At 58.9% G+C, this 114,698-nt stretch carries 104 protein-coding genes and 1 riboswitch (2 of these 105 cut by a window edge); of the genes, 65 read left to right on the plus strand and 39 right to left on the minus strand.

The genetic code is table 11. From position 1 onward, the window contains the following. On the minus strand, positions 1-675 hold the start of the coding sequence (pitA, locus tag IB144_RS01315) for an inorganic phosphate transporter PitA (RefSeq protein ID WP_002921200.1). It extends 822 nt beyond the left edge of the window; the window shows 675 of its 1,497 coding nt (coding positions 1-675); it begins with the start codon at positions 673-675; its stop codon lies off the left edge, out of view. Positions 676-904: 229 nt separating this feature from the next. Between pitA and IB144_RS01320 the strand changes: the two genes are divergently transcribed. Further along, the gene (locus IB144_RS01320) at positions 905-2,098 is read left to right on the plus strand and encodes an NAD(P)/FAD-dependent oxidoreductase (RefSeq protein ID WP_149358896.1); all 1,194 of its coding nucleotides are present in this window, start codon (positions 905-907) and stop codon (positions 2,096-2,098) included. A gap of 39 nt (positions 2,099-2,137) precedes the next feature. Here the strand turns inward: IB144_RS01320 and IB144_RS01325 are convergent, their stop codons facing one another. From IB144_RS01325 to IB144_RS01360, 8 genes are all read right to left on the minus strand, one after another. Next, on the minus strand, positions 2,138-3,151 hold the full coding sequence (locus IB144_RS01325) for a magnesium transporter (RefSeq protein WP_004181490.1): 1,014 nt from the start codon (positions 3,149-3,151) through the stop codon (positions 2,138-2,140). Between the two features lie 57 nt (positions 3,152-3,208). After that, a riboswitch (M-box (ykoK) riboswitch) is annotated at positions 3,209-3,390 on the minus strand. A 98-nt stretch (positions 3,391-3,488) separates the two neighbouring features. Then, the gene (gene nikR / locus IB144_RS01330) at positions 3,489-3,887 is read right to left on the minus strand and encodes a nickel-responsive transcriptional regulator NikR (protein ID WP_002921188.1); all 399 of its coding nucleotides are present in this window, start codon (positions 3,885-3,887) and stop codon (positions 3,489-3,491) included. Then, a complete protein-coding gene (gene nikE, locus IB144_RS01335; RefSeq protein WP_004186022.1) occupies positions 3,875-4,666 on the minus strand; it encodes a nickel import ATP-binding protein NikE in 792 nt (263 codons plus the stop codon). Before nikE ends, nikR begins: the two co-directional genes overlap by 13 nt. Then, complete coding sequence (locus tag IB144_RS01340; RefSeq protein WP_046653216.1) at positions 4,663-5,427, minus strand: nickel import ATP-binding protein NikD; 765 nt, start codon at positions 5,425-5,427, stop codon at positions 4,663-4,665. Before IB144_RS01340 ends, nikE begins: the two co-directional genes overlap by 4 nt. After that, positions 5,427-6,260 (minus strand): nickel ABC transporter permease subunit NikC, encoded by an 834-nt coding sequence (nikC, locus tag IB144_RS01345; protein ID WP_019705031.1) that lies wholly within the window; start codon positions 6,258-6,260, stop codon positions 5,427-5,429. The genes IB144_RS01340 and nikC overlap by 1 nt, the downstream gene beginning before the upstream one ends. After that, positions 6,257-7,201, minus strand: a complete 945-nt coding sequence (gene nikB / locus IB144_RS01350) for a nickel ABC transporter permease subunit NikB (protein ID WP_002921105.1) — start codon at positions 7,199-7,201, stop codon at positions 6,257-6,259. The genes nikC and nikB overlap by 4 nt, the downstream gene beginning before the upstream one ends. Further along, complete coding sequence (gene nikA, locus IB144_RS01355) at positions 7,201-8,769, minus strand: nickel ABC transporter substrate-binding protein (RefSeq protein ID WP_004181484.1); 1,569 nt, start codon at positions 8,767-8,769, stop codon at positions 7,201-7,203. The genes nikB and nikA overlap by 1 nt, the downstream gene beginning before the upstream one ends. A gap of 138 nt (positions 8,770-8,907) precedes the next feature. After that, positions 8,908-9,768, minus strand: coding sequence for a LysR family transcriptional regulator (locus IB144_RS01360; RefSeq protein WP_004151421.1), 861 nt, complete (start codon positions 9,766-9,768; stop codon positions 8,908-8,910). 97 nt (positions 9,769-9,865) lie between these two features. Between IB144_RS01360 and IB144_RS01365 the strand changes: the two genes are divergently transcribed. The 8 genes from IB144_RS01365 to arnF all read left to right on the plus strand — a co-directional run bounded on the left by IB144_RS01365 (position 9,866) and on the right by arnF (position 18,145). Further along, the gene (locus IB144_RS01365; protein WP_004181483.1) at positions 9,866-10,372 is read left to right on the plus strand and encodes a phenolic acid decarboxylase; all 507 of its coding nucleotides are present in this window, start codon (positions 9,866-9,868) and stop codon (positions 10,370-10,372) included. Positions 10,373-10,769: 397 nt separating this feature from the next. Further along, the gene (gene arnB / locus IB144_RS01370) at positions 10,770-11,909 is read left to right on the plus strand and encodes a UDP-4-amino-4-deoxy-L-arabinose aminotransferase (protein ID WP_032437360.1); all 1,140 of its coding nucleotides are present in this window, start codon (positions 10,770-10,772) and stop codon (positions 11,907-11,909) included. Position 11,910: 1 nt separating this feature from the next. Continuing rightward, positions 11,911-12,894 (plus strand): undecaprenyl-phosphate 4-deoxy-4-formamido-L-arabinose transferase, encoded by a 984-nt coding sequence (gene arnC, locus IB144_RS01375; protein WP_002921035.1) that lies wholly within the window; start codon positions 11,911-11,913, stop codon positions 12,892-12,894. Next, positions 12,891-14,876: a bifunctional UDP-4-amino-4-deoxy-L-arabinose formyltransferase/UDP-glucuronic acid oxidase ArnA gene (gene arnA, locus IB144_RS01380; protein WP_002921032.1), complete on the plus strand. Its 1,986-nt coding sequence runs from the start codon at positions 12,891-12,893 to the stop codon at positions 14,874-14,876. Before arnC ends, arnA begins: the two co-directional genes overlap by 4 nt. Next, the gene (gene arnD, locus IB144_RS01385) at positions 14,873-15,775 is read left to right on the plus strand and encodes a 4-deoxy-4-formamido-L-arabinose-phosphoundecaprenol deformylase (RefSeq protein WP_009308746.1); all 903 of its coding nucleotides are present in this window, start codon (positions 14,873-14,875) and stop codon (positions 15,773-15,775) included. The genes arnA and arnD overlap by 4 nt, the downstream gene beginning before the upstream one ends. Next, positions 15,775-17,430: a lipid IV(A) 4-amino-4-deoxy-L-arabinosyltransferase gene (gene arnT, locus IB144_RS01390; protein ID WP_004211560.1), complete on the plus strand. Its 1,656-nt coding sequence runs from the start codon at positions 15,775-15,777 to the stop codon at positions 17,428-17,430. Before arnD ends, arnT begins: the two co-directional genes overlap by 1 nt. Further along, a complete protein-coding gene (gene arnE / locus IB144_RS01395) occupies positions 17,427-17,765 on the plus strand; it encodes a 4-amino-4-deoxy-L-arabinose-phosphoundecaprenol flippase subunit ArnE (protein ID WP_002920864.1) in 339 nt (112 codons plus the stop codon). The genes arnT and arnE overlap by 4 nt, the downstream gene beginning before the upstream one ends. Continuing rightward, entirely contained in the window at positions 17,765-18,145 is a 381-nt protein-coding gene (arnF, locus tag IB144_RS01400; RefSeq protein ID WP_002920863.1) for a 4-amino-4-deoxy-L-arabinose-phosphoundecaprenol flippase subunit ArnF, read from the plus strand. Before arnE ends, arnF begins: the two co-directional genes overlap by 1 nt. Here the strand turns inward: arnF and IB144_RS01405 are convergent. Beyond that, entirely contained in the window at positions 18,142-19,191 is a 1,050-nt protein-coding gene (locus IB144_RS01405; protein ID WP_032437355.1) for an AI-2E family transporter, read from the minus strand. The genes arnF and IB144_RS01405 overlap by 4 nt on opposite strands. 133 nt (positions 19,192-19,324) lie before the next feature. Here IB144_RS01405 and IB144_RS01410 point away from each other — a divergent pair, with 133 nt between their 5' ends. Beyond that, positions 19,325-20,545: an MFS transporter gene (locus tag IB144_RS01410; protein ID WP_004173981.1), complete on the plus strand. Its 1,221-nt coding sequence runs from the start codon at positions 19,325-19,327 to the stop codon at positions 20,543-20,545. Here the strand turns inward: IB144_RS01410 and IB144_RS01415 are convergent, their stop codons facing one another. Together IB144_RS01415 and IB144_RS01420 are read right to left on the minus strand one after the other, a co-directional pair. Further along, the gene (locus IB144_RS01415; protein WP_002920861.1) at positions 20,546-21,103 is read right to left on the minus strand and encodes a DcrB family lipoprotein; all 558 of its coding nucleotides are present in this window, start codon (positions 21,101-21,103) and stop codon (positions 20,546-20,548) included. 73 nt (positions 21,104-21,176) lie between these two features. Beyond that, on the minus strand, positions 21,177-21,842 hold the full coding sequence (locus tag IB144_RS01420) for a 7-cyano-7-deazaguanine/7-aminomethyl-7-deazaguanine transporter (protein ID WP_002920860.1): 666 nt from the start codon (positions 21,840-21,842) through the stop codon (positions 21,177-21,179). 206 nt (positions 21,843-22,048) lie between these two features. On the opposite strand from IB144_RS01420, the gene tusA reads away from it, so the two are divergent. Beyond that, complete coding sequence (gene tusA / locus IB144_RS01425) at positions 22,049-22,294, plus strand: sulfurtransferase TusA (protein WP_002920858.1); 246 nt, start codon at positions 22,049-22,051, stop codon at positions 22,292-22,294. 103 nt (positions 22,295-22,397) lie between these two features. Here tusA and zntA read toward each other — a convergent pair whose 3' ends face one another. Then, positions 22,398-24,608, minus strand: coding sequence for a Zn(II)/Cd(II)/Pb(II) translocating P-type ATPase ZntA (zntA, locus tag IB144_RS01430; RefSeq protein WP_065888707.1), 2,211 nt, complete (start codon positions 24,606-24,608; stop codon positions 22,398-22,400). 78 nt (positions 24,609-24,686) lie between these two features. Further along, positions 24,687-25,313: a lysoplasmalogenase gene (locus IB144_RS01435; protein ID WP_004173987.1), complete on the minus strand. Its 627-nt coding sequence runs from the start codon at positions 25,311-25,313 to the stop codon at positions 24,687-24,689. Between the two features lie 150 nt (positions 25,314-25,463). On the opposite strand from IB144_RS01435, the gene IB144_RS01440 reads away from it, so the two are divergent. After that, the gene (locus IB144_RS01440; RefSeq protein ID WP_004173989.1) at positions 25,464-25,814 is read left to right on the plus strand and encodes a DUF2500 domain-containing protein; all 351 of its coding nucleotides are present in this window, start codon (positions 25,464-25,466) and stop codon (positions 25,812-25,814) included. Positions 25,815-25,827: 13 nt separating this feature from the next. On the opposite strand, the gene IB144_RS01445 is transcribed toward IB144_RS01440, so the two are convergent. Beyond that, positions 25,828-26,103: a DUF1145 family protein gene (locus tag IB144_RS01445; protein ID WP_002920822.1), complete on the minus strand. Its 276-nt coding sequence runs from the start codon at positions 26,101-26,103 to the stop codon at positions 25,828-25,830. Further along, complete coding sequence (rsmD, locus tag IB144_RS01450; protein ID WP_002920820.1) at positions 26,093-26,689, minus strand: 16S rRNA (guanine(966)-N(2))-methyltransferase; 597 nt, start codon at positions 26,687-26,689, stop codon at positions 26,093-26,095. The genes IB144_RS01445 and rsmD overlap by 11 nt, the downstream gene beginning before the upstream one ends. Before the next feature lie 182 nt (positions 26,690-26,871). Between rsmD and ftsY the strand changes: the two genes are divergently transcribed. The 4 genes from ftsY to rpoH all read left to right on the plus strand — a co-directional run bounded on the left by ftsY (position 26,872) and on the right by rpoH (position 31,238). Beyond that, entirely contained in the window at positions 26,872-28,395 is a 1,524-nt protein-coding gene (gene ftsY / locus IB144_RS01455; protein ID WP_048334496.1) for a signal recognition particle-docking protein FtsY, read from the plus strand. 2 nt (positions 28,396-28,397) lie between these two features. Further along, on the plus strand, positions 28,398-29,066 hold the full coding sequence (gene ftsE, locus IB144_RS01460) for a cell division ATP-binding protein FtsE (protein WP_002920817.1): 669 nt from the start codon (positions 28,398-28,400) through the stop codon (positions 29,064-29,066). Next, positions 29,059-30,114 (plus strand): permease-like cell division protein FtsX, encoded by a 1,056-nt coding sequence (gene ftsX / locus IB144_RS01465; RefSeq protein ID WP_049116351.1) that lies wholly within the window; start codon positions 29,059-29,061, stop codon positions 30,112-30,114. The genes ftsE and ftsX overlap by 8 nt, the downstream gene beginning before the upstream one ends. Positions 30,115-30,383: 269 nt before the next feature. Further along, positions 30,384-31,238 carry an RNA polymerase sigma factor RpoH gene (gene rpoH, locus IB144_RS01470; RefSeq protein ID WP_002920815.1) on the plus strand — a complete coding sequence of 285 codons (855 nt, stop codon included), beginning with the start codon at positions 30,384-30,386 and terminating at the stop codon, positions 31,236-31,238. Between the two features lie 52 nt (positions 31,239-31,290). Here rpoH and IB144_RS01475 read toward each other — a convergent pair whose 3' ends face one another. After that, on the minus strand, positions 31,291-32,814 hold the full coding sequence (locus IB144_RS01475; protein WP_004181476.1) for a PLP-dependent aminotransferase family protein: 1,524 nt from the start codon (positions 32,812-32,814) through the stop codon (positions 31,291-31,293). Between the two features lie 118 nt (positions 32,815-32,932). Here IB144_RS01475 and IB144_RS01480 point away from each other — a divergent pair, with 118 nt between their 5' ends. The 3 genes from IB144_RS01480 (at position 32,933) to livJ (ending at position 36,951) form a co-directional block, all read left to right on the plus strand. Further along, a complete protein-coding gene (locus tag IB144_RS01480) occupies positions 32,933-34,198 on the plus strand; it encodes a 4-aminobutyrate--2-oxoglutarate transaminase (protein ID WP_004188289.1) in 1,266 nt (421 codons plus the stop codon). Positions 34,199-34,345: 147 nt separating this feature from the next. After that, positions 34,346-35,590, plus strand: coding sequence for an amino acid permease (locus IB144_RS01485; protein WP_032104698.1), 1,245 nt, complete (start codon positions 34,346-34,348; stop codon positions 35,588-35,590). Between the two features lie 257 nt (positions 35,591-35,847). After that, on the plus strand, positions 35,848-36,951 hold the full coding sequence (livJ, locus tag IB144_RS01490; protein WP_002920812.1) for a branched chain amino acid ABC transporter substrate-binding protein LivJ: 1,104 nt from the start codon (positions 35,848-35,850) through the stop codon (positions 36,949-36,951). Positions 36,952-37,220: 269 nt separating this feature from the next. On the opposite strand, the gene panM is transcribed toward livJ, so the two are convergent. After that, positions 37,221-37,604, minus strand: a complete 384-nt coding sequence (panM, locus tag IB144_RS01495) for an aspartate 1-decarboxylase autocleavage activator PanM (protein WP_002920810.1) — start codon at positions 37,602-37,604, stop codon at positions 37,221-37,223. A 423-nt stretch (positions 37,605-38,027) separates the two neighbouring features. Between panM and livK the strand changes: the two genes are divergently transcribed. The 12 genes from livK (at position 38,028) to ugpQ (ending at position 48,862) form a co-directional block, all read left to right on the plus strand. Continuing rightward, positions 38,028-39,137, plus strand: coding sequence for a high-affinity branched-chain amino acid ABC transporter substrate-binding protein LivK (livK, locus tag IB144_RS01500; RefSeq protein ID WP_004150079.1), 1,110 nt, complete (start codon positions 38,028-38,030; stop codon positions 39,135-39,137). A 61-nt stretch (positions 39,138-39,198) separates the two neighbouring features. Continuing rightward, positions 39,199-40,125: a high-affinity branched-chain amino acid ABC transporter permease LivH gene (gene livH, locus IB144_RS01505; protein WP_002920807.1), complete on the plus strand. Its 927-nt coding sequence runs from the start codon at positions 39,199-39,201 to the stop codon at positions 40,123-40,125. Beyond that, on the plus strand, positions 40,122-41,399 hold the full coding sequence (livM, locus tag IB144_RS01510) for a branched chain amino acid ABC transporter permease LivM (protein WP_004174005.1): 1,278 nt from the start codon (positions 40,122-40,124) through the stop codon (positions 41,397-41,399). Before livH ends, livM begins: the two co-directional genes overlap by 4 nt. Continuing rightward, positions 41,396-42,163 (plus strand): high-affinity branched-chain amino acid ABC transporter ATP-binding protein LivG, encoded by a 768-nt coding sequence (gene livG / locus IB144_RS01515; RefSeq protein WP_002920803.1) that lies wholly within the window; start codon positions 41,396-41,398, stop codon positions 42,161-42,163. Before livM ends, livG begins: the two co-directional genes overlap by 4 nt. 1 nt (position 42,164) lies before the next feature. Beyond that, positions 42,165-42,878 (plus strand): high-affinity branched-chain amino acid ABC transporter ATP-binding protein LivF, encoded by a 714-nt coding sequence (gene livF, locus IB144_RS01520; RefSeq protein ID WP_004145133.1) that lies wholly within the window; start codon positions 42,165-42,167, stop codon positions 42,876-42,878. Between the two features lie 163 nt (positions 42,879-43,041). Next, entirely contained in the window at positions 43,042-43,263 is a 222-nt protein-coding gene (locus IB144_RS01525) for a type II toxin-antitoxin system Phd/YefM family antitoxin (RefSeq protein ID WP_004174006.1), read from the plus strand. Next, positions 43,260-43,628, plus strand: coding sequence for a type II toxin-antitoxin system death-on-curing family toxin (locus IB144_RS01530; RefSeq protein WP_002920800.1), 369 nt, complete (start codon positions 43,260-43,262; stop codon positions 43,626-43,628). Before IB144_RS01525 ends, IB144_RS01530 begins: the two co-directional genes overlap by 4 nt. 272 nt (positions 43,629-43,900) lie before the next feature. After that, a complete protein-coding gene (gene ugpB / locus IB144_RS01535) occupies positions 43,901-45,217 on the plus strand; it encodes a sn-glycerol-3-phosphate ABC transporter substrate-binding protein UgpB (protein WP_004174008.1) in 1,317 nt (438 codons plus the stop codon). A gap of 106 nt (positions 45,218-45,323) precedes the next feature. Continuing rightward, positions 45,324-46,211 (plus strand): sn-glycerol-3-phosphate ABC transporter permease UgpA, encoded by an 888-nt coding sequence (ugpA, locus tag IB144_RS01540; RefSeq protein WP_002920792.1) that lies wholly within the window; start codon positions 45,324-45,326, stop codon positions 46,209-46,211. Next, a complete protein-coding gene (gene ugpE, locus IB144_RS01545; protein WP_004174009.1) occupies positions 46,208-47,053 on the plus strand; it encodes a sn-glycerol-3-phosphate ABC transporter permease UgpE in 846 nt (281 codons plus the stop codon). Before ugpA ends, ugpE begins: the two co-directional genes overlap by 4 nt. 1 nt (position 47,054) lies before the next feature. Further along, positions 47,055-48,125, plus strand: coding sequence for a sn-glycerol-3-phosphate import ATP-binding protein UgpC (locus IB144_RS01550; RefSeq protein ID WP_004150074.1), 1,071 nt, complete (start codon positions 47,055-47,057; stop codon positions 48,123-48,125). Beyond that, complete coding sequence (gene ugpQ / locus IB144_RS01555; RefSeq protein ID WP_019704661.1) at positions 48,122-48,862, plus strand: glycerophosphodiester phosphodiesterase; 741 nt, start codon at positions 48,122-48,124, stop codon at positions 48,860-48,862. Before IB144_RS01550 ends, ugpQ begins: the two co-directional genes overlap by 4 nt. Before the next feature lie 23 nt (positions 48,863-48,885). Here the strand turns inward: ugpQ and IB144_RS01560 are convergent, their stop codons facing one another. Continuing rightward, positions 48,886-49,206 carry a DUF2756 family protein gene (locus tag IB144_RS01560; protein ID WP_004150073.1) on the minus strand — a complete coding sequence of 107 codons (321 nt, stop codon included), beginning with the start codon at positions 49,204-49,206 and terminating at the stop codon, positions 48,886-48,888. Positions 49,207-49,329: 123 nt separating this feature from the next. Here IB144_RS01560 and ggt point away from each other — a divergent pair, with 123 nt between their 5' ends. Next, positions 49,330-51,075 (plus strand): gamma-glutamyltransferase, encoded by a 1,746-nt coding sequence (ggt, locus tag IB144_RS01565; protein WP_004889427.1) that lies wholly within the window; start codon positions 49,330-49,332, stop codon positions 51,073-51,075. An 88-nt stretch (positions 51,076-51,163) separates the two neighbouring features. Here ggt and yhhY read toward each other — a convergent pair whose 3' ends face one another. Together yhhY and IB144_RS01575 are read right to left on the minus strand one after the other, a co-directional pair. Further along, complete coding sequence (yhhY, locus tag IB144_RS01570; protein ID WP_004181470.1) at positions 51,164-51,652, minus strand: N-acetyltransferase; 489 nt, start codon at positions 51,650-51,652, stop codon at positions 51,164-51,166. A gap of 227 nt (positions 51,653-51,879) precedes the next feature. Further along, positions 51,880-52,533: a polymer-forming cytoskeletal protein gene (locus IB144_RS01575; RefSeq protein WP_004188304.1), complete on the minus strand. Its 654-nt coding sequence runs from the start codon at positions 52,531-52,533 to the stop codon at positions 51,880-51,882. Positions 52,534-52,797: 264 nt separating this feature from the next. On the opposite strand from IB144_RS01575, the gene IB144_RS01580 reads away from it, so the two are divergent. The 5 genes from IB144_RS01580 (at position 52,798) to gntU (ending at position 57,813) form a co-directional block, all read left to right on the plus strand. Next, positions 52,798-53,835, plus strand: a complete 1,038-nt coding sequence (locus tag IB144_RS01580; protein WP_004200666.1) for an oxidoreductase — start codon at positions 52,798-52,800, stop codon at positions 53,833-53,835. Between the two features lie 121 nt (positions 53,836-53,956). Beyond that, entirely contained in the window at positions 53,957-54,652 is a 696-nt protein-coding gene (locus IB144_RS01585; protein WP_002920779.1) for a pirin family protein, read from the plus strand. Between the two features lie 114 nt (positions 54,653-54,766). Beyond that, positions 54,767-55,762 carry a gluconate operon transcriptional repressor GntR gene (gene gntR, locus IB144_RS01590; protein WP_002920777.1) on the plus strand — a complete coding sequence of 332 codons (996 nt, stop codon included), beginning with the start codon at positions 54,767-54,769 and terminating at the stop codon, positions 55,760-55,762. A gap of 180 nt (positions 55,763-55,942) precedes the next feature. Further along, a complete protein-coding gene (gene gntK / locus IB144_RS01595) occupies positions 55,943-56,473 on the plus strand; it encodes a gluconokinase (protein ID WP_002920775.1) in 531 nt (176 codons plus the stop codon). Beyond that, positions 56,473-57,813, plus strand: coding sequence for a gluconate transporter (gene gntU / locus IB144_RS01600; protein WP_065888628.1), 1,341 nt, complete (start codon positions 56,473-56,475; stop codon positions 57,811-57,813). The genes gntK and gntU overlap by 1 nt, the downstream gene beginning before the upstream one ends. On the opposite strand, the gene IB144_RS01605 is transcribed toward gntU, so the two are convergent. Then, positions 57,810-58,172: a hypothetical protein gene (locus IB144_RS01605; protein WP_020325126.1), complete on the minus strand. Its 363-nt coding sequence runs from the start codon at positions 58,170-58,172 to the stop codon at positions 57,810-57,812. The two genes, gntU and IB144_RS01605, sit on opposite strands and share 4 nt — an antisense overlap. 103 nt (positions 58,173-58,275) lie before the next feature. Between IB144_RS01605 and asd the strand changes: the two genes are divergently transcribed. The 6 genes from asd to glgP all read left to right on the plus strand — a co-directional run bounded on the left by asd (position 58,276) and on the right by glgP (position 69,054). Continuing rightward, the gene (asd, locus tag IB144_RS01610) at positions 58,276-59,382 is read left to right on the plus strand and encodes an aspartate-semialdehyde dehydrogenase (protein ID WP_002920570.1); all 1,107 of its coding nucleotides are present in this window, start codon (positions 58,276-58,278) and stop codon (positions 59,380-59,382) included. Positions 59,383-59,620: 238 nt separating this feature from the next. Further along, a complete protein-coding gene (glgB, locus tag IB144_RS01615; protein ID WP_004150069.1) occupies positions 59,621-61,807 on the plus strand; it encodes a 1,4-alpha-glucan branching enzyme in 2,187 nt (728 codons plus the stop codon). After that, the gene (gene glgX, locus IB144_RS01620; RefSeq protein ID WP_004174015.1) at positions 61,804-63,780 is read left to right on the plus strand and encodes a glycogen debranching protein GlgX; all 1,977 of its coding nucleotides are present in this window, start codon (positions 61,804-61,806) and stop codon (positions 63,778-63,780) included. The genes glgB and glgX overlap by 4 nt, the downstream gene beginning before the upstream one ends. An 80-nt stretch (positions 63,781-63,860) precedes the next feature. Continuing rightward, entirely contained in the window at positions 63,861-65,156 is a 1,296-nt protein-coding gene (gene glgC / locus IB144_RS01625; RefSeq protein WP_002920566.1) for a glucose-1-phosphate adenylyltransferase, read from the plus strand. Next, positions 65,156-66,589 carry a glycogen synthase GlgA gene (gene glgA / locus IB144_RS01630; protein WP_002920564.1) on the plus strand — a complete coding sequence of 478 codons (1,434 nt, stop codon included), beginning with the start codon at positions 65,156-65,158 and terminating at the stop codon, positions 66,587-66,589. Before glgC ends, glgA begins: the two co-directional genes overlap by 1 nt. Positions 66,590-66,606: 17 nt before the next feature. Beyond that, on the plus strand, positions 66,607-69,054 hold the full coding sequence (gene glgP / locus IB144_RS01635) for a glycogen phosphorylase (RefSeq protein WP_002920561.1): 2,448 nt from the start codon (positions 66,607-66,609) through the stop codon (positions 69,052-69,054). 88 nt (positions 69,055-69,142) lie between these two features. On the opposite strand, the gene glpD is transcribed toward glgP, so the two are convergent. Next, positions 69,143-70,651, minus strand: a complete 1,509-nt coding sequence (glpD, locus tag IB144_RS01640) for a glycerol-3-phosphate dehydrogenase (RefSeq protein ID WP_032418308.1) — start codon at positions 70,649-70,651, stop codon at positions 69,143-69,145. Positions 70,652-70,855: 204 nt separating this feature from the next. On the opposite strand from glpD, the gene glpE reads away from it, so the two are divergent. Genes glpE through IB144_RS01655 form a run of 3 tightly spaced genes read left to right on the plus strand, consistent with a single transcriptional unit; the run spans position 70,856 to position 72,874 of the window. Continuing rightward, entirely contained in the window at positions 70,856-71,185 is a 330-nt protein-coding gene (gene glpE, locus IB144_RS01645; RefSeq protein ID WP_002920552.1) for a thiosulfate sulfurtransferase GlpE, read from the plus strand. Between the two features lie 50 nt (positions 71,186-71,235). After that, entirely contained in the window at positions 71,236-72,066 is an 831-nt protein-coding gene (gene glpG / locus IB144_RS01650; protein ID WP_004151408.1) for a rhomboid family intramembrane serine protease GlpG, read from the plus strand. Positions 72,067-72,115: 49 nt separating this feature from the next. After that, positions 72,116-72,874: a DeoR/GlpR family transcriptional regulator gene (locus IB144_RS01655; protein ID WP_002920548.1), complete on the plus strand. Its 759-nt coding sequence runs from the start codon at positions 72,116-72,118 to the stop codon at positions 72,872-72,874. Between the two features lie 15 nt (positions 72,875-72,889). On the opposite strand, the gene malT is transcribed toward IB144_RS01655, so the two are convergent. Continuing rightward, positions 72,890-75,595 carry an HTH-type transcriptional regulator MalT gene (gene malT / locus IB144_RS01660; RefSeq protein ID WP_002920545.1) on the minus strand — a complete coding sequence of 902 codons (2,706 nt, stop codon included), beginning with the start codon at positions 75,593-75,595 and terminating at the stop codon, positions 72,890-72,892. Positions 75,596-76,219: 624 nt separating this feature from the next. On the opposite strand from malT, the gene malP reads away from it, so the two are divergent. Further along, entirely contained in the window at positions 76,220-78,610 is a 2,391-nt protein-coding gene (malP, locus tag IB144_RS01665; RefSeq protein WP_004151407.1) for a maltodextrin phosphorylase, read from the plus strand. Positions 78,611-78,620: 10 nt separating this feature from the next. After that, a complete protein-coding gene (gene malQ / locus IB144_RS01670; protein ID WP_002920543.1) occupies positions 78,621-80,714 on the plus strand; it encodes a 4-alpha-glucanotransferase in 2,094 nt (697 codons plus the stop codon). Positions 80,715-80,816: 102 nt separating this feature from the next. Here malQ and gntT read toward each other — a convergent pair whose 3' ends face one another. From gntT to gntX, 3 genes are all read right to left on the minus strand, one after another. Next, entirely contained in the window at positions 80,817-82,133 is a 1,317-nt protein-coding gene (gntT, locus tag IB144_RS01675) for a gluconate transporter (RefSeq protein ID WP_002920542.1), read from the minus strand. A gap of 336 nt (positions 82,134-82,469) precedes the next feature. After that, on the minus strand, positions 82,470-83,045 hold the full coding sequence (gene nfuA, locus IB144_RS01680; protein ID WP_002920540.1) for a Fe-S biogenesis protein NfuA: 576 nt from the start codon (positions 83,043-83,045) through the stop codon (positions 82,470-82,472). Between the two features lie 58 nt (positions 83,046-83,103). Next, entirely contained in the window at positions 83,104-83,778 is a 675-nt protein-coding gene (gntX, locus tag IB144_RS01685; RefSeq protein WP_032418309.1) for a DNA utilization protein GntX, read from the minus strand. A gap of 38 nt (positions 83,779-83,816) precedes the next feature. On the opposite strand from gntX, the gene bioH reads away from it, so the two are divergent. Together bioH and IB144_RS01695 are read left to right on the plus strand one after the other, a co-directional pair. Then, entirely contained in the window at positions 83,817-84,590 is a 774-nt protein-coding gene (gene bioH / locus IB144_RS01690; RefSeq protein WP_004174021.1) for a pimeloyl-ACP methyl ester esterase BioH, read from the plus strand. A 120-nt stretch (positions 84,591-84,710) separates the two neighbouring features. Continuing rightward, positions 84,711-84,980 (plus strand): YdgH/BhsA/McbA-like domain containing protein, encoded by a 270-nt coding sequence (locus tag IB144_RS01695; protein WP_002920510.1) that lies wholly within the window; start codon positions 84,711-84,713, stop codon positions 84,978-84,980. Between the two features lie 88 nt (positions 84,981-85,068). On the opposite strand, the gene feoC is transcribed toward IB144_RS01695, so the two are convergent. From feoC to greB, 5 genes are all read right to left on the minus strand, one after another. Further along, positions 85,069-85,308 carry a [Fe-S]-dependent transcriptional repressor FeoC gene (gene feoC / locus IB144_RS01700; RefSeq protein WP_002920509.1) on the minus strand — a complete coding sequence of 80 codons (240 nt, stop codon included), beginning with the start codon at positions 85,306-85,308 and terminating at the stop codon, positions 85,069-85,071. Positions 85,309-85,317: 9 nt separating this feature from the next. After that, positions 85,318-87,636, minus strand: coding sequence for a Fe(2+) transporter permease subunit FeoB (gene feoB / locus IB144_RS01705; protein ID WP_032418310.1), 2,319 nt, complete (start codon positions 87,634-87,636; stop codon positions 85,318-85,320). Positions 87,637-87,664: 28 nt separating this feature from the next. Continuing rightward, positions 87,665-87,892, minus strand: coding sequence for a ferrous iron transporter A (feoA, locus tag IB144_RS01710; protein WP_002920506.1), 228 nt, complete (start codon positions 87,890-87,892; stop codon positions 87,665-87,667). Between the two features lie 412 nt (positions 87,893-88,304). Further along, a complete protein-coding gene (locus tag IB144_RS01715; protein ID WP_004150056.1) occupies positions 88,305-90,635 on the minus strand; it encodes a Tex family protein in 2,331 nt (776 codons plus the stop codon). A gap of 100 nt (positions 90,636-90,735) precedes the next feature. Next, positions 90,736-91,209 (minus strand): transcription elongation factor GreB, encoded by a 474-nt coding sequence (gene greB / locus IB144_RS01720; protein ID WP_002920503.1) that lies wholly within the window; start codon positions 91,207-91,209, stop codon positions 90,736-90,738. A gap of 227 nt (positions 91,210-91,436) precedes the next feature. On the opposite strand from greB, the gene ompR reads away from it, so the two are divergent. Together ompR and envZ are read left to right on the plus strand one after the other, a co-directional pair. Continuing rightward, on the plus strand, positions 91,437-92,156 hold the full coding sequence (ompR, locus tag IB144_RS01725) for a two-component system response regulator OmpR (protein WP_001157751.1): 720 nt from the start codon (positions 91,437-91,439) through the stop codon (positions 92,154-92,156). After that, positions 92,153-93,508 (plus strand): two-component system sensor histidine kinase EnvZ, encoded by a 1,356-nt coding sequence (envZ, locus tag IB144_RS01730; RefSeq protein ID WP_002920333.1) that lies wholly within the window; start codon positions 92,153-92,155, stop codon positions 93,506-93,508. Before ompR ends, envZ begins: the two co-directional genes overlap by 4 nt. Before the next feature lie 77 nt (positions 93,509-93,585). On the opposite strand, the gene pckA is transcribed toward envZ, so the two are convergent. From pckA to IB144_RS01755, 5 genes are all read right to left on the minus strand, one after another. Then, positions 93,586-95,208 carry a phosphoenolpyruvate carboxykinase (ATP) gene (gene pckA / locus IB144_RS01735; protein WP_002920331.1) on the minus strand — a complete coding sequence of 541 codons (1,623 nt, stop codon included), beginning with the start codon at positions 95,206-95,208 and terminating at the stop codon, positions 93,586-93,588. Positions 95,209-95,568: 360 nt separating this feature from the next. Beyond that, on the minus strand, positions 95,569-96,453 hold the full coding sequence (gene hslO, locus IB144_RS01740; RefSeq protein WP_004188324.1) for an Hsp33 family molecular chaperone HslO: 885 nt from the start codon (positions 96,451-96,453) through the stop codon (positions 95,569-95,571). Between the two features lie 18 nt (positions 96,454-96,471). Beyond that, complete coding sequence (gene hslR / locus IB144_RS01745; protein ID WP_065888629.1) at positions 96,472-96,873, minus strand: ribosome-associated heat shock protein Hsp15; 402 nt, start codon at positions 96,871-96,873, stop codon at positions 96,472-96,474. Next, entirely contained in the window at positions 96,870-97,553 is a 684-nt protein-coding gene (gene yrfG / locus IB144_RS01750; protein ID WP_002920324.1) for a GMP/IMP nucleotidase, read from the minus strand. Before yrfG ends, hslR begins: the two co-directional genes overlap by 4 nt. 60 nt (positions 97,554-97,613) lie before the next feature. Next, positions 97,614-99,743, minus strand: a complete 2,130-nt coding sequence (locus IB144_RS01755) for an intracellular growth attenuator family protein (protein ID WP_004174025.1) — start codon at positions 99,741-99,743, stop codon at positions 97,614-97,616. A 320-nt stretch (positions 99,744-100,063) separates the two neighbouring features. Between IB144_RS01755 and nudE the strand changes: the two genes are divergently transcribed. Then, a complete protein-coding gene (gene nudE, locus IB144_RS01760) occupies positions 100,064-100,624 on the plus strand; it encodes an ADP compounds hydrolase NudE (RefSeq protein WP_002920321.1) in 561 nt (186 codons plus the stop codon). A gap of 53 nt (positions 100,625-100,677) precedes the next feature. On the opposite strand, the gene mrcA is transcribed toward nudE, so the two are convergent. Next, on the minus strand, positions 100,678-103,236 hold the full coding sequence (mrcA, locus tag IB144_RS01765; RefSeq protein ID WP_004174026.1) for a peptidoglycan glycosyltransferase/peptidoglycan DD-transpeptidase MrcA: 2,559 nt from the start codon (positions 103,234-103,236) through the stop codon (positions 100,678-100,680). A gap of 118 nt (positions 103,237-103,354) precedes the next feature. Between mrcA and IB144_RS01770 the strand changes: the two genes are divergently transcribed. From IB144_RS01770 to trpS, 12 genes are all read left to right on the plus strand, one after another. Then, complete coding sequence (locus IB144_RS01770; protein ID WP_004872583.1) at positions 103,355-104,155, plus strand: hypothetical protein; 801 nt, start codon at positions 103,355-103,357, stop codon at positions 104,153-104,155. Beyond that, on the plus strand, positions 104,139-104,672 hold the full coding sequence (locus IB144_RS01775; protein ID WP_040214961.1) for a PilN domain-containing protein: 534 nt from the start codon (positions 104,139-104,141) through the stop codon (positions 104,670-104,672). Before IB144_RS01770 ends, IB144_RS01775 begins: the two co-directional genes overlap by 17 nt. Further along, positions 104,662-105,090 (plus strand): hypothetical protein, encoded by a 429-nt coding sequence (locus tag IB144_RS01780; RefSeq protein ID WP_023342278.1) that lies wholly within the window; start codon positions 104,662-104,664, stop codon positions 105,088-105,090. Before IB144_RS01775 ends, IB144_RS01780 begins: the two co-directional genes overlap by 11 nt. Beyond that, on the plus strand, positions 105,080-105,463 hold the full coding sequence (locus IB144_RS01785; protein ID WP_064154109.1) for a HofP DNA utilization family protein: 384 nt from the start codon (positions 105,080-105,082) through the stop codon (positions 105,461-105,463). Before IB144_RS01780 ends, IB144_RS01785 begins: the two co-directional genes overlap by 11 nt. Continuing rightward, on the plus strand, positions 105,396-106,640 hold the full coding sequence (gene hofQ / locus IB144_RS01790; RefSeq protein ID WP_040210722.1) for a DNA uptake porin HofQ: 1,245 nt from the start codon (positions 105,396-105,398) through the stop codon (positions 106,638-106,640). The genes IB144_RS01785 and hofQ overlap by 68 nt, the downstream gene beginning before the upstream one ends. A gap of 270 nt (positions 106,641-106,910) precedes the next feature. Beyond that, entirely contained in the window at positions 106,911-107,432 is a 522-nt protein-coding gene (gene aroK / locus IB144_RS01795) for a shikimate kinase AroK (RefSeq protein WP_002920267.1), read from the plus strand. 55 nt (positions 107,433-107,487) lie between these two features. After that, positions 107,488-108,582, plus strand: a complete 1,095-nt coding sequence (aroB, locus tag IB144_RS01800) for a 3-dehydroquinate synthase (protein ID WP_002920264.1) — start codon at positions 107,488-107,490, stop codon at positions 108,580-108,582. A gap of 84 nt (positions 108,583-108,666) precedes the next feature. Then, positions 108,667-109,947, plus strand: coding sequence for a cell division protein DamX (gene damX, locus IB144_RS01805; RefSeq protein ID WP_032418314.1), 1,281 nt, complete (start codon positions 108,667-108,669; stop codon positions 109,945-109,947). Between the two features lie 78 nt (positions 109,948-110,025). Further along, positions 110,026-110,853, plus strand: a complete 828-nt coding sequence (dam, locus tag IB144_RS01810) for an adenine-specific DNA-methyltransferase (RefSeq protein WP_002920260.1) — start codon at positions 110,026-110,028, stop codon at positions 110,851-110,853. Between the two features lie 17 nt (positions 110,854-110,870). Then, positions 110,871-111,548: a ribulose-phosphate 3-epimerase gene (gene rpe / locus IB144_RS01815; RefSeq protein ID WP_002920259.1), complete on the plus strand. Its 678-nt coding sequence runs from the start codon at positions 110,871-110,873 to the stop codon at positions 111,546-111,548. Then, complete coding sequence (gene gph, locus IB144_RS01820) at positions 111,541-112,302, plus strand: phosphoglycolate phosphatase (RefSeq protein WP_004188345.1); 762 nt, start codon at positions 111,541-111,543, stop codon at positions 112,300-112,302. The genes rpe and gph overlap by 8 nt, the downstream gene beginning before the upstream one ends. Continuing rightward, positions 112,295-113,299: a tryptophan--tRNA ligase gene (gene trpS / locus IB144_RS01825; RefSeq protein WP_002920253.1), complete on the plus strand. Its 1,005-nt coding sequence runs from the start codon at positions 112,295-112,297 to the stop codon at positions 113,297-113,299. The genes gph and trpS overlap by 8 nt, the downstream gene beginning before the upstream one ends. Positions 113,300-113,371: 72 nt before the next feature. On the opposite strand, the gene cysG is transcribed toward trpS, so the two are convergent. Continuing rightward, on the minus strand, positions 113,372-114,698 hold the 3' portion of the coding sequence (cysG, locus tag IB144_RS01830; RefSeq protein WP_002920252.1) for a siroheme synthase CysG. It continues 47 nt past the right edge of the window; only the last 1,327 of its 1,374 coding nucleotides appear in the window; its start codon lies beyond the right edge, outside the window; it ends in the stop codon at positions 113,372-113,374.

Consider the following 114,698-nt stretch of genomic DNA (forward strand, 5'->3'; position numbering starts at 1 on the left):
GTGAGAGAACGACACGCCAATAGCAGACAGGATCAGCGCGATACGGGTCCAGAACGGCGGCTTTTTCTTACCGTCTTTCTTTTCACGCTCTGCGGGCGTCAGGTGGATACGCGCGCGTTTTTTGGTTCCGCTCCAGTAGCGACGCAGCAGGAAAATCAGGCCGCCCGCGATCACCAGACCGACGATCGGCGAGATGATAAGCGAAGCAAAAATACCGATGACTTTCGGGATATTCAGCGCATCAACCACGGAAGTACCGGTCATCAGCGCATTGGTTAAACCAATGCCGATGATGGCGCCAATCAGGGTATGAGAACTGGAAGCTGGAAGACCGAAGTACCAGGTGCCGAGGTTCCAGATGATCGCCGCCAGCAGCATAGAGAACACCATGGCGAGGCCATGTGCGGAACCCATGTTAAGCAGCAGATCGGTCGGCAGCATATGCACGATGGCATAGGCTACGCTGAGACCGCCCAGCAGAACGCCGAAGAAGTTGAAGAGCGCCGCCATCGCCACAGCGAGCTGTGAGCGCATTGCGCGAGTGTAGATAACCGTAGCCACCGCGTTTGCGGTATCATGGAAACCGTTAATCGCTTCGTAAAACAGTACAAAAGCTAAAGCAAGCAATAATAATAGTCCGGTATGTAAATCCAGACCGGCAAATAAATGTAGCATAGGACGTTACGCCATTTTGAGGACATGAACGCGGCGCATTATCAGTGACTTTAGCGGCGCGGGCAAAGTGAAATATAGACTTTTTTTGATTTTCTTCCTGTTTAGGTTTTACCCTGTTGGGAGTAATCCTATATCTTTCAATGATGTATCTAATGCGGGATTTTTCCCGCTGGTGTGACCAGAGTGAAATATTTACAAAACCCGACAATTGGGGAACGAGGAACGCGGTGTGGAAAGGTTTGATGCCATTGTCGTTGGCGCCGGAGCGGCGGGAATGTTTTGCGCAGCGCAGGCGGGCCAGCTTGGCTGCCGCGTCCTGCTGCTGGATAACGGCAAAAAGCCGGGGCGAAAAATTCTGATGTCCGGCGGCGGCCGCTGCAACTTTACCAACATGTATGTTGAACCGGCGGCCTATTTGAGCCAAAACCCGCATTTTTGCAAATCTGCCCTGGCGCGCTACACCCAGTGGGACTTTATCGAGCTGGTCGGTAAATACGGCATCGCCTGGCATGAGAAGACCCTCGGCCAGCTGTTTTGCGATGATTCGGCGGAGCAGATCGTCAATCTGCTGCTCGCGGAATGTGAAAAGGGCGGCGTGCAGATCCGTCTGCGCAGCGAAATCCTCAGCGTGGAGCGCGATGAACAAGGCTACCGGCTACAGGTGAACGGCGAAACGCTGGTGACCAAAAAGCTGGTGATCGCCTCCGGCGGTCTGTCGATGCCGGGGCTCGGCGCCTCGCCGTTTGGCTATAAAGTCGCCGAGCAGTTCGGCCTGAAGGTGCTGCCGACCCGCGCGGGGCTGGTGCCGTTTACCCTCCACAAGCCATTGCTTGAGCAGCTGCAGGTCCTCTCCGGCGTGTCGGTGCCGTCGACCATTACCGCCGAGAACGGCACTCTGTTTCGCGAAAATCTGCTGTTCACCCACCGCGGCCTTTCCGGACCGGCGGTGCTGCAAATTTCCAGCTACTGGCAGCCCGGCGAGTTCGTCACCGTTAATCTGCTACCGGACTGCGATCTTGATGACTTCCTTAACGAGCAGCGCAGCGCGCATCCCAACCAGAGCCTGAAGAACACCCTGGCGATGCAGCTGCCGAAGCGGCTGGTGGAGTGTCTGCAGCAGCTGGGGCAGATACCTGATGTGACGCTCAAGCAACTGAACGTTCGCGATCAGCAGACGCTGGTGGAGACGTTAACCGCCTGGCGCGTGCAGCCGAACGGCAACGAAGGCTACCGGACGGCGGAGGTGACCCTCGGCGGCGTGGACACCAACGAACTCTCGTCGCGTACTATGGAGGCGCGTAAGGCGCCGGGTCTCTACTTTATCGGCGAAGTGATGGACGTTACCGGCTGGCTCGGGGGGTATAACTTCCAGTGGGCGTGGTCAAGCGCCTGGGCCTGCGCGCAGGCGCTGGTGGAAGGGTAATCTACGCGTCCGGGCGCCCTGGTGCCCGGACGTATATGATCAGTTCAACCCAAGAAAATACTGGGCGATTTTGAAATAGATAATTAGCCCGGTGCCATCAATCAGCGTGGCGATAAAGGGCGCGGAAACTACCGCCGGGTCAATGCCGATCCGCTTAAGCACCATCGGAATGACCGAGGAGACAATCGCGCTCCACAGGGTAATGCAGACCAGCGTCAGGCTGACGATGAGCGTGATTTCCATGCCAATCCCCATCATCCAGGCGCGCAGGCAGCCCGCCAGGCCCAGGGTCAGGGCAATCAGAAACGAGGTCGATACCTCTTTGCGGATCACCCGCCCCATATCGCGCAGTCGCACTTCCCCCAGCGCCATCGAGCGCACCAGCGTCGAGGTGATCTGCGTTCCGCTGTTGCCGCCGGTGCCGATGAGCAGCGGAATAAAGAAGGCCAGCGCGATGGCCGATTCCAGGGCTTCTTCGAAATGCTGCAGTACGCTGCTGGTGTAGGCTTCGGCCACGAACAGCAGCAGCAGCCACACCGAGCGTTTTTTCCACAGCGTCCAGGGGCTGATCTCGAGGTACGGTTTTTCCAGCGGCAGCGTTGCCCCCTGCAGCTGAGCATCTTCGGTGACGTCATCCTCCAGCAGATGGGCGATCTCCTTCTCCATCAGGCAGCCGACCAGCTCGCCTTTATCGACGACGGGGACCAGGTCGAGGCCGCGCTCGCTGAGCTCGGCAATCACCTGCTGGCGCTCATCGTCAGGTTTGACGCGAAACAGGCAGCTGTCCATCAGGTGGCGGATAGACTGGTTGATATCCGTTTCCTGGAGTAGCTTTTTGACCGACAGGCTGCCACGCAGCTTCTTGCCGGCGACGACAAACACCTGCCCGGGAATATCATCGCTGGCCAGTTGGGAGATAAAATGTTCGCGCGCCTCATGAACGCTGAGATGTTCCTGCAGCGTAATAAAATCGGTACGCATGTACTGGGCGATCGCATCGCCGTCGAAGCCAGAGGTCGCCTGATGGGCGGCGCAGAGTTGAATGGAAGACATGTTTAAAAATCCCTATAAAAAATCACTCATAGGGGCGAACAAGACAGGGTTAGCGCAGGCAGATCCCTACGTCCTGGTTTTAGCACTGCATAACGTATCTGAACGGTCATGACCGCCAGAAGTTACCTTGGCAACACCTTGATTCGATGGAAGCCTGTATTTCCCTGAGTGGTCTCTCTCGATACCAACAGGGCGGTAACTTGTATTTATGCAGGAGCCTCGCCATAACGAGATCGTTAAATGAGGCGCCATTATTGGCGAAGAGGGATAATTCACAAAGCGTATAGTTTATGTGGTTTATCAACTGTTGATAAACCACCCAAGAATTTTCAAATAATTAATCATCCGCTAAACACTGCAAATGCCCATGCCGCACGCCGCGCTGGGCAATCACGTCGTCGGCAAAATGCTGTACCTCGGCCATGTCACCTTTCAGCACCGCAATCTCCAGGCAGTCGTCATGACTGATATGCACATGCAGCGTGGCGACGGAGAGATCGTGATGATGATGCTGGGTGGCCACCAGCCGGCTCGCCAGTTCGCGTTTCTCATGTTCATACACGTACGACAGGACGGCATACCCGCGCCGTGATTCCGGCGACGGAGGATCCTGGTTGAGGGCGTCGCGCAGAATATCGCGTACCGCCTCCGAACGGTTGTGGTAGCCGCGGCGGGCGCTGAGCGCATCGAGGGCGGCCAGCAGGTCATCATCAAGGGTCAGGGTTACGCGCTGCATGGCATGGCCTCGTTAAGCAGAGTGGCAGGAAAAGGGGGGAGCACCGCCTGCTGGAGCGCCTGTCCGGCAGGAGAGCGCAGGCGTAGCGGTAGACTAACCGTTGCGGTTTCGACGATGCGCCCGTGCTCCATCACCAGCACTCGCTGGCAAAAGCGCTCCACCAGCCGCAGGTCATGGGTGATGAACAGGCAGGCGGTGTCAAACTGCGCCTGCAGACGCTTCAGCAGGGCGATAATCTCCGCCTGCAGCAGCAGATCGAGATTTGAAACCGCTTCATCAAGGATCAACAGCTGCGGCCGTACCGCCAGGGCGCGTGCCAGGCAGACGCGCTGCAGCTGTCCGCCGCTGAGCTGCGCCGGGCGCTTATCGAGCAGCGACGACGCGAGGTCGACGGCAAGCAGCATCTCTTCCACCCGCCGCGCACGCGCCTCACGCGACAAGCACAACAGATGGCGCAGCGGCTCGCTGACGATCTCGCGCACCGTTTTGCGCGGATTCACCGCGCTGAAGGCATCCTGAAATACCAGCTGAATATCACGGCGGAAGGCGCCGATGGCCTCGCCCTTCAGGGCGGCCAGCGGCGTGCCGCGCCAGGCAATATCGCCGTGCTGCGGCGTTTCCAGACCCACCAGCATCCGCGCCAGGGTGCTTTTCCCACAGCCGCTGCGTCCGAGCAGGGCCACCGTTTCGCCGGGGGCGATGGCGAGATGGATCGCATGCAGGACCCTGCCGTGGTGAGGATAATCGTGACTCACCCCGGTAGCGCTGAGTAAATTCATGGTGTTTTCTCCAGACCGTATAACGCCAGATGCGCGGCCAGCAGGCGCTGGCTGAGCGGGTGCCGCGGGGCGCTAAATAGCGTATTCACATCGCAGTGTTCAACGAGGCGACCGTTCTCCATCACCGTTACGTGATGCGCCAGCCGCGCCACGACGCCCATGTCATGCGTCACCAGCAGCAGTCCCAGACCGCGCCTGGCGACAATATCCGCCAGCAGGTCGAGGATGCGCGCCTGGGCGATGGCATCGAGATCGGTCGTCGGCTCGTCGGCGATGATAAAGGGCGCGCGGCTGAGCAGGGCGAGAGCGACCATCATCCGTTGCAGCATGCCCCCGCTCATTTCAAAAGGGTAGCGCTTCAGTAGCGCCCGCGGATTGTCCAGACCGACCTCCTCCATCGCTGCCAGCAGCACGGCGTCATTCGTTTCACGACCCGCTGCCCGGCAGGTTTCCCGGGCATGCGCGGCCATGGTCTGCAGCGGGTTAAAGGCGCTGCGCGGGTTCTGCATGATGGTGGCGATGGTCGCCCCGCGCAGCTGTTCGCCGTGCACCGGAATGCCGTCGAGAAGCACCCGGCCGGCGGTTTGCCTGACGCCGGGCGGCAGCAGGCCCAGCGCGGCGGCGCAGGTCAGCGATTTTCCGCAACCACTGCTGCCGAGCAGCGCCAGCACCTGGCCGCGGCGCAGGGTGAAGGAGACGCCGCTGACCAGCGGTCGGTCAGCGGCAAGCGAGATCTGTTCCAGTTGGATCTTCTGCGGCATCAGTGGCTATGCTCCGCGATCAGGTGGGGATCGAGACGATCGCGCAGCGCGTCGCCCAGCAGGTTAAAAGCCATCACGCTGATGAACAGCGCCAGCCCCGGCCAGACCATTTGCAGCGGCTGGGTCCAGATATACTGCCGGGCGTCGTTGATCATCACCCCCCATTCCGCCGTCGGTGCGCTGACACCGAGACCGAGGAACGACATGCCGGCTACGTGAAGCATCATATGGCCGATATCCAGCGAGGCGAGCACCAGCAGCGAGGGGATCACCGCGCCGGCCAGATGGTCGCTGAACAGCCGCCACTGGCTGGCGCCGCTCAGACGGGCGGCGAGGATAAATTCGCGCTGGCGCAGGGAAACCACCAGGTTACGCACCATTCTGGCGTACCAGGCCCAGTGCGACAGCGCAATGGCGAGGATCACATTGGTCAGCCCGGTACCCAGCACTCCCACCATAAAGAACGACAGGATCGAGGTCGGAAAGGTCATAAACAGTTCGGCGATGCGCATCAGGCCGCGGTCGGCACGGCCGCCCAGCAGTCCGGCGCTGCCGCCGACCGCCAGGCCGATCAGCAGCACCAGCAGCAGACAAGCCATCACCGCCCCCAGCGAAACGCGGGTGGCGGCCAGCAGGCGTGAGAAAATATCCCGGCCGAGATGATCGGTGCCGAGCCAGTGCGCTGCGCCCGGCGGCAGCAGCCGCTGCTGAAGGTCAATCGCCGCTGGATCCCAGGGCAGCCACCAGCCGCTGCCGATGGCGATGACCGCCAGCAGCGCGATAACCAGCATGGCCAGTTTTACCGGCCAGCGAAAGCTTTGTAGCCCTCTCATGCGCTCACCTCCTCGTGGCGGCGCAGGCGCGGGTCGAGCGCCGCGTTAAGCACATCCACCGCCAGATTAGCCAGCACGAACACCGTAACCATCATCAGGGTAAAGCACTGGATCACCGGGTAATCGCGATTGAAAATGGCGGAAACTGCGTAGCGGCCGACCCCGGGCCAGGCAAAGATATTTTCGATAATCATGGTGCCGCCGATCAGCTCGCCAATGTGCATACCCATGGCGGTCACCACCGGCAGGGTGGCGTTGCGCAGGATATGTCGGCGCTCCACCTGGCGCGCGCTCAATCCGCGCAGCCGCGCCCATATCACGTGACGCTGGCTGGCGGCGTCCAGCATGCTGGCGCGCAGCAGGCGGGCGTTGATCGCCAGCGACATAAAGGCGATGGAGACGGCGGGCAATATCAGGTGCTGCCAGTCGCCATACCCCATCGCCGGGAGCCACTGCAGATGCACGGAAAAGAGCATCACCAGCAGAAAGGCCAGCCAGAAGTTGGGCATTGAGACGCCGAGGAAGGCAATCAGCCGTACGATATAGTCCGGCAGGCGATCGCGATGGCGCGCCGCCCAGATGCCCAACGGCAGGGAGGTGACGAGGATCAGCGCCAGCGCCGCGCCGGTGAGCAGCAGGGTGGCCGGCAGGAAGTGCAGCAGGTCGTCCAGCACCGGGCGCTGGGTGGCATAGGAGAGACCGAAATCCAGGTGCAGCGCCCGCCATAGCCAGTGCAGATACTGCATTGCCAGCGGCTGGTTGAGCCCCAGCAGCTCGCGGGTCGAGGCAACCATCTCTTCAGTGGGCGGCAGGTTCGACAGGCGTAAATAATCCAGCGCCGGGTCGCCGGCGCCGAGCCGCAGCAGCAGAAAGATGATGGCTGAGGCGGCGAGCAGCAGCGGGATCAGCAGCAGCAGGCGGCGTAAAATATAGCGTAGCATTATGGCGTTACCGGGGTAATCTGGTCGAAAGGGATCTCGCTGGTCACCGGGGCGAACGGGATCTCCCCGACCTCCTGGCGCGCGACCGACATCAGCGAGACATAGCTGATGGGCAGATACACCGCGTCCTGATGCAGACGGGTCAGCACATCATGGTACAGTTTTCTCCGCTGCGCCTCGTCCCCGGTGGTCAGCACTTCACTAATCTCTTTATCAATCAGTGCCTTGTCTGGCAGGCCGCGCTGGGCCTGGTAATCCGCATGCGACGGGACGCGCATCGAGCTTAAAAAGGCATGCGGATCGTAGGGCGCGCCCCAGGTGCGATTGAAGATCATGCCGAAGCGGCCTTCGCGCTGGCGCGCGTAAATGCTGCTTTCCTCCTCGCCCACCAGGGTGACCTGCACGCCGACCTGCCGCAGATTGGCCTGAATAATTTCGGCCATCGATTTAGCCAGCGCGTCGGTGCCAATAAACGCCAGCTCAATCGCCAACGGTTGCCCGGCTTTTTGTCGCCAGGGCTGGCCCTCCAGCTGCTGCCAGCCGGCCTGTTCCAGCAGGGCGCGGGCTTTTGTCGGGTCGTAACGGCGCGGCGTCAGATCCTGCGGGGCGTAAGGGACGGAGGGGGCAAACAGGGTGTCGGCAACCTGCTGGGTGCCATACAACACGCTATCGACAAGGGTCTGTTTATCGACGGCGTAGTTGAGCGCCTCACGAACCGCCTGCTCGCGGGTCGGGCCCTGGCTGGCGTTTAGCGCCAGCATTACCGTCTCCGCCGGGGCGGACAGGCGCGCCACGTAGCCGGGGTGATGGCGAAAGCGTTCGAAGGTGTCCAGCGGCAGCAGCCCTTCATCGCCGTAGAGCATATCGATTTCCCCGGTTTCGAACGCCACCGCCCGGCTGGTGGCGTCAGGGATCACCTTGATGGTTATTTGCTGTAGCGCGGGTTTGCGACCCCAGTAGCGCTCATTGCGCACCAGCACATCGCGCTGATTGAGCTGCGAGCTTGCCAGCCGCCACGGGCCGGTGCCGATCGGGGCTTTAATGCCCCTGGCGGTGCCGCCATCGATAAACTGCGAGGGGGCGATGAAGCGGAACGGGCGGGGCAGGGCCAGCTCTTGCAGTAAGGGGGCGTAGGCGCTTTTCAGGGTGATCTGCAGCTCGGTGGCGCTGAGGGCCCGCACGTCGGTTATTTGGTTGGCGAGCTCAAGCCAGGCGTGGCGTTGGCGGTTGGCCAGCACCGCCTGAAAATTGGCCGCCGCGGCCTGGGCGTTAAACGGTTCGCCGTTGGAGAAGGCCACATCGTCGCGCAGGGTGAACCACCAGGTTTTGCCGTCGGCGGAGTGACGCCAGCGGGTTGCCAGCCAGGGCTGTACGCTGCCGTCAGCCTGATACTTCACCAGCGGTTCATAGACCATGCTTTGGGCAAACATCTGGTTGGGCGTATAGAGATGGGGATTCAGCGGGCCGACGTTAACCGGCCAGGCGGTGGTGAGCTGGTACGGCGCGGCCTGAGCCAGCAGAGGGACGCAGGCGACCAGCGCCAGCAGGGTGAGGCGGATAATAGACAAGACGGCAATCTCAACGACAGGAAAGTATGACGATTTTAGTGATTCATCATACTTTGGGAGTAACCTGGATCAATATTGCGCCGGAAAGTATAAGAAAATCGTATCATTACGCCCAGGCGACCAGCGCCGCCTTACCCCTCAGGGCGTCCGGAACAACGCCAGCAGCGTGGCCACCTGTTCGTCGATCGGCGCCAGGTCCCGCTTGACGATCAGATGCAGCGGCGTCGCGCGGCGCGCGCCATGGCTGAGGGGCAACCGCTTCAGCACGCCCTGGTCGAGATGGGGGCGAATGCGCTCCTCCGGCAGCCAGCCGAAGCCGACCTGATACATCACCGCATCAATGGCGGCATCAATGGTGGAGAAGGTCCAGGCGTCTCGCGGCGCCTGGCTATCGCCGCCCTGATCGGCAATGCGCACCAGCGGCCACGGCGCCAGCGCGCTATCCTCCAGCGGTCCGTCCAGCGCGGCGAGAGGGTGGTCGCGGTGGGCGACGGCGATGAAATCAATATTCATCAGCCACTCCCCGCGGCCGGTAATATCCTGGCGGCGGGTCAGCACCATCACATCGGCTTCCGTCCGCGCCGCGCTCTCGTCATCCAGGTTTTCCAGCACTTCGGTGAGCCTGACCTGGGTCTGCGGATAGCGCTGCTGAAACTGGCGTAAAATCGCGAACAGCCGCTGGCGCGGGAAAATACTGTCGACCACCAGATCCAGGCGGGTCCGCGCCCCGTTGCGCAGAGTGGCGGCGTGCGTCTCGACGTAGGCGAAGGCCTGCAGCAGCGGCTTGACCTGATTCAGCAGTAGTTCGCCAGCCGGCGTCAGCACCGCCCGCCGGCCGGACGGCGCCAGCAGCGCCACGCCTAAGCGCTCCTGCAGCAGCGCGAGGTTATAGCTTACCGATGACTGACTGCGATTGGTCTCCTCCGCCGCTCTGGCAAAGCTCCCCAATTCCACTACCTTTTCGAGTAACGCCCACTGCTCCAGGGTTGTCTTGTGCATAATCAATCTAAAATTTGAATGTATTTAATCCAAACTTAGCGTTATTCATTCATTTTTTAAAGACGTATGCTGTCCTCAACAAAACAGAGGAGAATAAATGATGAGCACTTTCGACAAACATGACCTCAGCGGCTTTATCGGTAAACATCTGGTCTATACCTACGACAACGGCTGGAACTACGAGATTTACGTCAAAAATGGCCACACCCTCGACTACCGTATTCACAGCGGCATCGTCGGCAATCGCTGGGTGAAAGATCAGGAAGCGTACATTGTGCGGGTGGGGGAAAGTATCTACAAAATCTCCTGGACCGAACCGACCGGCACCGACGTCAGCCTGATCGTCAACCTGGGCGACAAACTGTTCCACGGCACTATTTTCTTCCCGCGCTGGATCATGAATAACCCGGAAAAAACCATCTGCTTCCAGAACGACCATATTCCGCTGATGAATTCGTATCGCGATGCCGGCCCGGCCTACCCGACGGAAGTGATTGACGAGTTCGCCACTATCACCTTCATTCGCGACTGTGGCGCGGATAATGACGAGGTCATTAATTGCCCGGCGAGCGAATTGCCTGCGGATTTTCCTGCAAATTTGTAATTCAGCAGAAATAACTTTGTGATTTGCGCTAACTTTTTGTCATTAAGCGTGACAATGACAGAATAATAAATTGTGAACCGGTTTAGTTCTCGTTTAATTTCAACTATTGCGTTCCTGTTCTCTTTTTCGTGACAGGAACGCATCTCCGTCAAATTTCCGCCATAAAAAAACTCCTATCATACTGTTTATTAAGAATTTATTTCTCATTCCGAAGAAATATTAATTTCTTAATATTATCCTAAGCAAGGTCGACTACATTAATAGTGGTCGAGATACCCTGAAATGGAATGCCGTGCTGAACTCACTTCATTTTAATTTCGTTTAAGTCCGCAGGCGCAGGATATTTTATTCTAACGACCCAGATTCGTGCGTGGGTCATCTACAGAACAGGATGATGATGAGCGATTTTTTGCCTTTTTCGCGCCCGTCGATGGGCGACGCAGAGCTGGCTGCGCTGCGTGAAGTTTTAGCGTCGGGCTGGATCACCACCGGGCCGAAGAATCAGGCACTTGAAGCGGCATTCTGCCAGCTGACCGGCAACCGTCATGCGATTGCCGTCAGTTCAGCGACCGGCGGGATGCATGTGACCCTGATGGCGCTGGGTATTGGCCCCGGCGATGAAGTCATTACGCCGTCCCAGACCTGGGTCTCCACTCTCAATATGATCTGCCTGCTGGGCGCCACGCCGGTGATGATCGATGTCGATAACGACAATCTGATGATTACCCCTGACGCGGTGGAAGCGGCGATCACTTCGCGTACCAAAGCGATAATTCCCGTGCACTACGCGGGCGCGCCAGCCGACATCGACGCCATTCGCGCGGTGGGCGAGCGCCATGGCATTTCGGTGATCGAAGACGCCGCCCATGCGGCCGGTACTCATTATAAAGGCCGCCACGTGGGCTGGCAGGGGACCGCCATTTTCTCGTTCCACGCGATCAAAAACATGACCTGCGCCGAAGGCGGGCTGATTGTCACCGACGACGACGAGCTGGCTTCCCGCATCCGTAGCCTGAAATTCCATGGTCTGGGCGTGGACGCTTATGATCGCCAGACCCACGGCCGCGCGCCGCAGGCGGAGGTGATCACCCCGGGCTTCAAGTACAACCTTGCCGATATCAACGCCGCTCTGGCGCTGGTCCAGCTGGAAAAACTGAGCCACGCCAATCAGCGCCGGACCGAGATTGCCCAGCGCTACCTGCGCGAGCTGGCGGACACGCCGTTTAAACCGCTGAGCGTCCCGACCTGGGAGCACCAGCACGCCTGGCATCTGTTTATCATCCGCGTCGATGAGGCCGCGTGCGGCATCAGCCGCGACGCGCTGATGGAAAAGCTGAAGGCGATGGGCATCGGCACCGGCCTGCACTTCCGTGCGGCCCATACGCAAAAATATTACCGCGAGCGCTTCCCTGAGGTTTCCCTGCCGAATACCGAATGGAACAGCGCCCGCATCTGCTCTCTCCCGTTGTTCCCGGATATGACCGATGACGATGTCACTCGCGTTATCTCCGCACTGCGCCAGTTGTCAGGACGTTGATATGCTTACTTACCCTCCCGTGAAGAAGGTCTCGGTGGTTATCCCGGTTTATAACGAACAGGATAGCCTGCCGGAACTGCTTCGTCGTACGGATGCCGCCTGCGCCACCCTGGGGCGGCAATATGAAATTCTGTTGATCGACGATGGCAGCAGCGACGATTCCGCGCGCATGCTCACCGAAGCCGCCGAGGCGGAAGGCAGCCACGTCGTCGCCGTGCTGTTAAACCGTAACTACGGCCAGCACTCGGCGATCATGGCCGGCTTCAGCCATGTAACCGGCGATCTGATTATTACCCTCGACGCCGACCTGCAAAACCCGCCGGAGGAGATCCCGCGGCTGGTGGCGAAGGCTGATGAAGGTTACGACGTGGTGGGCACCGTCCGCCAGAACCGTCAGGACAGCATCTTCCGTAAAACCGCGTCGAAGATGATCAACCGCCTGATCCAGCGCACCACCGGCAAAGCGATGGGCGACTACGGCTGCATGCTGCGCGCTTACCGCCGCCATATCATCGACGCCATGCTCAACTGCCATGAGCGCAGCACCTTTATCCCGATCCTGGCGAATACCTTCGCCCGGCGCGCGGTGGAGATCCCGGTGATGCACGCCGAGCGCGAATTCGGCGACTCCAAATACAGCTTTATGCGCCTGATCAACCTGATGTACGACCTGGTGACCTGTCTGACCACCACGCCGCTGCGTCTGCTCAGCATTTTCGGCAGCGTGATTGCCCTGCTGGGCTTCGCCTTCGGCCTGCTGCTGGTGGTGCTGCGCCTGGCCTTCGGCCCACAGTGGGCGGCGGAAGGGGTGTTTATGCTCTTCGCCGTGCTGTTCATGTTCATCGGCGCCCAGTTTGTCGGTATGGGCCTGCTCGGGGAGTATATCGGCCGCATCTATAACGACGTGCGCGCCCGCCCCCGCTACTTTATTCAACGTGTTGTTCGCCAGCCGGAAACGGCATCTAAAGAGGAAGATCGTTCATGAAAGCCGTAGTCTTCGCTTATCACGATATGGGCTGCACCGGTATCCAGTCCCTGCTGGACGCCGGGTATGATATCGCTGCTATTTTCACCCACCCGGATAACCCTGGCGAAAACCATTTCTTTGGCTCCGTGGCGCGCCTTGCCGCCGAGCAGGGTATTCCGGTGTGGGCGCCGGAAGACGTGAACCATCCGCTGTGGATTGAGCGTATCCGCGAGATGAAGCCGGACGTGCTGTTCTCCTTCTACTATCGCAACCTGCTGGGCGATGAGATCCTCAATCTGGCGCCGAAAGGGGCGTTCAACCTGCACGGTTCGCTGCTGCCAAAATATCGCGGCCGCGCGCCGCTGAACTGGGTGCTGGTCAATGGCGAAAGCGAAACCGGCGTCACCCTGCACCGGATGGTGAACCGCGCAGACGCTGGCGATATCGTCGCCCAGCAGGCCGTGGCGATTGGCGCGGATGACGCCGCCCTGACGTTGCATCGTAAGCTGTGCGCTGCCGCCACTGAGCTGCTGAGCCGGGCGCTGCCGGCGATCCTCGCCGGCACCACCGATGAGCGTCCGCAGGATCACAGCCAGGCAACCTATGTGGGGCGTCGTACCCCGGAAGATGGCCGGCTGGACTGGGAGCTGCCGGCGCAGACCCTGCACAATCTGGTGCGTGCGGTCTCGGATCCGTGGCCGGGCGCCTTCGGCTACGCCGGAGCGAACAAGTTTATCGTCTGGAAATCCCGCGTTCGCCACGATTTGCCAGCAGCTAAACCGGGCACCGTGCTCTCCATTGCGCCGCTGATCGTCGCGTGCCAGGACGGGGCGCTGGAGATTGTCACCGGCCAGACCGAACGCGGCGTGTACATGCAGGGCGCTCAGCTGGCGCAGGCGCTGGGCCTGGTGTCCGGGGCGGTGATCAGCAGCAAACCGGTGGTGGCGATTAAGCGTCGCACCCGGGTGCTGATCCTCGGCGTCAACGGCTTTATCGGTAACCACCTGACCGAGCGCCTGCTGCAGGACGACAACTATGAGATTTACGGTCTGGATATCGGCTCCGACGCCATCAGCCGTTTTCTCGACTGTCCGCGTTTCCACTTTGTGGAAGGCGATATCAGTATTCACTCTGAGTGGATCGAGTATCACATTAAGAAATGCGACGTGGTGCTGCCGCTGGTGGCCATCGCCACGCCTATCGAATACACCCGCAACCCGCTGCGCGTGTTCGAGCTGGATTTCGAAGAGAACCTGAAAATCATCCGCGACTGCGTGAAATACAATAAGCGCATTATCTTCCCGTCGACCTCGGAAGTGTACGGCATGTGCACCGACAAAAACTTCGACGAAGATAGCTCCAACCTGGTGGTGGGGCCGATCAACAAACAGCGCTGGATCTACTCGGTCTCCAAGCAGCTGCTGGATCGCGTGATCTGGGCCTATGGCGATAAGAATGGCCTCAAGTTCACCCTGTTCCGTCCGTTCAACTGGATGGGGCCGCGTCTGGATAACCTTAATGCCGCGCGTATCGGTAGCTCCCGCGCCATCACTCAGCTGATCCTCAACCTGGTGGAAGGGTCGCCGATCAAGCTTATCGAAGGCGGCAAGCAGAAGCGCTGCTTCACCGACATCAGCGACGGTATCGAAGCGCTGTTCCGCATCATCGAGAACAAAGACGGCCGCTGCGACGGGCAGATCATTAACATCGGCAACCCGGATAACGAAGCGAGTATCAAAGAGCTGGCCGAAATGCTGCTCGCCTGCTTCGAACGTCATCCGCTGCGCGATCGCTTCCCGCCGTTCGCCGGCTTCCGTGAAGTGGAAAGCAGCGATTACTACGGAAAGGGCTACCAGGACGTTGAGCATCGTAAGCCGAGCATCCGCAACGCCAAACGCTGCCTGAACTGGGAGCCGAAGGTGGAGATGGAAGAAACGGTCGAACACACGCTGGACTTCTTCCTGCGCACGGTTGAACTGGTGGACGATAAAAATCCATGAAACAGGTCGGCTTACGCATAGATGTCGATACCTTTCGCGGCACGCGGGACGGCGTTCCGCGGCTGCTGGAGCTGCTGGGCCGGCATGGGATCCAGGCAAGCTTCTTCTTCAGCGTCGGGCCGGACAATATGGGGCGCCACCTGTGGCGCCTGGTAAAACCGAAGTTTCTGTGGAAGATGCTGCGTTCCAGAGCCGCCTCGCTGTACGGCTGGGATATTCTGCTGGCCGGCACCGCCTGGCCGGGGCGCCGCATCGGCGCAGGGAACGAAGCGGTGATCCGCGCCGCCGCCGAATCTCATGAAGTCGGCCTGCACGCCTGGGACCACTACAGCTGGCAGGCGTGGAGCGGCGTCTGGCCGCAGGAACGGCTGGCGCTGGAGGTTGAGCGCGGCCTGCTGGAGCTCGAGCGCATCATCGGCCGGCCGGTGACCTGCTCGGCCGTCGCCGGCTGGCGCGCCGATCAGCGGGTGGTTAAAGCCAAAGAATCCTTCGATTTTCTCTACAACAGCGACTGTCGCGGCACGCGGCCGTTTCTGCCCCAGCTCGGCAGCGGCGTCTCTGGTACCGTGCAGATCCCGGTCACGTTGCCGACCTGGGACGAGGCGGTGGGCACGGCGGTGGATATCGCCGGCTTTAACCGCTACCTGCTGGACTGCATCCATCGCGATGCGGGCGTGCCGGTCTATACCATTCACGCTGAAGTGGAAGGCATTGCCTACGCCGATCAGTTCAATGAACTACTGACCATGGCGGCGGAAGAAGAAATTCAGTTTTGCCCACTGAGCCAGCTGCTGCCCGCTGACTTTAGCGAGCTGCCCTCAGGCAAAGTGGTTCGTGGTGAACTGGCTGGCCGGGAAGGCTGGCTCGGACGTGAACAATTACTGACTTCGGGTATTTGATGAAAAGCATTCGCTATGGCGTCTCTCTGATTGCGCTGTTTGCGCTGTATTATCTGCTGCCGCTCAATTTCCGTTTGCTTTGGCAACCCGACGAAACCCGCTACGCGGAGATCAGCCGTGAAATGCTGGCCACCGGCGACTGGGTGGTACCGCATTTTCTCGGCCTGCGCTACTTCGAAAAACCGATTGCCGGTTACTGGATCAACAGTATCGGTCAGTGGCTGTTTGGCCATAATAACTTCGGCGTACGCTTCGGGTCGGTCTTCGCCATCACCATGACCGCCCTGCTGGTGGCCTGGCTGGCGTGGCGGATCTTTCGTGATAAGCGGGTAGCTATCCTGTCGCCGATTATCTTCCTCACCGCGATGCTGGTGTATGCGATTGGCACCTATGCGGTGCTGGACCCTATGATCACCCTGTGGCTGGCGCTGGCGATGTGCAGCTTCTGGGGCGCGGCGCAGGCGCACAGCCGCAGCGGCAAAATACTGGGCTACGTGCTGCTGGGCGTCGCCTGCGGGATGGGGGTGATGACCAAGGGCTTCCTGGCGCTGGCGGTGCCGGTGGTGGGCGTTCTGCCGTGGGTGATCGCCCGTAAACGCTGGCGTGAAGTGCTGACCTACGGCTGGCTGGCGGTAATCGTCTGTACGCTGGTGGTGCTGCCCTGGGGGCTGGCTATCGCTCAGCGCGAGCCGGACTTCTGGCGCTACTTCTTCTGGGTCGAGCATATTCAGCGTTTTGCTGAAAAAGACGCCCAGCACAAAGCGCCGTTCTGGTACTACATCCCGTTCCTGATCGCCGGCAGTCTGCCGTGGCTGGCCCTGCTGCCGGGGGCGCTAAAGCGCGGCTGGCTTGAGCGCGATGAGGCCCGCGGCGCGCTGTATCTGCTGGGTTGGGTGGCGATGCCGTTCCTGTTCTTCAGTATCGCCAAAGGCAAACTGCCGACCTATATCCTGCCGTGCTTTGCGCCGCTGTCGATTCTGATGGCCCGCTACGCGCTGGAGGCCGCAAAGACCGGCGCAAAAGCGCTGCGCATCAACGGGATGATCAACCTGGGCGTTGGCCTGCTGGGGCTGATCGCCGTGCTGGTGGTCTCGCCGTGGGGCTTCATGCATAGGCCGGTGTGGACCAAGATTGAGCTGTATAAATGTCTGCTGGCGGCGATCGCTTTTGCCGTCTGGGCGCTGATGGGCTGGCTGGCGATGAAAGACTCTGGCCGCCGCTGGAGCCTCGCCGCGCTCTGTCCGCTCGGCCTGGCGCTGCTGGTGGGCTTCGCCATCCCGGACCGGGTTATCGACAGCAAACAGCCGCAGTTCCTCGTGGATATCGTCAGCGAATCCCTGCAGCCCAGCCGTTACGTCCTGACCAACAACGTTGGGATCGCCGGCGGCCTGGCCTGGGAGCTGAAGCGAAGCGATATTATTATGTTCGACAAACAGGGTGAGCTGAAGTACGGTCTCGACTGGCCGGATGCTCAGGGAAGCTTTGTCAGCCAGGCCGGTTTTGCCGACTGGCTGGCCGCGCATCGTCAGCAGGGGCCGGTCTCGCTGGTGCTGTTGATGGATAAAGGAGAGAGTATGCTCGACTTACCGTTACCGAAACCGGATAACGCCTACGAGCTGGGCCGGGTCGTTTTCCTTCAGTACCTGCCGCAATGAGCGTCTGGATCTGTCTGGTGTGCGCCAGCCTGCTGAGCTGCGCCGGACAGCTCTGCCAGAAACAGGCGACCCGCCCGTCCCGTCGCGGACGGCGGAGTCGCCATATACTCTTCTGGTTGGGGATGGCGCTGTTATGTCTGGGCTGCGGCATGCTGCTGTGGCTGAGCGTCCTGCAGTCTATTCCGGTCAGCATCGCCTATCCGATGCTGAGTCTGAATTTCGTCTGGGTTACCCTCGCGGGCTGGGGCATCTGGCATGAGCCGGTCGCCCGTCGCCACTGGCTTGGCGTCGGGTTGATCGTCGTGGGCATTGTCATTCTGGGGACCAGCGTCTGATGGGCTTTTTCTGGGCATTACTCAGCGTCGGCCTCGTCAGCGCCGCGCAGTTGCTGCTGCGCAGCGCCATGGTGGCCTTGCCGCCGCTGACCGATATTGTGGCATTTCTCCAGCATCTGCTGCATTTCCAGCCCGGGACTTTCGGCCTGTTTTTCGGCCTGCTGGGCTACCTGCTGTCGATGGTCTGCTGGTACTTTGCCCTCCATCGCCTGCCGCTGTCGAAAGCGTATGCGCTACTGAGCCTGAGCTATATCCTCGTATGGGCCGCCGCCATCTGGCTGCCCGGCTGGCATGAGCCGTTCTACTGGCAATCGCTGCTGGGCGTGGCGATCATCGTCGCCGGCGTATTGACCATCTTCTGGCCGGTGAAACGCCGCTAGCCGGGGAGCCGGTTTTTGGGACGGCCCGGGCCGAGCAGGATCGCCAGCTTGCTGCCCCCGACGGTGGTTTCCATCCAGATTTTACAGACGCTGGTTAACGGCACCGAGAGCAGCATTCCCACCGGCCCCAGCAGCCAGCCCCAGACCAACAACGACAGGAACACCACCAGGGTCGACATCCCCAGCCGGTGGCCCATCATGCGCGGCTCCACCATGTTGCCCAGCACCATATGCACCACCAGAAACAGCGCCCCTACCAACAGGCACTCATAGATGCCGCTGAACAGCAGCGCCTGCAGCATGGGGGGGATAGCGGAGATGGCGGAGCCAATGTTCGGCACATAGTTCAGCAAAAACGCCAGCACCCCCCACATCAGGGCGAACTGTACCCCCATCGCCAGCAGCCCCAGCCAGACAATCAGCCCGGTCCACAGGCTAATCAGCGTCTTCAGCGCCAGATAATGGGTGACGCCTTTCAGCGCCCGGTGCAATCCGGCGATATGCAGGCGCGGGTTATTGAGGGCAAAACGCAGTTTGTAGGGCAGGTGGCGAACCTCAAACAGCATAAAGATCACCGTCATCACCAGCAGCACGATGCTGGCCATCGCCCCGGAAAGCTGGGTCATCAGCGTCGTGGCCCAGGTCATCAGCCGTTCTGAATCCATGCGCCGCAGCATCCGCTCCGGATTGATATGCAGATTAAGGAAGGGGAGATACTCCTGGAGCTGGAGGATCTTGCGCGTCAGGGCGCGGTTGAAATCGGGCAGCATGGCGACAAAGTCATTGAGCGACGCCGCCAGCACGCCGAGCAGCGCGGTGAGCATCACCAGCATCGCCGTCACCACCAGGGTAATGGCGAACGGACGCCGCACCCCGCGGCGAATGAACCAGGTGACCAGCGGGTTGAGAACAATAGCGAAAAACAGCGCCAGCAGCAGCTGCACCAGGATATCGGCGGCGGCGTGGATCCCGGCGAGGATAATCACCAGCGCCGCCAGCTTAAGTAAAATATGAAGCCCGGCTTTATCAGCCTGCGGAGGGGACATAGGTATTCCTTTTATGAGTCGCGCCAGATAAGTGTAGCGGTTCGCCGACTGCCAATATTCCGAAAGGAGGGCTGCTTTTCCGCCGACAGCGTGGTAATAGTGAAAGCTGGTTGTCGAAATCTGGTGGAACCTGATGCCCGAACCCGTCGCCGAACCGGCGCTTAATGGACTGCGCCTCAATCTGCGGATTGTCTCTGTCGTTATCTTTAACTTTGCCAGCTACCTCACCATCGGCCTGCCGCTGGCGGTGCTGCCCGGCTATGTTCATGATGTCATGGGCTTTAGCGCTTTCTGGGCCGGGCTGGTGATTAGCCTGCAATATTTCGCCACGCTGCTCAGCCGCCCGCATGCCGGGCGCTATGCCGACCTGCTGGGGCCCAAAAAGATTGTCGTCTTCGGCCTCGGTGGCTGCTTTTTGAGCGGTTTAAGCTATCTGCTGGCCGCCTGGGGCAGCGGCTGGCCACTGATTAGCCTACTGCTGCTATGCCTCGGACGGGTGATCCTTGGTATCGGCCAGAGCTTCGCCGGCACAGGCTCGACGCTGTGGGGCGTCGGCGTGGTCGGTTCGCTGCATATCGGGCGGGTGATCTCGTGGAACGGGATTGTGACCTATGGGGCGATGGCGATGGGCGCGCCGCTCGGCGTGCTGTGCTATTCGCACATTGGCCTCAGCGGTCTGGCCGGGGTCATTATGGCGGTAGCGCTGGTGGCTATCCTCTGCGCGCTGCCCCGCGCGGCGGTGAAGGCTGCCAAAGGCAAAGCGATGTCGTTTCGCGCGGTGCTCGGCCGCGTCTGGCCCTACGGCATGGCGCTGGCGTTGGCCTCCGCCGGCTTTGGGGTGATCGCCACCTTTATCACGCTATTTTATGACGCCAAAGGTTGGGACGGCGCGGCTTTCGCGCTGACATTATTCAGCTGCGCGTTCGTTGGCGCGCGGCTGCTGTTTCCCAACGCCATTAACCGACTCGGCGGGCTGAACGTGGCGATGCTCTGCTTTAGCGTGGAGGCTATCGGCCTGCTGCTGGTCGGCTTTGCCGATACGCCGATGATGGCGAAAATCGGTACTTTCCTTACCGGGGCTGGCTTTTCGCTGGTCTTTCCGGCGCTGGGCGTGGTGGCGGTGAAAGCGGTGCCGCAGCACAATCAGGGGTCGGCGCTGGCGACCTATACCGTGTTTATGGATTTGTCGTTGGGCGTCAGCGGGCCGCTGGCCGGATTGCTGATGGCGTGGACCGGGATCTCGATGATTTATCTCGCCGCGGCGGGGCTGGTGATGGCGGCGCTGCTGTTGGGCTGGCGGCTAAAAAAACGGCCCCCGGTTAGCGAACCGGAGGCCAGCGCACCAGGCCAGTAATTACTGGATGGTGAGGGTGTTGATGATGCTTTCCGCTTCGGTCTGCGCCTGCTGCTGGTTATCCGCCGGCAGGGTGACCTGCAGGGTCAGCAGCTTGTCATCCACTTTGCCGAGGATCACGGAAGACCAGGCGGTCTGCCCCTTGGCGGAGATGATGCTGTCCAGCTGCTGCAGGGTATGGCCTTTAATCTCCAGCGGTTTATTGCTCACCACCTGCAGCTGCGGGTCGCGGCTGCGCTGCTGATCTTCCAGGCGTTTCGCCAGCACCGCCAGATCTTCATTGGTGCTGTCGCCGACGATGACGATGACCGCTTTCTGGCCGGTAGCGTCAGAGTAGACGTGCATATTGTTCGCCTGGGTACCCAGTTTGCCGCTCTGGTCGGCCATGCCCGCAGGCAGGGTGAAGCTCAGCTTGCCATCCAGCAGGCTGATTGCCTGGCCGCTGGCATTGCTCTCCGCTGCTGCGCCAACGGTTGGCGCTTTTGAATCGCTGTTATCGCAGGCGGCAAGCCCCATCACCAGCAGGCCAATACCGACATATTTAACCAAATTGCGCATTGACATCTTCCTTTCGATAAACGGCCACTAATGGCTCATCCGGCTATCTTAACACATCAGCCCGCGAGTACCTTTAACTCGGCTGTAATGCCGACAAATCAGATTTATCCGCCAGTCTTTTCAACAGCATATTTAACAGCACGCCGTACATCGGCAGGAAGAAAATGATGCTGATAAGCACTTTAAAGCTGTAGTCGACGAGGGCGATTTCCCCCCAGTGGGCGGCCATAAACGGGTCCGGGCTGCGCCAGAAAGCGATAAAGAAAAACGCCACGGTATCGCTGATGTTGCCGAACAGCGTCGAGGCGGTAGGGGCCAACCACCAGCGGCGGCTCTGCCGCAGGCGGTTAAAGACGTGAACGTCGAGGATCTGCCCCAGCGCATAGGCCATAAAGCTGGCGACGGCGATGCGCGCGACGAAGAGATTAAAGGTGCCCAGCGCGGCAAAGCCCTGCCATTCGCCCATGTAGAACAGCGCGGAGATGCCGTAAGAGATGGCCAGCGCCGGGACCATCACCGCGAAAATGATGCGTCGCGCCAGCGGGGCGCCAAAAATTCGCACCGTCAGGTCGGTGGCGAGGAAAATAAACGGAAAACTAAACGCGCCCCAGGTGGTATGGAAACCAAAGATGGAGATCGGCAGCTGAACCAGATAGTTGCTGGAGGTGATGACCAGCAAATGAAATAGCGAAAGCCAGACGAGCGCTTTTTTGCGCTGTACGGTAGTAAACGGATTCATATTGTGACCTTTTTATGCCCGTCATGCTTCAGGTGAATGAGCAATCGGCAGCGGAACGTTGGGGTGAGGGAACCCAATTAAAAACGGCTGCATGATACTGCGTTGCCGGCGTAATGCAATGGTTGTTTTTCGCGCAAACGTTAACCTGGCTTGCGTACTGGCGAGCAGGGGGTAAACTAGGGCCGTTTTATTGACGTGAGACTAAAATGAGCGAACTTTTCTCCACTCCTGACCACACCCTGGATGCCCTGGGACTCCGCTGCCCGGAGCCGGTCATGATGGTGCGTAAAACCGTGCGGACGATGCCGGTGGGCGAGACGCTGCTGATTATTGCTGACGATCCGGCCACCACCCGCGATATCCCGGGATTCTGCCGCTTTATGGAGCATGAGCTGGTGGCCCAGGAAACCGAAGCCCTGCCGTACCGCTACCTGATCCGCAAAAGCCACTGAGCCTCTCCCGGATGGCGGCGCGTAGCGCCTTATCCGGGCTACCCGACGGTCTGGAACCGTAGCCCTGCTAAGCGTAGCGCGAGCAGGGAAGCCGGTATCGATGCTACAACTTCTTACGCAATAACCGCAGCGCGTTAGCCGTTACCAGCACGGTGGCGCCGGTATCCGCCAGCACCGCCAGCCACAGACCGGTCAGGCCGAGCAGGGTGGTGACGAGGAAAATCCCCTTCAGCCCTAAGGCAATCGCGATGTTCTGGCGGATATTGGCGTGGGTGGCGCGCGCCAGGGAAATCATCTGCGCCAGGCCGGTCAGACGGTTATGGGTCAGCGCGGCGTCGGCCGTCTCCAGCGCCACGTCGGTTCCGCTGCCCATGGCGATGCCGATGGTGGCCGCTTTCATCGCCGGCGCGTCGTTGATACCGTCGCCGACCATCGCCAGCGGCGCGTCGGCATTCAGCGCTATCACCGCGTTGACCTTGTCCGCCGGTAGCAGACCGGCGCGGAATTCCAGCCCCAGTTCGCTGGCGATGGCCGCCGCGGCGCGCGGGTTATCCCCGGTAAGGATCACCCCCTGAACGCCCAACTGATGCAAAGCATCCACCGCCTGACGCGCGTCGTCGCGCAGGGTATCGCGCAGCGCCAGAATGCCGAGCAGCGTCTCGCCGCGCATCACCAGCACTACCGTTTGCCCGGCGCTTTCCAGCTGCTGGATCTGCGCCTCATGCTCTGCCGGGGCGGCTTTGCTGGCGGCGCAGATCAGGATGCGGCTGCCGTTGACTTCGGCTTCGATACCAGAGCCCGCCAGCGCCCGCTGGCCGCTGGCAAGCGGAATGCTCAGCTGACGCCGCTGCGCTTCACGGACGATAGCCTGCGCCAGCGGGTGGCTGGAGCCTTGCTCCACCACCGCCGCCAGCGCCAGCAGCGCGTTGTCGTCAACTTCGGCCGTGGCAATAACCGAAGTCACCTGCGGCTGGCCGACGGTCAGGGTGCCGGTTTTATCGAACGCCACCTGGCGCACCTGGCCCAGCTGCTCCAGCGCCGCGCCGCCTTTGATTAGCGCCCCGCGGCGGGCGGCGACCGCCAGGCCGGAGGTGATGGCCGCCGGCGTGGAGATGACCAGCGCGCACGGACAGCCGATCAGCAGCAGCGTCAGCCCTTTATAAATCCACGGTAGCCAGGCGCTGGCGAAGAACAGCGGCGGGACAATGGCGACCAACAAGGCCACCACCATAATGGCCGGGGTGTAGATCCGGCTGAAGCGGTCGATGAAGCGCTCGATTGGCGCCCGACGCTCCTCAGCCTCTTCAATCAGCTTCAGGATGCGGTCGATGGCGCTGTCGCCCGGTTCGGATATCACGGTAAGCTGCACCAGGCGGTCGACGCTGGTGGCGCCCGCCGCTACCCGTTCCCCGGCCTGACGTTCCACCGGCACCGACTCGCCGGTCAGAGCGCTTTCATCAAAGCTGGCAAACGGCGACAGCAGCTGGCCATCCGCCGGCAGACGCCCGCCGGCAGCCACTTCAATCACATCTCCGGGACGCAGGTCGCGCTGGGCGACGGTTTCCCGCACGCCGTTGCGCAGACGGATGGCGGTGTCGGGCTTCAGCGCCATCAGCGCGCTCACCCCCTGCCGTGCGCGGCTGGCGGCCCAGCCTTCGAGACGCTCGCCGATCAGGAACAGCAGCAGGACCATCGCCGCCTCCGCGGTGGCGCCGATAAACAGCGCCCCGATGGCGGCGACGCTCATCAGCGTTTCAATGGCGAACCAGCTCCCGCTCTTGATCAGGCGCAGCGCCTGGCGGGCAACCGGCCACAGGCCAACCAGGGTGGTGGCAATAAAGGCCAACTGACCGGCAGGGTGGTTGGCCTGCTCCAGCCCCCAGCTCAAGGCCATCATGATAACCAGCGTCAGTAACGGCAGATTGTCGCGCAGCAGCGACCCTCGGGTTTGCTCTGCTGCGGGAGCATCGGCATCGCGCAGCGTATACCCCGCCTGGCGGACCGCGTTCTCAACCTGAGCGCGGACATCGCCCTCGGCGTTAACCAGCAGCTTTTCTGTGGCGAACAGCACCTGGACCTGACTGACCCCGGGCACCTGACGGACCGCGGTTTCCACCTTGCGGGCGCAAGCGGCGCAGTCCATGCCATCAACTTGCCAGCTATAGCGGGCGTCGCTAAGCGCTTCGGCGGCAGGGGCGGACTCTGTGGCGCAGGCGTGATCTGTACAGCAGCTCTCCGCCGGGGCGGTTGCTGGCCGCATGGTGAAAGACGAGAATTGTGGAACTTTTTTATCCTGCGCGTCTGGAGTCGACATGGCACCCTCCGGGAAATGATAATTTTCTCATTAGCCGTAGGATACACTCTGGAGTCGACTCCAGAGTCAAGGACTAAATTACAGGTACAGCGCGCGCACGATCAGGAAGTGGCCGGCAAAGTAGAACGCGGCGGCGATGGCGTTATCGGCGCGGAAGCGGCGACGATAGTGGCTCACCAGCCACACGGCATTGCTCAGCAGCAGCAGGGCTGCGCCGGCGAAACCGGACAGCGCGGTGTTGGTGGGGCGGGCAAACCACAGCTCACCGGCCAGCCAGACCATTACCAGCGTCATTCCGATAAAGGTCAGCACCGGCATTTTCATCTCTTCCAGCCGACTCCAGATCACCGCCATTAGCAGGGCGCCGAATACCAGCAGCACCAGCGGCAGCGGCCAGAAGAACGACAGCGTCAGCTGGCTGGCGAACCAGATGGTATACAGCAGATGTGACAGGAAGAAAGCGCCCACCGCGTACATCACCCGCTGGCGCGGCAGCAGGGTCAGGGCGTCGCCGAGTAGCGAGGCGCACAGGCCAGCCAGCACCAGATAGCTGATGGCATTGAACATCGGCGCCTGCCAGGCCAGTAACAGCAACAGAATCAGGGTGACAGGTTTAAAAACCCAGCGTCGCCATGCCGGCCCACGATAGGATGCATCGACATAAAGCCATGCGGAGAAACAGACAGCAATAAATGACCAAAGCATAGTAAGTCCCTGTATCTGTTATCATAAAGAAAGTTACGGATGCGTGATGCTACTACTCAGTGTAGTGGTTTGGCGTAGCAGATGACAATGTTATTCCCGACGCAGTATGCTGATTCCTGATATTTTTTATGGGTAACCCTAATGAGTAAAATGCCCCTCTTTTTTGTTCTGGTCGTCGCGGTGATTGTGGTGGCGGCTTCGTTTCGCTATGTCCAGCAGCGCCGTGAGAAACAGGCGAATGACGCCGCGCCGTTGCTACAAAAGCGGGTTATCGTCAGCAATAAACGGGAAAAAGTGATTAACGATCGGCGCTCGCGGCAGCAGACGGTGACGCCTGCAGGCAGTGAGATGCGCTATGAAGCGAGCTTTCGCCCCGAAAACGGTGGGCTGGAGGTGGTGTTTCGCCTTGACGCGCCGCAATATCACGCGCTGAGCGTCGGCGATCGCGGAATGTTGAGTTATAAGGGCACAGCGTTCGTGGCGTTTACGCCCGATCCCTGAGCCCTTTTCAGGACTATTTTTTCAGCGTCGCCTTCAGTTTTTTCTGCCAGGCCACGAGCTCAAACACGCCGAAAATAAAAATGCGGATTTGCTCAAAGCGGCTCAGCGGCGGCGCCTCTTTCGGCTGCGTCGCCTTGAGCAGCGTCAGCTGCAGACCGTGCATCAGGATCATGAAAATCAGCGCGACGTTGACAAAGATATTCAGCGGCTTCGGGAAGGGCTGAAACAGATTCAATAACAGAAAGGCCCAGACGCACAGCATCAGCAGGCGGCCTAAATTAATCAGCATGGTGCTCTCCTTGGGCCTCACGTTGGTAAAGACGGTAGGCGACCTGTCCGGCCACTTTTTCACGATACAATTGCCAGTTAGCCGGCACCGGCGGTAAGCCGTTTTCGACTTCGCTTTCGACGTACACCAGGGCCTCATCGGCCAGCCAGCCTTGTGTCTCCAGCAGACGTAGCGTCTCCTCCAGCAGCCCCTGACGGAACGGCGGGTCGACGAACACGATCTGGTGCGGGGTCCCCGGCTGGCTCAGGAAGCTGAGGGTGTTGGTGGTGATCACCTTGCCGCGATCCGCTTTCAGGGTGGCGAGATTTTTTTGCAGCTGCTGGGCTACGCCGCGCTCCATCTCCAGCAGCGTGGTGCTGGCCGCATAGCGGGACAGCGCTTCCAGCCCCAGCGCGCCGCTGCCGGCAAAGCAATCGAGGCAGTGCGCGTCAACAATGGACGGCGCCAGCCAGTTAAAAAGGGTTTCGCGAACCCGGTCGGTGGTCGGCCGCAGGCCCGGGCTCTCCGGCACCGGTAATTTACGGCCGCGCCATTGCCCGCCGATGATGCGGATCTGACCGCTGCCCGCGTGGTTTGGTTTTTTCATCTCTCTGCTCAAGTCTCAACTTCCAGCCTGCTATTCTAGCGATCGACGGCGGTTGACGAAACCTTAATCCGGGGGCGGTGCTGCGAGTTAAGTTAAGTGATAGACTATCCAACTAATTTCATCATTTTTTCAGCTTCTGATGAAGCTGCGCCATGAATAAACAGCGAGGAGTGTGGTCGCAAATGGCAAAAGAGAAAAAACGTGGCTTCTTTTCCTGGCTGGGCTTTGGACAGAAAGAACAGGCACAGGAAACCGAGACTGAGCAAAAAGTAGAAGAACAGCAAGCGGTTGCCGAAGAGATACCGGCGGTTGAACCCCCTGCTGAGCCGAGCGCGCCGAAAGCAGACCCGGAGGCGTTTGCCGAAGACGTCGTCGAAGTGACCGAGACGGTGGTCGAAAGCGAAAAAGCGCACCTCGCGGAGCCTGCCAGCGCGCAGGAAGAAGAGTGGGTGGAAACGCCTGCTCTGACCGAAGAAACGCCTGTTGTTGAACCGGAGCCCGCGGTCAGCGAACCGCCTGAACAGCCTGCGGTGGTTGAGCCGCTGGCGGAAGAGGTTATCGCCGAACCGGTGGTGGCGGAAGCCGTAGCAGAGCAGCCTGTGGAAGGCATCGATGTCCAGCCGCAGGAGACAGAAGCGCCCGAAGAGGACGCGCCGTTAAGCGATGAAGAGCTGGAAGCGCAGGCGCTGGCGGCCGAAGCGGCAGAAGAGGCGGCGGTAGTGGTGCCGGCGCCCGAGGACGAGGCGCCGCTTGAAGCGCTGGCTCAGGAGCAGGAAAAACCGACAAAAGAAGGTTTCTTCGCCCGCCTCAAACGTAGCCTGCTGAAAACGAAGCAAAATCTCGGTTCCGGATTTATCAGCCTGTTCCGCGGTAAGAAGATCGACGATGATCTGTTTGAAGAGCTGGAAGAACAGCTGCTGATCGCCGACGTCGGGGTGGAAACCACCCGCAAGATCATTACCAACCTGACGGAAGGCGCCAGCCGTAAGCAGCTGCGCGATGCGGAAGCGCTGTACGGCCTGCTGAAAGAAGAGATGGGCGAGATTCTCGCCAAAGTAGACGAGCCGCTGAACGTTGAAGGCAAAACGCCATTTGTTATTCTGATGGTCGGCGTGAACGGTGTGGGGAAAACCACTACCATCGGCAAGCTGGCGCGTCAGTTTGAACAGCAGGGTAAGTCGGTGATGCTGGCGGCGGGGGATACCTTCCGTGCGGCGGCGGTGGAACAGCTGCAGGTCTGGGGCCAGCGTAATAATATCCCGGTGATCGCCCAGCACACCGGCGCCGACTCCGCCTCGGTGATTTTCGACGCCATTCAGGCGGCGAAGGCGCGCCATGTTGACGTACTGATTGCCGATACCGCCGGGCGTTTGCAGAATAAATCGCACCTGATGGAAGAGCTGAAGAAGATTGTCCGGGTAATGAAAAAGCTGGACGTCGACGCGCCGCACGAGGTGATGTTAACCATTGACGCCAGCACCGGGCAGAATGCTATTAGCCAGGCCAAACTGTTCCATGAGGCGGTAGGTTTGACCGGGATCACCCTGACCAAGCTGGACGGTACCGCCAAAGGCGGCGTGATCTTCTCGGTGGCCGATCAGTTCGGCATTCCGATTCGCTATATTGGCGTCGGCGAGCGTATTGAGGATCTGCGTCCGTTTAATGCGGGCGACTTTATTGAGGCACTTTTTGCCCGAGAGGATTAAGAATGATTCGCTTTGAACAAGTCAGCAAAGCCTATCTCGGTGGGAGACAAGCGCTGCAGGGGGTGACCTTCCACCTGCAGCCGGGCGAGATGGCGTTTCTGACCGGCCATTCCGGCGCAGGGAAGAGTACCCTGCTGAAGCTTATCTGTGGTATCGAACGGCCCAGCGCCGGGAAAATCTTCTTCAGCGGTCATGAAATCAGCCGTCTGAAGAGCCGTGAGGTGCCGTTCCTGCGCCGCCAGATCGGTATGATTTTCCAGGACCACCATTTGCTGATGGATCGTACCGTGTATGACAACGTGGCGATCCCGCTGATTATCGCCGGCGCCAGCGGCGATGATATTCGTCGTCGCGTCTCGGCGGCGCTGGACAAGGTTGGCCTGCTGGACAAAGCGAAGAATTTTCCCATTCAGCTCTCCGGCGGTGAGCAGCAGCGCGTGGGAATCGCTCGCGCGGTGGTCAACAAGCCGGCGGTGCTGCTGGCGGATGAACCGACCGGCAACCTCGACGAGGCGCTCTCGGAGGGGATTTTACGTCTGTTTGAAGAGTTTAACCGCGTCGGGGTGACGGTACTGATGGCCACGCACGATCTGGGGCTTATCTCCAGTCGTCCGTACCGCGTGCTGACGCTTAGCGACGGCCATCTGCATGGAGGCATTCGGGGTGAATAAGCGCGACGCAATGAACCAGATTCGCCAGTTCGGCAGCAAGTTTGATCGCCTGCGCAACGCCGCGGGCGGCGGCGGTGGCGGGCGCAATGCGCCAAAACGGCCGAAAGCGGCGCCTAACCCGGCCTCGCGTAAGAGCAACGTATTCAACGAGCAGGTGCGCTATGCCTGGCACGGCGCGCTGCAGGATCTAAAAAGCACGCCGCTGGCGACCTTCCTGACGGTCATGGTCATCGCCATTTCGTTGACCCTGCCAAGCGTCTGCTACATGGTCTACAAAAACGTCAGCAGCGCGGCGTCCCAGTATTATCCCTCGCCGCAGATCACCGTTTATCTGGAAAAAACGCTGGATGACGATGCCGCGGCGCGGGTGGTGGGCCAGCTGCAGACGGAGCAGGGCGTCGACAAGGTAAACTATTTGTCCCGTGACGAGGCGCTGGGGGAGTTCCGTAACTGGTCTGGCTTTGGCGGCGCCCTGGATATGCTGGAGGAGAACCCGCTGCCGGCGGTCGCCATCGTGGTGCCGAAGCTGGATTTCCAGAGCACCGAGGCGCTGAATACCCTGCGCGATCGGGTATCGCGGATCCAGGGCGTCGATGAAGTGCGGATGGACGACAGTTGGTTTGCCCGTCTCTCCTCGCTCACCGGGCTGGTAGGACGCGTGTCGGCGATGATCGGCGTGCTGATGGTGGCGGCGGTGTTCCTGGTGATCGGCAACAGCGTGCGCCTGAGCATCTTCGCCCGCCGCGATACCATTAACGTTCAGAAGCTTATCGGCGCCACCGACGGCTTTATCCTGCGTCCGTTCCTCTACGGCGGAGCGATGCTGGGCTTTTCCGGCGCGTTTTTATCGCTGATCCTGTCGGAGATTCTGGTAATGCGCCTCTCGTCGGCGGTGACCGAAGTGGCGAAAGTCTTCGGCACCCAGTTTGAGCTGAGCGGCTTAGGCTTCGACGAGTGTCTGTTGATGTTGATCGTCTGCTCGATGATCGGGTGGGTAGCCGCCTGGCTGGCGACAGTGCAACATTTACGTCACTTTACTCCCGATTAATAAAAGCGTGATATAATCTTTCCCTGCTGCAATGAGTTCCTGTTCGCAGGGAAAGATACCGCAAGCTTGTTCCCCTTTTCCTGCCCTCACTTTTTCATCGTGGTGTCACATTTTGTGCGTAATTTATTCACACCGTTGCATGGAACTTGTGGATAAAATCACTGTCTGATACTAATGTGAGTGATATTCTCGTTGCTCATGAATGCTGGCATGCTTGTTGCCTGATGGGGACAAGAACGCGTCAGAAGATATCAATTGAGAGGATTTGAATGACCAAAGAAATGCAAACTTTAGCTTTAGCCCCCGTTGGTAACCTGGAATCGTACATCCGGGCCGCTAACACTTGGCCGATGCTGTCGGCTGATGAAGAGCGGGAGCTTGCTGAAAAGCTGCATTACCAGGGCGATCTGGAAGCAGCGAAAAAGCTGATTCTGTCTCACCTGCGCTTTGTTGTTCACATTGCTCGTAACTACTCGGGCTATGGCCTGCCGCAGGCGGATCTGATCCAGGAAGGCAATATCGGCCTGATGAAAGCCGTGCGTCGCTTCAACCCGGAAGTGGGTGTGCGCCTGGTCTCCTTCGCCGTGCACTGGATTAAAGCCGAAATTCACGAATACGTGCTGCGCAACTGGCGTATTGTGAAGGTCGCTACCACCAAAGCACAGCGTAAGCTGTTCTTTAACCTGCGTAAAACCAAACAGCGTTTGGGTTGGTTCAACCAGGATGAAGTGGAAATGGTGGCCCGTGAGCTGGGCGTGTCGAGCAAAGACGTCCGCGAGATGGAATCCCGTATGGCGGCCCAGGACATGACCTTCGACATGTCGTCCGACGATGAGTCCGACAGCCAGCCGATGGCGCCGGTCCTGTATCTGCAGGACAAAACGTCTAACTTTGCCGACGGCATCGAAGACGATAACTGGGAAGAGCAGGCGGCGAATAAGCTGACTGATGCGATGCAGGGCCTGGACGAGCGTAGCCAGGACATCATCCGCGCCCGCTGGCTGGACGAAGATAACAAGTCCACGCTGCAGGAACTGGCCGACCGCTACGGCGTCTCCGCAGAGCGCGTGCGTCAGCTGGAAAAGAACGCCATGAAAAAACTGCGTGCCGCTATCGAAGCCTGATACGCCACGCCTGCCTGATACCTGATATCAGGCTCCCCGATAACGCCCCGCCTCAGGTTGGGGCGTTTTGTTTTTCTGCGTCCTCCCGGAGCAGGAGCATCTGCGGGCAGTGCGTCTGCAGGCAGCCGAGTAAGACGCTGAACGCCGACGCCATCTGCTCTTCGGGCTGGCTGGCGAATCCCATCAGTAATCCTTTCTTGCGCGCCGCCGTCAGGTAGTAGCGCGACAGCGGCCGCACCAGAATGTGCCGCGCATTGGCCTCTCTGGCGATCGCCACATCGTCAGCCTCTGCGGGCAAATTGAGGATCAAATGCAGCCCGGCATTATCGCTGAAGTCAGACAGGGCGTACGGCATACAGTGCCGCTGGATAAGCTCAGTTAAAAAGGCCCGGCGACGGCTGTAGAGCAGCCGCATACGGCGGATATGGGCCGAATAGTGGCCGGCGGTAATAAACTCCGCCAGCGCCATCTGGATCAGCGAATGGCCGCCGCGGTAAAGCTCAGCATGGGCGTGCTTCAGGTCGCTGACCAGCGGCCGCGGGATCACCACGTAGCCCAGGCGCAGGCCGGGATAGAGCGTCTTGCTGAAGGTGCCGATATAGACCACCGGGGCGTCGGCGACCAGACCCTGCAGGGCGGGGATCGGCTGACCGGAAAAGCGAAACTCGCTGTCATAATCATCTTCGACGATCCAGCTCCCCTGCTGACGGGCGAGTGCCAGCAGGCGCTGGCGGCGCTCAAGGCTCATCACCGCGCCCAGCGGATACTGGTGGGAAGGCGTAACGAAGATCAGCCTCGGCGCATCGTCAACCGTCTCCGGCGGGCACAGGCCGTTGGCATCGACGGTCAGGGGCTCTGCCCGAACGTCGTTCATCGCCAGCACGTGGCGGATCCCCCAGTAGGAAGGCTCCTCCACCCACGCCAGATCGCCGTTATCACACAGCATGCGGGTGACCAGATCGATCGCCTGGTGGATCCCCTCGGTGATAAGAATTTGATCTGACTGACAGTGGACGCCGCGCGACACGCGCAGATAATCCACCAGCGCCTGCTGCAGTTCCGGGGTGCCGCCGTTGCAGCTATAGCTGAGCCGCTCCGGTTTGGGCCGACGGCTGATGCGGGCCTGGATCTTACTGAACAGCGGGTGGGGAAAGGCGTTAACGTCCGGCACGCCGGGTATAAACGCTCCCCACTGGCGCGGGCTGGCGCTGACCTGGCCGAGCAGATGCTGGCCTCGGCGTGAAAGATGCGCCGTCGGTGCTGCGATACTGCTGTTTTCTTGCTGACCTTTAGCCGTCAATGAGCTCTCAGGGGCGGTTTGGGCAACGAATGTTCCGCTTCCCCGACGGGAAACCACATATCCTTCCGCCAGCAATTGTTCATAAGTTGTTAATATGGTGTTTCTTGATACGCCAAGTTCGCCCGCCAGGTCCCGCGACGGCGGCAGACGGCTTTGCGGCGCCAGCGAACCGTCGAGGATCGCGCGGCGCAGCGCGTTATATAAGCGTTTGTGCAGAAGAGGATCCCGCTCTTCCTGCAGACGGACCAGCACCAGGTCACCCACCAGCGAACGCAATTGGATCCCTCAGATATTCAAAATTGGTACTCGATTATAGGGCCAACTCCTGTGTAAATAAACGACATCGTTTCTAATTTGTTGCGATAACGTGACATACACGACAGGAGATTCGCAGGTGAAAAGCTCAGAACTGAATCAACGTCGCCAGCAGGCGACGCCGCGCGGCGTAGGCGTAATGTGTAACTACTTTGTCGAGAAGGCGGAAAACGCCACGCTGTGGGATATCGAAGGCAATGAGGTGATCGATTTCGCCGCCGGGATCGCCGTGTTAAATACCGGTCACCGCCATCCGAAAGTGGTCGCCGCGGTAGCCGAGCAGCTGCAGGCGTTCACCCACACCGCCTATCAGATTGTGCCGTACGAAAGCTATGTTTCGCTGGCGGAGCGTATCAACGATCTGGCGCCAATTGACGGGCCGGCAAAAACGGCTTTCTTCACCACCGGCGCGGAAGCGGTCGAGAACGCGGTGAAAATCGCCCGCGCTTACACCGGTCGTCCGGGGCTGATTACCTTCGGCGGCGGTTTCCACGGCCGTACCTTTATGACCATGGCCCTCACCGGTAAGGTCGCGCCCTACAAAATCGGCTTCGGGCCGTTCCCGGGCTCGGTGTATCACGGCGTTTACCCCAATGCGGCGCATGGCGTGACCACCGCGGATGCGCTGAAAAGCCTGGAGCGCATTTTCAAAGCGGATATTGCGCCGGATCAGGTCGCGGCCATCATCCTCGAGCCGATCCAGGGGGAAGGCGGCTTTAACGTCGCGCCGGCCGATTTTATGCAGGCGCTGCGCGACCTGTGCGATACCCACGGCATTCTGCTGATCGCCGATGAAGTGCAAACCGGTTTCGCCCGTACCGGCAAGCTGTTCGCCATGCAGCACTATGAGGTGAAACCGGATCTGATGACGATGGCGAAAAGCCTCGCCGGCGGTTTCCCGCTGTCGGGCGTCGTTGGTCGCGCCGAAGTGATGGATGCGCCAGCGCCTGGCGGGCTGGGCGGAACCTATGCCGGTAACCCGCTGGCGGTGGCCGCGGCGCACGCGGTGCTGGATGTCATTGCCGAAGAGCAGCTGTGTCAGCGCGCTGAGCAGCTGGGTAGCCATCTGCAGGAAGTGCTCAACCAGGCGCGCGCTACCTGCCCGGCGATCGTTGATGTCCGCGGCCGGGGGTCGATGGTGGCAGTGGAGTTTAACGATCCGCAAACTGGCGAGCCGTCGCCGGAATTCACCCGCCAGGTGCAACAGAAAGCGCAGGAGAACGGCCTGCTGCTGCTGAGCTGTGGCGTCTACGGCAACGTGATCCGCTTCCTGTATCCGCTGACGATTCCGGATGCCCAGTTCTCGAAAGCGCTGGATATTCTGGCGCGCGTACTGAAGAGCTAACGTCTCCCCGGCGGGCTGCGGCGGCAGGGAAGCCGAACAGAAACAGGATGCCGCAGCCGGCTGTTTATGCTCAGCGTGAGTGGTTTATCACCCTGATATCACCTTTTTTCCGGCGGTGAAAACCGCCGGAGTAAAACGGAAAGTATTATGTCTGAAAACTCCACCTTTTCTCCCGTCCTCACCGGCCGGGAACGTACGGCTGTCCCTGCAAAATCTCTGAGCTTCATCGAAGGGGTATCGATGATTGTCGGTACCAATATCGGTGCGGGTGTCCTCTCTATCGCCTATGCGTCGAGCAAAGCGGGCTTCTTACCGCTGCTGTTCTGGCTGGTGCTGGTGGGCAGCCTGACCACGGTGACCATGCTCTATGTCGCGGAATCCACGCTGCGCACCCGTAAACATCTGCAGCTCAGTGGATTATCGAAGCGCTACGTCGGCGGCTTTGGCGCGCTGATGATGTTTCTCTCCGTCTGCGTCAATAGCGTCGGGGCATTGACGGCGTATATGACCGGCAGCGGTAAGCTGCTGCACTCCCTGTTTGGCATCTCGCCGGCGCTGGGCAGCGTGCTGTTTTTCGTTCCGGCGGCAGGGGTACTCTACCTGGGGCTGAAGGCGATCGGCCGCGGTGAGAAATTTATCAGCATCGGCATGGTGGTGATGATCTCGGTGCTGGTGATTGCCACGCTGTTGAAAGAGACCACCCGCGTCGGCTATCTGCTCGACGGCAACTGGCTGTATATGGTTCCGGTCTTCAACGTCGTGGCATTCTGCTTCTCGGCACAGTATATCGTGCCGGAGATGGCGCGGGGCTTCGCCGACAAACCGGAAAAACTGCCTAAAGCCATCATGGTCGGCATGGCGCTGACCTTTACCCTGCTGGCGCTGGTGCCGTTGTCGGTGATCTCGCTTAACGGTCTGGACAATATCTCGGATGTGGCCACCATCTCCTGGGGGCGGGCGCTTGGCGAATGGGCCTTCTTCTCAGCCAACCTGTTTGCGCTGTGCGCGATGCTGACCTCCTACTGGGGACTGGGCGGCAGCTTCCTGACCAATATCTTCGATCAGTTCCGCCTGGGGAATGACGAACAGCCCGCCCGGCGCCTGATGGTCCTGCTGGTGGTGGCGATCCCGCCGTTCGTACTGGCCTATAGCGGCATGGTCTCCTTCGTCAACGCGCTCTATTTTGCCGGGGTGTTCAGCGGCGTCATTTTATCGATTATGCCGATCCTGATGCTCAAGGGCGCCCGCCAGCGTGGCGATCTGACCCCGGGCTGGACTTGTCCGGCCTGGATGACCCATCCGCTTATCCAATGCTTCATTGTGTTGTTGTATCTTTGCAGCGCCGCCTACGCGATAGCATCCGCGGTGGGCTACCTACCCGCAGGCTGGTAATCAGGCTCTGTTTTGCACCGCGTCCGGTTCATGCTGGCGCGGTTTTTTTATTTGTCACTTATCTGTTACATAGCCCGCAATTTAGTCGTTTCAAATTCCTCAGAATGACGGTATGTTTAGCATAGTGTGCTGCAAAAGCGCGGGCAGTCCCCGGTTGATTAGCTATCATATGCTTTTCCTATCGGTATAAACAAAATAATGCGCTAATAAACAACATCACAACAAATGCAAAAACCATAATAATGGGGAGCCTCAGGATGAATATGAAGGGTAAAGCGTTACTGGCAGGATGTATTGCCTTAGTTATGAGCAGCGCGGCGCTGGCGGAAGATATCAAAATCGCGGTAGTCGGGGCGATGTCCGGCCCGGTGGCCCAGTACGGCGACCAGGAGTTTACCGGCGCAGAGCAGGCGGTAGCGGATATCAACGCTAAGGGCGGCATCAAGGGCAATAAGCTGCAGATCGTCAAATATGATGACGCTTGCGACCCGAAACAGGCGGTAGCGGTAGCCAACAAAGTGGTCAACGACGGCATCAAATACGTTATTGGTCACCTGTGTTCCTCTTCCACTCAGCCGGCGTCTGATATCTATGAAGACGAAGGCATTCTGATGATTACCCCGGCAGCGACTGCTCCGGAACTGACGGCGCGCGGCTATAAGCTGATCCTGCGCACCACCGGTCTGGACTCCGATCAGGGGCCAACCGCGGCGAAATACATTCTCGACAAAGTGAAGCCGCAGCGTATCGCAGTGGTACATGACAAACAGCAGTACGGCGAAGGTTTGGCCCGTGCGGTGCAGGATGGCCTGAAAAAAGGCGGGGCAAACGTGGTCTTCTTCGACGGGATCACCGCCGGTGAGAAAGATTTCTCCACCCTGGTGGCGCGCCTGAAGAAAGAGAATATCGATTTCGTCTACTACGGCGGCTATCACCCGGAAATGGGCCAGATCCTGCGTCAGGCGCGCGCTGCCGGTCTGAAAACCCAGTTTATGGGCCCGGAAGGCGTAGCGAACGTCTCCCTGTCTAACATCGCCGGCGAGTCGGCGGAAGGCCTGCTGGTAACCAAGCCGAAGAACTACGACCAGGTGCCGGCGAACAAACCGATCGTGGATGCGATCAAGGCGAAGAAACAGGATCCGAGCGGCGCTTTCGTGTGGACCACCTACGCGGCGCTGCAGTCGCTGCAGGCAGGTCTGAATCAGTCTGACGATCCGGCGGAAATCGCTAAATACCTGAAAGGCGCGACAGTAGACACCGTGATGGGCCCGCTGTCGTGGGATCAGAAAGGCGACCTGAAAGGCTTTGAGTTCGGGGTCTTTACCTGGCATGCGAACGGTACGGCGACCGACGCCAAATAATTTAACCGGCGCCTTTCACTCTGCAAATGCGTTGTCTGCGGCCCTCAACCCCGGTCACTTACTGATGTAAGCTCCCGGGGATTTCGGGTCTTGACGCCTTTTTGCAACGCGAAATGCTGGGTTAAATGGGGGGCGCCTTTCACGCTGCCGATGCGTTGTCTGACCCCGGTCGCGCTGCGCTTACCGGGGCTACAGTCGCCAGGTAGCCCGGCTAAGCGAAGCGCCGCCGGGTTCTTCCTTGGTCATGCTCCGCTTATTGGGGCTACGGCTTAATGCTTTTCCCAACCATTCTGCTGGGCGCTAAAGCCGAGCGCCTGCATAAAGGCCGCCATCACGCCGCGGTCCTCCACCCCATGGTCGGCGACGCGCCAGCTATTGATCGCCGGGTTATCACGCAACGTCTCTTCCACTAAGTATTGCCCGACGCCGCGGCGGCGGGTCACTTCACGCACGCACAGATCGCTGAGCTCACCTTCGACGCCGCGCAGGGTAACGCGCACGGCGCCCAGCAGGCGCTCGTTAAAGCGGGCGGCGTAGAGACGATGGTTTTCATCAAGGGTCAGCGTCGACAGATCCTGCGACGGCCAGATTTTCCCCAGATCAATGCGATCCTGATCGCTGAAGTGCTGTAAACGGATAATGGTCAGTTTCATGGGCGGCAAATCCAGTGCAAAACAGAGGCGCCAGTGTACCCAAAATTGCTGTCTGGCGGAGCGCTGTTTTTTGCGCGTACATCAGGGGATTCGTTTTCCTGGCGTTGTCAGGGTAGCGCAATCCGTCATGGATCGAAAAATAAGCAGAATTTTAACCTAATGTGCAGCGTTTTATTCCGCCTTATGTATCGTTATTTTATGCTGCAGGATGGACTTTTTTTTGTTTATCTTCACCAAAATACAGAATATTATCTTTGCTTAATCGACTGAAAAATAGAGGTTTTAATCTGTTTTTTAGTGAAAAACTGCGCTAAACCATTAAACTCAATGGTAAAAATGGCGTTGTTTAATAAAAGCACAGAATGCTTTTTAACCATAAAAATACAAAACATTTACACCACATCACGAACGGGGTTCTGCAGCATGAAAAGGAACGCGAAAACCATCGTCGCGGGCATTGTCGCATTAGCGATGTCGCACGCGGCGATGGCCAAGGATATTAAGGTCGCCGTGGTCGGCGCGATGTCGGGTCCGGTGGCCCAGTGGGGCGACATGGAGTTCAATGGCGCGCGTCAGGCGATTAAAGACATCAACGCCAGCGGCGGCATTAAGGGCGACAAGCTGGTGGCCGTCGAATATGACGACGCCTGCGATCCGAAGCAAGCGGTCGCGGTGGCCAACAAAATCGTCAACGACGGCATTCAGTACGTTATCGGCCACCTGTGCTCCTCTTCCACCCAGCCGGCTTCCGATATCTATGAGGATGAAGGCATCCTGATGATCTCCCCGGGAGCGACCAACCCGGAGCTGACCCAGCGCGGCTATCAGTACATCATGCGTACCGCCGGCCTCGACTCCTCGCAGGGGCCGACCGCGGCGAAATATATCGTCGAGAAAGTGAAACCGCAGCGTATCGCCATCATTCATGACAAGCAGCAGTACGGCGAAGGGCTGGCGCGTTCGGTGCAGGACAACCTGAAGAAAGCCGGGGCCAACATCGTCTTCTTCGATGGCATCACCGCGGGGGAAAAAGATTTCTCCGCCCTGCTGGCGCGCCTGAAGAAAGAGAACATCGACTTCGTCTACTACGGCGGCTACTACCCGGAAATGGGCCAGATGCTGCGCCAGGCGCGCTCCGTCGGGTTGAAAACCGTGTTTATGGGGCCGGAAGGGGTCGGCAACGCCTCGCTGTCCAATATCGCGGGCGCCGCGGCGGAAGGCATGCTGGTGACAATGCCAAAACGCTACGATCAGGACCCTGCCAACAGCGCCATCGTCAACGCGCTGAAAGCGGAGAAGAAAGATCCGAGCGGACCGTACGTCTGGATCACCTATGCCGCCGTTCAGTCGCTGGCGCAGGCGATGGACAGAACCGGCAGCCAGCAGCCGCTGGATTTAATCAACGATTTGAAAGCGCACGGGGCGAAAACCGTGATTGGGCCGCTGACCTGGGATGAAAAAGGCGATCTGAAGGGATTTGAGTTTGGTGTCTTCCAGTGGCACGCCGACGGCTCTTCGAGCGCGGCGAAATAAGCGCTGAAGACGAGTTATCCCTCCGCCCGCGAACCGCGGGCGGTTTGAAAAAGGTTACCTTATGTCCGAGCAGTTTCTCTATTTTCTGCAGCAGATGTTTAACGGCGTCACGCTGGGCAGTACCTATGCGCTGATCGCCATCGGCTATACGATGGTGTACGGCATTATCGGCATGATCAACTTCGCCCACGGCGAGGTCTATATGATTGGCAGCTATGTCTCCTTCATGATCATCGCCGCGCTGATGATGATGGGCATTGACACTAGCTGGCTGCTGGTCGCCGCCGGATTCGTGGGCGCCATTGTGATTGCCAGCGCCTACGGCTGGAGCATTGAGCGCGTGGCCTATCGGCCGGTGCGTAACTCCAAGCGCCTGATTGCGCTGATCTCCGCCATCGGGATGTCTATCTTCCTGCAGAACTACGTCAGCCTGACCCAGGGCTCCCGCGACGTGGCGCTGCCGAGCTTGTTTAACGGCCAGTGGGTCGTCGGCCACAGCGACAGCTTCTCCGCGACGATCACCACCATGCAACTGGTGATCTGGGTGGTGACCTTTATCGCCATGCTGGCCCTGACGCTGTTTATTCGCTACTCGCGGATGGGGCGCGCCTGCCGCGCCTGCGCGGAAGATCTGAAAATGGCCAGCCTGCTCGGGATTAACACCGACCGCGTCATTGCCCTGACCTTTGTCATCGGCGCAGCGATGGCGGCGGTGGCCGGCGTGCTGCTGGGGCAGTTCTACGGCGTGATTAACCCCTACATCGGCTTTATGGCCGGGATGAAGGCGTTCACCGCCGCCGTGCTCGGCGGGATCGGCAGCATCCCTGGCGCGATGATCGGCGGCCTGATCCTGGGTATTGCCGAGGCGCTCTCTTCCGCCTATCTCAGCACCGAATATAAGGACGTCGTTTCCTTCGCGCTGCTGATTCTGGTGCTGTTAGTGATGCCGACCGGCATTCTGGGCCGCCCGGAGGTGGAAAAAGTATGAAACCGATGCAAATTGCAATGGCGCTGCTCTCTGCCGTGATGTTCTTCATTCTGGCGGGCGTCTTTATGGGCGTGCAGCTGGAGCTGAACGGCACCAAACTGGTGGTCGATACCGCCGCCGATATTCGCTGGCAGTGGATCTTCATCGGTACCGCGGTGGTCTTTTTCTTCCAGCTGCTGCGGCCGCTGTTCCAGAAAGCGGTTAAGAACGTCTCCGGGCCGAAATTTATTATGCCGGCGATTGACGGGTCGACGGTGAAGCAGAAGCTGTTCCTGATAGCCCTGCTGGTGATTGCCGTGGCCTGGCCGTTTATGGTGTCGCGCGGCACGGTGGATATCGCCACCCTGACGATGATCTATATCATCCTCGGCCTCGGGTTGAACGTGGTGGTCGGCCTTTCCGGCCTGCTGGTGCTGGGCTACGGCGGGTTCTATGCCATCGGCGCGTATACCTTTGCGCTGCTGAACCACTATTACGGTCTCGGCTTCTGGACCTGTCTCCCGCTGGCCGGCCTGGTCTCCGCGGCGGCCGGTTTCCTGCTGGGCTTCCCGGTATTGCGTTTGCGCGGAGACTACCTGGCGATTGTGACCTTAGGCTTCGGCGAGATCGTGCGCATTCTGCTGCTCAACAATACCGAGATCACCGGCGGGCCGAACGGCATCAGCCAGATCCCGAAACCGACCTTCTTTGGCCTCGAATTTAGCCGCAGCGCCCGCGAAGGCGGCTGGGATACCTTCAGCAACTTCTTCGGCGTCAAATACGATCCCTCCGACCGGGTGATTTTCCTCTACCTGGTGGCGTTGCTGCTGGTAGTGCTCAGCCTGTTCGTCATCAACCGCCTGCTGCGAATGCCGCTGGGCCGGGCGTGGGAAGCGCTGCGTGAAGATGAGATCGCCTGTCGTTCGCTGGGCCTGAGCCCGACGCGCATCAAGCTGACCGCCTTTACCATCAGCGCCGCGTTTGCTGGCTTCGCCGGCACGCTGTTCGCCGCGCGCCAGGGCTTCGTCAGCCCGGAATCCTTTACCTTCGCCGAGTCAGCCTTTGTGCTGGCGATCGTCGTGCTGGGCGGGATGGGCTCGCAGTTCGCGGTGATCCTCGCGGCTATTCTGCTGGTGGTCTCGCGCGAGTTGATGCGTGACTTCAACGAATACAGCATGTTAATGCTCGGCGGCCTGATGGTGCTGATGATGATCTGGCGTCCGCAGGGGCTTCTGCCAATGACGCGCGTGCAGTTGAAGCTGAAAAACGGTCAGGCGAAAGGAGAGCAGGCATGAGTCAGCCATTATTATCCGTTAGCGGCCTGATGATGCGTTTCGGCGGTCTGCTGGCCGTCAACAATGTGTCGCTGGAGCTCAGAGAGCGCGAGATCGTCTCGCTGATCGGCCCCAACGGCGCCGGGAAGACCACCGTCTTTAACTGCCTGACCGGTTTTTACAAGCCCACCGGCGGCACTATTCTGCTGCGCGACCAGCACCTGGAAGGGCTGCCGGGTCAGCAGATTGCGCGGATGGGCGTGGTGCGGACCTTCCAGCACGTGCGCCTGTTCCGCGAAATGACGGTGATTGAAAACCTGCTGGTGGCGCAGCATCAGCAGCTGAAAACCGGGCTCTTCTCCGGCCTGCTGAAAACGCCGGCCTTCCGTCGGGCGCAGAGCGAAGCGCTGGACAGGGCCGCCACCTGGCTGGAGCGCATCGGCCTGCTGGAGCATGCCAACCGTCAGGCCAGCAACCTGGCCTACGGCGACCAGCGTCGGCTGGAGATTGCCCGCTGCATGGTGACCCAGCCGGAAATTCTGATGCTCGATGAACCGGCGGCGGGGCTAAACCCGAAAGAGACCAAAGAGCTGGACGAGCTTATCGCCGAGCTGCGTAACCATCACAACACCACCATCCTGCTTATCGAACACGATATGAAGCTCGTGATGGGCATTTCCGATCGCATCTACGTCGTGAACCAGGGAACACCGCTGGCCAACGGGACGCCGGAAGAGATTCGTAATAACCCGGACGTGATCCGCGCATACCTTGGTGAGGCATAAGATGGAAAACGCGATGTTAACTTTTGACAACGTCAGCGCCCACTACGGCAAGATTCAGGCGCTGCACAACGTCAGCCTGCATATCAAACAGGGCGAGATCGTCACGCTTATCGGCGCCAACGGCGCGGGGAAAACCACCCTACTTGGTACGCTGTGCGGCGATCCGCGGGCTTCCAGCGGGCGCATTGTCTTTGACGGTAAGGATATTACCGACTGGCAAACCGCGAAGATCATGCGCGAGGCGGTGGCGATCGTTCCGGAAGGGCGGCGCGTCTTTTCGCGTATGACGGTGGAAGAGAACCTGGCGATGGGCGGTTTTTTTGCCGACCGCGATCAGTTCCAGACCCGCATCAAATGGGTGTATGAGCTGTTCCCGCGTCTGCATGAACGCCGTATTCAGCGCGCCGGCACCATGTCCGGCGGCGAGCAGCAGATGCTGGCGATCGGTCGCGCCCTGATGAGCCAACCGCGCCTGCTGCTGCTGGATGAACCGTCGCTGGGGCTGGCGCCGATTATCATTCAGCAGATTTTCGACACCATCGAGCAGCTGCGCGAGCAAGGGATGACGATCTTCCTGGTTGAGCAGAACGCCAACCAGGCGCTGAAGCTGGCCGACCGCGGCTATGTGCTGGAGAACGGCCACGTGGTGCTGGAGGACACCGGCGACGCGCTGTTGGCCAACGAGGCGGTGCGCAGCGCCTATCTCGGCGGTTAATTCATCGCAACCCGGCGTCGTTCACTTCGCCGGTTTGTAGCCCGGGCGAGGCGCTTGCGCCGACCCCGGGAGCCGATCGCACGAATACATTTAAAAGAGCCTGTTGGCTCTTTTTTTGTACATGTATGTTGTACAATAAAAGAGTACAGCTTTGGAGGTTTTTATGAGAACGGTTAACTATAGCGAAGCCCGGCAAAATCTGGCCGATGTGCTGGAAAGCGCAGTGACAGGTGTACCTGTGACCATTACCCGTCGTGGGCATAAATCTGCAGTCATCATTAGTGCAGAAGAGTTTGAACGCTACCAGGCGGCCAGAATGGATGATGAGTTCGCGGCTATCATGGCGGTTCATGGTGATGAGATCAGGGAGCTTGCGGATAAATGACGCTGCAGATTATCTCAGCGGAAGAGATAATACAGTTTCACGACAGGCTGCTCCGCGTCACGCCTGGCGTTGCCGGTATGCCCGATCCGGGGCGTGCCGAAGCGATAATGTATAGGGTGCTAAACAAAATTGAATATGAAGGTGTGACAGACGTGTGGCGACTCGCTGCGATGCATCTGCTGGCGATTTCTCGCGGTCATATATTTAATGATGGTAATAAGCGTACGGCACTGTTTATCACCCTGCTTTTTTTAAAGCGAAATGGAATTATATTGCCAGCGAATCCAGACTTCGTCGGCATGACCGTCGAGGCAGCAGCAGGGCAACTTACCCTGGAACAGATTGTCGCGCGTTTGCGTGGATGACGGTTAACTCGTTGCAACCCGGCGGCTTCGCCGGTTTGTAGCCCGGGCGAGGCGCTTGCGCCGACCCCGGGAGCCGACCGCACGAATATTATCCGTGTCTCAGCTCCCACTTTACTTCCCCCGTCCTTTCATCGGCTTGTCATCTCTCTGACCCGTTACTATCTTTTTTTTGTAATAAAAAAGTTATTTTTCTGTAATTCGAACATGTCATGTTACCCCGCGAGCATAAAACGCGTGAAATCGCGCATCCGGCACAACAAGAGAGATAACCGATGATATCGTTACGACATACAGCTTTAGGACTGGCGCTGAGCCTGGCTTTTGCCGGTCAGGCCCTGGCGGTTACCACCATCCCGTTCTGGCACTCAATGGAAGGCGAGCTGGGTAAAGAAGTGGATTCTCTGGCGCAACGCTTTAACGCGGCCAATCCTGATTACAAAATCGTTCCGGTATACAAAGGCAACTACGAGCAGAGCCTGAGCGCCGGTATCGCCGCCTTCCGTACCGGCAACGCGCCGGCTATCCTGCAGGTGTATGAAGTCGGCACCGCCACCATGATGGCGTCAAAAGCCATTAAGCCGGTCTACCAGGTGTTTAGTGAGGCGGGCATCAAGTTTGATGAATCGCAGTTCGTACCGACGGTGGCCGGGTATTACACCGATTCGAAAACCGGCCATCTGCTCTCCCAGCCGTTTAACAGCTCTACCCCGGTGCTCTACTACAACAAAGACGCCTTCAAAAAAGCCGGCTTAGATCCGGAGCAGCCGCCGAAGACCTGGCAGGATCTGGCGGCCTATACCGCGAAGCTGAAAGCCGCCGGGATGAAGTGCGGCTACGCCAGCGGCTGGCAGGGCTGGATCCAGATTGAAAACTTCAGCGCCTGGCACGGTCTGCCGGTGGCCACGAAGAATAACGGCTTCGACGGTACCGACGCGGTTCTTGAGTTCAACAAGCCGGAGCAGGTGAAGCATATCGCGCTGCTCGAAGAGATGAACAAGAAGGGCGATTTCAGCTACTTCGGGCGTAAAGACGAGTCTACCGAAAAGTTCTATAACGGCGACTGCGCCATTACCACTGCCTCGTCCGGCTCGCTGGCCGATATCCGCCAGTACGCCAAATTTAACTACGGCGTCGGCATGATGCCTTACGATGCCGACGTGAAAGGCGCGCCGCAGAACGCCATCATCGGCGGGGCCAGCCTGTGGGTGATGCAGGGCAAAGACAAAGAGACCTACACCGGCGTGGCGAAGTTCCTCGACTTCCTGACCAAACCGGAAAACGCCGCCGAGTGGCACCAGAAAACCGGCTACCTGCCGATCACTACCGCGGCCTACGATCTGACGCGTCAGCAGGGCTTCTATGATAAGAACCCGGGCGCCGATATCGCTACCCGCCAGATGCTGAACAAGCCGCCGTTGCCGTTCACCAAAGGTCTGCGCCTGGGCAACATGCCGCAAATCCGCACCATCGTCGATGAAGAGCTGGAGAGCGTGTGGACCGGCAAGAAAACCCCGCAGCAGGCGCTGGATTCCGCCGTGCAGCGCGGAAACCAGCTGCTGCGTCGCTTCGAGCAAGCGACCAAATCGTAATCTGTAACTTGCCCGGTGGCGCTGCGCTTACCGGGCCTACGATGTGCCCTATGTAGGCCGGGTAAGGCGTAGCCGCCACCCGGCATTGTTCAGGAACCCAATCTCAATGTCATCATCCCGTCCGGTATTCCGCTCGCGCTGGCTGCCCTATGTGCTGGTCGCGCCGCAGCTGATTATCACGTTGATTTTCTTTATCTGGCCCGCAGGCGAAGCGCTGTGGTACTCGCTGCAGAGCGTCGATCCCTTTGGCCTTTCCAGCCAGTTCGTCGGCCTGGATAACTTCGTTGCGCTGTTCCACGATCCGTACTACCTGGACTCGTTCTGGACCACCATAAAATTTAGCGCCCTGGTGACCGTCAGCGGCCTGCTCATTTCACTGTTTTTCGCCGCGCTGGTCGACTATGTGGTGCGCGGCAGCCGCTTTTATCAAACGCTGATGCTGCTGCCGTACGCCGTGGCCCCCGCCGTCGCGGCGGTGCTGTGGATCTTCCTCTTTAACCCCGGGCGCGGGCTGATCACCCATTTCCTCGGCGAGCTGGGCTATGACTGGAACCATGCGCAGAACAGCGGCCAGGCGATGTTTCTGGTGGTCTTCGCCTCGGTGTGGAAGCAGATAAGCTACAACTTCCTGTTCTTCTTCGCCGCGCTGCAGTCGATTCCGCGTTCGCTGGTTGAGGCCGCCGCCATCGACGGCGCCGGGCCGATTCGACGCTTCTTTAAGCTGGCGCTGCCGCTGATTGCGCCGGTGAGTTTCTTCCTGCTGGTGGTCAACCTGGTTTATGCCTTCTTCGACACCTTCCCGGTGATCGATGCCGCCACCGCTGGCGGCCCGGTGCAGGCGACCACCACTCTGATCTACAAAATCTATCGCGAAGGTTTCGCCGGGCTCGATCTATCCGCTTCCGCCGCGCAGTCGGTGGTGCTGATGTTCCTCGTCATTATCCTGACGGTGGTGCAGTTCCGTTACGTTGAAAGTAAGGTGCGTTACCAATGATTGAGAACCGTCGCGGGCTGACGATTTTCAGCCACACCATGCTGATCCTGGGTATCGCCGTCATTTTATTCCCGCTGTACGTCGCCTTCGTGGCGGCGACGCTGGATAACAAATCGGTATTTGAAACGCCGATGACGCTGATCCCCGGTAGCCATCTGCTGGAGAACATGAAGACCATTTGGGTGAACGGCGTCGGCGTCAACAGCGCGCCGTTCTGGCTGATGATGCTCAACAGCTTCATCATGGCGTTCGCCATTACGGTCGGCAAAATCGTGGTGTCGATGCTTTCGGCGTTCGCTATCGTCTGGTTCCGCTTTCCGCTGCGTAACCTGTTCTTCTGGATGATCTTTATCACCCTGATGCTGCCGGTCGAGGTGCGTATTTTCCCGACGGTGGAGGTGATCGCCAACCTCAACATGCTCGACAGCTATGCCGGGTTAACGCTGCCGTTGATGGCTTCGGCCACCGCTACCTTCCTGTTCCGCCAGTTCTTTATGACCCTGCCGGACGAGCTGATTGAAGCGGCGCGTATCGATGGCGCTTCGCCGATGCGCTTCTTTCGCGACATCGTGCTGCCGCTGTCGAAAACCAACCTCGCCGCGCTGTTCGTCATCACCTTTATCTACGGCTGGAACCAGTATCTGTGGCCGTTGCTGATTATTCAGGATGTGAATCTTGGCACCGCCGTCGCCGGTATTAAAGGCATGATCGCCACCGGCGAAGGTACTACCCAGTGGAATCAGGTGATGGCGGCGATGCTGCTGACCCTGATCCCGCCGGTCGTCATCGTTTTAGCCATGCAGCGCGCGTTTGTGCGCGGCCTGGTCGATAGTGAGAAATAAAATGGCTGGTTTAAAACTACAGGCAGTAAGCAAAAGCTGGGATGGCAAAACCCAGGTAATTCAACCGCTGACGCTGGACGTGGCGGACGGGGAATTTATCGTCATGGTCGGCCCGTCGGGCTGCGGGAAATCAACGCTGCTGCGGATGGTCGCCGGACTTGAACGGGTGACCAGCGGCGATATCTGGATCGATCGTAAACGGGTGACCGAGATGGAGCCGAAGGATCGCGGCATCGCGATGGTGTTCCAGAACTATGCCCTTTATCCGCATATGAGCGTGGAAGAGAACATGGCGTGGGGGCTGAAGATTCGCGGCATGGGTAAGGGATTGATCGCCGAGCGGGTGCAGGAGGCGGCGCGCATTCTTGAGCTGGATGGTCTGCTCAAGCGCCGCCCGCGGGAACTGTCCGGCGGCCAGCGCCAGCGCGTGGCGATGGGCCGCGCCATCGTGCGTGACCCGGCGGTATTCCTCTTCGACGAACCGTTGTCAAACCTCGACGCCAAGCTGCGCGTGCAGATGCGTCTGGAATTGCAGCAGCTGCATCGCCGCCTGAAAACCACCTCGCTGTACGTCACCCATGACCAGGTGGAGGCGATGACCCTCGCCCAGCGGGTGATGGTGATGAACAAAGGCGTTGCCGAGCAGATCGGCACCCCGGTGGAAGTGTATGAGAAGCCAGCCAGCCGTTTTGTGGCGAGCTTTATCGGCAGCCCGGCCATGAACCTGCTGGAAGGGCGCATCAGCGATGACGGCGGTCGCTTTGAGCTGGCGGGCGGCATGCAGCTGCCGACGAATCATGAGCACCGGCGCCACGCTGGGCGTAAAATGACGCTCGGTATCCGTCCGGAGCATTTTATCTTAAGCTCACAGGCGCAAGGCGGCATTCCGCTGCTGATGGACACCCTGGAAATTTTAGGTGCCGATAACCTCGCTCACGGGCGCTGGGGCGAACAGAAGCTGGTGGTCAGACTGCCGCACCAGCAGCGCCCGGCGGCAGGCAGCACGCTATGGCTGCATCTGCCTTTGGAACATCTGCACCTCTTTGATGGTGAAACAGGACAACGCGCATGAGTAACTGGCCTTATCCCCGCATCGTCGCCCATCGCGGCGGCGGTAAACTGGCGCCGGAGAACACCCTGGCGGCTATCGACGTCGGCGCCCGCTACGGGCACACGATGATTGAATTTGACGCCAAGCTGTCGAAGGACGGGCAGATCTTTCTGCTGCATGACGATAATCTCGAACGCACCAGCAATGGCTGGGGCGTGGCGGGCGAGCTGGCGTGGGACGATCTGCTGAAGGTCGATGCCGGTAGCTGGTTCAGCCGTGAATTTAAGGGCGAGCCGCTGCCGTTGCTCTCCCAGGTGGCGGAGCGCTGCCGTCGTCACGGCATGATGGCGAATATCGAAATTAAGCCGACCACCGGGCTGGGGCCGCAGACCGGCAGAGTGGTGGCGCTGGCCGCGCGCGATCTATGGCAAGGCATGACCGCGCCGCTGCTCTCCTCTTTTGAAATCGACGCCCTGGAGGCGGCGCAGGAAGCCGCGCCCGAGCTGCCGCGCGGGCTGCTGCTGGATGAGTGGCGCGATGACTGGCGCGAATTGACCACCCGGTTGGGCTGCGTGTCGATTCACCTCAATCACAAACTGCTGGATGCGGCGCGGGTGGCGAGCCTGAAACAGGCCGGCCTGCACATTCTGGTGTACACGGTCAATAAACCCCAGCGCGCCGCCGAACTGCTGTGCTGGGGCGTAGACTGCATCTGCACCGATGCCATTGATGTCATCGGGCCGAATTTCCAGCCTTAAGACGGATTTGCGGCGGACGACCTTTACGGATTAGTCTGCCGCAGCATTCCACCGTTGTTATTTGGCCGCACCTGCTGCGGCGCATTCAGATTGCCGCCCTGGGCCGCGCGCTGCTGATTAGTCTGCAGCTGGTTTTGCAAATGCTGCTGCTGCGAGCGGGTCTGATTGTTCAGATCCTGCTTCAGCATGCTCTGCTGCTGCTGTTGCTGGATCTTCATCTCATTTTGCATGCGCTGCTGGCTGGGGACCACGTAACCCGGCTGGTTAGGGTTGTTATTAATATTGATCGGCTGGGCTAATACGCCAAGCGGCATCAGCGCCGCCAGAAACAGAATCGCTTTCATGGTTTTCTCCTCCCGTGCGTGGGATCACTTAAGTGTACCTCGAATCTGCCATAACAATGATTTTTTAGGAGTTATCAACCAGGCTTAAGCGGGGAATGAAACCTACCTTTCAGGAGTAAGACAATGATAAAAACAACAATATGGCGTCAGGTGGTCATCGCTGCGTTGCTGGCGGGGGGCAGCTTTACCGTCGCCGCCAATCCGCCACCGCCGCCGCCGGTCTCTTATGGCGTAGAGGAAGATGTGTTCCACCCGGTACGCGCCCGGCAGGGGATGGTGGCCTCGGTGGACGCGCTGGCGACCCGCGTCGGCGTGGATATCCTGCGCCAGGGCGGTAACGCTGTCGATGCGGCGGTAGCGGTAGGCTACGCGCTGGCGGTCACCCATCCGCAGGCCGGGAATATTGGCGGCGGCGGTTTTATGATGCTGCGGACTAAAGACGGCAAGACCACGGCGATCGATTTCCGCGAAATGGCGCCAGAGCAGGCCACCCGCGACATGTTCCTTGACGACCAGGGCAACCCGGACAGTAAAAAATCACTGACTTCGCATCTGGCCTCCGGCACGCCAGGCAGCGTCGCCGGTTTCTCCCTCGCGCTGGAAAAGTATGGCACCATGCCGTTGAACAAAGTGATCCGTCCGGCGATCAAGCTGGCGGAAGAGGGATTTATCGTTAACGATGCGCTGGCGGACGATCTGAAGACCTACGGCAGCGAAGTGATCCCGCAGCATGAAAATAGTAAAGCGATCTTCTGGAAGAACGGCGAGCCGCTGAAGAAGGGCGATCGGCTGGTGCAGAAGAACCTCGGTAAGAGCCTGGAGCTGATTGCCGAGCACGGCCCGGACGCCTTCTATAAAGGGGCCATCGCCGACCAGATCGCTGACGAGATGAAAAAGCACGGCGGGCTAATCACCAAAGCCGATCTCGCCGGCTATAAGGCTGTGGAGCGTACGCCGGTTAGCGGCGAGTATCGCGGGTATGAGGTTTACTCTATGCCGCCGCCGTCCTCCGGCGGGATCCATATCGTGCAGATCCTCAATATCCTCGAAAACTTCGATATGCAGAAATATGGTTTTGGCAGCGCCGACGCCATGCAGGTGATGGCGGAGGCAGAGAAACACGCCTACGCCGACCGCTCTGAATATCTCGGCGACCCTGACTTCGTCAACGTGCCGTGGCAGGCGCTGACCAGCAAGGCTTACGCCAAAGCGATCGCCGCCGAGATTGATGTCAACAAGGCGAAGCCTTCCAGCCAGATCCGTCCGGGCAAGCTGGCACCCTATGAAAGCAACCAGACCACCCACTTCTCGGTGGTCGATAAAGACGGCAATGCGGTGGCGGTGACCTATACGCTGAATACCACCTTCGGTACCGGCATTGTGGCCGGTGATTCCGGCATTCTGCTCAATAACCAGATGGATGATTTCTCGGCGAAGCCCGGCGTGCCTAACGTCTATGGTCTGGTGGGCGGCGAAGCCAATGCGGTGGAGCCGAAAAAACGCCCGCTGTCGTCAATGTCGCCGACCATTGTGGTGAAAGATGGCAAAACCTGGCTGGTGACCGGCAGCCCGGGCGGCAGTCGGATCATCACCACCGTACTGCAGATGGTGGTCAATACCATCGATTTCGGGATGAACGTCGCGGAAGCCACCAACGCGCCGCGTTTCCACCATCAATGGCTGCCGGATGAGCTGCGGGTGGAGAAAGGCTTTAGCCCGGATACCCTCAAGCTGCTGGAGGCGAAGGGGCAGAAAGTGGCGCTGAAAGAGGCGATGGGCAGTACCCAGAGCATCATGGTAGGGCCGGACGGCATGCTGTATGGCGCCTCCGATCCGCGTTCGCCGGATGATTTAACGGCGGGGTATTGATGTGTTGCCCGGTGGCGCTGCTGCGCTTACCGGGCCTACAACTGTGCGAACGCAGGCCGGGTAAGGCGAAGCCGCCACCGGCAACACGCTACTTCATTCTCGCCATATAATACGCATCCACATACTCACCGTTGCGCAGCGCGTAACGCCTGCCGGTGCCTTCGATCTCAAAGCCGTACTTCTTATACACCGCAATCGCCGGGGCATTATCGGCGAACACCGTCAGCTCAATACGCTCGACGCGCAGCCAGTTGTCGCACATATCAATCATGGTACGCATCAGCGCGCTGGCGACGCCGCGGTTGTGCCAGCGCGAATCCACGCTGACACCAAAATCGGCGACGTGGCTACGGCGGGGACGTTGGACGACGGCAATGCTTAAATGGCCGACGACTTGCTCATCGATACAGGCCACCAGTTGCTTCACGCCGGGCGTATCGGTTAGCCGCTCCCGCCACATATGTTCGGATGGATGAGGGACCTGTAGCGTGTTGTGATACACCTCCGGCTGGGCGTGAATTTGACGAATCGCGTCAATATCTTTCGGTTCAGCATGGCGTATCACGATGTCACTCATTCCTTGTTCCTCATTCAGGTGAAAAGTCCCTTTAAACATCACTGACTACGGCGTTCGAGTCAACACGCATTATTTGCAAAAAAAAGTAGACAAGTGCGAATGAGAATGATTATTATTGTCCTGCATTCAGGGAGACCCTTGCGGAAAGCCTGAAAGCACGACATTGCTCACATTGCTTCCAGTATTACTTTAGCCAGCCGGGTGCTGGCTTTTTTTTTGCTGCTATCTCAGGCGCTCTGCGGCCTGACGGGCTCCGCGTCGGTTTTGGAGGGGGCGTCTGCTACCAGACCGAGAATATGACTTTTGTTCTCCGCGGCGGCCAGCATTTCAGCGCGACCGCTAAAAACGCCGCCTTTCTTGATCGCCAGCGCGCGATAGGCGAGGGTACCCTCCAGATGGCCGTGCTCCTCGATGGTGATGCTGTCGCCATGACACTGGCCCTGCACCTTGCCGTCAATTATTAGCTCCCGGCAGCTGACGTTGCCCTCCACCTGGCCTTCACGCATTACCTTAATCAAATGCTCTTTGGCCTCAATGTTGCCGGTGACCTGACCGTGGATATAGACATGGCCGCTGGCGACTATATTGCCGACGAAATGCACCCCACTGGCGATGACCGTAGTCTCGTGTTTTTTGCTGGCGACCGCTTCGGGTTCTGGGTTAATTGCCGGAGGCGTGGCTGCTTCTGATATCTGAGGTTCCGTTTTATTTTTCTTAATAAACATCGCGTTAATCTTGTTCCGTTGGCTATGGAGGAGGAAAGCGATAAGCGCGCAGGCGGCCGCCAGGCGCGCCAGCGCGCTTGCATCGACAGACCAGGCGATCAGCGCGAGAAGCCAGAAAAAAAGGGCGCCGTTTATGGCGAGATACTGTTTGTCCATCAGCAGCGGCTGGCTACTCCGTTAGTCATCAGCAACCTCCTGGTTTGCTCTCCACTTATCCGCAGTTTTGCCATGGCGATCAAGGTTTTTTGCCGAAAACTGTTGATTTAATCACTTATTAATCAATAAGTTATTAATAATTACGTATGAGTGATACTCGAACTATTTTCCTAACGAATCTTCACTGCAAGCGAACAGAGAGGATGAAGTGAGGGACCGGCTTGCGCTATGGTTGAAGGTAGCTCATTAACTAAGGACAGCGTTATGACTCTGCACTGCGCATTTATTGGCTTTGGTAAAAGCACCACCCGCTATCACCTTCCTTACGTTTTGCACCGCAAAGACCGCTGGCAGGTAGCGCACATTTACCGCCGCCGGGCGAAGCCCGAGGAGCAGGCGCCGCAGTATTCCCATATTCATTTCACCAGCGACCTTGATGAAGTATTAAACGATCCACTGGTCAAGCTGGTGGTGGTCTGCACTCACGCCGACAGCCATTTTGAATATGCGAAAAAGGCGCTGGAGGCGGGGAAAAACGTGCTGGTGGAAAAGCCGTTCACCCCGACGCTGGAGGAAGCAAAAACTCTGTTTGCCCTGGCGAACAGCAAAGGCCTGACGGTGACGCCCTATCAGAACCGCCGTTTCGACTCCTGCTTCCTGACCACCAAAAAGGTGATTGAGAGCGGGAAACTCGGCGAACTGGTGGAGATCGAAAGTCATTTTGATAACTACCGCCCGCTGGCGGAGACCAACCCCGGCGGTCCGCAAAACGGCGAGTTCTATGGCCTTGGCGTGCATACCCTGGATCAGATCATTTCGCTGTTCGGCCGCCCGGACCATGTCTCTTACGATCTGCGCTCGCTGCGCAATAAAGCCAACCCGGATGACACCTTTGAAGCCCAGCTGTTCTACGGCGATATGAAGGCCATCGTTAAGACCAGCCATCTGGTGCAGATCGATTACCCGAAATTTATCGTTCACGGGCACAAAGGTTCGTTTGTGAAGTACGGCATTGACCAGCAGGAGACCAGCCTGAAGGCCAATATCATGCCGGGCGAGCCGGGATTTGGCGCGGACGACAGCGTTGGCGAGCTGGTGTATGTCAACGAGGCAGGGGAGATGGTGCGCGAAGCGGTGCCGCTGGAGAGCGGCGATTATGGCCGGGTGTACGACGCGCTGTACGACACCCTCGTCAACGGCCAGCCGAATTACGTCAAGGAAACTGACGTTCTCACCAATATGGAGATCCTGCAGCGCGGCTTTGAGCAGCCTTCACCGGCCACCATTACCCTTACCCGATAAGTCAAATTGGCTCCTCTGCGCTTGTTCATATTTTTTGAACAGAGGAGTCAATTTTCACCCTCTATGATCGCCGGCGAAATGGGTCCACACTGACTCCATCGACAACATACGGGGGTGCAACATGATCTATTTACGCAAAGCGAACGAACGTGGCCACGCTAACCATGGCTGGCTGGATTCCTGGCATACTTTCTCTTTCGCCAACTATTATGACCCGAACTTTATGGGCTTCTCCGCCCTGCGGGTGATTAACGACGACGTCATCGACGCCGGTCAGGGCTTCGGTACCCACCCGCACAAAGACATGGAGATCCTGACCTATGTGCTGGAAGGGGCGGTGGAGCACCAGGACAGCATGGGCAACAAAGAGCAGGTGCCGGCGGGCGAGTTCCAGATCATGAGCGCGGGTACCGGGGTGCGCCACTCTGAGTACAACCCGAGCAAAACCGATCGTCTGCGTCTGTATCAGATCTGGATTATTCCGGAAGAAACCGGCATTACCCCGCGCTACGAGCAGCGCCGCTTCGACGCCGCCCAGGGCAAACAGCTGGTGCTGTCGCCGGATGCGCGAGATGGCTCGCTGAAGGTGTACCAGGATATGGAACTCTATCGCTGGGCGCTGCTGAAAGATGAGCAGTCGGTTCACCAGATTGCCGCGGAACGCCGCGTGTGGATCCAGGTGGTCAAAGGCGAAGTGACCATCAACGGTACCAAAGCCACCACCAGCGACGGTTTGGCCATCTGGGACGAGCAGGCGATTTCGGTTCATGCCGACAGCGATAGCGAGATCCTGCTGTTCGATCTGCCGCCGGTTTGATAGTTATCTGAGCCAGGTTAAATAAATTGCGCAGCCTTCCCTCATGTTAGGGAAGGTTGCGCTTTGTCCGTGATAAACTGAGAAAATGTTTCCCCGTTGATCACAGTCAGGACGATGAAAAAGAAAAGACCCGTACTTCAGGATGTAGCCGATCTTGTCGGCGTGACCAAAATGACGGTCAGTCGCTATTTACGCAACCCGGAGCAGGTCTCCGAAGCGCTGCGTGGCAAGATTGCCGTTGCCCTCGATGAACTGGGTTATATTCCCAATCGCGCCCCTGACATTCTTTCCAACGCCACCAGCCGCGCCATCGGCGTGCTGCTGCCGTCGTTAACCAATCAGGTCTTTTCGGAAGTACTGCGCGGTATCGAAAGCGTCACCGACGCCTTCGGCTATCAAACCATGCTGGCGCACTACGGCTATAAGCCGGAAATGGAAGAGAAACGCCTCGAATCGATGCTCTCCTGGAACATTGATGGCCTGATCCTCACCGAACGCACCCATACGCCGCGCACCCTGAAGATGATCGAAGTCGCCGGCATTCCGGTGGTGGAGCTGATGGACAGCCGGTCGCCGTGTCTCGATATTGCCGTCGGGTTTGATAACTTTGAAGCCGCCCGGCAGATGACCGCGGCGATCATCGCCCGCGGCCACCGCCATGTCGCCTATCTGGGGGCGCGTCTTGATGAACGTACTATCATCAAACAGAAGGGGTACGAGCAGGCGATGCTTGACGCCGGGATGACGCCCTACAGCGTGATGGTGGAACAATCCTCGTCCTATTCTTCGGGGATTGAGCTGATGCGCCAGGCGCGCCGCGAATATCCGCAGCTCGACGGCATTTTCTGCACCAACGATGACCTCGCGGTCGGCGCGGCGTTCGAGTGCCAGCGTCTGGGGCTGAAGATCCCCGATGATATGGCGATCGCCGGGTTCCACGGCCATGATATCGGCCAGGTGATGGAGCCGCGGCTGGCCAGCGTCCTGACCCCGCGCGAGCGAATGGGGCGCATCGGCGCCGAACGGCTGCTGGCGCGCATTCGTGGTGAAGCGATTACCCCTAAGATGTTAGATTTAGGTTTCACATTGTCACCGGGCGGATCAATTTAAACTGACAAGTTTGAAGTAGATCACACATATTCACATCTGGCACGAATGGATATTGCTTCTCCACAGGTCCGGCATGACAATGTTACCGATAACAGTTACCCGTAACAATTAACCGATACGCCGCCTTCGCGCTGGATGAGTCAGCCCCGGCGCGGCGTACCAGTCCAGTGGGAGGACGCTTTGAGCACGACTAACCATGATCACCACGTCTATGTCCTGATGGGCGTTTCCGGCAGCGGAAAATCCGCTGTCGCCAGCGAAGTGGCGCATCAACTGCATGCCGCGTTTCTTGACGGCGACTTTCTCCATCCGCGCAGCAATATCACCAAGATGGCCTCCGGCGAGCCGCTCAACGATGACGACCGCACGCCGTGGCTGCAGGCGCTAAATGACGCCGCGTTCGCCATGCAGCGTACCAACAAGGTGTCGCTGATCGTCTGCTCGGCGCTGAAGAAGAGCTATCGCGACATTCTGCGCAAGGGCAACCCGAACCTCTCCTTCATCTACCTGAAAGGCGATTTCGACGTGATCGAAAGCCGTCTGAAGGCGCGTAAAGGGCACTTCTTTAAAACCCAAATGTTGGTGACGCAGTTTGAAACGCTGCAGGAACCAGGCGCCGACGAGAGCGATGTGCTTATCGTCGATATCGACCAGCCGCTGGAAGGCGTGGTGGCCAGCACCATCGAGGTGATCAACAAAGGCAGTCACTAGTGAGTACTTTAACGCTTGTTTTAACAGCAGTCGGCTCGGTATTGCTGCTGCTGTTTTTAGTCATGAAGGCGCGAATGCACGCCTTCGTGGCTTTGATGGTGGTTTCTATTGGCGCCGGTCTCTTCTCCGGCATGCCGCTGGATAAAATCGCGGCGACGATGGAGAAAGGGATGGGCGGTACGCTGGGCTTCCTGGCGATCGTCGTCGCGCTCGGCGCGATGTTCGGTAAGATCCTGCATGAAACGGGGGCGGTCGATCAGATTGCCGTCAAGATGCTCAAATCCCTTGGCCACAATCGCGCGCACTATGCGATTGGTCTCGCCGGTCTCATCTGCGCGCTGCCGCTGTTCTTCGAAGTGGCGATCGTACTGCTGATTAGCGTCGCCTTCTCGATGGCGCGCCATACCGGTACTAACCTCGTGAAGCTGGTGATCCCGCTGTTTGCCGGCGTTGCCGCCGCCGCGGCGTTTCTGTTGCCTGGACCGGCGCCGATGCTGCTGGCGTCGCAAATGCACGCCGACTTTGGCTGGATGATCCTGATTGGCCTGTGCGCGGCCATTCCGGGGATGATTATCGCCGGTCCGCTATGGGGCAACTTCATCAGCCGCTACGTCGAATTACATATTCCTGACGACGTCACGGAACCGCATCTCGGCGAAGGCAAGATGCCCTCCTTCGGCTTCAGCCTGGCGCTGATCCTGCTGCCGCTGGTGCTGGTTGGCCTGAAAACCATCGCCGCGCGCTTTGTGCCGGTGGGTTCCACTGCCTACGAATGGTTCGAGTTTATCGGCCACCCGTTCACCGCGATCCTGGTGGCCTGCCTGGTGGCGATTTACGGTCTGGCGGTACGTCAGGGAATGGCGAAAGACCGGGTGATGGAGATTTGCGGCCACGCGCTGCAGCCGGCCGGGATTATTCTGCTGGTGATCGGGGCTGGCGGCGTCTTCAAGCAGGTGCTGGTTGACTCAGGCGTTGGCCCGGCGCTTGGTGAAGCGCTGACCGGAATGGGGCTGCCGATCGCTATTACCTGCTTCGTACTGGCGGCGGCGGTGCGTATCATTCAGGGCTCTGCCACCGTGGCGTGCCTGACGGCGGTCGGCCTGGTGATGCCGGTGATTGAGCAGCTGAACTACAGCGGCGCGCAGATGGCGGCATTGTCTATCTGTATCGCCGGCGGCTCGATTGTGGTAAGCCACGTGAACGACGCCGGCTTCTGGCTGTTTGGTAAATTTACCGGCGCCAGTGAAGCCCAGACGCTGAAGACCTGGACCATGATGGAAACCATCCTTGGCACCACCGGGGCGATTGTCGGTATGATCGCCTTCCAGCTGCTGAGCTAAGCCCGCTCATCTCCCGCTCGCGGGAAATAAAAAGCCAGGGTAACGCTGCTTACCCTGGCTTCTTTGCAATAAGCCGCCCTTTTTCCCTCTTTTCCTTGCCAGCTATTGGCCCTTATTAGCGCTACGACGATGCTCGTATCCCTCGTCAGCCCTTGCTGTGACTGGGTTTGTCGCTTTTTTTTGGCAAGCGGAAAAGCACCAGATTTCACGCTTAATCCATAATCAGGATCAATAAAATAGCGACGGAAAATATTCCATTCCCCGGGGGATTTCCCCGATAATCGTTGCGCTTTTGACGACGACCAGCGACGGTGGACAATGTGCAGGATAAGTTGCTTTTCTGATTGTTCAGCAATCATTGATTAATTTCACTTGCGACTTTAGCTGCATTTTGTAAGGTGAGGGATAATCCAGTTGGAAACTGGCCAGGCACAAACAGCACACACCTCGCAGGAATACGTTATGAAAAATGTTGGTTTTATCGGCTGGCGCGGAATGGTCGGCTCTGTCCTCATGCAACGCATGGTTGAAGAGCGCGATTTCGACGCCATTCGCCCGGTGTTCTTCTCTACCTCCCAGCTGGGACAGCCAGCGCCGTCATTCGGCGGTAGCACCGGTGGCACGCTGCAGGATGCGTTCGATCTGGACGCTCTGAAGGCGCTGGACATTATTGTCACGTGCCAGGGCGGCGATTACACCAACGAGATTTACCCGAAGCTGCGCGCAAGCGGCTGGCAGGGTTACTGGATTGACGCGGCTTCTTCGCTGCGCATGAAGGACGATGCGATCATTATCCTCGACCCGGTTAACCAGGATGTGATCACCGCCGGCCTGAACAACGGCGTGAAAACCTTTGTCGGCGGCAACTGCACCGTCAGCCTGATGCTGATGTCCCTCGGCGGCCTGTTTGCTCAGGATCTGGTGGAGTGGGTCAGCGTGGCGACGTACCAGGCGGCTTCCGGCGGCGGCGCGCGTCATATGCGCGAGCTGCTGAGCCAGATGGGGCAACTGCATAATCATGTGGCCGCGGAGCTGGCGGACCCGGCTTCCGCCATCCTGGATATTGAGCGCAAAGTGACGTCGCTGACCCGCAGCGGCGAGCTGCCGGTCGATAACTTTGGCGTACCGCTGGCGGGCAGCCTGATCCCGTGGATCGACAAACAGCTGGATAACGGTCAGAGCCGCGAAGAGTGGAAAGGCCAGGCGGAGACCAACAAGATCCTCGCCACCTCGTCCGTTATCCCGGTAGACGGCCTCTGCGTTCGCGTTGGCGCGCTGCGCTGCCACAGCCAGGCGTTTACCATCAAGCTGAAGAAAGATGTTTCTATCCCGACCGTTGAGGAGCTGCTGGCCGCGCACAACCCGTGGGCCAAAGTGGTACCGAACGATCGTGAGATTACCATGCGCGAGCTGACCCCAGCCGCGGTGACGGGCACCCTGACCACCCCGGTAGGACGCCTGCGTAAACTGAATATGGGGCCGGAGTATCTATCGGCCTTTACCGTTGGCGACCAGCTGCTGTGGGGCGCCGCGGAGCCGCTGCGCCGGATGCTTCGCCAGCTGGCGTAAGCCCAGGATGAACAGAAAGGGGGTCTTCAAGCCCCCTTTTTTTTTGCGTAATACAAGGAGTAAACGCGGATGTTAGATTTTTCCCCACGGAGGTAACTCAGCCTTGGCTATGCTTTAAGTAAGGAATTCCTTACCTGAAGGTGGGACGGAGCAGGAGGATGCTGAGAGCACTGCGCCGTTCAGGTCAAAAAAAGTCGCCAGTTACAGGAATGAGCGACACTTACAACAGGATGAAAGCATGTCTAATCATATTGATAGAGACGTGATTAATGCGCTAATCGCCGGTCATTTCGCGGATCCCTTTTCCGTGCTCGGCATGCACCGTACTGACGCCGGGCTGGAAGTGCGCGCATTATTACCCGATGCCACCGACGTGTGGGTTATTGAACCGAAAACCGGACGCAAAGTCGGCAAGCTCGAATGTCTCGACTCGCGTGGTTTCTTCAGCGGCGTCCTGCCGCGGCGTAAAAATGCTTTTCGCTATCAGCTGGCCGTCACCTGGCACGGGCAGCAGAATCTGATCGATGACCCTTATCGCTTTGGTCCGCTGTTGCAGGACCTTGACGTCTGGCTGCTGTCGGAAGGGACCCACCTGCGCCCTTACGAAACGCTGGGCGCGCACGCTGCCACCATGGACGGCGTCACCGGTACCCGTTTCTCGGTGTGGGCGCCGAACGCCCGCCGCGTATCGGTGGTGGGGCAGTTTAACTACTGGGATGGCCGTCGCCACCCGATGCGATTCCGCAAAGAGTCCGGGATCTGGGAGCTGTTCGTTCCCGGCGCGCACAATGGCCAGCTGTATAAATTCGAACTGATTGACGCCCACGGCAATCTGCGGGTCAAAGCCGACCCTTACGCCTTTGAGTCGCAAATGCGTCCGGAAAGCGCCTCGCTTATCTGCGACCTGCCGCCCAAAGTGGAACAGCCAGCGGACCGCAGAGCGGCGAACCAGTTTGATGCCCCGATCTCTATCTATGAAGTGCATCTCGGCTCCTGGCGCCGTCATACCGATAATAATTTCTGGCTGAGCTACCGCGAGCTGGCCGACCAGCTGGTGCCCTATGCGAAATGGATGGGCTTCACCCATCTCGAACTATTGCCGGTTAACGAGCACCCGTTCGACGGCAGCTGGGGCTATCAACCCACCGGGCTCTATGCGCCGACCCGCCGCTTCGGCACCCGCGACGATTTCCGTTACTTTATCAATGCTGCGCACGCCGCCGGGCTGAACGTCATTCTTGACTGGGTGCCCGGCCACTTCCCGGCGGATGATTTTGCCCTTGCCTCGTTTGACGGCACTTCGCTGTATGAGCACAGCGATCCGCGCGAGGGGTATCACCAGGACTGGAATACCCTGATCTACAACTACGGACGTCGGGAAGTCAGCAACTACCTGGTGGGTAACGCGCTGTACTGGATCGAACGCTTCGGCATCGATGCGCTGCGGGTCGACGCGGTGGCCTCGATGATCTATCGCGATTACAGCCGCAAGGCGGGAGAGTGGATCCCCAACGAATACGGCGGGCGGGAGAATCTGGAAGCCATTGAGTTTCTGCGCAACACCAACCGCATCCTTGGCGAACAGACGCCGGGCGCGGTCACCATGGCGGAAGAGTCCACCGATTTTGCCGGGGTGACCCGTCCGCCAGCCGGCGGCGGCCTCGGTTTCTGGTTCAAATGGAACCTCGGCTGGATGCACGACACCCTGGATTACATGAAGCTCGATCCGGTGCATCGCCGCTACCATCACGACAAAATGACCTTCGGCATGCTCTACAACTACACCGAGAATTTTGTGCTGCCGCTCTCCCACGATGAAGTGGTGCACGGCAAAAAATCGATTCTCGACCGCATGCCGGGCGATGCCTGGCAGAAGTTCGCCAACCTGCGCGCCTACTACGGCTGGCTGTTCGCCTTCCCGGGGAAAAAGCTGCTGTTTATGGGCAATGAGTTCGCTCAGGGCCGCGAGTGGAACCATGACGTTAGCCTCGACTGGCATCTGCTGGAGGGCGGCGACAACTGGCACCACGGCGTCCAGCGGCTGGTGCGCGACCTGAACCATACCTACCGTCATCATAAAGCGCTGCACGAGCTGGATTTTGACCCCTACGGCTTCGAATGGCTGGTGGTCGACGACCATGAGCGCTCGGTGTTTGTCTTTGTACGCCGTGACCGGGCTGGCAACGAGATTATCGTCGCCAGCAACTTCACGCCGGTGCCGCGCCACGACTACCGCTTCGGCATTAACCAGCCGGGCCGCTGGCGCGAGGCGCTAAATACCGACTCCATGCACTATCACGGCAGCAATCAGGGCAATGGCGGCGTGGTGGAAAGCGACGCTATCGCCAGTCATGGCCGCGAGCATTCGCTGTCGCTGACCCTGCCCCCGCTGGCGACGATCTGGCTGGTCCGGGAGGCGCAATGACCTCACTCGCGGCAGGCAAACCTGCGCCATTGGGCGCCAGCTATGACGGCAAGGGGGTGAATTTCGCCCTCTTCTCCGCCCATGCGGAGCGAGTGGAGCTGTGCGTATTCGACGAGCAGGGCAACGAGCAACGCTTCGATCTCCCGGCGCGCAGCGGCGATATCTGGCACGGCTGGCTGGCCGCCGCCGGGCCGGGCCTGCGCTACGGCTATCGGGTACATGGTCCCTGGGACCCGGCGCAGGGGCACCGCTTTAACCCGGCCAAGCTGTTGATCGATCCCAGCGCCCACAGGGTCGAGGGCGATCTGCCTGACGATGAGCGCCTGCACGGCGGCATGTGGCAGCCCGATCGCCGCGACAGCGCCGCGGTCGCGCCAAAATCGCAGGTGGTGGATCTGCGCTATGACTGGCGTGGCGATAAACCGCCGCGTACCCCATGGGGGGAAACGGTGATTTATGAAGCGCACGTGAAAGGGCTCACCTTGCTTAATCCGCAGCTACCGGAAGCCATTCGCGGAACCTATAAAGCGCTGGGCCACCCGGCGATGATCGCTTACTTCAAATCGCTGGGCATCAGCGCCCTTGAGCTGTTGCCGGTGGCGCAGTTCGCCAGCGAGCCGCGACTGCAGCGGATGGGGTTAAGCAACTACTGGGGCTACAACCCGTTGGCGTGGTTCGCGCTGGATCCGCGCTACGCCAGCGACCCGGATCGCGCCCTCGATGAGTTTCGCGATGCGGTTAAGGCGCTGCACGCCGCCGGTATCGAAGTGATTCTGGATATCGTGCTCAACCATAGTGCGGAAATCGATCTCGAAGGGCCCACCGTCTCCCTGCGCGGAATCGACAACCGTAGCTATTATTGGGTAAGGGAGGATGGCGATTATCACAACTGGACCGGGTGCGGTAATACGCTCAATCTTAGCCACCCCGGCGTGGTGGAGTGGGCGCGCCAGTGTTTGCGCTTTTGGGTGGATGAGTGCCATGTCGACGGCTTTCGCTTCGACCTCGCCTCAGTGATGGGGCGGACGCCGGAATTCCGCCAGGATGCGCCGCTGTTCGAGGCTATCCGCCGCGACAGCGTGCTGTCGCAGGTGAAACTGATTGCGGAACCTTGGGATATCGGCCCGGGCGGCTATCAGGTGGGTAATTTCCCACCGCTGTTCGCTGAATGGAATGACCATTTTCGCGATAGCGCCCGACGCTTCTGGCTACAGCAAAATGTCTCCCTGGGGGATTTTGCGCAACGTTTCGCGGCCTCCAGCGATCTCTTTGCCCGCGATGGCAAGCCGCCATCGGCGACGGTCAACCTGGTGACGGCCCACGATGGCTTCACGCTGCGCGACTGCGTTTGTTTCAATCAGAAACACAATGAGGCAAACGGGGAGGAGAATCGCGATGGGACTAACAATAACTACAGCAACAATCATGGTATAGAAGGATTAGAAGCGAATTTTGCGGTGATTGAACGGCGGCGCGCCAGCGCGCATGCGCTGCTGACGACGCTGCTGCTGGCTCAGGGGACGCCAATGCTGCTGGCGGGCGATGAACAGGGCCACAGCCAGCACGGTAACAATAATGCTTACTGCCAGGACAACGCCCTGACGTGGCTGGACTGGCGCCAGGCGAACCCGGGATTAACCGCCTTTACCGCGGCGCTGATCCACCTGCGGCGTCGTATTCCGGCGCTCACCCGCAACCGCTGGTGGCAGGAGGGGGATGGCAACGTCCGCTGGCTTAATCGCAACGCCCAGCCCCTGACTGCCGCGGAGTGGCAGCAGGGGGCCGCGTGTATGCAGATCCAGTTGTCGGATCGCTGGCTGCTCACGCTGAACGCCACCGCAGAGGTGGTGGATATGGTTTTACCCGAGGGGGAATGGCGCGCCGTTCCTCCATTCGCCGGAGAGGATAATCCGGTCATCATGGCTGTCTGGCATGGGCCCGCGCACGGAGTGTGCGTATTTCAAAGGTCGTAAGCCCTGAAGCTTTCGGTTGGACCCGTGGCGGCGGCGCGGCGGGATGAGCTGGAAAGCGGGGGTGTAAAAAGGAGTTAATCATGGTTAGGCTTGAAAAAAACGATCCGCTGATGCTGGCGCGTCAATTACCCATCAAATCCGTGGCGTTGATCCTCGCGGGCGGGCGTGGCACCCGGCTGAAGGATCTCACCATTAAGCGTGCGAAACCTGCCGTTCACTTTGGCGGCAAGTTCCGTATTATCGATTTCGCATTATCTAACTGCATTAACTCAGGGATCCGCCGCATCGGCGTTATTACCCAGTATCAGTCGCACACGCTGGTGCAGCACATCCAGCGCGGCTGGTCGTTCTTCAGCGAAGAGATGAACGAGTTTGTCGATCTGCTGCCGGCTCAGCAGCGCGTGCATGGCGAAAATTGGTATCGCGGCACGGCGGATGCGGTGACGCAGAACCTGGATATCATCAGCCGCTACAAGGCCGAGTACGTGGTGATCCTCGCGGGCGACCATATTTATAAGCAGGACTACTCGCGCATGCTGATCGACCATGTCGAAAAAGGGGCGCGTTGCACCGTGGCCTGCATGCCGGTGCCCATTGAAGAGGCATCCGCCTTCGGCGTCATGGCGGTCGACGAAAACGAAAAAATCATTGAGTTTGTCGAGAAACCCGCCAACCCGCCGGCGATGCCGACCGACCCGACCAAATCGCTGGCCAGCATGGGCATTTATGTCTTTGACGCCGCCTATCTTTATGAGCTGCTGGAAGAAGACGATCGCAACGAGAACTCCAGCCACGATTTCGGCAAAGACATCATTCCGAAGATCACCGAAGCTGGCATGGCTTATGCACATCCTTTCCCGCTCTCCTGCGTGCAGTCCGACCCGAACGCCGAACCTTACTGGCGCGACGTGGGGACGCTGGAAGCCTACTGGAAGGCTAACCTCGATCTGGCGTCAGTCACGCCGGAGCTGGATATGTACGACCAGAACTGGCCGATCCGCACCCATATGGAATCGCTGCCGCCGGCGAAGTTCGTGCAGGACCGCTCCGGTAGCCACGGCATGACCCTGAACTCGCTGGTTTCCGGGGGGTGCATTATCTCCGGGTCGGTGGTGGTGCAGTCGGTGCTGTTCCCGCGCGTGCGGGTGAATTCGTTCTGTAACATTGATTCGGCAGTCTTGTTGCCAGATGTCTGGGTGGGGCGCTCATGCCGCCTGCGTCGCTGCGTGATTGACCGCGCCTGTGTTATCCCGGAAGGAATGGTGATTGGTGAGAATGCGGAAGAGGATGCACGCCGCTTCTATCGCTCAGAGGAAGGTATCGTGCTGGTGACCCGCGACATGCTGCGGAAATTAGGGCACAAACAGGAGCGCTAATGCAGGTCTTACATGTATGTTCTGAGATGTTCCCGCTGTTAAAGACGGGCGGTCTGGCGGACGTCATCGGCGCACTGCCGGCGGCGCAAATCGCGGAGGGTATCGATACGCGCGTGCTGTTGCCGGCGTTTCCCGATATCCGTCGCGGCGTGGTGGATGCCCAGGTGGTGACCCGCCGGGATACCTTCGCCGGGCGGATCACGCTGCTGTACGGCCACTTTAACGGCGTGGGGATCTACCTGATAGACGCCCCGCATCTCTATGACCGTCCGGGGAGCCCTTACCACGATACCAACCAGCACGCTTATCCCGACAACGTCCTGCGCTTTGCGCTGCTGGGCTGGGTGGGAAGTGAAATGGCCAGCGGACTGGATCCGTTCTGGCGCCCGGATGTGGTGCATGCCCATGACTGGCACGCCGGCCTGACGCCGGCCTACCTGGCGGCGCGCGGACGCCCGGCTAAATCGGTGTTTACCGTGCACAACCTGGCGTACCAGGGGATGTTTTACTCCTGGCATATGAATGACATTGAGCTGCCTTGGTCGTTCTATAACATGCATGGCCTCGAGTTTAACGGGCAGATCTCGTTTCTCAAGGCCGGCCTCTACTACGCCGACCATATTACGGCGGTGAGCCCGACCTACGCGCGCGAGATCACCGAGCCGCAGTACGCCTACGGCATGGAGGGGCTGCTGCGCCAGCGCCATCATGAAGGTCGGCTGTCGGGAATTCTCAACGGCGTTGACGACGGTATCTGGAGCCCGCAAAACGATCTGCTGCTGCCGATGCGCTACGATCGCGACACGCTGGAGGAGAAGGCGGAGAACAAGCGTCAGCTGCAGATTGCCATGGGCCTGAAGGTCGATGATAAAGCGCCGTTGTTTGCCGTCGTCAGCCGTCTTACCAGCCAGAAAGGGCTGGACCTGGTGCTTGAAGCGCTGCCGGGTCTGCTTGAGCAGGGCGGCCAGCTGGCGCTACTGGGCGCCGGCGATCCGGTGCTGCAGGAAGGTTTCCTCGCCGCCGCCGCCGAACACCCGGGCAAAGTGGGTGTGCAGATTGGCTACCATGAGGCCTTCTCCCACCGCATTATGGGCGGCGCCGACGTCATTCTGGTCCCGAGCCGCTTTGAACCCTGCGGCCTGACCCAGCTGTATGGTCTGAAGTACGGGACGCTGCCGCTGGTGCGCCGCACCGGCGGTCTGGCGGACACCGTCGCTGACAGTTCGCTGGAGAATCTGGCCGATGGTCTGGCGACAGGGTTTGTCTTTGAGGACAGCAATGCGCTGTCATTGCTGCGCGCTATCCGTCGCGCCTTTGTCCTCTGGTCGCGCCCGTCGCTCTGGCGCTACGTGCAGCGTCAGGCGATGAATATGGATTTTAGCTGGCAGGTTGCCGCGAACTCCTATCGCGAACTTTATCAACGCTTGATGTAACCACTGGAGTCATTGTTATGAATGTACCCTTTAGCTATGCATCACCGACGCTGAGCGTTGAGGCGTTAAAGCATTCTATTGCCTATAAACTGATGTTTATCATCGGTAAAGATCCGGCCATCGCCAACAAGCATGAATGGCTTAACGCCACGCTGTTTGCCGTTCGCGATCGCATGGTGGAGCGCTGGCTGCGCTCCAACCGCGCGCAGCTCTCCCAGGAAGTGCGCCAGGTGTACTATCTGTCGATGGAGTTTCTGATCGGCCGCACCCTCTCGAATGCGCTGCTGTCGCTGGGCATTTATGACGATGTGAGCAGCGCGCTGGCGGAGATGGGGCTCGATCTCGAAGAGCTGATCGATGAAGAGAATGACCCCGGGCTTGGCAACGGCGGTCTGGGCCGCCTGGCGGCTTGCTTCCTTGACTCCCTGGCGGCGCTGGGTCTGCCGGGACGCGGTTACGGCATCCGCTACGACTACGGGATGTTTAAACAGAATATTGTCGATGGCCGACAAAAAGAGTCTCCTGACTACTGGCTGGAGTACGGTAACCCGTGGGAGTTTGAGCGCCACAACACCCGCTATAAAGTGCGCTTCGGCGGCCGCATTCAGCAGGAAGGAAAGAAAACCCGCTGGATTGAGACGGAGGAGATCATTGCGGAAGCCTACGACCAGATCATCCCCGGCTTTGACACCGACGCCACCAACACGCTGCGTCTGTGGAGCGCGCAGGCCAGCAGCGAAATTAACCTCGGTAAATTCAACCAGGGCGACTACTTCGCCGCGGTAGAGGATAAAAACCACTCCGAAAACGTCTCCCGCGTGCTCTATCCGGACGACTCGACCTACTCCGGCCGCGAGCTGCGCCTGCGCCAGGAGTATTTCCTCGTGTCGGCCACGGTGCAGGATATCCTGAGTCGCCATTACATGTTGCATAAGACCTATGACAACCTGGCGGACAAGATTGCCATTCACCTGAATGACACCCACCCGGTGCTGTCGATACCGGAGCTGATGCGTCTGCTTATCGACGAACATAAGTTCAGCTGGGACGAGGCGTTCGAGGTGACCTGTCAGGTCTTCTCCTATACCAACCACACCCTGATGAGCGAAGCGCTCGAGACCTGGCCGGTGGATATGCTGGGTAAAATTCTGCCGCGCCATCTGCAAATTATCTTCGAGATTAACGACTATTTCCTCAAGACCTTGCAGGAGCAGTATCCGAACGATACCGACCTCCTCAGCCGCACCTCGATTATCGACGAGTCTAACGGCCGCCGTGTGCGGATGGCCTGGCTGGCGGTAGTGGTCAGCCACAAGGTCAACGGGGTGTCCGAGCTGCATTCCCGACTGATGGTGGAGTCACTGTTTGCCGAATTCGCCAAAATCTTCCCAATGCGCTTTATCAACGTGACCAACGGTGTGACGCCGCGCCGCTGGCTGGCGCTGGCCAACCCGCCGCTGTCGAAAGTGCTGGATGAGCATATCGGCCGCACCTGGCGGACCGATCTGAGTCAGCTTGATGAGCTGAAACAGCATATCGACTACCCGATGGTCAATCAGGCGGTGCGTCAGGCCAAGTTTGAGAACAAACAGCGGCTGGCCAGCTATATTGCTCAACAGCTCAATGTGGTGGTCAATCCGAAGGCGCTGTTTGATGTGCAGATCAAACGTATCCATGAATACAAACGGCAGCTAATGAATGTGCTGCACGTCATCACCCGCTATAACCGGATCAAGGCCGATCCGCAGGCCGAGTGGGTGCCGCGGGTGAATATTTTCGCCGGTAAGGCGGCCTCGGCCTACTATATGGCCAAGCACATTATTCACCTGATCAACGATGTGGCGGCGGTGATCAATAACGATCCGCAGATTGGCGACAAGCTGAAGGTCGTCTTTATCCCCAACTACAGCGTTAGTCTGGCGCAGCTGATCATTCCGGCGGCAGATCTGTCGGAACAGATCTCCCTCGCAGGCACTGAAGCTTCCGGCACCAGTAATATGAAGTTTGCCCTTAACGGCGCGCTGACTATCGGCACCCTTGATGGGGCAAACGTGGAGATGCAGGAGCACGTGGGGGAAGAGAATATCTTTATCTTCGGCAACACCGCGGAAGAGGTGGAGGAGCTGCGTCGCAGCGGCTATAAACCACGCGAATACTACGAGCAGGATGAAGAGCTTCACCAGGCGCTGACGCAGATCGGTACCGGCGTCTTCAGCCCGGCGGAACCGGGGCGCTACCGCGACCTGCTGGATTCGCTGATTAACTTTGGCGACCACTACCAGGTTCTGGCGGACTATCGTAGCTATGTGGACTGCCAGGATCGCGTCGACGAGCTGTATCAAAACCCGGAAGAGTGGGCTTATAAGGCAATGTTGAATATTGCCAACATGGGCTACTTCTCTTCTGACCGGACGATCCAGGAGTACGCGAAATATATCTGGCATATCGACCCGGTAAGGCTGTAAGCCAGTCAACGCAACACAACGGGGCCATTTGACCCCGTTGTTTGATTATTGCGGTTGAACCTGGCCTCAGGCGTTTCCGCCGGCAGCGTTACGACGCTAACGACAGTTCAGACTTTCCCGCATGCTGCGCCAGCCATTCGCTGATGCGCGCCTGCTGCTCGGCAGTCAGCCACATGCCCTGTTTGGTACGACGCCAGATGGCGTCATCCAGGCTGCGCACCCACTCGTGCTCCACCAGATATTTCAGCTCGGCTTCATAAAACTCGTGGCCGAAATCTTCCCCGAGATCGCTCAGGGCGCTGGCTTCCTTCAGGATCCACTCGCTGTTGCTCCCGTAGGTGCGAGCATAATGGCGGGCCAGTGATTCACTGATGAACGGGAAGCGACGGCGCAGTTTTGCCGCGTAGTCGTCGCGGTCGCCGCCGATATCGCCGCCGGGGAGCACCGCGGTTTTGGTCCATGCCGGGCCGATCCCTTTGTAATAGGGGCTCAGTTTTTCCAGTGCATGCTCGGCCAGTTTGCGATAGGTGGTCAGCTTGCCGCCGAAGACGGACAGCAGCGGCGCCTGACCGTTTTCATCGTGAATATCCAGGGTATAGTCGCGGGTAATGGCCTGCGGCGAATCCGACTCGTCGTCGCACAGCGGACGGACGCCGGAGTAGGTCCAGACGATATCGTCCCGGCTGAGGGTCTTTTTAAAGTGCGCGTTATAGACGTTCAGCAGATAGTTGATCTCTTTATCATCAATGGCCACCGCTTTCGGATCGCCCTTATACTCGACGTCCGTCGTGCCGATGATAGAGAACTCATCCATCCACGGAATAACAAACACTATGCGTTTATCTTCGTTCTGCAGAATATAAGCCTGTTTCTGGGTATGCACCCGCGGCACCACGATGTGGCTGCCCTTGATCAGACGGATGCCGTAAGGCGAGCGCAGATGCATCCCTTCGTCGAAGAACTGTTTGACCCATGGGCCGGTGGCATTGACCAGGCCGCGCGCCTTCCAGGTAAACTTCTCACCGCTATCAATATCTTCCGCTTCCACCACCCACAGGCCATTCTCACGTTTCGCCGAGATAGCGCGGGTGCGGGTACGCACTTCGCCGCCTTTGCGGACGACCATCTGCGCGTTGGCCAGCACCAGGCGGGCATCGTCGACCCAGCAGTCGGAATATTCGAAACCGCGCACAATTTCCGGTTTAAGTACCGATTCTGCGCCAAAACGCAACCCGGTGGATCCCGGGAGGCTGGTGCGTTTGCCCAGATGATCGTACATAAACAAGCCGATACGGATCATCCATGCCGGGCGCAGATGCGGGCGATGCGGTAGGCGAAAGCGCATCGGGAAGGCGATATGCGGGGCCATTTTTAACAGCACTTCACGCTCGGCCAGCGCTTCGCTGACCAGACGGAACTCATAGTGTTCGAGGTAGCGTAGCCCGCCGTGGATCAGTTTGGAACTGGCGCTGGAGGTGGCGCAGGCGAGATCGCGCGCTTCCAGCATCAGTACGGATAAACCACGCCCGGCGGCATCTGCCGCGATACCGGCACCGTTGATGCCTCCGCCTATCACAATCAGATCTTTGGTTTCCACGTTCTTACCCTCTCACACTTTCGTTTAAGCTCATAAATGCTCGATATCGCTCACTATAGCAAACAAACGCGCTTTTGGTAACATCAAAAAAACATTTTGAAGTGATGGGTGTAACATATTGGCGTTTCTTTACCGCCTGACGGTACACTACAGGGTAAAATTGGGCCGGCCATCGCCCGTCATGACAAGAAAGAGAAGAGAATCATGGAACAGTTTGAATGCATCAATGTTGAAGAAGCGCACCAGAAACTGCATCAGCAGACGGCGGTACTGGTCGATATCCGCGATCCGCAAAGCTATGCGATGGGTCATACGCCGGGCGCGTTTCATCTGACCAACGATACGCTGGGCGCGTTTATGCGTGACAACGACTTTGACACGGCGGTGATGGTGATGTGCTATCACGGCAACAGCAGCAAGGGCGCCGCGCAATATCTGCTGCAGCAGGGGTTTGATAAGGTCTATAGCGTTGACGGCGGGTTCGACGCCTGGCATCGCCATTTCCCGGCGGAAGTGGCGCGCGGGACGTTTTAACGACTGGCAGGTATACTATCCCCCTTTGTGTGGAATAAGCGATTCGCTGCATGTTAATGATTACCTCTTTTGCCAACCCGCGGGTGGCCCAGGCGTTTGTCGATTATATGGCGACGCAGGGGATTATCCTGACCATCCAGCAGCATACCCAGAGCGACGTCTGGCTGGCTGATGAGAGTCAGGCCGGGCGCGTCAGGGCTGAGCTGGCGCGTTTTCTCGAAAACCCGGCGGACCCGCGCTATCTTGCGGCGAGCTGGCAGTCCGGACAGACCAATAGCGGGTTGCGCTATCAGCGCTTTCCTTTCTTTGCCACGCTGCGGCATAACGCCGGTCCGTTCACCTGGGCGATTCTGCTGATCTGCATCGCGGTGTTCATCCTGCAAAATCTGCTGGGCGATCAGCCGGTGATGATTTGGCTGGCCTGGCCCTACGATCCTTCGCTGCAGTTCGAAGCCTGGCGCTATTTCAGCCATGCTTTCATGCATTTCTCGCTGATGCATATTCTCTTCAACCTGCTATGGTGGTGGTATCTTGGCGGCGCGGTGGAAAAGCGCATCGGCAGCGGCAAGCTGGTGGTGATCACCGTCATCAGCGCTCTGCTGAGCGGCTTCGTGCAGCACCAGTTTAGCGGCCCGTGGTTTGGTGGCTTGTCGGGCGTGGTCTACGCGCTGATGGGCTACGTCTGGCTGCGGGGCGAGCGCGATCCGCAGAGCGGTATTTATCTGCAGCGCGGGTTGATACTCTTCTCTTTAGTGTGGTTAATTGCTGGCTGGTTTGACGTTTTCGGCATGGCGATCGCCAACGGCGCGCACGTGGCTGGTCTGGCGACCGGCCTGGCGATGGCGTTTGTTGATACCTTACATGGGCGAAAACGCGCATAAAGACTTACCGACAGGGGTCGGGTAGGCGACATTTTTCCAGGGATATTTCATGAAACAAACACAACGTCATGACGCCATTATCGAGCTGGTAAAAAAACAGGGTTACGTCAGCACGGAAGAGCTGGTTGAGCAGTTCGCGGTAAGCCCGCAGACCATCCGCCGCGACCTGAACGATTTAGCCGAACAGAAAATGATCCTCCGCCATCACGGCGGCGCGGCGCTGCCCTCCAGCTCGGTGAACACCTCCTGGCACGATCGCAAAGCGACCCAGACGGCGGAGAAAGAGCGTATCGCCCGGCGGGTGGCCAGCGAGATCCCGGACGGGGCGACGCTGTTTATTGATATCGGCACCACGCCGGAAGCGGTGGCGCACGCCCTGCTCGATCACAACGATCTGCGGATTGTGACCAATAACCTTAACGTCGCCAACACGCTGATGGTGAAAGAGGACTTCCGCATTATTCTCGCCGGCGGCGAACTGCGTAGCCGGGACGGCGGGATCATCGGGGAAGCCACCCTCGACTTTATCTCGCAGTTCCGCCTCGACTTCGGCATTCTCGGCATCAGCGGCGTAGACAGCGATGGCTCGCTGCTGGAGTTTGATTATCATGAAGTGCGCACCAAGCGGGCGATCATTGAGAATTCACGCCACGTGATGCTGGTGGTGGACCATACCAAGTTTGGCCGCAATGCGATGGTCAACATGGGCAGCATCAGTATGGTCGATGCGGTCTATACCGACGTGCTGCCGCCGGCCGGCGTGCTGAAGGTGATCACTGATAACAACCTTCAGCTGGAGCTGTGCTAAACGGCAACGGCGTCGTCAGACGCCGTATCCCATCATCTTAAGTAACTGCTGGGCATGCTGTACCGCGTCCTGCCGGTGGGCGACGCCCAGTTTCTGATACAGGTTGCGAATGTGGGTCTTGATGGTGGTGGCCGCCACGTCAAGCTCGCCGGCAATCTGCTCGTTGCTGTAACCGGAATAGATTAAGCCAAGCACCTGCCACTCGCGCTGGGTCAGCGGGCTGGTGCGGATAAGCTCCGGCACCTCCGGATGATTCAGCAGTCGCTCGACGAACCCTTCGTCAAAGTGGGCGAATTTGTGGCGATGATGCTGGTTGATGTCGCGCAGAATACGCTGGGCGCGATGCTGCTCCAGCTCCGGCAACGTGTTCAACTGGATCAGCTGGCGCAGCTGCTGGGCCATCGCCTCGCCTTCAATCACAAAGTGGTTGATAAAACCGGTGCGGTTGGCGAGCGTCAGGGCTTCCAGCAGGGCTTTCTGCGCTTCGCTCTTGCGTCCCGACTGCCAGTACAGCTGGTTGAGCAGCAGCAGGTTGCGGTTGAGATCGCTCATCAAACGCAGCGAACGCGCATTTTCGTTCAGCTCTTCCAGCACCATTTCCGCCGGTTCGAAGTCGCCCAGCAGGATCTGCGCCCGGGCAATGTTGCGCCACTGGCTCTGCAGGAAGTGGTTGTTGGCGAACTCCGGCTTTGGCGTCTGGCGCAGCCAGTTGGCCGCCGCGGTTTTATCACCGGTCATCTGCCAGTAGATCACTCGCACCTTATCGGCGTTGGAGACCCAGTCGCTGTGATAGTGACCATTACCGAGCAGGTTTTCCAGCCGGTTCAGGTGGCTACGGGCATTATCCAGATCGCCGCGCGCCAGTGAGCACTGGACCATCAGCGCCAGGCACTGCAGCTGCTGCTGCGGCTGATAGGTGGAGAGCACGTCCATCCCCTGGCGGGCGCAAGCTTCAGCCTCGTCGAGGCGCGCCCATGCCCACAGCAGCTGAGAACGGATGCGCAGCAGGAACTCATGCATCGGCAACTGCTCAAGATGCTGTTCGCGTACCAGCTGGAAGGCTTTCTCCTGGCTCTCCCAGGCGGCCTGCAGGAAGCCCTGGGCGAAGAGGATTTCGCTTTGCTGAATGATGCTCCACAGGGCGTAATGCCATACGTCGTGACGGCGGGCCATCTGTTCGGTCTGCTGCATCACGGCGAGGGATTTGGTCAGCTTCCCCTTACAATGGAGAACTTCGCCATGCACCGATGTAGCGACGATGCGGCTGTAATAGTTGGCCAGCGGCAGCTCTTCCAGGGCCACCATTGACAGACGTTCCGCCTCGTCCTGGTCGCCATCGTTAATCGCCACCTGCGCGCGCAGCGCGTTGAAGTCGCCATGCATCGCGGTGTCCATTTCCACACTCATCTCCTGCTCGGCGCGCGCCAGCAGGGTATTGACTTCGCTGTAGCGATGCTGGCTCTGCATCAGCCAGGCCTGGAGCAGGATCAGGCGCGGATTTTCCAGCAGATTGGACCATGGCAGCGCCGCCAGCGACTGCTCCAGTAGCCCCAGCTCGCTATGGTTAAACATGCCCCAGGCATGATTGAGCAAGATATCGCGCAGCATTTTGGCATCGCCGGCCGCCAGCGCATGGTGGATGGCCTCGCTGGGGAAACCTTGCGCCATCCAGCTTTCCGCCGCGGCGCGGTGGATCTCCGGTAGTTCAACCGCCAGCTCCCACTGACAGCGCTGGCGCAGGAAGCTGCCAAACAGCGGGTGATAGCGGAACCATTCGCCGGAATCATCCATCCGCTGCAGGAACAGCCCCTGGCGTTCGATCTCCTCCAGCTGCATCTGGCCATTCTCTTCGCCGGTGACGCGCACGATTAACGCGTCGTTCATTGAGCGCAGCAGAGAACTCTTCAGCAAAAAGTTGCGCGTGCGGGCGTCAACGTTATCCAGCACTTCATCCACCAGATAATCCGACAGATGGCTGGCGTTAATCCCGGCGAGGCGGCGGGCGGAGTGTTGGGCGGAGGAGTTATTCTGGCGGGCGGAGAGGGCGATGAGTTGTAGCGCGGTGGCCCACCCGGCGACATCGTCGCACAGCCGGCTACTGTCGTCGGCTTCGATAGGCGATGTCAGACGACAGTCGAAAAATTGTTTCGCCTCCTGGTGGGTAAAGGCCAGCTGCTGACTGCCAATCTCCAGAAGCTGATCGCGGACGCGCAGATTGGCAATGCCCAGCTGCGGCAGGTTACGCGACAGGACCACCAGGGTCATATTCTCCGGCTGATGGCGCAGGAAAAAGCGCATCGCATCATGGATCACCGGATTATTGATCAGATGGTAATCATCAATGACGAGATACAGCGGGCGCTGCCAGTCGGCAAGTTCAATAAACAGCTGCGCAAAAAGAGAGGAGAGACTGGCGTACTGGCGTTTTTGCACCATCGCTTCACTGGCCGCGCAGTGGTTGCCGGTAGCCTGCTGAATCGCCGCGATCAGATAGCTGGCAAAACGCTCCTGCTGGTTGTCGCCTTCGTCCAGCGAAAACCACCCAAGATCGTTTTTACCCGCGGCCCACTGAGAAATGAGCGTTGTTTTACCGTACCCGGCAGGACTGGTGATCAGCACGAGACGATAATTGTTCGCGCCGGAAAGTTTCGCCAGTAAGCGCTCACGAACCACAGTGTGTTCAAGGCGGACCGGACGACTTAATTTGGACGGAATCAACATAGTTCTACATTTCGCTGTGCAAGAGAGAGGTTGCGATTTTTTTTGCGCTTCGTAATTAATATCTAATAAGGTCGGTGATTATGAAATTTATTGCAAGTTATGTCCGAAGTTTATGCTCTTGAATTTGCTCTATGTCACAAATTTCGACATTGGCTGAGAATGGGAAAAAATCGCAGGCAGGACTGGTCGGCCGCGGTTTTCAGGCGGTAGCTGGCGGAGTGTGGGTAGATTTATTTTACGCTAAGAGTAGTTGTTTGTTTTTATTAAATTATTGTCAGCGATTTCTTAGAAGTAATCTTTTTTGCGGGTCAATGCGATGAAAGGTGCTTATTTCTTCAGGGGCCTCTATTTATTTTGTTAATAACGTGGCGAGGAACTGGAAGATTTTTTACGCGTATTGGCCTGTAACAAATTTTTAGCTACCGGAGGTAACCTCTCGATTGTCATATCGCGGTGATTTTTACAGCATATTTTTGCCTTCTCACCCACACTATAGTGTTCAGGATCACACTTTTCGCTCATCCCCGCCACTCCTCCCTGTCTAATCCCCGTCAGGATGAGGACGATGAATCGGGAGGTCGGCACACTAGCGCCATCGTTTTAGTAAAGGACCCGGATCTCATTATGTCACAGACTACATTTAACAAAGCTCAGTTTCAGGCTGCACTGACGCGTCAGTGGCAGCATTTTGGTTTACAGTCCGCTTCCGAGATGACACAGCGTCAATGGTGGCGCGCAGTCAGCGGAGCGCTGGCGGAACTCCTGGCGGCGCAGCCGGTAGCGAAACCGGCGCAAGGACAGCGTCACGTTAACTACATCTCAATGGAGTTTCTGATTGGTCGTCTGACCGGCAACAACCTGCTCAACCTGGGCTGGTACGAGGGCGTCAGCGACGCGCTGAAAGGCTACGATGTCAACCTCACCGATCTGCTGGAAGAAGAGACTGACCCGGCGCTGGGTAACGGCGGCCTGGGACGTCTGGCAGCCTGCTTCCTCGACTCCATGGCGACGGTGGGGCAGTCGGCGACCGGTTACGGTCTCAACTACCAGTATGGCCTGTTCCGCCAGTCATTTGACGATGGCCAGCAGATGGAAGCCCCTGACGACTGGGGGCGCAGCAGCTACCCGTGGTTCCGTCATAACGAAGCGCTGGATGTCCAGGTAGGTATCGGCGGGAAAGTCAGCAAAAACGGCGAATGGCAGCCGGCGTTCGTCATTACCGGCGAAGCCTGGGACCTGCCGGTGCTTGGCTATCGCAACAACGTCGCCCAGCCGCTGCGTCTGTGGCAGGCCAAACACGCTCATCCGTTCAACCTGACCAAATTCAACGATGGCGATTTCCTGCGCGCCGAGCAGCAGGGCATCGACGCGGAAAAACTGACCAAGGTGCTGTACCCGAACGACAACCATCAGGCCGGTAAAAAACTGCGCCTGATGCAGCAGTACTTCCAGTGCGCCTGCTCAGTGGCCGATATCCTGCGCCGTCATCATCTGGCAGGCCGCAAGCTGGCCGAGCTGGCGGATTACGAAGTGATCCAGCTGAACGATACGCACCCGACCATCGCCATCCCGGAGCTGCTGCGCGTGCTGATTGACGAGCACCAGCTGAGCTGGGACGACGCCTGGGCGATCACCAGCAAAACCTTTGCTTACACCAACCACACCCTGATGCCGGAAGCGTTGGAATGCTGGGATGAGAAGCTGGTGAAAGCGCTGCTGCCGCGCCATATGCAGATCATTAAAGAGATCAACGACCGCTTTAAACAGCTGGTGGACAAAACCTGGCCGGGCGATAAGCAGGTCTGGGCGAAGCTGGCGGTGGTGCATGACAAACAGGTTCGGATGGCCAACATGTGCGTGGTGGGCGGTTTTGCTGTCAACGGCGTGGCGGCGCTGCACTCGGATCTGGTGGTAAAAGATCTGTTCCCGGAATATAACCAGCTGTGGCCGAACAAATTCCATAACGTGACCAACGGCATCACGCCGCGCCGCTGGATCAAGCAGTGCAACCCGGCGCTGGCCTCGCTGCTGGATGAGACGCTGAAAAAAGAGTGGGCCAATGACCTCGACCAGCTGATCAACCTGGAAAAATATGCTGACGATGCGGCGTTCCGTCAGACTTATCGCGATATCAAGCAGGCCAACAAAGTTCATCTGGCTGAGTTTGTGAAGCAGCGTACCGGGATTGAGATCAACCCGCAGGCGATCTTCGATATCCAGATCAAACGTCTGCACGAGTATAAGCGTCAGCACCTTAACCTGCTGCATATCCTTGCGCTGTACAAAGAGATCCGCGAAAACCCGCAGTCCGACCGCGTACCGCGCGTCTTCCTGTTCGGCGCGAAAGCGGCGCCGGGCTACTATCTGGCGAAAAACATTATTTTTGCCATCAATAAGGTAGCGGAAGCGATCAACAACGACCCGAAAGTCGGCGATAAGCTGAAGGTGGTCTTCCTGCCGGACTATTGTGTATCGGCAGCAGAAAAACTGATCCCGGCGGCGGATATCTCCGAGCAGATCTCCACCGCGGGTAAAGAAGCCTCTGGCACCGGCAACATGAAGCTGGCGCTGAACGGCGCGCTGACCGTCGGGACGCTGGATGGCGCTAACGTGGAAATCGCTGAGCAGGTGGGCGAGGAGAACATCTTTATCTTCGGCCACACGGTTGAAGAGGTGAAAGCCCTGAAAGCGAAAGGCTACGATCCGCTGAAATGGCGTAAAAAAGACAAGCTGCTCGATGCGGTGCTTAAGGAGCTGGAGAACGGCACCTACAGCAACGGCGACAAGCATGCCTTCGATCAGATGCTGCACAGCCTGCTGCAGGGCGGCGATCCGTACCTGGTGCTGGCCGATTTCGAAGCCTACGTAGCGGCGCAAAAACGGGTAGATGAGCTGTATCGCGACGAGGAGGCCTGGACCCGCGCGGCTATCCTCAACACCGCGCGCTGCGGCATGTTCAGCTCCGACCGCTCGATCCGCGATTATCAGCAACGTATCTGGCAGGCGAAACGCTAAAGGAAGGCCTATGGAGAGTAAACGCCTCGATAATGCCGCGCTGGCGGCGGGCATCAGCCCCAGCTATATCAACGCGCACGGCAAGCCGCAGTCTATCGCGGCTGTCACCAAACAGCGCCTGCTGGATGCGATGCATCGCTCTACCGCCGCCACGAAAGTGGCGGTTAACCCGCTGCCGAACGTGAAAATTTTCACTCACGGCAAAAAAATGTCGCTGCCGGTGGCAGGACGCGGTGAGTATCAGTGGATCCTGACTACTGAGGACGGTAAGCAGTATCAAGGGAAAACCCGCGGCGGCGAGACGCTGCCGCTGCCGGCCAAACTGCCGGAGGGGTACCACTCCCTGACCCTCACCCAGGAGGGGGAGCGCTGGCACTGCCGGACTATCGTCGCGCCAGCGCGCTGCTATGAGCCGCAGCCGCTGAAAGAGGGGAAAAAGCTGTGGGGCACCTGCGTGCAGCTGTATACCCTGCGCTCCGAGAAAAACTGGGGGATCGGCGATTTTGGCGATCTGCGGGCCATGCTGCCGGAAATCGCCCGCCGCGGCGGGTCGTTTATTGGCCTTAACCCGATTCATGCCCTCTATCCGGCGAACCCGGAGAGCGCCAGCCCCTATAGCCCGTCTTCACGTCGCTGGCTGAACGTTATTTATATCGACGTCAACGCGGTTGAAGATTTCCAGCGTAGCGAAGAGGCGCAGGCGTGGTGGCAGTCTCCGGCAACGCAGCAGGCACTGCAGGCGGCGCGGGAAACGGACGATGTGGATTATACCGCCGTCACTACGCTGAAAATGACCGCGCTGCGTATGGCATGGAAACAATTCTCTCGTCGTGAAGATGAGCAGATGACAGCGTTCCGCGAGTTTGTTCTGCGCGAAGGGGAAAGCCTCTACTGGCAGGCGGCTTTCGATGCGCTGCACGCCTGGCAGGTACAACAGGACCCGCTGCGCTGGGGCTGGCCGGCCTGGCCGAAGGCCTTTCAGGATATCGACAGCCCGGAGGTGAAAGCCTTCTGCGTTGAGCATGAGGATGACGTCAGTTTCTATCTCTGGCTGCAGTGGCTGGCCTGGAGTCAGTTTGCCGCCTGCTGGGAAACCAGCCAGCGTGACGGCATGCCGATCGGCCTCTACCGCGACCTGGCGGTGGGCGTCGCCGAGGGCGGGTCGGAAACCTGGTGCGATCGTGAACTGTACTGCCTGAAAGCATCCGTAGGCGCGCCGCCGGATATTCTGGGCCCGCTGGGCCAGAACTGGGGCCTGCCGCCGATGGATCCGCATATCATTGCCGCCCGCGCCTATGAGCCGTTTATCGACCTGCTGCGCGCTAATATGCAGAACTGCGGCGCGTTGCGCATCGATCACGTGATGTCTGTGCTGCGTCTGTGGTGGATCCCGTATGGTGAAACCGCCGACCATGGCGCTTACGTTCAGTATCCGGTCGACGATCTGCTGTCGCTTCTGGCGCTGGAAAGCCAGCGTCATCGCTGCATGGTGATCGGTGAAGATCTGGGCACGGTACCGGTGGAGATCGTCAGCAAGTTACGCAACAGCGGCGTCTATTCTTATAAGGTGCTCTATTTTGAGAGTGATGCAGAGAAAACGTTCCGCGCGCCGGCGCTGTACCCGGAGCAATCAATGGCTGTGGCGACGACGCACGACCTGCCCACTCTCCGCGGCTACTGGGAAAGCGGCGATCTGACGTTAGGTAAAGCGCTGGGCCTCTATCCTGATGAGGTGGTGCTGCGCGGACTGTACCAGGACCGCGAGCTGGCGAAACAAGGGCTGCTGGACGCACTGCATAAGTACGGCTGTCTGCCCAAGCGCGCCGGCCATAAGGCCTCGCTGATGAGCATGACGGGGATCCTCAACCGGGGGATGCAGCGTTATATTGCCGACAGCAACAGCGCCCTGCTGGGCCTGCAGCCGGAAGACTGGCTGGAGATGGCGACGCCGGTTAACATTCCGGGCACCAGCACCGAGTACCCGAACTGGCGCCGGAAGCTGTCCGTCACCCTGGAGCAGATGTTTGCCGATGAACGGGTCAATAAGCTGATTAAGGATCTGGATAAACGGCGCAAGGCGGCGAGCAAGAAAGCCGCCTCCTGATAACTTCCTGCCGCGCGCTCCTCTGCGCGGCGAAGAGCATGTCCGATAAAAAAGGCCGGCCCGCTTCACGCGGACCGGCCTTTTTCTGTGGCGGGAGTGACCTTACACCACCATCCCCAGCAGCAGACAGCCCACCAGGCCGCAGACTGAGATAATGGTTTCCAGCACCGACCAGGACTTGATGGTCTCGCCGATGGTCAGGTTAAAGTACTCTTTGAACAGCCAGAAGCCCGGATCGTTAACATGGGAGAAGATAACGCTGCCGGAGCCAACGGCGATAACCATCAGCTCCGGGCTGACGCCGGTGGTGGCGATCAGCGGCGCGGCAATCCCGCCCGCGGTGATGGCGGCTACGGTCGCCGAACCCAGCGCGATACGCAGCACCGCGGCGATAGACCACGCCATAAACAGCGGAGACATGTTCGATTCGTGCATGATAGAGGCGATGTATTTATCCATGCCGCTATCCACCAGCACCTGCTTGAAGGCGCCGCCGCCGCCGATAATCAACAGCATCATGGCGATGATTTTGATCGAAGAGGTCAGGGTATCGTTGATCTGCTCCATGGAGCGGCCGCGGTTCAAACCGAAGGTGAACAGGGCAATCAGTACCGCAATCAGGGTGGCCATCACCGGGTCGCCGAAGAACTCGGCAATTGGCAGGAAGGCGTGGCCTTTCGGCAGGATCATCTCAGCCACGGCGCGCATCGCCATCAGGATCACCGGAACCAGCGAGGTCCAGACGCTGACGCCAAAGCCTGGCATCTCTTCTTCAGTGAACACTTTCGGGTTATGCAGGCCTTCCGGGATCGGCTTATCTATCCCTTTCAGGAAGCGCGCAAACACCGGTCCCGCCAGGATAACCGTCGGGATAGCCAGAATGGTGCCGTAGAGCAGCGTTTTGCCCATATCGGCATGGAAGATGGTGGCGATCGCGGTCGGACCCGGATGCGGCGGCAGGAAGCCGTGGGTGACGGAGAGCGCGGCTGCCATCGGTACGCCGACGTACAGCAGCGGAATACGGGCCGAGGCGGCGATGGTGAACACCAGCGGCAGCATCAGCACGAAGCCCACTTCATAGAACAGGGCGAAGCCAACGGTGAAGCCGGTCAGGACCACCGCCCACTGAATATGCTTCTTACCGAACTTATTGATAAGCGTGGTGGCGATACGCTGGGCGCCGCCGCAGTCTGCCAGCAGCTTACCGAGCATAGCGCCGAAGCCCATGATCAGCGCGAGGCTGCCAAGGGTGCCGCCAACGCCGTTTTTGATGGAGACGATCACTTTATCCAGTGGCATACCCTGCATTAATCCGACGGCGAGCGCCACCAGAACCAGCGCAATGAAGCCGTTCATTTTGAAACGGATCATTAACAGCAACAACAGGGCAACCCCGATAGCAACGATGACTAATGGCATGATTTACCTGGCCTTAATTTGTTATGGGTAACGTCAAAGTTCGAACCTGTAGAGCATCCGCTCCGTCAGGGAGCAAAATAGTCTGGCACCGTAAACGCTTGCATTATCCTTACCCAGAGAAAGGATAGCTGGCTATTTTTTTGCCGGTGGCGCCTGAAGTGGATGATACGGGTAACATGTGAGGGTTGAGAATCACCTGACGGGGGAAAATGTTAAATATGAGACTTAAGTCATACTCTTTCCCCGGTTTTTGCCGGTCATTTAGCGGGAGATGTTGCGCGGTAACACAGAAAGGGCCAGGGAGGACCGGCGGCAGGGTGCCGCCGGAGGAAGGGCTTAGTAGTAGGAGTGCTCGCCGCGCTGATGCTCGGTCAGATCGCGAACCCCTTTCAGCTCCGGAAACTCGTTCAGCAGCTGTTTTTCAATACCTTCTTTCAGGGTCACGTCGACCATCGAGCAGCCGTTGCATCCGCCGCCGAACTGCAGGATAGCCAGACCGTCGTCGGTGATCTCCATCAGCGATACGCGGCCGCCGTGGCCTGCCAGCTGCGGATTAATCTGCGACTGCAGCAGGTACTCGACGCGCTCCATCAGCGGGGCATCGTCAGAGACTTTGCGCATTTTGGCGTTCGGCGCTTTCAGCGTCAGCTGCGAGCCGAGCTGGTCAGTGACGAAATCAATTTCAGCGTCTTCCAGATAGGGCGCGCTGAGCTCATCGACATAGGCGGTCAGCTGTTCAAATTTCAGCGCCGTGTCGGTGTCTTCCACCGCATCCGGTGGGCAGTAGGATACGCCGCACTCAGCGTTTGGGGTGCCGGGATTAATCACAAATACGCGAATTTGCGTCCCTTCTTCCTGATTTGCCAGCAGTTTGGCAAAGTGCGCTTGTGCAGCATCGGAAATACGGATCATAGCGTTGGCCTAATAGTTGACTATTTTACTGGGTTATAATACGCCCATCAGCGGGGGTCTACAAGGTACGGCACAAACACCATACCTGAACCGTCGCGGCGCCGTTTCGCAAAAGCAGGCGGGATATCTCGGCGACGGTGCTGCCGGTCGTGACGACATCATCCACCAGAGCGATATGGAGTCCCTGCACGGCAAATTCAAGCTGAAAGGCATTTTTCAGGTTCTGCCTGCGCTGGCGGGCATTGAGCGAATGTTGGACGGCGCCGGCTCGCTGGCGAGTCAGGCCTTCGCGATGCCAGACGCATCCTCGCCAGCGGGCTAACGGTCGGCACAGTTCGTCGCACTGATTATAACCCCGGCGCCAGCGACGGCGATGCCATAGCGGCACGCCGACCAGAGCGTCTACTGGCGGCAAATCGTCACGCTGCAGAAGGCGCTGCAGCAGCAGACGCGCGAGGGCGGGGCCCAGCTCCGGGCGATGGTGAAACTTCAGCTGCTGCACCAGACCGCTCAGCGGCGGGCGATAGTCATTGACCGCCACCAGCCGATGCCAGGGAGGCGGCTTTTGCAGGCAGCGGCCGCAGGGGTGACGGGATGCCGCCGCCGGCAGGCCGCACTGCGGGCAGAGCGGGGGACAGGCGAGCAGGGCGCGGTTGCAGCGGGAGCAGATCCCCCAGCGGGCGACTGCCAGCGGCATTTGGCATAGCCAGCATAAGCTGTGTGCTGTTAGCATATTTGGCCTTCTGTCCAGTAAAAAGAGAACGGTAACGGATGAACGACATCTGGTGGCAAACAATCGGCGAAGGAGATTGTCATCTTGTGCTGCTGCACGGCTGGGGGCTGAACGCTCAGGTATGGGATTGCATCACGCCGCAGCTGGCTTCGCATTTTACCCTCCACCTGGTGGATCTGCCGGGCTATGGCCGCAGCGGCGGGTTTGGGGCGATGTCGCTGGAGGCGATGGCGCAGCGGGTGCTGGAGCAGGCCCCTCCACAGGCGGTGTGGCTGGGCTGGAGCCTGGGCGGGCTGGTGGCCAGCCAGGTCGCGATTATGCGTCCGGAACGCGTGCAGGCGCTGGTGACGGTTGCCTCTTCCCCCTGTTTCGCGGCTCGTGACGACTGGCCCGGCATCAAGCCCGAGGTGCTGGCCGGATTTCAGCAGCAGCTGAGCGACGATTTCCAGCGCACCGTCGAGCGATTCCTCGCCCTGCAAACCATGGGCACAGAGAGCGCGCGTCAGGATGCGCGGGCGTTAAAGCAGGCGGTGCTCTCGCTGCCGATGCCTTCCGCCGAGGCGCTGAATGGCGGACTGGAGATCCTCAGAACCGTCGATCTGCGTCAGGCGCTGGTCAGGCTGCCGATGCCGTTTCTGCGGCTGTATGGCCGGCTGGATGGACTGGTGCCGCGCAAGATCGTCCCGTTGCTGGATGACCTGTGGCCGGAAAGCGAGTCAATCCTCTTCGATAAGGCCGCGCATGCGCCGTTTGTTTCCCATCCCGCGGCCTTCTGCGAGCCGCTGCTGGCGCTGAAGACGCGGCTGGGGTAATTTTTTTTGCCGCGCCATGGTAAAAGGGCCATTCCTAGCAATACTTAGGTTGTTACGGTGGTTGATTATTTCAATCCGCCACCGTGACCTACAATAACAACCTTATGGAGAGTAGAGGCTATGAAACTTGTTACAGGAATGGTTGCATCTCTGGTGATAGGCACCCTCTCTTTCGGCGCATTCGCCGCGAAAGAGATCCAAAAAGAAGACGTGGCGAAGATGAATCTGACCAAGGTCGGTAGCATTACGACCTCCAGGACGACGTCGCCGATGGACGCCCGACGCGATCTGTCGAAAAAAGCCGATGAGCTGGGTGGGAAATACTTTGTGGTGATTGCCGGGCAGAAAAACGAAAAAACCGTACACGCGAACGCTGACGTTTATAAATAATCCAGTCATAAGAAAACGGGCCTGCTGGCCCGTTTTTCATAGCTGTCTTACTCGTTTTACCTCGTTGCGCGACCTGGCCTTACTCCTTTCATCGTAGCGCCCACCACTCCTGCCGGCACGCCGCTTTCCCTTCAGGGCAACTTTTACAGCTGCCGGAGAGGCAGCCCTCGCTCGTTTCGCTGATCCGGACCACCTTACCCATGGCTTCCATTCGCTCAAGCATGGCGTCAATCAGCGGCTGAGGCGTCTGCAGGCGAGCACTGAGCTGTTTCGCCTCCATGCGGCCCTGCAGGGCCAGCATATCGCGGACTTCCATTAACGACGCCACAGTCCCTCCTTAGTGGCAATCGCCAGCCGGGCTGGAACAGCAGGAGGCCGGCGTTTTTCGCGTGGCCAGCAGCGAGACGTCCACCCGGCTGCGCGCCCGGCGCAACAGGCCGAAGAGCACCACGTTGAACAACACTACCGCCAGGATACACACCAGACTGTAGCGCGGGTGATCGCTAAAGCTAACGGTCTGGTAATAGAGCGTCGAGAGCGAATAGGCGATATTCAGCCCCCACAGGATGGAGAAGGTCATCCAGCCGCGGCTTGATTCGCGGGCGATGGCGCCCATCACCGAGATGCAGGGAATATAGAGCAGGACGAAGATCAGGTAGCTGTATGCCGCCGCCGCGCTGCCAAATTTACTGCCCATCACCCCCATGGCGCCGGTGGCCATTTCGCCATCGCCTTTGCTGGCTTCGATGGGGTTGGCCAGGACGCTGAGGCTGAAGGTGTCTTTCAGTCCCTGCCATGTCTCATCGACGGCGGCGAGCAGTTCTTCGCCGAGGCTGAAGGTCTGCGGATTGAATTCCTCATTCTGGATATCTTCGGCGGTATAGAGGGTGTTCAGCGTACCCACTACCACCTCTTTCGCCATCGCGCCGGTAAACAGGCCGACGGTGGCCTGCCAGTTATCTTCATGCACGCCGATCGGTTTAAACACCGGCGTAATGACCCGGCTCACCGAGGCCAGCGCGGAGTCGTTGATGTTGTCGACGACCTTACCGCTCAGTGAGAAGCTGTTCAGCGCGCTGAGGAAGATGCTGACGATGACGATCACCTTCCCGGCGCGCAGCACAAAGCCTTTCAGGCGCTGCCAGGTCTGGATAATCAGGCTCTTGATATGCGGGACGTGGTACACCGGCAGCTCCATCACGAACGGCGAGGCTTCGCCGCGCATAATGGTGTGCTTCAGCATCAGGCCGGTGAGGATGGCCATCACAATGCCCAGCACATAGAGCGAGAAGACCGCCAGCGCGCCGTTCTGCCCAAAGAAGGCGGCCGCGAAGACGGCGAAGATCGCCAGCCGCGCGCCGCAGGACATAAACGGCGCCATCATAATGGTCATCAGACGCTCGCGCGGCGCGTCAAGGGTGCGGGCGCCCATCACCGACGGCACGTTGCAGCCAAAACCGACAATCAGCGGGACGAAGGATTTCCCCGGCAGGCCGAGGGCTTGCATCAGGCGATCCATCACAAAGGCGGCGCGCGCCATGTAGCCGGAGTCCTCAAGGAAGGAGAGAAACAGATACATCATGCCGATCTGCGGCACCAGCGGCAGCACGGTGTTGATACCGCCGCCGATCCCCTGGGCGAGGAACACGGTCAGCCAGTCCGGGAAGTGCAGGGTGTAACCCAGCCATTGAATGCCATGCACAAAGATCGCGACCGAGCCGGCATCGAAAATCGGCTGCAGCGCGCCGCCGATGTTGATCGCCAGCAGGAACATCAAGTACATGACAAAGAGAAAAATCGGCAACCCGAGGAAGCGGTTGAGGATCACTTTGTCCATCGCGGCGGTGAAGCGGCTTGGTTCGGCGGTCAGGGTATTGCTGACGGCGTCGCAAATGGCGGCGATGGTCTGATAGCGCGCGTCAGCGATGTGCAGCGCCGGGTCGTCGATCTCGTCGCTGAGATTCGCCAGGGCGATATCCAGTTTATCGGCGGCGTCGCCGGCATAGGCCCGGCTGTAGATATCGCCCTCCAGCATCTGCAGACCCAGCCAGCGCCGCTGCCGGGTCGGGATCTGCGCTGACATCTGCTGCGCCAGCAGGTCAGCTTCGCGCAGCAGCGGCTGCGGATAGTGGACCAGCTCAAGATCGCTGTTCGCCTGATGACGGTCGAGGGCGATCTTCAGCGCTTCGATCCCCCGTCCGCGAGTCGATACCAGCGGAATGACCGGGCAACCGAGACGGGCGGCGAGGGCGTCGATATCGATCCGCACCTTCTGCTTTTCGGCGATATCCAGCATGTTCAGCGCGACGACGCAGGGGATCCCCAGCTCGAGCAGCTGCAGCGTCAGATAGAGGTTGCGCTCGAGGTTGGAGGCATCGACCACGTTAATCAGCATGTCAGCGTCGCCGCTCAGGATGTAGTGGCAGGCAATCTGCTCGTCCAGCGAGGTCTGCGAGGAGATGGTGGTCAGGGAGTAGGTTCCCGGGAGGTCGACCAGCGTGACCTGATGGTCAGTGGTGGCGAAAATCCCCTCTTTACGCTCAACGGTCACCCCAGCCCAGTTGCCCACGCGCTGGCGAGCGCCGGTCAGCTGATTAAATAAGGTGGTCTTGCCGGAATTAGGATTACCAATTAAACCAACGGTTAATTTTTGCATATTTCAGACTCTTGTGCCGGGCCAGCCGTTATTGTGCAACCGCTTCCAGTTCGATTAAGGCGAGATCTTTTTTGCGTAATACCAGACTGACGCGTCGGGTTTCAATATGAACAGGATCGCCGAGCGGCGCCACGCGAACCACATGAAAAGAGGAACCGGGCAGCATGCCGAGGGAGAGCAGTTTCTGACGGTATGCTGGGCTAATATCGCGAGAAAAACCGGTAATTTTCCACGCACTATCAGGTGTGAATTGCATAGGGCCTACTTGTCTATCGCTAACCGAAGAAGAATTTTCCGGACGCCTGGAGGCAGTTGCGCCGGGGACCGTAGCCAACGAAAAAAGAAAAAACGTTCTGTAATCGATGATAATGAGAATGGTTTTTATCATCAATACATATGATGCGCTGCAGGCTATTTTTAAAGTGAAAATCACCTTTTTATTGATATGCCGCAAAGTCAGCCTGTAATCAAAAATGCGCGAAATATTATTTCGGCGAGCTAATGTTTAATTAAGGTTTCTGAAGTTAACGAAATGAAAATATTAATTTCGCTACCTTTCAGGCGTGGAATAAAAGCAGGTTATCAGAAACAACTGAAGCTGTTTTGCGCGTGATGGCGATGGCCTGGTCATGAAAAAAAACTGCCCCTGAAAAAGGGGCAGGGAGAGTTTAGCGTTTTTTACCCATCGCTGCGGCGAGGGCATCCATCATCGCGCTGTTGCCGGCAGGCTGCGCCTCGCGACCGCGGGGTTTGGCGGCTTTCGCAGCCGGGCGATTTCCCTGCGGGCGCTCCTGACCACCGCCGCGGCGGGCGTTGCTGTCGCCCGGCTGCTCGTCGAGACGCATGGTCAGGGCGATACGCTTACGCGGCAGATCGACTTCCATCACTTTGACCTTGACGATGTCGCCCGCTTTCACCACGGTGTGCGGATCCTCAACAAACCGGTCAGAAAGCGACGAAATGTGTACCAGTCCGTCCTGATGAACGCCGATATCAACAAACGCGCCGAAGTTGGTGACGTTGGTGACGGCACCTTCCAGAATCATTCCCGGCAGCAGGTCATTCATGGTCTCCACACCATCGGCGAACTTCGCGGTCTTAAACTCCGGACGCGGATCGCGGCCCGGTTTTTCCAGCTCTTTGATAATGTCGGTGACCGTCGGGACGCCAAACTTCTCATCGGTGAAGTCCACTGCCTTCAGGTGGCGCAGCGCACTGCTATTGCCCATCAGATCTTTCAGCGCCTGCTGGGTGGCGGCCAGAATACGTTCGACTACCGGGTAAGCTTCCGGGTGAACGGTGGAGGCATCCAGCGGGTTGTCGCCGTGGTTGATACGCAGGAAGCCCGCGCACTGTTCAAAGGCTTTCGGCCCCAGACGGCTGACTTTCAGCAGCTGCTGGCGGTTCTGGAACTGACCATTCTCGTCGCGCCAGGCGACGATGTTCTGCGCCATCATGCGGGTCAGGCCGGCGACGCGGGTCAGCAGCGGAACGGAGGCGGTGTTCAGGTCAACGCCGACGGCGTTCACACAGTCTTCCACCACCGCGTCCAGCTTACGCGCCAGCTGGGTCTGGCTGACGTCGTGCTGATACTGGCCGACGCCAATGGATTTCGGGTCGATTTTCACCAGCTCGGCCAGGGGATCCTGCAGACGGCGGGCGATGGAGACCGCGCCGCGCAGCGACACGTCGAGGTCCGGAAACTCCTGCGCCGCCAGCTCGGAGGCGGAGTAAACGGAAGCCCCGGCTTCACTGACGATCACCTTCTGGGCGGTGACCTTCGGGAACTGTTTCTGCACGTCGAGGAAGAAACGCTCGGTTTCACGCGAGGCGGTACCGTTGCCGATGGCCACCAGCTCAACGTTGTACTTCTCACACAGCGCGGCGACGGCGACGGCCGCTTTGGCGGCCTGGCCGGTGTGGGGATAGATGGTATCGGTAGCGACCAGTTTACCGGTGGCGTCGACGACGGCCACTTTCACCCCGGTGCGCAGGCCCGGATCGAGTCCCATGGTGGCGCGCAGCCCGGCGGGCGCGGCCATCAGCAGATCGTGCAGGTTGCGGGCGAAGACGTTGATTGCCTCGTCCTCCGCGCGTTCGCGCACGGTGCCCATCAGCTCGGTTTCGAGATGCATCAGGACTTTGATCCGCCAGGTCCAGCTGACGACGCCTTTACGCCAGCTGTCCGCCGGGGCGTTATTCAGGCGCAGGCCCAGGTGGTCGATAATAATTTGCTCGCCGTGGCTCTCTTTCGGCGGCTCGTCAAACTGCGGGTCAGCGTTTAAAGAGAGCTGCAGGACGCCTTCGTTGCGACCGCGGAACATCGCCAGCGCGCGATGCGACGGCACGGTGGCGATCGGTTCATGGTGATCGAAGTAGTCGCGGAATTTAGCGCCTTCCTCTTCTTTACCGCTGACGACGGTGGAGACCAGGTGGGCGTTTTTCCACAGATAGTCACGGACCTTCGCCAGCAGCGCGGCGTCTTCGGCAAACCGCTCCATCAGAATATAGCGCGCGCCGTCCAGGGCCGCTTTGCTGTCGGCTACGCCCTTATCGGCATCAATATATTTTGCGGCCTCCGCTTCCGGATCGTGGGCCGGTTCATTCCACAGCAGGTCAGCCAGCGGTTCGAGCCCGGCTTCGATAGCGATCTGCCCGCGTGTACGGCGCTTCGGCTTGTAGGGCAGGTAGAGATCTTCCAGTTCGGTTTTGCTGAGCGTGGTGTTGATGGCTTTTTCCAGCGCGTCGGTCAGTTTGCCCTGTTCAGCGATGGATTTGAGGATCGCCTGACGACGGTCTTCGAGTTCGCGCAGATAGCCGAGGCGAGTTTCCAGATTACGCAGCTGCGTGTCATCCAGACCGCCGGTGACTTCTTTACGATAACGTGCAATAAACGGCACGGTGTTCCCTTCATCAAGCAGGCGAACGGCAGCTTCTACCTGTTCGGCTCTGGCCTGAAGTTCACCCGCAATAATGCGGCAGAGCGAATCATTCATCATGGCTTTTAATTCATCTTTAGGGTCAAAAAACAGGGACTAGTTATACGGACTGACGGCTAAAAATACCAGCCGCGCCGGGCGTCTCTCGGAAAGTTCTTGTCTATTTAACGTATTCGATCTCGTTGACATACCAGCTGGCTTCGCCCGCCGGCGTGTTGACGATGGCCAGATCGCCAACCTCTTTTTTTAACAGTGCGCGCGCCATCGGCGAGTCGATGGAGATATAGTCTTTGCGGCCAAAAATTTCATCGTAACCGACGATGCGAAAGCGCTTGATATCGCCTTCATCGTTTTCAATCTCTACCCAGGCGCCGAAGAAGACTTTACCTTCCTGTTGCGGCGAGTAATCGACGATTTTCAACTGTTCCAGACATTTGGTCAGATAGCGGACCCGGCGATCGATCTCCCGCAGGCGCTTTTTGTTGTACTGGTAGTCCGCGTTCTCGCTGCGGTCGCCGAGGCTGGCGGCCCAGGTCACCTTTTTGGTCACTTCCGGACGCTCCTGGCGCCACAGGTAGTCCATCTCCTGCTTCAGTTTTTCATATCCCTCGCGGGTGATCAGCGGCGTTTTCATCGTGAGTTCAACCTTCTGACTGTCTGTCGTTGCGCACAATTTGTAGCGCGTAATAATACCGACAGGATAAATACTGTGTCTTATGATTAAATGTATACTTAACCTGCTGTTAAATATGCTTTGTAACAATTTAGCCTGGAATATATACCAGATTTAGCTGGTGAGCGCGCCGGGCTTTTTTGAGAATACGCACTGACTATCGCAGTGAACCTTTGGGAGTACAAACAATGCAAGAGAATTATAAGATTCTGGTTGTGGATGACGACATGCGCCTGCGTGCGCTGCTCGAGCGTTATCTGACCGAGCAGGGCTTCCAGGTTCGTAGCGTGGCGAACGCCGAACAGATGGATCGTCTGTTAACCCGTGAATCCTTCCACCTGATGGTGCTGGATCTGATGCTGCCGGGCGAAGATGGTCTCTCTATCTGCCGTCGTCTGCGCAGCCAGAGTAACCCGATGCCGATCATTATGGTGACGGCGAAAGGCGAAGAGGTCGATCGGATCGTGGGTCTGGAGATCGGGGCTGACGACTATATTCCGAAGCCGTTTAACCCGCGCGAACTGCTGGCCCGCATCCGGGCGGTGCTGCGCCGCCAGGCGAACGAGCTGCCGGGCGCGCCGTCGCAGGAAGAGGCGGTTATCGCCTTTGGTAAATTCAAACTGAATTTAGGCACCCGCGAGATGTTCCGTGAAGACGAGCCGATGCCGTTGACCAGCGGCGAATTCGCGGTCCTGAAGGCGCTGGTGAGCCATCCCCGTGAGCCGCTGTCGCGCGATAAGCTGATGAACCTCGCCCGCGGCCGCGAATACTCTGCGATGGAGCGCTCCATCGACGTACAGATCTCCCGCCTGCGCCGCATGGTGGAAGAGGACCCGGCGCATCCGCGCTACATCCAGACCGTCTGGGGTCTGGGCTACGTCTTCGTCCCGGACGGTTCTAAGGCATGAAACGCGTGCGCTTTTCGCCGCGCAGCTCCTTTGCTCGCACACTGCTCCTGATCGTCACCTTGCTGTTCGTCAGCCTGGTGACGACCTATCTGGTGGTACTGAATTTCGCGATCCTGCCGAGTCTCCAGCAGTTTAATAAAGTGTTAGCCTACGAAGTGCGTATGCTGATGACCGACAAACTGCAGCTGGAGGATGGCACCCAGCTGGTGGTGCCCCCGGCGTTTCGTCGTGAAATTTATCGCGAGCTGGGGATTTCGCTCTATTCCAATGAAGCGGCGGAAGACGCAGGCCTGCGCTGGGCGCAGCATTATGAATTCTTAAGTCAGCAGATGGCCCATCAGCTTGGTGGCCCCACAGAGGTGCGGGTAGAGGTCAATAAAAGCTCCCCTGTGGTGTGGCTGAAGACCTGGCTGTCGCCCAATATCTGGGTGCGGGTGCCGCTGACCGAGATCCATCAGGGCGACTTCTCGCCGCTGTTCCGCTATACCCTGGCGATCATGCTGCTGGCGATAGGCGGCGCCTGGCTGTTTATTCGTATTCAGAACCGCCCGTTGGTGGATCTGGAGCACGCGGCGCTGCAGGTCGGGCGCGGCATTATTCCGCCGCCGCTGCGCGAGTATGGCGCCTCCGAAGTGCGTTCGGTGACGCGCGCCTTTAACCATATGGCGGCGGGCGTGAAGCAGTTGGCTGATGACCGTACGCTGCTGATGGCCGGGGTCAGTCATGATTTACGAACCCCGCTGACCCGCATTCGTCTGGCCACCGAGATGATGGGCGAGCAGGACGGCTATCTCGCGGAGTCGATCAACAAAGATATCGAAGAGTGCAACGCCATTATCGAGCAGTTTATCGACTATCTGCGCACCGGGCAGGAGATGCCGATGGAGCTGGCGGATCTGAATGCGGTGCTGGGGGAAGTGATCGCTGCGGAGAGTGGCTATGAGCGGGAAATCGCCACCGCCCTGCAGGCCGGCGAGATTCCGGTACGTATGCACCCGCTGTCTATCAAGCGCGCGCTGGCGAATATGGTGGTCAACGCGGCCCGCTATGGCAATGGCTGGATCAAGGTCAGCAGCGGCAGCGAAGCGAGCCGGGCCTGGTTCCAGGTAGAAGATGATGGACCGGGGATTAAACCTGAGCAGCGGGAGCACCTGTTTCAGCCGTTTGTACGCGGCGACAGCGCCCGCAGCACCAGCGGCACCGGGCTGGGGTTGGCGATTGTTCAGCGTATTATCGACAATCACAACGGCCGGCTGGAGATTGGCTCCAGCGAACGCGGCGGGTTACTGATCCGCGCCTGGCTGCCGGTGCACCGGATGCTGGCGCCGATGAAACCCGCCAGGGAGAGCTGATCGCGCCCGCGGTTAGCTGCTCAGGATGTTGCACAATAAAAAGCCGGGCAAGCCCGGCTTTTTCACCTTTGCGCCCGTTAGCGCTGCGGTCCTGCCGCCACCAGCGCGGCGCCCGCTGGCGTATCGGTATACTTCTCAAAATTCTCAATAAACAGCTTCGCCAGCTGGTCGGCTTTTTCCTGCCACTGCTCCGGGGAACCATAGGTGCTGCGCGGATCGAGGATGTGGGTATCCACGCCCGGGAGCGCCGTCGGGATCTGCAGGTTAAACATCGGCAGGGTAAAGGTCTCCGCGTTGTCCAGCGAGCCATTGAGGATGGCGTCGATGATCGCGCGGGTATCTTTAATCGAGATGCGCTTGCCGGTGCCGTTCCAGCCGGTATTGACCAGATAAGCCTGCGCGCCAGCCGCCTGCATGCGTTTGACCAGCACTTCGGCGTACTGCGTCGGGTGCAGCGACAGGAAGGCGGCGCCGAAGCAGGCGGAGAAGGTTGGCGTGGGTTCGGTTACGCCGCGCTCGGTGCCGGCCAGTTTGGCGGTAAACCCGGACAGGAAATGGTACTGCGTCTGGTCGGCGGTCAGGCGGGAGACCGGCGGCAGGACGCCGAACGCATCGGCCGTCAGGAAGATCACTTTGGTAGCGTGACCCGCTTTAGACACCGGCTTAACAATGTTGTCGATGTGGTCGATGGGGTAGGAGACGCGGGTATTTTCGGTTTTTGAACCGTCATCGAAATCGACCGTGCCGTCGGCGCGTACCACCACGTTTTCCAGCAGGGCGTTGCGGCGGATGGCGTGATAGATATCCGGCTCGGCCGCTTCAGAGAGTTTGATGGTCTTGGCGTAGCAGCCCCCTTCGAAGTTAAACACGCCGTCGTCATCCCAGCCATGTTCGTCATCGCCAATCAGGCGGCGTTTCGGGTCGGTGGAGAGGGTGGTTTTGCCGGTGCCTGAGAGGCCGAAGAAAATGGCGACATCGCCTTTCTCGCCGACGTTGGCTGAGCAGTGCATGGAGGCGATGCCCTTCAGCGGCAGCAGGTAGTTCATGATCGAGAACATCCCTTTCTTCATCTCGCCGCCGTACCAGGTGCCGCCGATCAACTGAATGCGCTCGGTGAGGTTGAAGGCGACGAAGTTTTCCGAATTGAGGCCCTGCTCTTTCCACTGCGGATTGGTGCATTTCGCGCCGTTCATCACGATGAAGTCGGGCTCGAATTCAGCCAGCTCTTCATCGCTCGGACGGATGAACATGTTTTTAACGAAGTGCGCCTGCCAGGCCACTTCGGTAATGAAACGTACGCTGAGACGGGTATCGGCGTTGGCGCCGCAGAAAGCGTCGACGATAAACAGGCGTTTACCGGACAGTTGCTGGGTCACCAGCCCTTTCAGATGCTGCCAGGTTTCCTGCGAAAGCGGCTTGTTGTCGTTTTTACCTTTGCCTTTATCGGACCACCAGACGGTGTCGCGGGTGGTGTCGTCGCGCACGAGATACTTATCTTTCGGAGAACGACCGGTAAAAATGCCCGTGTCGACGGCGATAGCTCCCAGAGTGGTTAATACGCCACGTTCGTAGCCTTCCAGGTTCGGGTCGAGCTCTTCCTGAAACAACATGTCGTAGCTGGGGTTGTGGACGATATCCTGGACGTCATTGATACCATAAGCCTTGAGATCCTGCGGGGTTAAACCATGATTAACGCGCATGTCACTGCTCCTTAGCCAAGATGTACTGCTGTAAATTGTAGGGTTAATTGCCGGGTATTGACCGCGACCAGGCTCATAGATTTACGTATCTCGACATTCCTCAGAATGACGATAAAAACGGTGACTCCTGTCACGAAGTGGAGTGGATTATCTCAGGAAATGGGCGGATGGTGGGGTTAGATGTTTCTCAATGGTTAAAAAGTAATTAAAAAAACTGCCGAAATGTGAATGTAATCGCTTTCCTGAAATTAAATTACGTAACTCTTTCAGGGAAAATCGATTCAACTCGCGAATAAATTAAAAGTCAGGCACAACGCGACAAACAACATTGCCGCCCTGTGCCTGAGAAAGATGCGGGGATTAATGAACCTGCGGATCGGCCGGAGAGGCGTTATTACGGATCTCGGCGATGTCCATGGCATTGAAGATATAGTGGTTACCGCAGTAGTCGCAGTGCATATCAATTTCGCCTTCGTCGGCGAGGATGCTATCAATCTCTTCATCCGGCAGTGTCTTCAGCGCGCCGGCGCAGCGTTCGCGGGAGCAGGTGCACTTGAACTCCACGCTCTGCGGGTCGTAGACCGTGACTTCTTCTTCATGGTACAGACGCCACAGCACATCATTTGCCGGCAGGGTGAACAGCTCTTCCGCCTTAATGGTCTCGGTAAGCGTCGCCAGGTGCTCGAAGTCGGCAGTCTGGGCATCCTGCGCCGGCATCACCTGCAGCAGCATCCCGCCCGCCATCGGCTGGCCTTCATGATCGCCGGTGCGGATGATAAGGCGCGTCGGCAGCTGCTCTGAACGCTGGAAATAATCTTCCAGGCAGGCGGCCAGCGTATCGCCTTCCAGACCGACCACGCCCTGATAGCGCTCACCTTCTTCCGGAGAGATGGTAATGACCAGGTAGCCGTTGCCGACCATCGTTTTCAGATCCGCATCGTCCGCAATCTCGCCCTGCACGCGCGCGACGCCGCGCAGCTGCTGCTGGTTATTGCCGTTGATCACCGCCAGCTGTAAAGGGCCATCCCCCTGCAGCTGTACGGTAATGTCGCCGGCAAACTTCAGCGTCGCGGTCAGCAGACTGGTGGCGACCAACAGCTCCGCCAGCACCGTTTTGACCGGTTGGGGATAGGTGTGATTCGCCAGAATCTGTTCCAGGGTTTCCGACACCGTCACCAGCTCGCCGCGCACGGCATAGTTTTCAAACAGATAACGATGTAATTGATCGTGTTGAGTCATAATCATCTCTCTTTCTGGCGCGAGTTATTCACTCTCGCCGTGTTTAAATCTCATCAGGTCGCGGCGCTCTTTCTTGTCCGGACGTCTGTCAGGGTGCGGCATGGTCAGGGCGTTCATTTTGCGCGCCAGGGCCATTTTTTCACGCTTCTCGATACTCTCCGCCGTCTCTTCATACAGGTTGACGGCTTCGCTTGCCGGGCGGCGCTGTTCGGTAATGCCGATAATGCGCACCGTCCGCTCGTCGTTGCCCTGGCGCATCGTCAGCATGGCGTCGAGTTCGACGATTTTTCCGGGTTTGCTACGTTGTCCGTTGTAATGCACCTTGCCGCCTTCAATCATTTCCCGCGCCAGCGCGCGGGTTTTGTAAAAGCGGGCGGCCCAAAGCCATTTGTCCAGTCTGACGGTTTCGGTGGGCTTCTCTTTCATCGCCTCTCCTTCGGGGTAAGCGAAGGGATCAGTCGTCGGTAATCATTCAGCCCCGGATGGCGCAGATACTGCTTTTCCGCCAGTCCGGAGTCAGGATTGGTAATACCCAGGCAGTAACGAATGCCAAACTCCCTCGCGGCATCCAGTATCGCCTCGCTGTCGTCGACAAACAGCGTTTTGTGCGCCTCAAGGCCAGTTTCCTCCGCCACGGCGCGCCACAGACGCTGATCCTCTTTCGGATAACCAAATGTGTGGGTGGAAAGTAATAAATCAAGGTGCGCGTCCAGGCCGGTGTGTTTGAGCTTCACCGCCAGATTGTGGGGATGGGCATTGGTCAACAGAATGCGTCGCTTACCGCAGGCCTTGAGAGCATCAAGGAACGGCACGGTATCCTCGCGCAGCGTGGCGCGCGGACCTTGTTCGCTGGTCATCGCACAAATATCCAAACCCAGGCGCTCGCTCCAGTAATCCAGACAGTACCAGTTTAGCGTATGCTGCACGGCGTGATACTCCTGGCGCATGGCCTCTTTCGCCTCCTGCAAATTGAGGCCGCGGGCGGCCCCCCAGGTTTCAGGCACCAGCGTTTGCCAGAAGTAGTTGTCGAAGGCGAGGTCCAGGAGCGTGCCGTCCATATCCAGCAGAACGGTATCGACCTCCTGCCAGGCGATATCAAAGTGCATGATGACTCTCCAGCGAGCGGAAAATGGGCGACAGGGTATCACACCCTGTCGCCGGGAAAATTAATCTTGCGAGTCAGATGAGGGGAGCAAAACCGGATTAAGGCAGCTTTCGTAATATTTCTGAATCTCTTCCATACGCTGACGATGGCGTTGATAACGACGCAGGGCCTGCACGGCGTGGTAAGCCATGCACCCCACCATTGACAGCAGCAGCAGGGTGATGCCCAGATAACGCCACAGGCCGCTGCGGTCGGGGATGCGATGCAGGTTGATATGCTGCGTGCCGTTGGCGTCAGTAAACAGGTTGGTAACGATACCTTCGGCATGGAAGGGGGTATGCATGAGCATACCGGCCAGCCGCCGCAGTTCGCCCCACTGCTCATGGGCCGGATAATCATACAGACTCACCGCCGGCCACGGCTGATTGACCAGTACGCTGCCCTCATCGCTGGCGATAAGAAAACCGCCGGGAGCCGGGCTGTTCAGCGCCTGCGCGGCCCGCGAGGTTTCGCGTATCACAAAGGGCGCGGTTGAGGTGGTCACCAGATTCTCCAGCGACTCGGCGCTGACCGGCCGCAGCAGCACGTTCACGCCATCCAGCTTGCCGGCGGTGGCGCGCTTGGTTAACGTTTCCCAGTTACGGGTATTGCCAAGATTGACCAACGCATTCTTCAGCCGCAGGCAATCATCCTTTGCCGAGCAGAGATCGTTAGTTTTCTGCACGATATCGCCGAAATCATCCAGTAGCACCATGCCTGATTTCTGAATGGCGGAGCGTAGGGCAGGGCTGACGCGGGAATCATCGTCGGTTTCCGGGTGCAGCTGGCGCTGGACGGACTGCATCAGGGCGGTCGCTTTGCTGACAATGTCAGACTCCGGCAGCGGCAGAGGAGGGGCGTCGTTCCACACAATCTGTGAACAATCGAAAGGCAGGAACGGCGAATCCTCTTTGGCGGACCAACTGCCCGGCGTGCGGATATTACACATCCCGGTACCGGTCAGGCGCAGCGTATCGCCAATGCGCACATGGGCTTTTTCCAGCTGGCTGACGGTAGTGGCTTCAATCGTTTGCGCGCCCTTCAGCCACGACAGGGTGAACTTAAACGGCATATTCAACGGTACGCTGGCCCACAGCATAATCACCACCACCAGGGCGCCGGCGGCGATAATCGCGCTGCGTAGCCAGTACTGCAGCGGGAAGTTTTTCACTTCATCATGAAGCGACAGGTAGCGTCCCTGACGGGCCACGTGGCGGTTGAGATAGATATCAATATCGGTCTGCTGCCCCAGGTCCTGGGCAATCCAGGGTTGCCAGTGGCGCGGATAGATGAGATCGATAATGCCCAGCGAGATGTTATTGATTTGCTCCTGATCGTTTTCGCCAAACAATCCCCAGCGCTTAGGGACGCCCCGCAGGCAATGGATTTCGCGCAGCGCGGCGCGACGCGGCGGGGCATAAATCCCCCACAGTCCGGCGGCGAGCAGCAACAAACCTGCGGCGACCAGCCAGGGGGTAAAGACAGCTGGCCCAATCAGGCTGAAATAAAAGAACAGAAAGGAGGCGACGATCAGGATCGCTTCGCGCAGCCCGTCCGGGCGATTCAGAGCGTGTTCTTCAGGCGTTTCCCGACGGATCTGCCGCAACTCTACCTGCTCGCTCTCTTCGCCGCGAATGGAGGCCTGGGTGGCCGAAGCGCGTTCCAGGGCGTAGCTTTGCGCTTCCTGGCGATAGTCGCTCAGGCTATGACCGTTAAGGGTGATAACCAGCGGCAGGCTGTCGGTGGGGATCAGCTCGACGCTGTTTTCATCGTTGATATGCTGTTCCCAGAACGGCGGCAGATGAACTTCAACCGAATCGAGGAAATAGCGCCATTTATTCGGCGCGTCGGTGGTGATCCCGTAGCGGGTGATGGCGCGTGTCACCGCATAGACGGTATCACTCTGTTCGTTCAGCGCCAGAGCGACAGGCGCGCTGGTCGCACCGGACGCCGGCACCTGCTGGGCGTGGCTCAACTCGGCAACATACTTCTCAATAGCCTGGCGCTCATCCGCAGGAAGCTGCCGCGTGGTAGCGTCGCTAAAGGCGTGCAGTAGGGGGAGTCGGCGGCGTCTGGCGTGAGCGCGATACCACCATCCGATGAGCAATACGCAGATTAGCAGAGCTGTAAGGAATATCAGAAAGGTGCCCATGCCCATCCCATCAAAGTTATTTTTTTCTTACGAAATCGTCGGTGAACGTGAAGACTAACGTCAAGCTGCAGTGTTAGCGGCGCACCTGCTTACAGGGTAGTGAATATGTCATGCAGCAGCGCACAAGCTTACCAAAAACGTTAAAGCGCAGAAATCGGTAAATTCTCAAAGCGAATTCAAGCTATTGACTTTTTTATCTTTATTACTTTTCCCCCTGCAGGGAAAAGGTTACAACTCTGTAAATAAGTAGCAATTTGGATTGCCGAAAGCGTGTTGCGTATCGCACAATGACTGCTTAATCACAGCATAGACCGATGACAATGAGCAAATCATTACAAAAACCCACCATTCTCAATGTTGAAACTGTCGCCCGTTCGCGCCTCTTTAATGTCGAAAGCGTCGATCTGGAGTTCAGCAACGGTGTGCGTCGCGTTTATGAACGTATGCGGCCTTCCACCCGTGAAGCGGTGATGATTGTGCCGATTGTGGATGATCACATTATTTTGATTCGTGAGTATGCTGTGGGGACGGAGTCCTACGAGCTGGGCTTCTCCAAAGGGCTGATTGATCCAGGTGAAACCGTGGATGAAGCGGCCAATCGCGAGCTGAAAGAAGAGGTTGGCTATGGCGCCAACAAGCTGACGTTTTTGAAGAAGCTCAGTATGGCCCCCTCCTACTTCTCCAGCAAAATGAATATCATGGTGGCGGAAGATCTCTATCCGGAGTCACTGCCGGGCGATGAACCTGAGCCGCTACCGCAGGTGCGCTGGCCGCTGGCGCAGCTGATGTCGCTGCTGGATGAAGAAGATTTTAACGAGGCCCGTAACGTCAGCGCGCTGTTTTTAGTGCGGGAATGGCTGCAGGCCCAGGGCCGACTCTGAACGAGCGTCCACGCTAAACAGCAATAAAAAAGCGCCCGCAGGCGCTTTTTTTGTCAGAACAATTCGTGGGTTTCACCGCCGCCGTCAGTCAGGGTGGTGCCCACCTCACGGACTGCCTGCTGGGTGGGCTGGGTTCCTTCAATAAAGTACTCCGCCCGGCTATTGCCCCCGTTCGCCAACTGACCGGTGCTGCGGTCAATATTCACCGTGACGATACCCGGCGGCGGAGTTAACGGTTCTTCCGGAACGCCTTCCAGCACGCTCTTCATAAAGCTGTCCCAGGCCGGCTGGGCGCTTTTGGCACCGCCTTCATAGCCAGAGATCTGATCTTTAATCGCTCCGGAGGCGGTGGTCCGGCCAAGATCGCGACGATGATCGTCAAAGCCGATCCAAACCGAGGTCACCACGCCCGGTCCGTAGCCTGAGAACCAGGCGTCCTTCGAGCTGTTGGTGGTCCCGGTTTTCCCACCGATGTCATGCCGCTGCAGATCGCGTCCGGCGCGCCAGCCGGTGCCCATCCAGCCCGGCTCGCCAAAGATGTTGCTGTTCAGCGCGCTCTTGATCAGGAAGGCCAGCGGTGTGTTAATCACATGCGGCGCGTATTCCTGTGCGCCGCTCTGCGCGACCAGCGACTGGTTGGCCTGCTCCAGCTGCGGCTGCGGCGGCACGTTGCCATTCTGCGGTTCCTCGGAGGTGGCGACATCTTCCACATCCTTGTTTTCCAGCACGTTGGATTTTGGCGTATCGCCGTAAATTACCGGTAAATCACACTGCGGACAGGCAATTTTCGGACGCTCCTCGAAGAGGACCCCGCCCTGATCGTTCTCAATCTTACTGATAAAGAAAGGATTGACCAGGAAGCCGCCGTTGGCCATCACCGAATAACCGCGAGCGACCTGCAGGGGCGTAAAGGAGGCTGAGCCCAGCGCCAACGATTCCGTGTGGACAATGTTCTGCGCCGGGAAGCCAAAGCGCTGCAGATACTCGGCGGCGTAGTCTACGCCCATGGCGCGCATAGCGCGCACCATCACCACGTTTTTCGACTGCCCCAGGCCCTGGCGTAAACGAATCGGACCGGCATACTGCGGCGGCGAGTTCTTCGGCCGCCAGTCGGAACCTGCGCCCGCATCCCAGCGCGAGATCGGCACATCGTTGAGCATACTTGCCAGCGTTAAGCCTTTATCCATCGCGGCGGTATAGAGGAACGGTTTAATGTTGGAGCCGACCTGGCGCAGCGCCTGGGTGGCGCGGTTGAATTTGCTCTGGTTAAAGTCAAACCCGCCGACAAGGGCAATAATCGCGCCGTTTTGCGGGTTAATGGAGACCAGCGCTGAGTTGACGTCCGGGAGCTGGGACAGCCACCAGCTGTCACCCACCTTGCGTACCCAGATCTGCTGCCCGGCCTGCACAACGTCGTTGACTTTACGCGGGGTCGCCCCTTGCTGCGTATCAGAGATAAAGCGACGGGCCCAGCGCACGCCCTCCATCGTCAGCGAAACGGAGTCGCCGTTAGCCAACAGCGCGACAGCCTCCTGGGCATTCGCGGAGGTGACCACCGCCGGGAAAAGCGGACCGTAGCCAGACTGACGCTTCAGCGAATCGACGATCTTCTTCGTCTCCCACGGCGTTTCACCGACTTTCCACAGTACGCTGGCCGGGCCGCGGTAGCCGTGACGCATATCGTAATCCAGCACGTTATTGCGTACCGCCTGCTGGGCCGCCTGCTGGTTTTTGCGGGTAATGGTGGTATAGACCCGATAACCGTCTTCGTAGGCCTGCTCGCCGTAGCGATTCACCATCTCCTGGCGCACCATTTCACTCAGGTAAGGGGCGGAGAAGGCGATTTTCGGCGCGTGATAGCTGGCGTCGATGGGTTCGCTGCGCGCCTCATCGTATTGCGCCTGGGTGATGTACCCTTCGCTCAGCATACGCGACAGCACCACGTTGCGACGGGCGGTCGCGCGATCCATCGAATAGAGCGGGTTAAAAGTGGAAGGCGCTTTCGGCAGACCGGCAATCACCGCCATCTCACTCAGGGTCAGCTGGTCGATAGGTTTGCCAAAATAGACCTGCGCCGCGGCGCCGACGCCATAGGCGCGGTAGCCGAGGTAGATCTTGTTCAGATACAGCTCAAGGATTTCATCTTTATTCAGCAACTGCTCGATGCGGATGGCCAGAAAGGCCTCTTTAATCTTACGCATCAACGTCTTCTCGGGGCTGAGAAAGAAGTTACGCGCTAACTGCTGGGTGATGGTGCTGGCGCCCTGTGAGGCGTGGCCTGAAAACATCGCCACGCTGGCGGCGCGGAAAATACCTACCGGATCGACGCCGTGGTGCTCATAGAAGCGGCTGTCTTCGGTGGCGATAAACGCTTTCACCAGCTCGGGGGGAATTTGCTGCAACGTCACAGGGATACGGCGCTTTTCGCCGTACTGCGCAATAAGCTCACCGTCGGCGCTATAGACCTGCATCGGGATCTGCAAACGCACATCCTTCAGGGTTGCGACGTCGGGGAGTTGCGGCTCTATGTATTTGTAGAGGCCAAAAATCGAGCCTGCTCCCAGCAGTACGCAACAGACTGCAAGGATCAATAGATACTTTACGAACTTCACCGGTGTTTTCCCATTTAGTTTTATTTGGGCAGTTTATAAACAAACGCGCGGTAGTATAAAGGCAAGCCAGGTGCATTGATATAGCCGGGCAGTTTTGCCGGATAAGGAGATCGTAAGCATGGCTTTCAGAAACTGGCGGCTTGGAATGCATATCCAACAGGATAGCATTGCCATTGTCGCGCTATTGCATGAACGTTCACACTGGGCGCTGCGCCGCTGGTGGCGTATCCCATTGCCGCCGGGGCTGGTACGTCAGGGAATGGTGGCGGACGTCAGCGCACTCGGTTCGCGGCTGGCCGCCTGGCGGCGGGAGCTACCGGCGCAGCATCAGGTTAGTATCGCCTTTCCCGCGGTGCGCACACTGCAAAAGCGTCTTCCGTATCCCCAGTTCGCCCTGCGGGAGCGGGAACAGGCGACGTGGGTAGCCAGCGCCATGAGCCAGCAGCTGGCAATGCCTGCCTCCGCGCTATGTATTGATTATGCGCCCACCTCGCGGGATGACGGCTGGCAGGTTACGGCGGCGCAGCGGCTGGATATCAATGTTCTGCGGGAGCTGGCAGGGCGGCTGCGGCTGCGGGTGGCGGCCATCGTACCGGATGCCAGTGCGCTCGGCGCCTTTTTCCCCTGGATGACTGCGGCAGACCAGGGCCTGGCGTGGCGGGATGAAAAGCACTGGCTGTGGGCGACCCGTGAGGCCTGGGGCAGTGACGCCTGCGCTGATGTCGGGTCCTTAAGCCAGCTGGCGGGGCAGCTTCAGGTTCCGCTGCGCCTGTGTATTGACGCGGGCGATGAGGCCAGTCGCTTTGATGTCTGGCAAGTGATTCACCGTCGGCAGCCCCCGCTGCCAGCCGATGGCGATCGTTACGCCATTGCCCTTGGGCTGGCGCTGGGAGGCGGGCGGCATGACGCATGTCGTTAATCTTCTTCCCTGGCGCGACCTGCGTCGCCGCCAGCGCCTGCGCTACGTCCTGTTGTTAACCATCGGCATTGTGCTGCTGGGCGGGATGGGCCTGCTGGTGAGCCGAACGGCGCGTCTGCAGCGCGACTTCCTGGCGACGCTTCACACGACGGCCGACGCGCAGCTGCTCGCCTCGCTTAAGCAGCGCGAGCAGGCGATGCGTGAGGCGTGGCAGCAGCATCAATGGCAGCGCCAGCAGTACCAGCGCAGATCGGCGATCGCCGCCTGGCAACCCAGGCTGCAGGCGCTGGCGGCAGATCTGCCCGCGCAGGCGTGGCTGACGCGGCTGGAGTACCAGGGCGTACTCCTCACGCTGGACGGCCTGGCCCTTAACCTGCAGGCGCTAACCAGCGTGGAGGCTGCGCTGACTCGCGTCGCGGGATTCGCGCCGGCAAAAGCCGGCGGGACCCAGCGCGACGCCGAGGGGCGTTGGCAGTTCAGTTTTACCCTGACGGGAGCGCGCGCTGATGCGGATTAACCTTCGGGGCGCCTGGACGGGGCTGCCGATCCTGCTCGCAATGGGGCTGTCGGGAGGCGGCGTGGCGCTCTGGCGCGATCTGCGCCCGCCGCAGGCGGCGGTAACCCATGATGCGGCGTTGCAAACGCAGTGGCGGCGGATCATGGCGCTGCGCATCCCCGGCGAGGAAAATCCCGGGGCGCGCATCGACACGCAGTCATTTTCGCCCATAGCTATTCCGCTCTCCGGAGCGAAGCTTATCGCCTGGCGTCCGCAGGGAAGCGGCGGCGAGATGGAGCTGACCCTGTCCTGGTCAACGGTACCCGCGCTTTTTTCCTGGCTGGCGCGCTGCGGGATGAATCCGCGTTCGTTTTCGCTGGGCCGTGAGGCGCAGACGCTCCGCCTGCGACTGCTGCTGGAGGCGGAAGATGAGCGGTAAACGCTGGATCTTCCTGTGGCTACCGCTGTCGCTGCTGGCAGCCGAGCGTGACCCTTTCCAGCCGGTTGAGGATCCCTGCCGCACGGCGCAGCTTTCGCAATGGCGCTATGGCGGGGCGGTTGGGGATGAGGCTGGCTGGACGGGGTTTCTGCAGGATGGGAACGGAAAGTGGCGACGGGTACGCATGGATGAGCAATTGCCCACGGGCTGGCGGGTGAGCCGGCTGACGGCCGGTGAGCTGGACATCGTCACGTCTTCGGGATGTGAACCGCCAGCGTGGCGCTGGCAACGTGAAGGGAAACAATATGATGCGATGGATAAGCCTGCTGCTTCTGCTGCTGCCGCTGGCGGTGGCCCCCGCCGCCCGCAATGATAAACCGGTTTCGCTGGTGATTGACGATGCGCCAGTGGCCCAGGTGCTGCAAGCCCTGGCCGAAATGAACCATAAGAACCTCGTCGTCGCGCCGGACGTCAGCGGCACGCTCTCCCTGCGTCTGCAGAAGGTTCCCTGGAGCCAGGCGCTGCGGGCGGTAGCGGATAGCGCGGGTCTCTCTTTGCAACAGCAGGGTACGGTCATCTACGCGCACACTCAGGCCTGGCAAAAGGCAAATCAGGCGCAGCGTGAAGCCGAACAGGAGAAACGCCTGCAGAATCTGCCCCTGCAGGCGGAGAGCGTGACCCTGCACTTTGCCGACGCTGAGGAGCTGGCTAAAAGCGGAGGAAAGCTGCTCAGCGCCAGGGGACACCTGATGGCGGACAAACGGACTAATCGGCTGCTGATCCGCGATGATGCCCGGCACCTGCCGGCGTTGAAGGCCTGGGCGCAGGAGATGGATCTGCCGGTCGGCCAGGTGGAGCTGGCCGCCCATATCGTGTCGATGAGCGAAACCAGCCTTCGTGAGCTGGGGGTGAAGTGGCGGCTTGCGGAAGCCGGAAGCCCGCCAGGCTCCGGGCAAATCACCACCCTAAGCAGCGATGTATCGGTAAACGATGCCAGCACCCGCGCAGGGTTTAACATCGGCAAGATCAACGGTCGCTTGCTTGAGCTGGAGCTATCCGCGCTGGAGCGCAAGCAGCAGGTCGAAATTATTGCCAGCCCGCGTTTATTGGCCTCCCACATGCAGCCTGCCAGCATCAAGCAGGGAAGCGAGATCCCCTATCAGGTTTCCAGTGGCGAAAGCGGCGCCACTTCGGTGGAGTTCAAAGAGGCGGTGCTGGGTATGGAGGTCACGCCGACGGTGCTGCAGCAGGGAAGAGTGCGGCTTAAGCTGCGAATAAGCGAGAATACGCCAGGCCAGGTGCTGAAGCAGGAAAACGGCGAAGCGCTGGCCATCGATAAGCAGGAGATAGAGACCATGGTGGAAGTTCGCAGCGGCGAGACTTTAGCGTTGGGCGGCATCTTTTCGCAGAAAAACAAAACCGCCCGCGACAGCGTCCCGCTGCTTGGCGATATCCCGGTACTGGGACGTCTGTTTCGTCGTGACGGGAAAGATAATGAACGTCGCGAACTGGTTGTCTTTATTACGCCACGGATTCTGGCAGTACGTTAAGCAGGTTTTTCATGCTAAACACGTTTCAGGTGTTTGACGTGAGGACGGATTTAGCATACAAGGGGTACCGATTTGAGAGTCGGGTACGACATCAATCCTCCCTTTATTGTCCGGCGATTTTATTCAGTTGCCAAACCAGCCGGAGTATTGAGATAATTTTTAGTCTGACTCTCGCTCTATTGCATATGAGGTTTCAGTTCATGCCCTGCGGCGCTGGGTGTCTGCGAAGCGGGTTTATCATTAACGAATAGTCTTAGTAGTACCGAAAAAATGGCAGAGAAACGCAATATCTTTCTGGTTGGGCCTATGGGTGCCGGCAAAAGCACTATTGGGCGCCAGTTAGCCCAACAGCTCAACATGGAATTTTACGATTCTGATCAAGAGATTGAGAAACGCACTGGCGCTGATGTGGGCTGGGTCTTCGATGTTGAAGGCGAAGAAGGCTTCCGCGACCGTGAAGAGAAAATTATCAATGAGTTGACGGAAAAACAGGGGATTGTGCTGGCGACTGGCGGCGGCTCTGTAAAATCCCGTGAAACGCGTAACCGTCTCTCCGCCCGCGGCGTGGTGGTCTACCTGGAAACTACGATCGAGAAGCAGTTGGCCCGTACGCAGCGCGATAAAAAGCGTCCTTTGCTACAAGTCGATGCGCCGCCTCGTGAAGTGCTGGAAGCGCTGGCTGACGAGCGTAACCCGCTGTATGAAGAGATCGCCGATGTGACTATCCGCACAGACGATCAGAGTGCGAAAGTCGTCGCGAACCAGATTATTCATATGCTGGAAAGCAACTGATTCTGGCTTAATAAAAGTGCGTCAGAGTAATAGTCATTGAGGTGGATGTCGCGTTATGGAGAGGCTTACTGTTACCCTCGGGGAACGTAGTTACCCGATTACCATCGCGGCTGGTTTGTTTAACGATCCAGCTTCCTTCCTGCCACTCAAGTCGGGCGACCAGGCTATGCTGGTCACCAACGAAACGCTGGCGCCGCTTTATCTGGATACCGTCCGCTCTGCGCTGGAGCAGTCAGGGGTCAACGTTGACAGCGTCATTCTGCCAGACGGCGAGCAATACAAAAGCCTGGCGGTGATGGATACCGTGTTTACTGCGCTGTTGCAAAAACCACATGGCCGCGACACCACTCTGGTGGCGCTTGGCGGGGGGGTGATCGGTGATTTAACCGGTTTCGCCGCGGCAAGCTATCAGCGCGGCGTGCGTTTCATCCAGGTCCCTACCACCCTGTTGTCGCAGGTCGACTCGTCGGTCGGCGGCAAAACCGCAGTGAACCACCCTCTCGGCAAAAACATGATTGGCGCCTTCTGGCAGCCGGTTTCCGTGGTAGTTGATCTTAACTGTCTGAAAACTCTGCCGAAGCGCGAGCTCGCTTCCGGACTGGCTGAGGTCATCAAGTACGGGGTGATCCTGGATGGTGAATTCTTCAGCTGGCTGGAAAACAACATTGATGCGCTGCTGGCGCTGGACGATACCGCCATGGCGTACTGCATTCGCCGCTGCTGTGAACTGAAAGCGGAGGTTGTGGCAGCCGACGAGCGTGAAACCGGGTTACGTGCTTTACTCAATCTTGGACATACCTTCGGCCATGCTATCGAAGCGGAAATGGGCTACGGTAACTGGCTGCATGGCGAAGCGGTGGCGGCAGGTATGGTGATGGCGGCACGCACGTCCGAACGGCTGGGGCAGTTCCGCGCGCAGGATACTCAGCGCATTATCGATCTGCTCAAGCGTGCAGGCTTACCGGTACGCGGCCCGCAGGAAATGAGTGCGCAGGCGTATTTGCCCCATATGATGCGCGATAAAAAGGTACTGGCTGGCGAAATGCGGCTGGTGCTCCCGCTCGCAATAGGAAGCAGCGAGCTGCGCGGCGGAGTGCCGCACGATGTGGTTCTTGGCGCGATTGCTGATACTCAGCAGGCGCAACAATAAGAAGGTCTGGCCGCGTTCGCGCGGCGTTATCATTTCGGGTGATGTGCAATAATCGTGAGCATAAGCCTTTTAGTGGGGTGTTAAATGGATGATTTCAAACCAGAAGACGATATGAAAGCCGATCGCAACGATCGTCGTGCTGGTCGTTCCCGTCAGTCTTCCGAGCGTGATGCCGATCCGCAGATCAATTTTGACGATGTTGATCTTGATGCCGATGAAGGCCGTCCGACGCGCGCTGGTAAGGCCCGTCGCGAGCGTGAAGAGGAAGAGTTCGAAGAAGAACTGGATGCGCAAGACGAGGAGATGCTCGAAGAGCAGCCTGTAGAGCGTCGTCCGCGCAAGCGTAAAAAAGCGCCGGCCAAACCGGCCTCCCGCCAGTACATCATGATGGGTGTGGGGATTCTGGTGCTGCTGCTGTTGATCGTGGGCATCGGTTCCGCACTGAAATCGCCATCATCTTCCAGCCAGCAGACCGCTTCCGGCGAGAAGAGCATTAATCTGTCTGACGACCAGTCCGCCAGCATGCCTGCTGCCGGCCAGGACCAGACTGCCGCCGCTAACAGCACCTCACAGCAGGACGTAACGGTACCGCCTATTGCCGCGAACCCGACGCAGGGCCAGGCAGCGGTTGCGCCGCAGGGCCAGCAGCGTATCGAAGTTCAGGGCGATCTGAACAATGCGTTGACCCAGCAGCAGGGCCAACTGGACGGCGCCGTGGCTAACTCGACGCTGCCGACTGAACCGGCTACCGTCGCGCCAATCCGGAATGGCGCCAATGGCACCGCGGCGCCGCGCCAGGCGACCGAGCGTCAGACAGCAGCGACCCCGCGTCCGGCTGAACGTAAGCATACCGTTATCGAAGCGAAGCCGCAGTCGAAGCCACAGGCCGTGGCGAAAACGCCGGTAGAATCGAAGCCGGTCCAGCCGAAGCATGTTGAAAGCACGGCGACCACCGCTCCGGCGAAAACGTCCGTCAGCGAAAGCAAACCGGTGGCCACCGCTCAGAGCAAACCGACCACGACGACCGCAGCGGCAACGGCAGCTGCGGCAGCGCCGGCAGCGAAGACCGGGAAGACGGCAGGTGACGTCAGCTCAATGAAAACTGCGCCGTCGGGTCACTATACTCTGCAGCTCAGCAGCTCCTCTAACTACGACAACCTCAACAACTGGGCGAAGAAAGAGAAGCTGGATAAATATGTTGTCTATGAAACGTCGCGTAACGGCCAACCATGGTACGTGCTGGTGAGCGGTATCTATGCATCGAAAGATGAAGCGAAACGTGCTGTCACCTCGCTGCCGGCGGACGTGCAGGCGAAAAATCCATGGGCAAAACCGCTGCATCAGGTTCAGGCTGACCTGAAATAATGCCGTGGGGTAGTCTTAAGCGCAGGATGCTGTCGGAGCTTTCTCCACAGCCGGAGAACGTGTAATTAGTTAGGCAGCATGAAAAAGAATCGCGCTTTTCTGAAGTGGGCAGGGGGAAAGTTCCCCCTGCTTGACGATATTAAAAAGCATTTGCCGGAAGGCGAGTGCTTGATCGAGCCCTTTGTGGGCGCCGGGTCGGTATTTCTTAATACCGACTTTTCTCGTTATATCCTCGCGGATATCAACAGTGACTTAATCGGCCTGTACAACATCGTCAAACTGCGCACCGACGAATACGTCGCCGCCGCCCGTGAGATGTTTACCCCGGAAAATAACGTCGCTGAGCGCTACTACCTGTATCGTGATGAATTTAACCAAAGCCAGGATCCGCTGCGTCGCGCGGTGCTGTTCCTGTATTTGAACCGTCACGGCTACAATGGCCTGTGCCGCTACAATCTGCGCGGCGAGTTCAATGTGCCGTTTGGCCGTTATAAAAAGCCCTATTTCCCCGAAGCTGAGCTCTATCATTTCGCCGAGAAGGCGCAAAACGCCGAGTTTTACTGCGAATCTTACGAAGAGTGCATGCAACGTGCGGATAGCCGCACAGTGGTGTATTGCGATCCGCCCTATGCGCCGCTAACGGCGACGGCGAACTTTACCGCCTACCACACCAACAGTTTCAACCTGGAACAACAGGTACTGCTGGCGCAAAAGGCGGAATCGCTGATGAAAAAGCGCATCCCGGTGCTGATTTCCAACCACCGCACGCCGCTGACGCAGGAATGGTATAAAAACGCGGCAGAAACGCATATTGTGAAGGTGCGGCGCAGCATCAGCAGCAACGGTGGTACGCGTAAAAAGGTGGACGAGCTATTAGCGCTCTACCGTCCGCCTAAGACCAAATAAATTTCAAGGAGATGCGGATGAAGCAGTATTTGATTGCCCCTTCGATTCTGTCGGCTGATTTTGCCCGTCTGGGTGAGGATACCGCGAAGGCGCTGGCGGCGGGTGCGGATGTCGTGCACTTCGACGTGATGGACAACCACTACGTGCCAAACCTGACGATTGGCCCGATGGTGCTGAAGTCACTGCGTAATTACGGTATTACCGCGCCAATCGACGTTCACCTGATGGTGAAGCCGGTCGACCGCATCATTCCTGATTTTGCCGAAGCCGGCGCCAGCATTATCACCTTCCATCCGGAAGCCTCCGAACACGTCGATCGCAGCCTGCAGCTTATCAAAGAGCACGGCTGTAAAGCGGGCCTGGTGTTTAACCCGGCGACGCCGCTGAGCTACCTCGATTACGTGATGGATAAGCTGGACGTGATCCTGCTGATGTCGGTTAACCCGGGCTTTGGCGGCCAGTCCTTTATTCCCCAGACGCTGGATAAACTGCGTGAAGTGCGCCAGCGCATCGATGCGTCCGGCTACGACATCCGCCTCGAAGTGGATGGCGGCGTGAAAGCCAGCAATATCGGCGAAATCGCCGCGGCGGGTGCGGATATGTTTGTTGCCGGTTCGGCGATCTTCGGTCAGCCGGACTACAAGCAAGTCATTGATCAAATGCGTAGTGAATTAGCGAAGGTGAGTCATGGATAAATTACAGGCGATCCGCGGCATCGCATTTGATCTCGACGGCACGCTGGTGGACAGCGCGCCGGGTCTAACCTCGGCGGTTGATAACGCCCTGTACGCCCTGGAGCTGCCGGTGGCGGGAGAAGAACGCGTTATCACCTGGATCGGTAACGGCGCCGATGTCCTGATGGAGCGGGCGCTTACCTGGGCTCGTCAGGAGCGAGCAACGTTACGTGCGGCGATGGGTAAGCCTTCCGTCGACGATCATGATATTCCGCAAGACGAGCAGCTGCGCATTTTGCGTAAACTGTTTGACCGCTATTACGCCGAAGCGGCGGAAGAGGGCAGTTTCCTGTTCCCGGCGGTGGCCGATACGCTCGGCGCGCTGCATGCCAAAGGCCTGCCGCTGGCGCTGGTTACCAATAAGCCGACGCCGTTTGTCGCCCCGCTGTTGGACGCGCTCGATATTGCGAAATATTTTACCGTGGTGATTGGCGGCGATGACGTGCAGAATAAAAAGCCGCATCCGGAACCGCTGCTGCTGGTGGCGGAAAAGCTCTCTCTGGCTCCAGCCGAGCTGCTGTTTGTCGGCGATTCGCGCAATGATATTCAGGCGGCCAAAGCGGCAGGCTGCTGCTCTGTTGGTCTGACCTACGGTTATAACTATGGTGAACCGCTTGCGCTGAGCGAGCCGGACTATCTCTTCGACCAGTTTAACGAACTCTTACCCGCTCTCGGGTTACCGCACAGTGAAACTCAGGAATTGAAACATGACTAAGCCCATCGTTTTTAGTGGCGCACAGCCCTCAGGTGAACTGACCATTGGCAACTATATGGGTGCGCTGCGTCAGTGGGTAAACATGCAGGACGATTACCACTGCATCTATTGCATCGTGGACCAGCACGCCATCACCGTGCGCCAGGATCCGCAGCAGCTGCGCAAGGCGACGCTGGACACCCTGGCGCTGTATCTGGCCTGCGGCATCGACCCGCAGAAAAGCACTATCTTCGTGCAGTCGCACGTGCCGGAACATGCCCAGCTAGGCTGGGCGCTGAACTGCTACACCTATTTCGGCGAACTGAGCCGCATGACTCAGTTTAAAGACAAGTCAGCGCGCTACGCGGAGAACATCAACGCCGGTCTGTTTGATTATCCGGTACTGATGGCCGCTGACATTCTGCTGTACCAGACCAACCAGGTTCCGGTGGGCGAAGATCAGAAACAGCACCTTGAGCTAAGCCGCGATATCGCCCAGCGTTTTAACGCCATCTACGGCGATATTTTTAAAGTGCCTGAGCCGTTTATCCCTAAATCCGGCGCGCGCGTGATGTCGCTGCTGGAGCCGACGAAAAAGATGTCCAAGTCCGACGACAACCGCAACAACGTCATCGGCCTGCTGGAAGATCCGAAATCGGTGGTCAAGAAGATTAAACGTGCGGTCACCGACTCCGACGAGCCGCCGGTAGTGCGTTACGATCTGAAAGAGAAAGCGGGCGTCTCCAACCTGCTGGATATCCTCTCCGCGGTTACCGGGAAAACTATTCCTGAGCTGGAACAGCATTTTGAAGGCAAAATGTATGGCCACCTGAAAGGCGAAGTCGCCGAAGCGGTATCGGGCATGCTGATTGACCTGCAGGAGCGCTATCACCGTTTCCGTAACGACGAAGCGTTTCTCAATCAGGTGATGAAAGACGGCGCGGAAAAGGCCAGCGCGCGGGCTTCTCAAACCCTGAAAGCGGTATACGAAGCGATTGGCTTTGTCGCCAAGCCGTAAGCGACGCAACAGCTAAAAGGGCGGGATGCTATCCCGCCCTTTTTTATGCCTGTCGCTTTATGGGAGGCAAGGTTAATGGTTCGAAAACCAGTTCAGTTTATCCCGCAGACCGACCACGCGGCCGACGATGATCAGCGCCGGGCTGGCCATCTGCTGCGCCAGAATATCCAGTTGTCCTAAGGTGCCGCTGACCACTTTTTGCGTCACAGCGGTGCCGTTCTCGACGATGGCGGCGGGCATATCTTCAGCCATGCCGTGAGCGATAAGCTTCTCGCGGATCGCCGGCGCCTGGTTCAGACCCATGTAGAACACCAGGGTTTGCTTCTCCACCGCCAGGTTCGCCCAGTCCAGCTCGCCGCCGGTTTTCAGGTGGCCAGTGACCAGGCGGACGCCCTGCGCGAAATCGCGGTGGGTCAAGGGGATCCCCGAATAAGCGGAGCAGCCGGAGGCGGCGGTAATTCCAGGCACAACGGAGAAGGGGATGCCCGCCTCGCAAAGCGTCTCCAGCTCTTCCCCCCCGCGGCCAAAGATAAAGGGATCGCCGCCTTTCAGCCGGACCACGCGTCTTCCTTTTTGCGCTTCGCGCAGCAGGATCTGGTTGATCTCCTCCTGCGGGACGCAGTGGTAGCCTGAGCGCTTGCCGACGAATACCCGATCGGCATCGCGGCGTACCAGATTCATGATGTCATCGGAGACCAGCCGATCATAGACCACCACGTCAGCCTGCTGGATCTGCTGCAGGCCTTTGAGCGTGAGCAGCCCGGCGTCACCGGGGCCGGCGCCAACCAGCACCACCTCGCCGCGATGCTCCAACGGCTCCGTCAGCAACTGCTCAGTGGTATCCGCGACTGCCTGCCGATCGTCATTAGCCAGCGACTGCGCCAGACGGTCGTTCACAAACAGCTTCTCCCAGAAGCGGCGACGCTCGCCTACGGTGGCAAACTGCTGCTTAACCCGCGCGCGCAGATGGCCGGCATAGCGGGCCAGCTGGCCGAGATGCAGGGGCAGAATTGACTCCAGTTTCTCGCGCAGCAGGCGCGCCAGAACCGGTGATGTCCCGCCCGAGGAGACGGCGACCATCAGCGGCGAGCGATCGATGATCGACGGCATGATAAAGCTGGCCTGGCGCGGGGCATCCACCACGTTACAGAAGATACGCCGCGCTTCGGCCGCCTCGCTAACCTGCTGGTTGACCGTCTCATCATCAGTAGCGGCGATGGCCAGCCAGCAGTTATCCAGCAGCGAGGGGATAAACTCCCCCTGCACCAGAGTTAGCATCTGTGAATCAGCCCACACCTGAAACTGGGGCGTGAAGTCGAGCGCATTGACCGTGACGTTAGCGCCAGCATCCAGCAGCAGACGGGCTTTGCGTTCGGCGACATCCCCGCCGCCAACCAGT

It is taken from the genome of Klebsiella sp. K4, assembly GCF_014596785.2.
Taxonomy (GTDB): Bacteria; Pseudomonadota; Gammaproteobacteria; order Enterobacterales; family Enterobacteriaceae; genus Klebsiella; species Klebsiella pneumoniae.

Bases quoted from the DNA above. Each gene is read 5' to 3' on its own strand.
- IB144_RS01325 (WP_004181490.1), bottom strand. From the start codon at position 3,151: ATGTCTTCCATTCAACTCTGCGCCGCCCATCAGGCGACCTCTGGCTTC.
- nikR (WP_002921188.1), bottom strand. From the start codon at position 3,887: ATGCAGCGCGTAACCCTGACCCTTGATGATGACCTGCTGGCCGCCCTC.
- nikE (WP_004186022.1), bottom strand. From the start codon at position 4,666: ATGAATTTACTCAGCGCTACCGGGGTGAGTCACGATTATCCTCACCAC.
- IB144_RS01340 (WP_046653216.1), bottom strand. From the start codon at position 5,427: ATGCCGCAGAAGATCCAACTGGAACAGATCTCGCTTGCCGCTGACCGA.
- nikC (WP_019705031.1), bottom strand. From the start codon at position 6,260: ATGAGAGGGCTACAAAGCTTTCGCTGGCCGGTAAAACTGGCCATGCTG.
- nikB (WP_002921105.1), bottom strand. From the start codon at position 7,201: ATGCTACGCTATATTTTACGCCGCCTGCTGCTGCTGATCCCGCTGCTG.
- IB144_RS01360 (WP_004151421.1), bottom strand. From the start codon at position 9,768: ATGCACAAGACAACCCTGGAGCAGTGGGCGTTACTCGAAAAGGTAGTG.
- IB144_RS01365 (WP_004181483.1), top strand. From the start codon at position 9,866: ATGATGAGCACTTTCGACAAACATGACCTCAGCGGCTTTATCGGTAAA.
- arnB (WP_032437360.1), top strand. From the start codon at position 10,770: ATGAGCGATTTTTTGCCTTTTTCGCGCCCGTCGATGGGCGACGCAGAG.
- arnC (WP_002921035.1), top strand. From the start codon at position 11,911: ATGCTTACTTACCCTCCCGTGAAGAAGGTCTCGGTGGTTATCCCGGTT.
- arnA (WP_002921032.1), top strand. From the start codon at position 12,891: ATGAAAGCCGTAGTCTTCGCTTATCACGATATGGGCTGCACCGGTATC.
- arnD (WP_009308746.1), top strand. From the start codon at position 14,873: ATGAAACAGGTCGGCTTACGCATAGATGTCGATACCTTTCGCGGCACG.
- arnT (WP_004211560.1), top strand. From the start codon at position 15,775: ATGAAAAGCATTCGCTATGGCGTCTCTCTGATTGCGCTGTTTGCGCTG.
- arnE (WP_002920864.1), top strand. From the start codon at position 17,427: ATGAGCGTCTGGATCTGTCTGGTGTGCGCCAGCCTGCTGAGCTGCGCC.
- arnF (WP_002920863.1), top strand. From the start codon at position 17,765: ATGGGCTTTTTCTGGGCATTACTCAGCGTCGGCCTCGTCAGCGCCGCG.
- IB144_RS01405 (WP_032437355.1), bottom strand. From the start codon at position 19,191: ATGTCCCCTCCGCAGGCTGATAAAGCCGGGCTTCATATTTTACTTAAG.
- IB144_RS01410 (WP_004173981.1), top strand. From the start codon at position 19,325: ATGCCCGAACCCGTCGCCGAACCGGCGCTTAATGGACTGCGCCTCAAT.
- IB144_RS01415 (WP_002920861.1), bottom strand. From the start codon at position 21,103: ATGCGCAATTTGGTTAAATATGTCGGTATTGGCCTGCTGGTGATGGGG.
- IB144_RS01420 (WP_002920860.1), bottom strand. From the start codon at position 21,842: ATGAATCCGTTTACTACCGTACAGCGCAAAAAAGCGCTCGTCTGGCTT.
- tusA (WP_002920858.1), top strand. From the start codon at position 22,049: ATGAGCGAACTTTTCTCCACTCCTGACCACACCCTGGATGCCCTGGGA.
- zntA (WP_065888707.1), bottom strand. From the start codon at position 24,608: ATGTCGACTCCAGACGCGCAGGATAAAAAAGTTCCACAATTCTCGTCT.
- IB144_RS01435 (WP_004173987.1), bottom strand. From the start codon at position 25,313: ATGCTTTGGTCATTTATTGCTGTCTGTTTCTCCGCATGGCTTTATGTC.
- IB144_RS01440 (WP_004173989.1), top strand. From the start codon at position 25,464: ATGCCCCTCTTTTTTGTTCTGGTCGTCGCGGTGATTGTGGTGGCGGCT.
- IB144_RS01445 (WP_002920822.1), bottom strand. From the start codon at position 26,103: ATGCTGATTAATTTAGGCCGCCTGCTGATGCTGTGCGTCTGGGCCTTT.
- rsmD (WP_002920820.1), bottom strand. From the start codon at position 26,689: ATGAAAAAACCAAACCACGCGGGCAGCGGTCAGATCCGCATCATCGGC.
- ftsY (WP_048334496.1), top strand. From the start codon at position 26,872: ATGGCAAAAGAGAAAAAACGTGGCTTCTTTTCCTGGCTGGGCTTTGGA.
- ftsE (WP_002920817.1), top strand. From the start codon at position 28,398: ATGATTCGCTTTGAACAAGTCAGCAAAGCCTATCTCGGTGGGAGACAA.
- rpoH (WP_002920815.1), top strand. From the start codon at position 30,384: ATGACCAAAGAAATGCAAACTTTAGCTTTAGCCCCCGTTGGTAACCTG.
- IB144_RS01485 (WP_032104698.1), top strand. From the start codon at position 34,346: ATGTCTGAAAACTCCACCTTTTCTCCCGTCCTCACCGGCCGGGAACGT.
- livJ (WP_002920812.1), top strand. From the start codon at position 35,848: ATGAATATGAAGGGTAAAGCGTTACTGGCAGGATGTATTGCCTTAGTT.
- panM (WP_002920810.1), bottom strand. From the start codon at position 37,604: ATGAAACTGACCATTATCCGTTTACAGCACTTCAGCGATCAGGATCGC.
- livK (WP_004150079.1), top strand. From the start codon at position 38,028: ATGAAAAGGAACGCGAAAACCATCGTCGCGGGCATTGTCGCATTAGCG.
- livH (WP_002920807.1), top strand. From the start codon at position 39,199: ATGTCCGAGCAGTTTCTCTATTTTCTGCAGCAGATGTTTAACGGCGTC.
- livM (WP_004174005.1), top strand. From the start codon at position 40,122: ATGAAACCGATGCAAATTGCAATGGCGCTGCTCTCTGCCGTGATGTTC.
- livG (WP_002920803.1), top strand. From the start codon at position 41,396: ATGAGTCAGCCATTATTATCCGTTAGCGGCCTGATGATGCGTTTCGGC.
- livF (WP_004145133.1), top strand. From the start codon at position 42,165: ATGGAAAACGCGATGTTAACTTTTGACAACGTCAGCGCCCACTACGGC.
- IB144_RS01525 (WP_004174006.1), top strand. From the start codon at position 43,042: ATGAGAACGGTTAACTATAGCGAAGCCCGGCAAAATCTGGCCGATGTG.
- IB144_RS01530 (WP_002920800.1), top strand. From the start codon at position 43,260: ATGACGCTGCAGATTATCTCAGCGGAAGAGATAATACAGTTTCACGAC.
- ugpB (WP_004174008.1), top strand. From the start codon at position 43,901: ATGATATCGTTACGACATACAGCTTTAGGACTGGCGCTGAGCCTGGCT.
- ugpA (WP_002920792.1), top strand. From the start codon at position 45,324: ATGTCATCATCCCGTCCGGTATTCCGCTCGCGCTGGCTGCCCTATGTG.
- ugpE (WP_004174009.1), top strand. From the start codon at position 46,208: ATGATTGAGAACCGTCGCGGGCTGACGATTTTCAGCCACACCATGCTG.
- IB144_RS01550 (WP_004150074.1), top strand. From the start codon at position 47,055: ATGGCTGGTTTAAAACTACAGGCAGTAAGCAAAAGCTGGGATGGCAAA.
- ugpQ (WP_019704661.1), top strand. From the start codon at position 48,122: ATGAGTAACTGGCCTTATCCCCGCATCGTCGCCCATCGCGGCGGCGGT.
- IB144_RS01560 (WP_004150073.1), bottom strand. From the start codon at position 49,206: ATGAAAGCGATTCTGTTTCTGGCGGCGCTGATGCCGCTTGGCGTATTA.
- ggt (WP_004889427.1), top strand. From the start codon at position 49,330: ATGATAAAAACAACAATATGGCGTCAGGTGGTCATCGCTGCGTTGCTG.
- yhhY (WP_004181470.1), bottom strand. From the start codon at position 51,652: ATGAGTGACATCGTGATACGCCATGCTGAACCGAAAGATATTGACGCG.
- IB144_RS01575 (WP_004188304.1), bottom strand. From the start codon at position 52,533: ATGGACAAACAGTATCTCGCCATAAACGGCGCCCTTTTTTTCTGGCTT.
- IB144_RS01580 (WP_004200666.1), top strand. From the start codon at position 52,798: ATGACTCTGCACTGCGCATTTATTGGCTTTGGTAAAAGCACCACCCGC.
- IB144_RS01585 (WP_002920779.1), top strand. From the start codon at position 53,957: ATGATCTATTTACGCAAAGCGAACGAACGTGGCCACGCTAACCATGGC.
- gntR (WP_002920777.1), top strand. From the start codon at position 54,767: ATGAAAAAGAAAAGACCCGTACTTCAGGATGTAGCCGATCTTGTCGGC.
- IB144_RS01605 (WP_020325126.1), bottom strand. From the start codon at position 58,172: ATGATTGCTGAACAATCAGAAAAGCAACTTATCCTGCACATTGTCCAC.
- asd (WP_002920570.1), top strand. From the start codon at position 58,276: ATGAAAAATGTTGGTTTTATCGGCTGGCGCGGAATGGTCGGCTCTGTC.
- glgB (WP_004150069.1), top strand. From the start codon at position 59,621: ATGTCTAATCATATTGATAGAGACGTGATTAATGCGCTAATCGCCGGT.
- glgX (WP_004174015.1), top strand. From the start codon at position 61,804: ATGACCTCACTCGCGGCAGGCAAACCTGCGCCATTGGGCGCCAGCTAT.
- glgC (WP_002920566.1), top strand. From the start codon at position 63,861: ATGGTTAGGCTTGAAAAAAACGATCCGCTGATGCTGGCGCGTCAATTA.
- glgA (WP_002920564.1), top strand. From the start codon at position 65,156: ATGCAGGTCTTACATGTATGTTCTGAGATGTTCCCGCTGTTAAAGACG.
- glgP (WP_002920561.1), top strand. From the start codon at position 66,607: ATGAATGTACCCTTTAGCTATGCATCACCGACGCTGAGCGTTGAGGCG.
- glpE (WP_002920552.1), top strand. From the start codon at position 70,856: ATGGAACAGTTTGAATGCATCAATGTTGAAGAAGCGCACCAGAAACTG.
- glpG (WP_004151408.1), top strand. From the start codon at position 71,236: ATGTTAATGATTACCTCTTTTGCCAACCCGCGGGTGGCCCAGGCGTTT.
- IB144_RS01655 (WP_002920548.1), top strand. From the start codon at position 72,116: ATGAAACAAACACAACGTCATGACGCCATTATCGAGCTGGTAAAAAAA.
- malT (WP_002920545.1), bottom strand. From the start codon at position 75,595: ATGTTGATTCCGTCCAAATTAAGTCGTCCGGTCCGCCTTGAACACACT.
- malP (WP_004151407.1), top strand. From the start codon at position 76,220: ATGTCACAGACTACATTTAACAAAGCTCAGTTTCAGGCTGCACTGACG.
- malQ (WP_002920543.1), top strand. From the start codon at position 78,621: ATGGAGAGTAAACGCCTCGATAATGCCGCGCTGGCGGCGGGCATCAGC.
- gntT (WP_002920542.1), bottom strand. From the start codon at position 82,133: ATGCCATTAGTCATCGTTGCTATCGGGGTTGCCCTGTTGTTGCTGTTA.
- nfuA (WP_002920540.1), bottom strand. From the start codon at position 83,045: ATGATCCGTATTTCCGATGCTGCACAAGCGCACTTTGCCAAACTGCTG.
- gntX (WP_032418309.1), bottom strand. From the start codon at position 83,778: ATGCTAACAGCACACAGCTTATGCTGGCTATGCCAAATGCCGCTGGCA.
- bioH (WP_004174021.1), top strand. From the start codon at position 83,817: ATGAACGACATCTGGTGGCAAACAATCGGCGAAGGAGATTGTCATCTT.
- IB144_RS01695 (WP_002920510.1), top strand. From the start codon at position 84,711: ATGAAACTTGTTACAGGAATGGTTGCATCTCTGGTGATAGGCACCCTC.
- feoB (WP_032418310.1), bottom strand. From the start codon at position 87,636: ATGCAAAAATTAACCGTTGGTTTAATTGGTAATCCTAATTCCGGCAAG.
- feoA (WP_002920506.1), bottom strand. From the start codon at position 87,892: ATGCAATTCACACCTGATAGTGCGTGGAAAATTACCGGTTTTTCTCGC.
- IB144_RS01715 (WP_004150056.1), bottom strand. From the start codon at position 90,635: ATGATGAATGATTCGCTCTGCCGCATTATTGCGGGTGAACTTCAGGCC.
- greB (WP_002920503.1), bottom strand. From the start codon at position 91,209: ATGAAAACGCCGCTGATCACCCGCGAGGGATATGAAAAACTGAAGCAG.
- ompR (WP_001157751.1), top strand. From the start codon at position 91,437: ATGCAAGAGAATTATAAGATTCTGGTTGTGGATGACGACATGCGCCTG.
- envZ (WP_002920333.1), top strand. From the start codon at position 92,153: ATGAAACGCGTGCGCTTTTCGCCGCGCAGCTCCTTTGCTCGCACACTG.
- pckA (WP_002920331.1), bottom strand. From the start codon at position 95,208: ATGCGCGTTAATCATGGTTTAACCCCGCAGGATCTCAAGGCTTATGGT.
- hslO (WP_004188324.1), bottom strand. From the start codon at position 96,453: ATGATTATGACTCAACACGATCAATTACATCGTTATCTGTTTGAAAAC.
- hslR (WP_065888629.1), bottom strand. From the start codon at position 96,873: ATGAAAGAGAAGCCCACCGAAACCGTCAGACTGGACAAATGGCTTTGG.
- yrfG (WP_002920324.1), bottom strand. From the start codon at position 97,553: ATGCACTTTGATATCGCCTGGCAGGAGGTCGATACCGTTCTGCTGGAT.
- IB144_RS01755 (WP_004174025.1), bottom strand. From the start codon at position 99,743: ATGGGCACCTTTCTGATATTCCTTACAGCTCTGCTAATCTGCGTATTG.
- nudE (WP_002920321.1), top strand. From the start codon at position 100,064: ATGAGCAAATCATTACAAAAACCCACCATTCTCAATGTTGAAACTGTC.
- IB144_RS01770 (WP_004872583.1), top strand. From the start codon at position 103,355: ATGGCTTTCAGAAACTGGCGGCTTGGAATGCATATCCAACAGGATAGC.
- IB144_RS01775 (WP_040214961.1), top strand. From the start codon at position 104,139: ATGACGCATGTCGTTAATCTTCTTCCCTGGCGCGACCTGCGTCGCCGC.
- IB144_RS01780 (WP_023342278.1), top strand. From the start codon at position 104,662: ATGCGGATTAACCTTCGGGGCGCCTGGACGGGGCTGCCGATCCTGCTC.
- IB144_RS01785 (WP_064154109.1), top strand. From the start codon at position 105,080: ATGAGCGGTAAACGCTGGATCTTCCTGTGGCTACCGCTGTCGCTGCTG.
- hofQ (WP_040210722.1), top strand. From the start codon at position 105,396: ATGATGCGATGGATAAGCCTGCTGCTTCTGCTGCTGCCGCTGGCGGTG.
- aroK (WP_002920267.1), top strand. From the start codon at position 106,911: ATGGCAGAGAAACGCAATATCTTTCTGGTTGGGCCTATGGGTGCCGGC.
- aroB (WP_002920264.1), top strand. From the start codon at position 107,488: ATGGAGAGGCTTACTGTTACCCTCGGGGAACGTAGTTACCCGATTACC.
- damX (WP_032418314.1), top strand. From the start codon at position 108,667: ATGGATGATTTCAAACCAGAAGACGATATGAAAGCCGATCGCAACGAT.
- dam (WP_002920260.1), top strand. From the start codon at position 110,026: ATGAAAAAGAATCGCGCTTTTCTGAAGTGGGCAGGGGGAAAGTTCCCC.
- rpe (WP_002920259.1), top strand. From the start codon at position 110,871: ATGAAGCAGTATTTGATTGCCCCTTCGATTCTGTCGGCTGATTTTGCC.
- gph (WP_004188345.1), top strand. From the start codon at position 111,541: ATGGATAAATTACAGGCGATCCGCGGCATCGCATTTGATCTCGACGGC.
- trpS (WP_002920253.1), top strand. From the start codon at position 112,295: ATGACTAAGCCCATCGTTTTTAGTGGCGCACAGCCCTCAGGTGAACTG.